Raw genomic sequence first — 115,343 nt, 5'->3', positions numbered from 1 at the left:
ACGCCGCGATGGTCTCAAAGGCGCGCATCCAGGTCGCGAGTGTCATGGCCGCCTACGACTTCTCGGACCGCGGAACGATCGCCGACATCGGCGGCGGCCATGGACACCTACTGCGGGCGGTGGTGGACGCGGCCGAGCGAACCACGGGCATCCTTTTCGACCTGCCCCCGGTGATCGAGCGTGCCGCGGAGATCGCCTCCGATCGGCTCACGCTGCAAGCCGGCGACTTCTTCAAGGACCCGCTGCCGGTCTGCGACACCTACATGCTCATGGACGTGATCCACGACTGGGACGTCGAGCGGGCCACGGCGATCCTGGCCGCCGTGCGGAAGGCCGCTCCGCCGCATGCGCGGCTGTTGCTGGTGGAGAGCGTCATCCCCGACGACCCTGGGCCCGACTGGTCCAAAGCCATGGACATCTTGATGCTCGTCCACACCGGGGGCAGGCAACGCACCCACAGCGAACACGAGTCGCTGTTGCAGACCTGCGGTTTCCGGCTCGAGCGGGTCGTTGCGACGACATCAGATATGTCGATCCTCGAGGCGGTGTGTGCCTGACCGGGCACTGATTTCGGGAAGCTCGGCGAAGAACATCCGGTCTTGGGTGAGGTGATACTGCCTGTTTCCGAGATTGGTATAAACGCCGTGATTCACTCCGATTCCCGAAATGGAGGACGAGTCACGCTTGCACTCGCCGACGCCTACGACTTCATTCATGTGGACGTAGTAGACGAGGGCGGGGAAACGATCCCGGAGGTAGGCAGTGACCTGTTCGCCGAAAACGGGCGCGGAAGAGTCGACCGCTAATTTTGGCGTGTGGTTGGCGTTTGTGTTCACACATCGACTCGGATCGATTCTGTGCCGCCACAGGGACTACTGCCCGAGCCGAAGGCGAGGACCTTTTCGGCTCGGCGCCGTACAAGGCGCCGGATTCACCGTACACCGTCCCGTCGCGTCGGCGCCCGGTACACGAGCACAGCAGCCGGGGTGATCATTGGTGTCGGCGACGATCCTGGCGAGACGGGCACCGTTCCGGGGGAACGGGTGGAGACCCCGGGGGAACGGGTGAAGACCCCGGGGGAACGGATGGAGACCACAACCCCGCTCCCCCGGTTTTCGCCGCGTTAGAAGTAGACGTAGACGCGGACGTGGGCCTGGCTGCGGATGACGCCGCCGGAGTTCCCGGGCTCGTAGGTCGCCCGGAAGATGTACGGACCGGAAGGAAGGTTGATCACGACAAACTTCTCGTTGGAGACGCAGTTGCCGCCGGTGCGGCTACCGATGAAGGTTGAGATGTACGCGCCGTCGCCCTCGCGGTAGATGTCCCAGAACGGGTCCTCGTTCGTCTTCAGGCCGTTGCCGCCGAACTTGATGATCGCGTTTCGGTAGACCCCGATGGTGCCCGTCGGGCCGTTGATCGGGTCGGTCTCGTATTTGACGTTGCCTCCGTTGGCGTAGACGTGCCCGTTGGTGACGCAGACGGCCGCGCCCGCGGGTGCCCCGGCGGCGGCCATCAGCGTGGTGGCGCCGACGAGCACGGCCAGCAGGGCCGCGGCGCGGGCCCGCAGCCGGCGGGAAATCGATGTACTCACCGCATACCTCCTTGTGAGAAGCCGGATGAGGGTGACGCGTCCCTGAGGGGCCGTGCCCCGCTCACCCGGGCCGCCGTCCGGCGGCGTCCGAGCCCATTACCTCCGGGGGACGATCCCGCCGCCAGATCAGCCCGCCTGACCCATCGGCCCGCGCCACGGCGCCACGCTGACCAGTTCCCCTTCCTGACGTGCGACCTTCTCAGGGGCACCCCAACGGCGGACGGCAGACGGCGGTTCACGATGGCCGGGTGGTCAGGGGAGGCTGGTGGGGGGACGGTCGGTGCCGAGGGCGGTGAAGAGGGCCGCGAGTTCGCCTCGGCCGGTGATGCCGAGTTTGGTGTAGACGCGGGCGAGGGTGTTGCTGACGGTGTTGACCGAGAGGCCGAGCCTGGCGGCGATCTCGCGGCTGGGCAGCGTGCCGGCGAGCCGGGCGACCTCGCGTTCCCGGCGGGTCAGCACCGTGGTGAGGCCGTGCGGTTCCAGCAGCGGCGTGCGGGCCGTCGCGCACTTCTCGGCCAGCACCGCCGCGAATTCGAGCACCGACCGCGACCGGGCCCGCAGGCCGCTCCGCACGTACGCGCCCGCCGCCGCGCGCGCCGTCTCGGCGGCGAGCAGCAGGTGGCCCCGGTCGGCGAAGGCGTGCGCGGCCTCTTCGAGGGCACGGGGGTCGCCGGCGGCGAGCGCGGTCGCGGCGCCGGACAGGTGCGGCGCCAGCGTCTCGGGGATCTCGGCGGCGAGCTCCGCCAGCCGTTCACGCACTTCGCGCGGCGCGCCGAGCCGGGCGGCGTCGTACAGGCACACCGCCTCCATGGCGGGCTGCTCGGTGTCGCGGGCCAGCCCGGCCGCCCGCTCCGCCATTCCGGCCGCGGACGTGCGCAGGCCGCCCGCCGCCACCGCCCAGGCGCGGTTGGCCATGATGCGGGCGTCGAACATGCGGTTGGCCCCGCCCGCGTGCTCGTCCGCGCGGGCCAGCCACACGCGGGCGCCCTCGGCGTCGCCGGCCAGCGCCATGGCCCCGGCGAGTTCGGCGACGCAGACCCGCATCAGCCCGTAGGTGTCGTCCTCCTCCAGCAACGTGACGGCCTCGCGCAGTACGGCCTGCGCGGCGGGCAGGTCGCCCCGGGCCTTCGCCACCATCCCCCGGAACGCCGCCCAGACGGCGGTCATCATGCCCGCGTCGCTGGCCACCCCCTCCTGGTACCCGCGTTCGGCCAGCTCGGTGGCCTCGGGCAGCCGGCCGGCGGCGTCCAGCGCCAGGCACAGGCCGTAGCCGACCTGCGCTCGCGCCCACGGGAGCCGCTCGGCGTGGGCGTCGGCGACGCGCCCGCCGCGCTCGGCGATCGACATGGCGAGGCCGAGCCTGCCCATCAGGCCGGCCGCCATCGTGCCGCCCATCGCGGCCCAGACCACCGCCCGGTCGCTCGCGCAGGGCATCGCGAGCACCTCCTCGGCCACGCGCAGCGCCTCCCCGCACCGCCCGTCGAACAGCAGGATCCACGACCGCGTCGACTCGGTCTCGCTGAAAAGCTCCGGCCCGGGACTCGGGACTGTGACCGGCATGCCCGCGTTACCCGAGATACCGGACATGGCCGCCTCGTCTTGCTCGTCCGCCTCGTCCGCCGCACTCGCCAGAATCGCCGTATTCACCGCGTTGGCCGCGTTGGCCGCGTCCGCCGCGTCCGCCGTGCCCGCCGTACCCGCTGTGTTCGTCGTGCTCCCCGCGTTCGTCGCCGTCGTGTTCGGCGTGGCCGGAGTGGGGGTCTTCTGGCCGGGGAGCGTGGTCAGGCTGGGGGCGGGGGGCGGTTCTAGGGCCTGTTCGGCCTCGCGGGTTCGGCCGAGGCCCCAGTAGAGGATCAGGGCCCGGGTGACGGCCTGCATCGCGGGCGGCTCGCTGGTCGGCCCGGGCACGGCGGGCAGCATCGCGACCGCCTCCCTGCCCCGCCCCCGGAAGGTCAGGATCCGGGCGAGGAGCCAGTCGGCGTCCGCCCCGGCGCCGCAGTCGCGGGCGGCGCGCGCCAGCCGTTCGGCGAGCCCGAGATCGAAGCGGGCGATCGCCTTCTCGGCGGCCTCGATGAGCTCCTCGGGCCGTCCGGCCGTCCCGGACTGCAGGCGCCACACGCCGGTGTGGAACGCGTCGTCGCGCCGCCGCCTCGGCCCCTCGGCCATGGCGGCGGCCAGCCGGCCCCAGATCGCGCGGGCCCGGGCGACCGGCAGCCCGGCGCGCAGCACCTCGCCGTACAACGGGTGGGTCAGCCGGAGCCCCACCCGGGCGCCGGACCGCTCCACCACCGCCATGCCGCTGCGTTCGGCCGCCGCGATGTCCTCGGAGTCGGCGAGCCGTTCGAGCATGGCCAGCGCCAGCGGCTCGCCGCAGGCGATCGTCTCCAGCACCTGCCGGGTGGCGGGGTCCAGCGCGCGCAACCGGGCCGCGACCAGTTCCGCCACCCGGGCGCCGCCGGGTACGGGCCCGCGCCACCGCCACACCCCGTCCTTCCGTACCAGCGTGCCGTTCTCCTTCGCGTCGGCCAGCAGTTCGCGCAGCAGCAGGGGGTTGCCGGCGGCGAGCCGGTGCAGCCTGCGGCGGCTGATCGGGTCGATCTGCCGGCCGAGCGCCTGGTCCAGCAGGTCGTCCACGGCCTCGGGCGGCAGCGGCCCGACCCGCAGCCACAGCGCCGACTCCCTGCACAGCGCCGCCACGGCGTCGTCGACCGGCTCGCCGTGCCGCGTCGTGACGAGCGGGACCACCAGGCGCTGGGCCGCGAGCTGGTGCAGCAGCGCGGCCGACGCCCTGTCGAGCAGGTGGGCGTCGTCGACGACGGCGAGCACCGGCCCGGACGCGGTCCTCGCCGTGAACCGGTCGCCGACCCTGGCCAGCAGCGCGACCTGGCTGCCTTCCGACCACATGGTGTCGGGCAGCAGGTGGGAGAGCGCGCCGAACGGGATCGAGGCGGCGGCGCGGGTCGCGACCACCCATTCGTGCTCGCGTCCCCGCGCCGACCAGCGGGTCAGCGCCTCGCGGGCCAGCCTGGTCTTCCCGACCCCGGCCGCCCCGACCATCGCCACCCCACCTCCGCCGTCCGCGGCCAGCGCCGTGTCGACCGCCCGGAGCTCCGTCTCGCGACCGGCCAGAGACCAGCCCCCGACCTGCGCAGGCGCCACTGTCGTCTCCCCTACGCCGGACGAACGCCGGTCGCGGCTGCGCCCGGCGGATCACTCCCTATACGTTCGGCGCCCCACGACCGGATGATGGGCACCGCCCCCGAATCGGCCACGGCGTGCCCGGCGGCCAGGCTCGGCCGTCGTTACGACGGGGGTAGGGGGCCTGGGTCAGTGGGGGCCGCCGAGGAGGTGGGCGGTGAGTTCGGTGCGGTTCGACAGGCCCAGTTTGGTGAGGATGTTGCGGACGTGGGTCTCGACGGTGCGTTCGCTCAGCACCAGGCGGTCGGCGATGCCCCGGTTGGACATCGCCTGGACGACCAGGGCGGCCACCTCACGCTCGCGGGCGGTCAGCGGGTCGTCGGCGCGGCGCAGGGTCTCGGCCCGGGACAGCAGCAGGCCGGCCCGTGCCAGCGGTCCCGGCAGGTCGAGGCGCCGGGCCTCGGCCGCCGCGCGGGTGGCCAGCCCGGCCGCCTCCGCGCGGTCGCCGGGCCCGCCCCGCCGCAGCAGCACGTCCGCCAGCGCGAGCCGGCCGTGGGTGAGCCAGGGGCGGGCGCCGAGGCGCAGGTCGACCTCGGTCGCGGTCCGCAGCAGCACGGCGGCCTCGTCGAGCCGTCCCATCACGGCGGCCATCCGGCCGGCGCCCCGCGCGCAGGAGCCGCCGCAGAAGCTCTCCGCGCCGCCGGGGAGGCCGCCGGCGGCGGCCCACGGCAGCCACAGGGCGTGCGCCCAGCCCGCCGCCTCGGCGTCGTCGAACACCTCGACCAGCTCGGTGAGGTGCTGGAGCACCCCCAGGCCCCGCACGCCCGGCAGCGGTTCCCGCAGCAGCAGCCGCAGGTGCTCGTACCGTGCGTACGCCTCGTCGCGGTTCCCCTCGATGGACAGGCACAGGGCGACGGCGGCCTCGGCGACCGGGATCCCCGGCAGCGCGCCGAACGCGGCGCGGTAGCCGGCGGGCAGCTCGCGCCGGTCGCCGCGTACCAGGGCGACGAGCTGGCCGAACATGTCGGTGACCATGGACGCCAGCGGCGCGTCCATGCGGGCGGCGATCTCGCCGGCGGCCGCCGAACGGGCGCGGGCCACGTCGAACTCGCCGGCCAGCGCGGCGCGCGCGGCGCCCGCCCGGAGGTGGTACCAGCGGGCGGTGGGCAGGCGGGTGGCGTCCGCGAGTTCACCGAGCCTGGCGATGCCGTCGTCGGCCGCCACCAGGTCGACGAGCTGGTAGGCGGCGTCCAGCCGCCAGATGTGGCCGCGGACGGCGGTCATCGGCCGGCCCGTGCGCGTCCCGGCGCTGACGGCCAGCTCACCCATCCGGCGGCGCTCGCCGACGTCGCCCGGCCGGTCGAGGAGTCCGACCCGCGCCCGCGTGGCGTCCAGCAGCGCGACCGGGTCACCGCATTCCTCAGCCAGCCGCAGCGCCTCGCCAACCGCTCGCCGGACGTCCCGCCGGACGTCCCGCCGACCGCCGACCGCATCCGCGTCCGGCCCGCCAGCCGCTTCCACATCCGGCCCGCCGCCCCCCGCCACGTCCGGCCCGCCGACCGCATCCATATCCGGCCAGCCATCCCCCGCCACGTCCGGCCCGCCGTTCGCCGCACCGGGCGTGGCGGTGGGTGGGCGGTCGGCCTCCACGTCCAGGGAGGCTTTCCGGGCTAGCAGCCGCGCGCGCGTGACGGCGGACGTGTCGTCGCCCTGCTCGGCCGGGGCCCGGTCGTACAGTTCGGCCAGGGCCCGGTCGCATAGTTCGGACATCCCGACGAGGACCGCCTGGTCACCGGTGCCGCAGACGACCAGGGCGGCGTCGGCGAGCAGGCCGGGGAGCCCGGCGGACCGGGCTAGGTCCGCGGCCTCGCGGCAGTGCGCGGCGGCGCGCCCGGCCCGGCCGGCGAGGCTCTCGGCGGTCGCCAGCTCGATGAGCAGCCCGGCCCGCTCGGCCGGCCCGGTGCCGAGGGGGGCGAGCATGGCCAGTGCCTCACCGAGCAGCCGCGCCGCCTGCTCCGGCGACGACGACCTCAGCGCGTGGGCGGCGGCGGCCCGCGTCCACCGCAGCGCGGCGCGCAGCGTCGCGGCGTCGTCGCCGGCGGCCTGCCAGTGTGCCGCGATGCGCGCGGCCTGGGCGGGGTCCACGCCGGCCCGCCGTTCCAGCGACTCCGCCGCCCTGCGGTGCAACGCCGGGGCCTCGCGTGCGGCCTCGGCGACGACGCCGTCCCTGACCAGGGCGTGCGCGAACCGGTAGCGGGACGGGGCGCCGGGCAGCGGGACGAGCAGGCCGGCGGCGGCGAGCGCGTCCAGGTGGCGGGACACCACGGCGGGGGGCAGCTCCCGGACGTCGGCGACCAGCGCGGGGTCCGGCTCGGCGCCGAGCACCGCCGCCGCGCTCACCGTGCCGCGTACGGCCGGGTCCAGCCCGCCGAGCATCTCCAGCACCAGCGGCCGCAGGTCCGCGGCGGGCAGGTCGGGCAGGCGGCGATCCGGGGTGCCGCTCCTGGCCAGGGCGCGGGCCATGGCCGAGACCAGAAGGGGCAGCCCGCCGGTGCGCTCGTGCACCAGGGGGGCAAGGGCGGGGCCGCCGGGCAGGGCCGCGAGGTACCGCGTGACGTCCTGGACGGTGAGCGGCGCGAGGGCAATCGTGCGTCCGGCGCGGCTGCGGGCCACCTCGGCGAGCGTCCTGGCGAAGCCGCCGGCCTGCCGCGGGGAGCCGTCCCTGTGGGTGGCGACGACGAGCAGCCGGGAGCCCGCAGCCTCGGCGGCGACCTGGCGGAGCACGGCGAGGGACGCCTCGTCGGCGTCGTGGACGTCCTCGATCACCACGACGAGGCCCTTGAGGTCCTCGGCGGCCTCGACGAGCGCGTCCGTGAGCAGGACAAGCAGCCGGAAACGCTCCGCCGCCGACTCCGCCGCGTCGCCACCACCCGAACCGCCGGCCTCGGTGATGAGGGCGGCGGTGGGCAGGCGTCCGGCGATGCGGAGCCAGGGCCACAGCGGCGGGGTGCCGTCCTCGTCGGGGCAGCGGCCCCACACGACGCTCCGCTCGCCGGCCACGGCCTCCGTGACCAGGCGCGACTTGCCGATGCCGCCGGGACCGGACACCAGGACGACCCCGCCTTGGCCGTCACGGGCGGCGGCGATCATCTCCCGGAGCGCGGCGGTCTCGCGCTCGCGCCCGACGAAGGCGCCGGGGCCGTTGTCCATACGTCGATTCTGACAGCGCGGGCGGCGCGGCGTCGGCGCCCGGTGCGCACCCCGGCGACCGGCCTCATGGGTGCGTACGTCGGACGGGACCGGTCTCAGTGGTGGGCTCAGCGGTCGTGCTGATGTGCGGGCGGGGGTTCGCGCCGATGCTGGGATCCCCGGCAGGCACGTGAGGCCGGGTGGGAACGGAGAGGGAGCATATGGAGACGCACGAGTACGCGAGCCACGACGCCGTGGGGCTCCGTGAGTTGATGGCCACGGGCAAAGTGGACGCCGCCGAGGTCGAGGCGGTGGCGCGTGAGGCATTGGAGGCGGCGAACGCCGAGGTCAACGGGCTGGCGGTCCCCTTGTTCTCGCCGGCCCTTGAGCATTCCGTCGACGGGCCGCTCGCGGGGGTGCCGTTTCTGATCAAGGACAACGGCCCGGTGGCCGAGGGGGTGCCGTTCTTCTGCGGCAGCCGGAGCGTGCGGGGCGCCGTCGCCGCGCATGACACCGACCTGATGACGCGGCTGCGGGCCGCTGGCCTGGTCACCCTGGGGATGACCACCGTGCCGGAGATGATGATCAGCTTTTCCACCGAGTCGGTCCGCTACGGGCCGACGCTGAATCCCTGGGATCCGGGGCGGGGGGTCGGCGGCTCCAGCGGGGGCGCCGCCGCCCTGGTCGCCTCGGGCGCGGTGCCGCTCGCGCATGGCAGCGACGGGGCGGGCTCCCTGCGGATCCCCGCCTCGTGCTGCGGGCTGGTCGGCCTGAAACCGAGCCGGGGCCGCACGCCGTGCGGGCCCGACGTGGCCGAGGCGCTCTTCGGGATCTCGATCGAGTCGGGGCTGTCCCGCACCGTCCGCGACACCGCGCACTACCTCGACGCGATCCAGGGGCTGGCGCCGGGCGACAAGTACACCGCGCCGCCGCCGTCGCGCCCGTACGCCGAGGAGGTGGGGGCCGATCCGGGGCGGCTGCGGGTGGCCGTGACCACGGAGTCGTGGTCGGGTTCGGCGGTGGACCCCGAGGTCGCGGAGGCGGCGGAGCGGACCGGCCGGACGCTGGCGGAGATGGGGCACCTGGTCACCGAGGCGAGCCCGGTGGTCGACCATGGCGCCGTCATGCGGGCCATGGTCCCGTTCGCGATGGTCGCCGTCGCCGCTCCGCTGCTCAGCGCGCTCACCCCGCCGGACCCCGACCTGGTGGAGGCGGTCACCCTGAGGGCCTTCGAGGAGACGAAGGAACTCGGCGTGTACCGCCTGCTGGGCGCGTTCGACGCGCAGAACCAGGTGAGCAGGTCCGTGGGCCGGTTCTTCACCGGGTACGACGTGCTGGTCACCCCGACCCTCGGGCGGCTCCCGGCGCCGCACGGCACCCTGCGGTACAACGACCCCGGGCACAGCGTGACGAGCTGGCTGGAGTCGCTGTTCGACTACGGGCCGTTCACGGCGGTGTTCAACCTCGCCGGCCAGCCCGCGATCAGCCTGCCGCTCGGGCAGAGCCGCGGCGGGCTGCCGATCGGGGTACAGCTCGTCGCCCCGTACGGGCGCGAGGACCTGCTGCTGCGGGTCGCGGCGCGGCTGGAGGAGGCCATGCCGTGGCGGGACCGCACCCCGCGCGTGTTCGCCGGCCGGTGACCCGAAGCCGATGGCGGCCGCCCCGGGGCGGCCGCCATCGCGTGCCGGGTCGTGCGGGTCGTCAGGAGTTCGGGCAGGTGTCGCGGTACTCCTCGATCGCCGAGCCCGACGGCGCCGGGCAGAGGAACTGGTCGTAGCGGGTGTCGTCGTCGATGTACCGCTTCATCCACGAGATCATGTACTTGGCCATCGTGGTGTTGGCCGTCTGCGGGAAGAAGTGCGAGGCGTTGTTGAGCTCCATGTACGCCTTCTCCGACGACGCGGGGATGCTGGTGTAGAACGGCTGGGAGTGCGTGGCGACCGGGGCGACGGTGTCGGATTCGCCACCGATGATCATCGTCGGCACGCGGACGCCCGACCAGCTCTTGACGGTGTTCCACGGCGCGAGCGGGATGGCCGCCTGCAGCGACGGCCGCGAGTTCGCCGCGGCGAGCGTGCCGCCGCCGCCCATGGAGTGCCCGGCGACGGCCAGCCGCCCGGTGTCGATGCGGCTCCGTACGGAGCTGCTCTGGGTCAGGTAGTCGAGCGCGGCCAGGAGCTGGCGCCCCCGGCTGTCGGGCTGGTCGTAGATGGTGGTGGTCTCGATGCCGAACACCACGAAGCCCTGGGACGCGAGGCGGGGGCCGAGCCAGCTCAGGCTGGACCACCGGGCGGTGTACCCGGGGGCGATGGCGATGGCGCCGAACGTCCCCTGGCTGGTGTCGGTCGGGTAGTAGATGGTGCCGCCGCCGAACCCGCTGACGGCGGAGGAGACCGACGTCTGCGCCGTGGCGAAGGGGCCTCGGGACGCCTCGATGCTCGCGTTGGTCGGCGCGGGGCCGCGCTCGTACGGCCCGGCGGCGGCCTGGGCGCCCGGGCCGAGGACGACACCGCCGCCGGTCAGGGCCAGGGCCAGGCAGACCTTGGCGATCATGCGGCCGCCTCGGCGGCGGGCGTCCAGGGGACCGGGGGAAAGGGAGAGGATGTGCACGCTGTTGTGCTCCCTGCTGCTCGGGTGGGAGGGACCACGCGGGGGCCCACCGCTCGTGCCGCCCGGTGTGCGGGGCGGCGCCGGTGAGCGCTGGCGGGTGGTTCCTCATGACTGCGGACTGCCGCAATTGTCAATTCGCCCGGTCACCCACGCATCGGCGAAATCACCGGTCTTCTGATGACGGGGTGACGCAAGGGATACGCCGGACCGGCAGGTGGGCGGTCAGGACAGGAGGCGGGCGAGTTCCACGCGGGAGCGGACGCCGAGTTTGGCGAAGACGTTGCGGAGGTGGTGCTCGACGGTGCGCGGGCTGAGGAAGAGCTGCGCGGCCACCTCCCGGTTGGTGGCGCCCTCGGCGACCATCCGCGCGATCTGGTGCTGCTGCGCCGTGAGCTGCTCGGACTTGTCCGACCTTGCGGCCCGCCCGGTGCGCGCGGCCGGTCCGGCGGCCTGTTCGGGCCTGGTGGCGCACGTGGACCGCACGGTCTGCCCGGCCGCGCGCAGCTCGCCCCGCGCCTGGCCGACCCACAGGCGGGCCCCGAACCGTTCGAACGTCTCCAGCGCGCTGTGCAGGTGTTCCCTGGCCGCGCCGGGGCGCCGGTCGCGGCGGAGCGCGCTGCCGTACAGGAGCTGGGTGCGTGCCGTCTCGAACTCGCAGGTCCCACGAAGGTGCAGGTCCAGGGCGTGGCGGAACAGTTCCTCGGCCTCGCCGGGCCCGGCGAGCAGCGCGTGGCACCGCGCCGCGAGCGCCAGGCGGTCGGGGCTGCGGGTGCTGGCCACCCAGCGGTCGAGCACCCGCAGCGCGGACCCGGCCTGCTCACGGTCCCCCGTGCGCGCCGCGGCCTCGATGAAGATGGGGGTGGCCATGACGCGCACCACGACATGGCCGTTCCTGCGCTGGGCGCGCAGCCGGCCCGCGGCGTCCGCGACGCGTCCCGCAGCGAGGTCGAGGTGGGCCAGCGCCCAGTTGCCGAGGGCGCCGACGACGCCGAGGCCGTGGGCGTCGGCGAGTTCGAGCGCGGCGGTGGCGCGGACGCGGCAGGTCTCCTCGTCGCCGAGGACGGCGGCGGTGAGCGCGAGCCAGGCCAGGTGGTGTCCGGCGGTGTTGAGCTGGCCGGTCTCCTGGGCGAGCCGCAGGCCCTCGACCGCGTTGTCGGCGACCGAGGCGTACCTGCCCATCCAGATCTCCGCCTGGATGACCGACTCCAGCAGTTGCGGCAGTGCCGAGGCGCCTCCCCTGCCGCGCGCGATGTCGACGGCCCGGGTGGCCAGCATGAGGGCGTTGGCCTCCTGGCCGAGCAGCAGGCTGGCGGCGCCCGCCCACACCAGCATGGCCGGGCCGTGCGCGGCGGGCGCCAGGCGCAGGACCTGGTGCAGGGGGGTCGCGGCCTCGGTGTGCCGCCCCCTGAAGGTGGCCGCCACCCCGGCCAGGTACTCGAACATCAGCTCCGCGGCCGGGCCCTCGTCCGGGCGGCGCACCGCCGCGGCCCTGCGCGCGATGGCGAGGAACCCCCGGTTGTCCCCGGCGGTGTAACTGGCCTCGGCGGCGCGGACCAGCGCCCGCACGCCGAGCGGCCGGTCGCGGTCCAGCAGCCAGCCGGCGGCGGCGAGGAACCTGTCGTGGGCGTTGCCGGTCTCCCCGCCGAGCAGTTCCAGGTCGCCGCGCAGCAGTTCGGCCTGTCCCCGCATGTCCTCGGCGACCGTCAGCGTGGACAGCCGGGCGAGCAGCGACCTGGCGCGGCGCGGGTGCCCCGAGCTGGAGGCGTGGCGGGCGGCGGCGGCCAGGCGGGCGGCCTTGAGGTCGCCGCGCCCGGTGAGCTCGGCGGCCCGTTCGAGGGCGAGAAAGGGCTCAGGGTGGCCGCTCCGCGGGGGCGCCGCCTCCGCCGCCTCCGCCAGTTCGGCGGCCAGTTCCTCGGCGGGGCCATCCAGGGCGACCGCCCGGTGCCAGGCCCGCCGCAGGCGCTGGTGGTCCTGGTCCAGGACGTCGGCCAGCAGGCGGTGCGCGGCCCGCCGCCGGGCGAGCGAGGCGCCGGAGTACACCACCGAGGCCATCACCGGTTCGGCGAACGCGTACCTGTCCCCTTCCGCGCGGACGATCCCGGCGCCCTCCGCGGGTTCGAGCGCCAGCAGGGCGTCCGGGTGCTCGGCGACCCTGACCAGCGTGGCCGTGTCCAGCGACGGGTCGGCGGCGACCAGCAGGAGCAGGTGGCGGGCCTCGCCGGTCAGCCCGGCGAGGCGAGCGGTGTGGGCGCGCCACAGCCGGCCGCCCGGCGGCGGCGATCCGGGCGGGGGCGAGGTGCCGGCGAGCTGGCCGGGGCTCAGCGAGCCGGCCAGTTCGGTGAGGGCGAGGGGGTTGCCGTGGGCGACGCGTTCCAGTGCCGCCCGCAGGTCCTCGCCGAGCCCCGGCGATAGGTCGCCGAGCAGTTCGCGGCTCGCGGCCGCCGGCAGCGGGCCGAGGACCAGCGAGGGGATCCCGCCGGGGGCGGTGCGGTCGTCGTGCGAGGCCAGGAGCAGGGCGACGCGCTCGCCGTCCAGGCGCCGCGCGGCGAACAGGAGCACCTCGCGGCTGGCCGCGTCGAGGTGGTGGAGGTCGTCGACGCAGGCCAGCACCGGCCGCCGCGCGGCCATGGCGGACAGCAGGTCGAGCACCGCCGCGGCGAGCGCGAGGCCGCCGTCGGCGACACCGAGGTCGAGCGCCTTGCGCAGGACGGCGGCCTGCGCGCGGGGAAGCTGGGCGGGCGCGTCCCTGACGGGGCGCAGCAGGCCGTGCAACCCGGAGAACGCGAGGTGGGACTCGGCGGGCACGCCTCGGGCGCGGAGCACGGTGAACCCGCCGGCCAGGCGGGCGGCGTGGTCCAGCAGCGCGGTCCTGCCCGTTCCCGGCGCCCCGAGCAGGAGCAGCGCGCCGCCCGAGCCGTCGCGGGCCCGGTCCAGCAGCCGCCGCACGGCGTCCTGCTCGCCGCTCCGCCCTCGGAGGGTTCGTGCCTGCGTGGTGCTGGGGGCCAGGGACACGTCCCCAAGTGTTACGCGCGGATGTCGTCGCTGGAAGGGGCAGGGGGCGGTGGTTCGGCGCATGGGCCACGACTGGTGGTTTCACCGATACGCGGCCCTACGGCGCGGCGCGGCGGCGGCCGTTACCCGGATGCGCCGCCCCCTTCGACGCCGTGCCCGCCGCCGGTCCGCAGGCGGGCCCGCCCGGGGTTACGGCGGGTCCGGAAACCGCTCGATCCGGGGCGCGGAGCGTGCCCGCGCAGGACGCCGACCTTCCGGACAACGGCTATCCAGGAGTACAGAGAACCCGAATTCGGCCAGACCGTCCAGGTCGGCCGTAACAGCTCCGTGTCATAGCAAGCCGGGCTTTCCAAACCGTTGACGCGGCCGTAGCACATATGTAACCTTTGGCCAACGCCCTGCAAGATTCTTGCAAACCACTGTTCTATTTCTTTCCATTCTCCGCAAGTTCTGGCTGGAACGCACTGCGTCCGTGCACCCGCCCCGCCCCCATCCACGGAGGCCTCAGGTGATGTCGGCTTCGGCACTGCACGGTCGATCGCCGCCCGGCGACCCTCCGGTCGCAGCGTTTCCCGTCTTCCGCGTTGAGATTCAGCACCCCCCAGCGACACCCGGAGCGTCGCGAGGCGGAGGTCATGGACTCCCGCTCAACCCTGTCGTTCCAGCCGAGAGATAGAGAACGCAATGAATCTGAAATACCCACTTTTAAGGCTGGTCGCGGGCATGACCGCGGCCGGCCTGCTCGTTCTTGCGGGGCCGGTGCTACCGGCCTCCGCGGCGGGCCCCAACCTCGCGTCGGGAAAGGCCACCTCGGCCAGCAGCTCCAACAACCCGTACACGGCCAACAACGTCAATGACGGCAACCAGGGCACCTACTGGGAGAGCAACAACAACGCCTTCCCGCAGTGGATCCAGGTGGACCTCGGCTCCTCGGTCAGCGTCAACCAGGTCGTGCTCAAGCTGCCGACCGCCGACTGGGGCACCCGCACCGAGACCCTGGCCGTTCAGGGCAGCACGAACGGCTCGTCGTTCTCCGACCTCTCCGCATCGGCGGGCCGCGTCTTCAACCCGGCCTCCAGCAACACCGTGACGATCAACTTCACGGCGGCCAGCGCCCGGTACGTCCGGCTGAACATCACCGCCAACACCGGCTGGCCGGCCGGCCAGATCTCCGAGTTCGAGGTGTACGGGCCGGACACCGGCGGCGACGTCACCGCGCCCACCGCGCCGGGCAACCTCGCCTTCACCCAGCCCGCGTCCGGCCAGATCAAGCTGACCTGGAACGCCTCCACCGACGACGTGGGCGTCACGGGTTACGACATCTACGCCAACAACGGCCTGCGCGGCAGCGTGGCGGGCAACGTCCTGACCTACACCGACAGCCAGCCCGACACCGCGACGGTGTCGTACTACGTCAGGGCCAAGGACGCCTCGGGCAAGCAGTCGTCCAACAGCAACACCGTCACCCGCAACGGCACCGGCGGAGGCGGCTCCAACCTGGCCGTCGGCAAGCCGATCACCGCGTCGGGCTCGGTCTTCACGTTCGTGCCCACCAACGCCAACGACAACAACGTGGCCACGTACTGGGAAGGCGCGAGCGGCGCCTACCCCTCCACGCTGACGGTGCAGCTCGGATCGAACGCCGACCTCAACTCGATCGTGCTGAAGCTGAACCCCGACAGTTCCTGGGGCACGCGCACCCAGACCATCGAGGTCCTCGGGCGCGAGCAGAGCGCGACCGGCTTCACCACCATCTCCGGTGCGGTGCCCTACGTGTTCAACCCCTCCAGCGCGAACACCGTGACGATCCCGGTGAGCGCCAGGGTCGCCGACGTCCAGCTCAAGATCACCTCGAACACGGGCGCGCCCGCCGGGCAGATCGCCGAGTTCCAGACCATCGGCACCGCCGCCCCGAACCCGGACCTGACGGTCACCGGCGTCACCGCCTCCCCCACCTCCCCGATCGAGACCGACGCCATCACGCTGTCGGCCACGGTGCGCAACATCGGCAACGCGGGGTCTGGCGCCACCAACGTCAACTTCTACCTGGGCACCACCAAGGTGGGCACCGCCTCCCTCGGCGCGCTCGCCGCCGGAGCCACCGGCACCGTCTCGGCCAACATCGGCCCGCGTGACGCCGGCACCTACCCCCTGACCGCCAAGGTCGACGAGGGCAACACGGTCGTCGAGCAGAACGAGACCAACAACAGTTACACCAGCGCCACCTCGCTGATCGTGCGCCCGGTCGACACCTCCGACCTGGTCGCGGGCACGAGCTGGTCGCCGGGCAACCCCTCGGCGGGCAACACCGTCACCTTCAGCGTGGCGATCAAGAACCAGGGCACCGTGGCCTCCGCGAGCGGCGCCCACGCGATCACGCTGACCGTCACCAACGACTCGGGCACCGTCGTGCGGACGCTGACCGGCTCCTACAGCGGCGTGATCGCCGCCGGCGCCACCACCAGCCCCGTCAACCTCGGCACCTGGACGGCCGCCAACGGCAAGTACACCGTCAAGACGGTGCTCGCCAACGACGCCAACGAGCTGCCGGTCAAGCAGGCCAACAACACCAGCACCCAGCCGTTCTTCGTCGGCCGCGGCGCCAACATGCCGTACGAGAGCTACGAGGCCGAGGACGCGGTCGTCGGCGGCGGCGCCCAGATCGTCGGCCCCAACCGGAACATCGGCGACCTCGCCGGTGAGGCCTCAGGCCGCAAGGCCGTCACGCTGAACTCCAACGGCAGCTACGTCGAGTTCACCACCAAGGCCAGCACCAACACCCTGGTCACCCGCTTCTCCATCCCGGACTCCTCGGGCGGCGGCGGCATCAACTCGACGCTGAACATCTACGTCAACGGCACCTTCCTCAAGCCCATCAACCTGACGTCCAAGTACGCCTGGCTGTACGGCGCCGAGGCCGGGCCGAACAACTCGCCCGGATCCGGCCCGCGTCACATCTACGACGAGGCCAACGTCATGCTCGGGACCACCGTCCCGCAGGGCGCCAAGATCAGGCTGCAGAAGGACGCCGCCAACACGTCGAACTACGCGATCGACTTCATCAACACCGAGCAGGTGTCGCCGATCGCCAACCCCGACACCGCCCACTACGCCGTCCCCACCGGCTTCAGCCACCAGGACGTCCAGAACGCGCTCGACCGGGCACGCCAGGACGCCAGCCTCGTGGGCGTCTACCTGCCGGCCGGCGACTACCAGACGACGGGCAAGTTCAACGTCTACGGCAAGGCCACCAAGGTCATCGGCGCCGGTCCCTGGTACACGCGCTTCTTCGCGCCGACCACCCAGGACAACACCGACGTCGGCTTCGACTCGCAGTCCTCGGCCAACGGCTCGACGTTCTCCGGGTTCGCCTACTTCGGCAACTACACCTCGCGCATCGACGGCCCCGGCAAGGTGTTCAACTTCTCCAACGTCGCCAACATGGTGATCGACAACATCTGGGTCGAGCACACGGTCTGCATGTACTGGGGCGCGAACACCGACCACGTCACGATCAAGAACTCCCGCATCCGTGACACGTTCGCCGACGGCATCAACATGACCAACGGCAGCACCGACAACCTGATCAGCAACAACGAGGCACGCTCGACGGGCGACGACAGCTTCGCGCTGTTCTCGGCCATCGACGCCGGCGGTGCCGACGAGAAGAACAACGTCTTCGAGAACCTGACGGCGATCCTCCCCTGGCGCGCCGCCGGCCTCGCGGTCTACGGCGGGTACGCGAACACCTTCAAGAACATCTACATCGCGGACACGCTGACCTACTCCGGCATCACGATCAGCTCGCTCGACTTCGGGTACCCGATGAACGGCTTCGGCGCCGACCCGCCGACCGTGTTCGACAACATCTCCATCGTGCGCGCGGGCGGCCACTTCTGGGGTCAGCAGACCTTCCCCGGAATCTGGATCTTCTCCGCCTCGAAGGTGTACCAGGGCATCCGGGTCAGCAACGTGGACATCATCGACCCGACCTACAGCGGCATCATGTTCCAGACGAACTACGTCGGGGGCCAGCCGCAGTTCCCCGTGAAGGACACGATCTTCACGAACGTCTCGATCACCGGCGCCAAGAAGAGCGGCGACGCGTTCGACGCCAAGTCCGGGTTCGGCATCTGGGTGAACGAACTGCCCGAGCCCGGCCAGGGCCCGGCGGTCGGCACGGCCACGTTCAACAACCTCACGTTGAGCAACAACGCCGTCGACATCAAGAACACGACCTCGACCTTCACCATCGTCCGCAACTGATCGATGGCTCCGTCCCTGGGCCCTGACCGGCCCGGGGACGGTGCTCCCCCGCTCGACCGGTTCCCCGCTTCAAGGAACCGGCAGGTGCCGCCGAGCCCGTCTGGGCCGGCGGCACTTCCGTTTTCGCTGAGGCGGTCGCGTGACACTCACGACCGCGTCACACGCACGACCGCGTCACACGCACGACCGCGTGGCACTCACGACCGCGTGGCACTCACGACCGCGTGACATTCACGACCGCGTGACATTCACGACCGCGTGGCACTCACGCCGGGCCCGCGAGGAGCCGGCTCAGCTGCAGGTCGAGGACCGCGACGGCCTCTTCGTGGCCGATCTCGCCGAGCATGCGGGCGTCGGCGAGCGCTCCCGCCACGCCCAGCAGGATGCGCGCCTCCGCCTCCGCGTGGGGGGTCACGGCCGGGTCGCGAGCCTCGGTGACCAGCCGCGCGACGGCCGCGGTCGCGGCGGACGACCCCTCGCGGTAGAGCCGGTGGAGCTGAGGGTCCACGACGGCGGAAGCGAGAAACGCGTGGCTCGCCAGGAGTCGTTCGCTGCCGAGACCCACCAGGGCCAGCAGAACCTTGCGCAGCGTGATGTGCGGTTGATCATCCGGTCGCAGGCCCGCCGTGACGGCGGTCTCGATGTCACGCCGCTGTGTGGTCGCGGCCAGCCGCAACAGTGCCTCCTTGGTCGGGAAATAGTACTGGACCAGGCTTTTGGAGATCGCGGCCTCCGCCGCGACACGTCCGATGGTCACCGACGCCAGGCCCTCACGCACGCACAGCCGGAGCGCCGCCCTGGCGATCTCCTCACGACGCGCATCGTGGTCCACGCGTTTCGGCATCGTCCCTCCCCGAGGTATTACAATACGATCGTATAGTAAACGAGGAGGTCTCCGTGCACACCATCGCACCGAACATCGGAGCGGCATTCAGGGCACGCGGACTCGGCCACTTCCGCGACGACGCCGCCTACGCCAGATACCGGCGGGCCTATGACCGCGCCATGGCGCGCCTGCCCGCGCCCAGCGCGACGCTGGACGTGCCGACCGGCTTCGGCACCGTCCGCGCCTACCGGTTCGGGCCCGCCGGCGGGGTGCCGCTGTTACTGCTGCCCGGTCGCACGGCGGCCACCCCCATGTGGGAGGCCAACCTGGCCGGCCTGGCGCAACACCGCCCGGTGTACGCGGTGGACCTCATCGGGGAGCCGGGCCTGTCCGTGCAGACCCGACGGCTCACCTCCTCCGAGGACCAGGCGGCCTGGCTCGCGTCACTCATCGACGGCCTGCCCGAACCGGCGTTCCACATACTGGGCCTGTCGATCGGCGGCTGGTCCGCGCTCAACCTCGCCGTTCACCGGCCGGGCGGGATCCGTTCGCTCGTCCTGCTCGAACCGGCCGCCACCTTCGGCCCCATCACCTGGAAGGTCGTCGTCGTCTCCCTGGCGGCGGTGCTCCCCCTGCCCCGAGCCATCCGGCAGCGCCTGCTGAGCTGGATCGCCGGCGGCGCCGACACCTCCGAGGACGATCCCGTCGCCGCACTGATCGACTCCGGCATGCGCGACTTCACCACCGCCCTTCCCCAGCCCACCTACCCCACCGACGAGCAGATCACCGGGATCGAAGCGCCCACACTGGTGATCATCGGTGGCCGCAGCATCATCCACAACCCCGGCAAGGCGGCGGCACGGGCCCGCCGCCTCCTCCGGCACGGCACCGTCGAACTCTGGCCGGAGGCGTCGCACGCCATCAACGGCGAATTCCCCGAACGCATCGAAACCACCGTCACCACCTTCCTGACCAGGATCGAGGCGACCTAGGGTCCACGGGGGACTTTTCCGCCCCGAGGTCACCGCCGATCCGCCGTCCCAGCCGGGGCACGGGTTGAGACCGAGGTCGCTGCCGATCCGCCGTCCCAGCCGGGGCACGGGTTGGGACGGAGGTTACCGCCGATCCACCATCCCAACCGGGATACGCGTCGGAACCGAGGTCACCGCCGATCCACCATCCCAACCGGGATACGGGTTTGGGTGGGCAACAACTACTGGCCCACCGAACCCGGTGCCGGGTGGGGGGCACCGACTCGCCCGCGTGGAGGGGAAGGGACGGCCTCCGCGCCAAGGTTGCTGCTGCTCCGCCGTCCCAGCCGGGGTACGGGTCGGAACCGAGGTCACCGCCGATCCACCGCCCCAACCGGGATACGGGTTTGGGTGGGCAACAACTACTGACCCACCCAACCCGGTGCCGGGTGGGGGGCACCGACATGCCCACCGACCCCAGCCGAAGCGAAACCGTACGTTCAGCAGGACATGGGCCGATGGACGACGCCAGCCCGCCTTCGCGGAGGGAAAAGACAGCTTCCACGCCAAGGTCACCACCGATCCACCGTCCCAGCTGGGGCACGGGTTGGGTGGGCAACACCTACTGGCCCACCCAACCCGGTGCCGGGTGGGGGGCACCGACATGCCCACCGACCCTGGCCCCGTCCGGCCCGCACGTCGAAGCGACCCGTTACCTACCACGGGTTCGGCTGGGCGACGCGTGCGGGCTTACCCAACCCGGTGGGGGCGCCGACGGGTTCTGGGTTCTATGGGCGGGGTTCGCCGTACCAGCGCCAGGTGGTGAGGCGGGGGCGGCCGGGCAGCTCGGCGCGGCCGGTGGCCCACAGGAGCGTGGTCCAGGGGTCGGTGGTGTCCGGTGCGTCCGGGAACAGCCGGGCGAGGGCCCGCGCGCACAGATCGGCGGGCGGCGTCCACGCGAGACCCAGCCCTTCGGCCAGGTCGTAGGTGTGCACGAGGGTCTCCACCACCCCCATCGCGGCGAAACCCTCCGGGTCCGACTTCCCGAAGACGTGATGGGCACGCGCCCGTAGTGGCGACGTCCGCACCATGGAGACCAGCAGGGCACCACACGACTCCAGCACCTGCAACAACCCGGCCGGCCCGGCCGCACGGTCGGCGTGAACGGCGTTCGCCGGACCTCCCGGCCGCAGGCTCTGCCAGACGAAGGGGACGACTCCGTCGGCGGGCGGGGTCCTCGGGCCGAGCTGGACGGCATAGGCGAACAGGTCGTCACTGAGGTGCTCGACGGTCTCCCAGCAGTCCCATTCCAGTGAACCCGCCTTCCCGTCCCACGCCGCTGCCGGCGCCTCACGGAGGAGATCGACAGAAAGCAGGACGGCCTGGTCGAGGTCGTCCGCGGTCACAGGGGAACGGGAGGTCAGGTTCTCGGAGGATCGGGACATGCCAGGAACCATATCTCCCACTTTGGTGGCGACCCATGCCCCGCGTGGTTGTGCGGGTTCGCTTCGGCTGGGTCGGTGGGCATGTCGACGCCCCCCACCCGGCACCGGGCCGGGTGGGCCGGTGGCGGCTTGCTGGTCAGAGGAGCGCCGCGAGCTCCGGCCAGGCGTAGAAGACCTCGCCGGGTGGCACCTCTCCCGCGAGGACTCCGCCGAGGGAGGTGTAGAAGCGGCGGGCGCGTTCGTTGACGGCCAGTACCCGGATCGCCAGCGAGCCGAACCCGTCGGCGCACAGGTCGGCCGCCACCGTCCGCAGCAGGGCGCGGCCGTGGCCATGCCGCTGATGATCGGGATGGATCGCGAGGGCGAGGATCTCGGCGTCAAGGCCGAGCCCTGGATCCGCCGGGCCGCCCTTGACCAGGCCGATGACCGTCCCGTCCGGCAGTTCGGCGATCCTGGTGTGATGTGGCCGAGGCCGTTCAGCCGCCTCCGCGAGGAGGTTCCGGCGCCAGTTGGCGGCGGATTGCTCGCGGGTGACGTCGAAGTCCTCGAACTCGGCGAACGCGGCGCAGGTGATCTCGGCCATGGCGTCCGCGTCGTTCGGGAGGGCGTACCGGATCGGCATGAGCGTAGATTACGGCGAGGTTCCGGCTTCCGCCGGAGACGGCGGCCCAGGGCGGTCGACATGCGGAACCGCCCCCATTTCCGCCATCGCGGTGATACGGCCCGCCGCCGTCGCGCGTGCCGTCTCCCGGATACGCGTTTTCCGTAGCCGCTGACGACGTAGCCGCTGACGAGGGTCGCGATCGCCATCTGACAAGCCACGCCTGATTCCCTCCGGCTTGACGCATGCCGATATGGGCATATGATGACACCCATGGCACGAGCAGCGACGACGTCGGACGTCTTCAACGCGATCGCCGAGCCGCAGCGCCGGGAGATCCTGGTGCTGCTGCGGGCGGGTGAGCGGCCGGTGAACGAGTTGGCCCAGGAACTGGGGATGACGCAGCCGGGGGCGTCCAAACACCTGCGGGTGCTCCGGGAGGTCGGGCTGGTGCGGGACCGCAAGGCGGGCAAGCAGCGCCTGTACGGCCTCGACGCCCGCGGGCTGCGACCGATCCACGAGTGGACCGGCGGGTTCGAGCGGTTCTGGAACGAGAGCTTCGACCGGCTGGACGCGTACGTGCAGGACCTGAAACAGGCAAGGCAGGAGGAATAGCTGATGAGCGCGACGGGACGAGGAACACCCCCGCAGTCCGCGACGGCCGACCGCGAGATCGTCATCTCCCGGGTCATCGACGCCCCACGAGAGCTGGTGTTCAAGGCTTTCACCGAAGTCCGGCACCTGTCGCGATGGTGGGGACCGGAGGGGTTCACCACCACCACGCGGGCGTTCGAGTTCCGCGCCGGCGGCGAGTGGCAGTTCGTGATGCACGGACCGGACGGGACGGACTACCAGGAGTGGATCTCCTGGACCGAGATCGCCCCGCCGGAAAGGATCGCGCTGCTGCACGGTGAGTCCCGCGGCGACCCGAACGCCTTCGAGTCGGTCCTCACGTTCGCGCCCGACGGCGCGGCGACCCGGATCGAGATGCGCACGGTGTTCCCCACCAAGGAACTGCACGACGAGGCGGTCGAGAAGTACCACGCGATCGAAGGCGGCCGGCAGACGCTGAGCAACCTGGACGCCTACGTCACCGAGACCGTCCGGAAGGAAGTTCAGGACTGATGGCCGGAAAAGTGTTCTTCAGCGTGTCCATGTCGCTGGACGGCTTCATCGCGCCCGAGTCCCTCGGAGACCTGATGGGACAGCAGTGGATGGAACTGCAAGCGTGGATCTACCCGCAGCGGTTCTTCCGGGAGAACCTCGGGCTCGGCGAGGGCGGCGAGGAAGGGCGCGACAACGACATCGCGCGAGAGACGTTCGAGCGCACCGGCGCGAGCGTGATGGGCAAGCGCATGTTCGACGCCGGCGAGCGAATGTGGCCGGAGGAGGCGCCGTTCCACACGCCGGTATACGTCGTGACGCACGAGAAGCGTGACCCCTGGGAGCGGCCGGGCGGGACCACCTTCCACTTCGTCAACGACGGCATCGAGACCGCGCTCGACCAGGCCCGCGTGGTCGCCGGCGACCGAGACGTCCGCATCGCGGGCGGCGGCGCGACGATCCTGGAGCACGTGAACGCCGGCCTGGTCGACGAGTTCTCGATCGCGCTCTCACCCGTGCTGTTCGGCTCCGGAATCCGCCTGTTCGGGGGCGTGGACGCGGGCCGCGTGGCCCTGGAGCCGATCCGCGCGGATCCGACACAGCGGGCGACCCACCTGACCTACGCGGTCCGGAAGCGGTAACCGTCTCGACCCATGTCCCGCGTGGACGTGCGGGTCCGCTTCGGCCAGGTCGGTGGGCATGTCGGCGCCCCCCACCCGGCACCGGGTTGGGTGGGCCAGCAGGTGTTGCCCACCCAACCCGGGACCCGCCAGGGCTGCGGATCAGCCGAGGCCCGGCGGACCCACGGATACGTCCGCCACCACCGGTGGACACGCTGGTGTCGCGCCACCCAACCCATCCCCGCTCAAGCGTGCGGGTCCGCTTCAGCCAGGCCGGTGGGCATGTCGGCGCCCCCCACCCGGCACCGGGTTGGGTGGGCCAGCAGGTGTTGCCCACCCAACCCCACACCCCCGCCGGGGACCACGAGCAGGACATGCCCGGCCGGGGACCACTGGCAGCTCATGCCTCGGCGGGGACCACGGGCAGCACACGGCCCGCCGGGAACCACGGGCAGCCACGCCCCGTCGGGGATCACGGGCAGCACACGCCTCGGCGGGACCAATGCCCGCCACAAGTTAGAAACCCTTCGGCGTACCAGGTGCTCGTCACGCCGCTGTAAGCCAAGTGGCCGATTCTCGGCATCCTGACATGATTCACTCGACGTACGGCGCTTCGTTGTTCAGGCCCGTGTCAATGCGGCGGCGAATCGCAGGATGGATGCGGTAGTCGTCCAGATTTTCGACGTCTACCCAGCGCACTTCCTGGGCCTCTTCCGGGTCAGGCTCGACTTCTCCACCGACCACCCGGGCGCGCAGGCAGACGTTGACCGGCTGGCGCACCTCATCGACCTTCTTGCCGTGCATGTACACGATCACGTGGCCAGGATCGGAGAAAACACCGACGAGGCCCGTGATCTCCACGACAAGGCCGGTCTCCTCGCGGCATTCACGGACGCCGCACTCGGCCACGGTTTCGCCCTTCTTGACGCCACCTGTCGGAATGGTCCAAAGGTCGTTATCCGCACGGCGAAGCAAAAGGATTTTGCCCTCATCGTCCCGGACGAACACGCTCACCGATGGTTTGCGGCTGGTCGGATTGGGTGCGTCGGGGTCCTGCCAGTAGTCGATACGCGTGTGGGGCTGGCTCACCGTTCTCCCGTGATGGTCGACATGTCCTTTCGGTGTGGATTCAACCAAGGTCCCCGGCGTACTGCACGAGGAGGTCACGGACCTGCGGCACATCGCGATACGACTCCAGGCTCGCGAGGACTACGCGGGCGCGCTGCGCAGTCCGATCACTGGCAAGGTCGGCGGACAACTCCAGCATCCGCGCCGCGGTCGCCGCCGCTTCCTCGGGCTCGCGAGCATCCGCCAGGGCCACAGCAAGCCACGACAGATAGAGCGCGAGTTCGCGCGTATGAGTGGCGTCGTACGGGCCCAATACATCGATCAGGAGAGGCACGGCCCGTAGCGGGCGGCGAAGCTCGGTGTAGGCGCGAGCCTCCATGACCTGAAGTTCGCTCGCGCCCACCCAGTAGAGATACGCGGGGCCGTCCGCGTCGCCGGGGCCGGCGAGCGCCGTGCCTGCCTCACCGAGCGCCTCCATGGTGCTCTGCGCGTCGTCCGCGCGGGTGTACGCCCACGCGATGCGATCCCACGCCAAGGCGCGTGCTCGTGGCGGCGCGTCCGGCCCCGCTGCCTCAAGTGCTGCACGCGCGAGGCCGACGGCCCTCTGGGAGTCGCCCACGTTCGCCTCCTGGTAGGCCAGGGACCCGAGCAGGTTGGACTCCAGGGTGCCGTCTCCGGCTTCGCGTGCTGCGCTGATCCCCAACCGGTAGGTGTCGGCCGCGCGGTCGTGCAGGCCTGCGTCGCTGGCCACCCAGCCGGCGATCTGGGCGAACTCCCCGATCGCGGTGAGCATGCCCCGCCCGACCTCTTCGCTGTGGGTCGAGTTCTGGTAGATGGACACCGCAGAGTCCAGTTCACGAAACGCCGGAACGATCAGATCCCCACCGGCCAGCACGTCATCAGCGAGCCGCAGACCGTGGACCCGAGCCGAAAGGTCCGCGACGAGACCGGCCCCAGCGCGCTTGCCGGTGATGGCGGCCATACGTCCGCTCAGGTCCCCGTCCGGGAGTAGCTCCGTGAGCACGTCGATGGGAGCCCGGCCCTGCAGCATGACGACGGGGGTCCCAGGCTCCTGGCTCCGCGATGCAGTCTCGGAGAACCACGCGGCCCAGGCCGGGACCTCGTCCGCCATCACGTACACCTCTTTGCCGTGCCGGGGTGGTGTCCCCTTCCACCTCACTGTCATGCATCAGGACCGCGAAATAGGCAAGCCCCGGCGGGGCCCCTGACCACCTCCGCCACCACCGGATGATCTGTCACATCGGCATCGTTTCGTACTCACATTCACACCTATACGCCCCTTCCCCCGGATTGATGCATTCCAGGAGGACGGGGCGTATCGGTGTTTATGGGGCACGCAGAATTGGCAGCAAGGGGATGGTCTTGTGCGGGACATGAATTGCTCTGCGCGTCTAGCCTGATGGTGTTCTGGACATCAGAAAGGGCGCAGGGATTATGAGCGAAGCCGGCACGATCGGCGAACGTCTGCGAGGTGCTCGCCGGTATCGCGGAATGAGTCTGCAGGTCCTCGCGGACCGGTCGGGGCTGTCCAAAGGCTTCTTGTCGATGGTGGAGAACGGTAAGCGTTCCCTGGAGCGCAGATCCCATATCTCCGCTCTCGCCGATGCGTTGGAGGTGTCGGTCGCCGAGTTGACGGGCCAGCCGTACAGGCCGCCCCCACAGCCGAATGGAGCCGGTGGGCATGGAACGGTGCCACGTGTCCGGATCGCGCTGCTCAGTTCCTCCCTCGATGAACCGGCCGACGTACGGCCCCGAGGCCTTGACCTGCTCCTGGCGGAGACCGATCAGGTAGAAGCACTGTGCGACGCGTCGCACTACGGCGACTTCGGCCGGCTGCTGCCCGACTTGATGCCGGAATTGCACGTCATGGCCACGATCGGCGACGAGCGAGAGCAAGCCGAGGCGCTTCGCGCGCTGGTGAGAGCAAGCCACGCGGCGTTCTATCTGTTGAAGGATCTGGGATATCTGGACCTTGCGCAGATCGCTGTGCAGCAGGCGCGCGACGCCGCCTCCCGCCTCGATGAGCCTGCCCTGGTGGGATTGGCGGCCTTCGTGCGGTCCCACGCGTTGCTGCCCGCCGGGGCCTATTCGGCCGCCCTCTCGGCGGCCGACCGGGCGGCCGAACGGCTTCAGATCGCCTCCGGTGACCCTGCGGCCGTCGAGCTGTACGGAATGCTGCACTTGTCGGCGGCACTCGCCAGCGTGAGCCTGAACCGGCCGGCCGAGGCGGACGTCCATTTGGCCGAGGCGCAGGCCACCGCCGATCGCACCGGAGAGGGAAACGTCTACGGCCTGCACTTCGGACCCACCAATGTGAGCGTGTGGCGGGTCGCGCTGATGGTGGAACTCGGGGAGATCGACAAGGCCGATGAGATCGCGCGAACGGTCCACCCAGAGTTGATCCCCTCACGCGGGCGCCAGGCAGCGTTTTACGCCGACTGGGGGCGCGCTATCGCCCAGATCCCGCGCCGGGAGCGGGACGCCGTCGAGAGACTGCGTCAAGCGGAGCGGCTGGCGCCCGAGCAGATCAGGAACAGCCCGTTGGTGCGGGAGACCGTGAGCCACCTGCTCACCCGGTCACGAGCCGCAGCCGCTGGCCGGGACCTGCAAGGTCTCGCTTACCGCTTCGGCGTCTCATAGCTCACAAGGGTTAACGGCTGTGAACGACGGCCGGGCATGGTGGGCTTACGGTGCTCGTCTAATCACGTTGAGTGACAGCGACGAGTGGAGACGGTCATGACGACGGCCAACGAAACCATCCCCGGCTGGCGCGTTTTCCGCAGCGACAAAGGCCGCCTTTGGGCGACCCGCGAAGAACCGTTCGACGAGGCCGCCCAGAAGGTCGCGTGGCGGACGGTCGATGCCGACGACGAACTCGGGCTTGCCCGAGCGATCGCCGAGCAGGAGTCCCGGGCCAAGCTGGTGCGCTTCGCGTGACGACGGCCGGGGAAAGGGTGCCGTCGCGCGGGGATTATCAGCTCGTCTTGCTGAGGCGGACCTACCCGGCGTGGCGCATCGCTCGGTTCACCTGCTCGGACGGATCCTTCGGCGGATGGTGGGCCACCCGGCGCGTCCCGCTTCTGCCCTCCCACAGGTGCGCCGGCCTGGTGACGACCATCGCCCGGTGGGACGCGGTGAACCTGGCCAGCGAGCTGACCGCACAGCTCGACCTCGGTGAACGCATCGGTTACACCGTGGCTCGGCCGTGAGCGGGCGCACCGGCGTGAGCGGGCGCACCGATTCGTTGATCTCGGCCACCTAGGGGTACGTCGACCACGGGACTCACATTCCCGTCCGGCGCGGGCGTCGGCGGGAAAGTCCATCACGGCGATCCACACGCGGCGCCGGACTACCGAGGTGCCGGGAAGATCCGCGAGTCTCGAAGAACGCCGATCATCTCACCACTTCGCCGGGACTTCCGTGTCCCTCTGGAGGAACTCCAGGCGATTGCCGACGTTGTCGGATGCGTAGAAGCGCCGGTGACCAGGGAAGTCGTCGTCCCACGTGATCGCCACGCCATTGGCTTCCAGGTGACCGGCGAGCTGGTTCAGAGCGGTCACCCGAATGCCGGGATGAGCTTTCTCGGCCGGTCGGAAGTCCTGCTCCACGCCTAGATGGATCTCAAGCGTGTCCGCGCGGACCCATAGTCCCCCTCGGGCGGCCAGAGGCGGGGGTTTGACTATCTCGATCATGCCAAGGACACCGACGTAGAAGGCGCGGCATTCATCCTCACTGCCGGCCGGAATCGCCAGTTGCACATGATGGAGGCTGTAGCCAAAGGGGGAGTTCTGATCAGGGCCATAACCCTGAGAGGAGACCGCCGTATCCCTCATCGGGAATGCTCCGTTTCTCGCGGTGTTTGACGCGGATCGGCAAACTGTCCGCGCGTTCGCTAAAGGTCGGCGACCTGTCCGCGCGTTCGCCGCAGCTCGGCGACCTGTCCGCGTGTTCGCCACAGCTCAGCGACCTGTCCGTGCGTTTGCCAAAGGTCGGCGACCGGTTCGTCCGCCTGAGCGCGCGCGTCGGAATACCCGGCCGAGACCGTACGGTACCCACCCTTCCCGGCACGACACGGGGTTGGGTGGGCAACACCGACTCGCCCACCCAACCCGGTGCCGGGTGGGGAATATCGACACGCCCACCGACCAGCACCCACCCGGCCGGTACGCCATAGCGAAAACCTCGGCCCACCGGACCAATACCAAAGCGACCCGGCCCTTGGTTCGAAGGGCCGGGCCGCAGGATCAGGTCAGGGGCGGAGGATCAGGTCAAGGGACAGACAGGCCAGGGATGACAGGGTCAGGTGAGGGCGGAGCAGGGTTGGGCGTCGGCGTCCTTGGCGGCGCCGGGGACCCAGCGGACGTTGGCGAAGGAGGCCGAGAACGCGGCCTCGGTGTACACGAGGAACGGCGTGTTGACCACCTCCAGGTCGAGTCCCCCGGCCGCGAAGCAGGAGATCGGGATCTTGACCGTCGCCTTGGTGCCGATGGGGAGGCCCTGGAACAGTGAGGTGGCGACCACTTCGGCGAAGCACGGGTAGACGCAGTGGGCGCTGATCACGGTCCGGGCGGCCGGGGCCTGGTGGACGATGGTGTCGAAGACCAGGGCGGCGTCGGCGTTGAGGTATCCGCGCAGGTCGCTGCCGCCCGCCGGGTCCTGCATGTAGATCTGCGCGGGCCCGCCGTTCCAGGTCGCCTTGAGTCCGTCCTGCTGCACGTTGACGTCGGAGGGGACGACGCTGATCTCGGCGTGCGAAGCGGTGCCGTCGACGCCGATCTCGGTGCCGCCCCAGTTCTCGGGCGAGCCGATGAAGCTCTTGTACGGCGCCACGTCCGTGCGGTCGAAGATCGACAGGTCTTCGGTCGCGGTGCCGCCGCCGCCCGTCGAGCCGCAGGCGGCGTCGGGGCTGGTCTCGTCGAGGGTCCCGACCGAGCCGGTCTGCCCGTCACGCAGGCCGTAGCCGAGCGGGAACAGCGGGTCGTAGTCCGCGGTGCCGGGGTTGAGCGGGGTCTGGCAGGCGCTCTTCGGCCACGAGTACGACAGCTTGCCGGTGTACCCGTCCCGATGGCGGGAGCGCACGAGCAGGTCGGCGACGCCGGCGCCCTCCGTGCCGGGGAGCCAGGCGGCGACGAACGCCTCGGAGCGGTTGAGCTCCTTGTTGACGTACATCGGCCGGCCGGAGAGGTACACGGTGACGACGGGCGCGCCCTTGCCGTGGACCTTGTCCAGGACGGCGAGGTCGCCGGGGTACAGCTTGGCGGCCTCCAGGGTGCGCCGCCCGAGGTCGCCGACCCCTTCGGCGTACGGCGTCTCGCCGATCACGGCGATGACCGCGTCGTAGGCGGACGGGTCGACCCCGTCGGCGGTCTCGCTGAACGTGACGTCGGCGGCGCCGAGGGCTTCGCGCAGGCCGGCCAGGACGGTGGTGCCGTTCGGGAAGTCGGCGTTGGTGTTGCCGGTGCCCTGCCAGCTGAGGGTCCAGCCGCCGGACTGGTTCTGCATGCTGTCGGCGCTCTTGCCGACGACCAGCACCTTGGAGCCGGACACCAGCGGGAGCACCTTGCCGTTGTTCTTGAGCAGGACCTGCGACTCGCGTACGGCCTGGCGGGCGAGCCGCTTGGCCTGGAGCGCGTCGGCGGATCCGGCGAGGGCGCGGGCCGACGGCTTGCGGGCGCCGAACACCCCGGCGCGCATCTTGACGCGGAGGATGCGGGTGACGGCGTCGTTGACGCGCGCGATCGGGATCTCACCGCTCTGGACCTGCGCCGTGGTGTTGGTGATGAACGCCTTCCAGTCGTTCGGCACCATCACGACGTCGATGCCGGCGTTGACGGCCCGCGCGCAACTGGAGTTCGTGCACCCGGTGACCTGCCCGATGCCGTTCCAGTCGGAGACCACGACGCCGTCGAAGCCCATCTTCTGCTTGAGGATGTCGGTGAGGGCGAGCTTGCTGCCGTGCATCTTGCCTTCGTTGATGCCGAGGTCGGCGTTGGTCCAGCTGTTGAACGAGGCCATGACGGTCTGGGCCCCGGCGGCGAGCGCGCCGTAGTAGCCCTGGCCGTGGATGTTGATCATGTCGGCTTCCGAGGACGGGTTGACGCCCTGGTCGGTCCCCTTGAGGGTGCCGCCGTCGCCGATGTAGTGCTTGGCGGTGGCGATGACGCCCTTGCCGCCGATGCCGTGCGAGTTGCCGCCCTGCAGACCCCGGACGGCCTCGTACCCGTAGGCGCGGGTGATCCTCGGGTCTTCGGAGAAGCCCTCGTAGGTGCGGCCCCACCGGTCGTCGCGCACGACGGCGAGCGTGGGCGCGAAGGCCCAGTCCTGGCCGGTCGCGTGGATCTGCTCAGCGGTCGCGGCGCCGATGTCGCGGACCAGGCAGGGGTCGTGGGCGGCGCCCAGGCCGATGTTGTGCGGGAAGAGGGTGGCGCCGTAGACGTTGTTGTTGCCGTGGACGGCGTCGATGCCCCAGATGACCGGGATCTTCGTCCGGGTGCCGGTGGACGCCTGCCAGTAGGCGTCGGCGAGGTCGAGCCACGCCTTCGGCGTCGCGTGCTTGTCGCCGCCGGGCCAGGAGCCGCCGCCGTTGAGCACCGAGCCGATGAAGTACTGGGCGACCTCCGCCGGGGTGATCGCGGAGATCTCCGGCTGGGTCATCTGGCCGATCTTCTCGGCCAGCGTCATGCCCGCGACGATCTTCGCGATGCGCCTCTCGTCGGAGGGGTCCTGCTTGATCTGGCTCTTGACCTTCGGCCAGCCGGCGAGCGGCGGGAGGCTCTTCTCGATGCGCGCGCAGCCGTGGGAGTCGGTGTCGGGCTTGCCGATCACCGGCTGCCGGGTGCCCTTCGCGGCCTCGGCGCCGGGGTCGGCGGCGGCGCCCGCGCTCGGGACGACCGCGGCGCCGGTGGTGAGGAGGGTCAGGCCCGCCAGCACCGCCAGGGCGCTACGGCGCAGGCCTGCTCGGACAGGAGGTCTGATCATGGGGCGTCCGTTCTCGAGGCACGGCGAGGGTCACGGCGGCCCCCCTCAGCCGCACTGCGCAGATCTTGACCCTGTGAGCGTTCCGAGTCAAGAGCCCCGCAAGAGCGCTCTCAGGCCGCTCCCACCGCCGGGCGACCGCCGATCCACCGGCGTCCGGCGCGTATCAGCGCCCTCACCAGCCACGATGGAGATCCGCAAGCCCGCCTCACGCGGAGAGCGACCCGGCCGCTGAGAGCGCTTCCCACTCAGCGTGACCCCTCCCCGGCACAGCCCGGAACTCAGCCCGGACGAAGCCTGGAACGAAGCCTGGAACGAAGCCCGGCCGGAGCCGAACTCAGCCCGGCCGGAGCCGGAACAGCTCGTCGGCCGCGTCCATGCACGAGGTCCCCAGCTCGAACGACGAGAAGATGTGCAGCGACTCCGCGGTCTCGATCTCCAGCAGGTCCCACCGCAGCCCGTACCGCGCGTTGTCCGCGACCCGGATCTCCGCCACCTCAGGCCAGGACACCCGCGCCCTGCGGGTCACGCCGGTCACCACGAGAAGCCCCTGGTCGTCGGCGGCGAGCCGCACCGGGGCCAGCACGTCGCGCAGGCCGAAGGCGCCGAGCATCACGGCCGCGGCGGCGCAGAGCAGCATCCCGCGCGTGTCGCCGGACACGACCACGGCGACGACGGCGAAGGCGGCGGCCGTCGCCAGCTTGGCGATGGTGAAGTCGCGGCGCACCCGCCACTGCCGCGTCCACTGGGACAGTCCCGTCATGTACGCACGCTACCGCCCCGCGCGCCTTCCCGGAGAGGCCGGTCACCAGGTCCGGGCGCGTGCGAGGGCCCGGACGCGAGGTCAGTCGGCCAGGTCCAGGGCGGCGGCGACGATGCCGTCGGTGTCGATCCCGTGGTAGCGGTACACGTCCTCTATGCCGCCCGACTGGCCGAACCGGGTGACGCCGAGGTGGGTGCCCGGCACCTGGTGGATCCCCGCGAGGAACGCCAGCGCGTGCGGGTGCCCGTCCAGGACGGTGACGATCGGGCGGGCCCGGTGGGCGGGGAAGACGCTGTCGAGGATCCAGGTGGGCGCGTCGCCGTGCCCGCCGCGCCCGCGCACGGCCTGGAACAGCAGCCCGGGGCTGGTCAGGCACACGACGTCGGCGCCGATGCCGAGGGCGTCGAGCCGGTCGGCGGCGGCGAGCGCCTCGGTGAGCAGCGCCCCCATGGCGGCGATCGTGACGGCGGGACGCTCGTGGCGCCTGAGCGGGTAGGCGCCGGCGACGGCCTGGCGGCGGCGCAGTTCGCGGGCGGCGGGGTCGGCGGGCACGTTGGCGAGGGTCTGGTCGACCGGCCGGGTGGACAGCCGCAGGTATGCCGACCGGCCGTCCGGCCTGCCGAGGCGGCCGAGCGCCGCGAGCAGGCACCATTCCAGGTCGAGCGCGAACGCGGGCTCGTAGGCGACGCAGCCGGGCTGTTCGATGCCGATCGACGGGGTCTTGATCGACTGGTGCGCGCCGCCCTCGGGCCCGAGGGTGACCCCGGAGGGGGTGCCGACCAGGATGGACTGGCCGCCCGCGTAGATGCCGAAGGACCAGGGTTCCAGGGCGCGCTCGACGAACGGGTCGTACAGCACGCCGATCGGCAGCAGCGGCCGTCCCCAGCGGGACCAGGTGGCGCCGAGTTCGCCGATGAGCCCGACGAGGTTGGTCTCGGCGATGCCGAGCTCGATGTGCTGCCCGGTGGGCCGCTCGCGCCAGTGCAGGATGGTCTCGGCGTCGTCGTCGAACCAGTTGTGCCGCTCGGAGGTGGCCCAGACCCCGACCTTGTTGAGCCAGCCGCCCAGGTTGGTGCTGGAGGTGACGTCCGGGCTGACGGTGACCACGCGGGCGCCGACGGCGGGGGCCTGGCGGGTGAGGTCGAACAGGGTGCGCCCGAGCGCCGCCTGCGTGGTCGCGGTGCCGTGCGGGGTGCGCCCGAAGTCGGCGGGCACCTCGTGGTCCTCCGCCGCGGGGGGCGGTGTCCTGCGCAGGCGCAGTGCGGTCTCGGCGCAGCGCCGCGCGGCCGGGCTCCCTTCGGGGAACTGCTCCCAAGGCCGGTCCGGGTCGGCCCCGACGCGCTCGGCGAGCTCGCGGAGCTGGCCGGCGGTCAGCAGGGAGGAGTGGTTCTGGGGGTGGCCCTCGCTGGCCAGGCCGTGGCCCTTGACCGTGTACGCGAAGATCACGGTGGGGCGGGTGTCGTCGATCTCGGCGAACGCCTGGCGCAGGGCGAGCAGGTCGTGCCCGCCGAGGTTGCGTACGGCGGCGTGCAGCGTCGCGTCGTCGACCCCGTCGAGCAGCGCCGCGATGGCCCCGGTGTCCGGCCCAGGCCCGCGCGTCCCGGCCGCGCCGGTGAGGCGGGCGCGCAGCTCGCCGGGGTCGCAGCGGAGCAGCCGCTGGTACTCGGGGTTGGACATCAGGTCGATGCGCGCCCGCAGCGCCTCGCCGCCGGGCCGCGCGAAGAGGTCCTCCAGCAGGCGGCCGTACTTCACCGTGATGACCTGCCACCCGGCGGCGGCGAACATGCCCTGCAGGCGGGTGCCGCCCATGTTGGGGACCACGCGGTCCAGGGACTGGCGGTTGAAATCGACGACCCACACGACCTCGCCCAGCTCGGCCACCTGCGGGTCCAGGACGGCCTCCCAGCAGGCGCCCTCGTCCAGTTCGGCGTCACCGAGGAGCGAGTACTGCCGCCCGGTGCCGGCACCGCCGAAGTGCGCCTCGACGTAGCGGCGGGCCAGCGCGCCCCAGATCGGCGCGGTGGCGCCGATGCCCACCGAGCCGGTGGAGTAGTCGGCGGGGTCGGGGTCCTTGGTGCGGCTCGGGTAGCTCTGCAGGCCGCCGAACTCGCGCAGCGTGGTGAGGTAGGAGCGGTCCAGCTCGCCGAGCAGGTAGTTGACGGCGTGCAGCACGGGCGAGGCGTGCGGCTTCACCGAAACCCGGTCGGCCGCGGTCAGCGACTCGAACCACAGGGATGTCATGATCGAGACCATGGACGCGCTCGACGCCTGGTGGCCGCCGACCTTGAGCCCCGTCGGGTTCGGGCGGACGCGGTTCGCGTGGTCGATCATCGCGGTCGACAGCCACAGCACCCGCCGCTCGATCTCACGGAGGACGTCCAGGTCGCCGCTGCCGTCGGCCGCGGCGCGGGAGGCCGGGAGATCCGCCGTTTGGTTCATCCCATGTCCGCCTTTCGTGACGACGCCGACCGGCGGCCTGTTGAGCACTTTGCTGAATAATGCTGACCAACAAGTGCGAGTATGCGCAAGTGCAGCGCGATTAAGTAAGCTACCTGCACGGTTTTATAGGGGTGACCCCAGGAAGGTGATGCAGTATGCGCAGCTTGGGGAGGCTCGACCGGGTCGACGCGCGCCTGCTCCTGGCCCTGATCGCCAGCCCACGCGCGACCGTCCTCGCCCTGGCCGAGCAGGTCGGCCTGTCCCGTAACACCGTGCAGGCCAGGCTGGCCAAGCTGGAGGAGCGCGGGGTGCTGGCGGCGTTCGAGCGCAGCCTCCATCCCGAGGTCCTCGGCTACGGCCTGACCGCGTACGTCACGGTCCGGGTCGACCAGCACCGGCTCGCCGAGGTGGCCGATGGACTGGCCGCCGTCCCCGAGGTCATCGAGGTCCTCGGCGTCAGCGGCGGGGACGCCGACCTGCTGGTGCGGGTGGCCGCGAGGGACGCCGACGACCTCTACCGGGTCGCCGGCCGCGTGCTGGCCACCCCGGGCGTGGAGCGCACCAGCACCGCCCTGGCGATGCGCACCCTGGTCCCCCACCGCGTCACCCCCCTGCTGCGCCGGGCCGCGGCCGACGGCGACGACGGCGCGGGGGGCTGATGGGCGGGGAGAACCCGGCGTCGTTATGGCGGAACCGCGGCTTCGTGGTCTTCCTGACCGCGCAGACCCTCTCCAGCGTCGGCGACTCGATCTCCTTCGTCGCGCTCCCGCTGCTGATCCTGCACGCGACGGGCTCGGTGGTCCAGATGGGGGTGGTCACCGCGCTGGCCGGCGCCGCGTCCACCGTCACCGGGATCTTCGCGGGGGTGGTCACCGACCGGGTCGACCGCCGCACGCTGCTGCTGGTGTGCGACGTCGCGCGCTGCGTGCTGTACGCGCTGATACCGATCGTCTGGTGGGTCTCCCCGGTGACGTGGCCGGTCTACGTCGTGGTGCCGCTCGCCGCCGCCTTCTCCATGCTGTTCCAGGTCGCCTACGTGGCCGTCGTGCCGCGCCTGGTCGAGCCCGGCCAGATCACCAGGGCCAACGGCCACCTCTACGGGACGTACGCGGTGGCGAGCGTCGGAGGCCCGATGCTCGCCGGCGTCCTTTCGGGGCTGTGGGGGCCGGCCGCCGCGATCGCGATCGACGCGGCCAGCTTCGCCGCGTCCGCCGCCGGCATCCTCCTGCTCCGCCTGCGTCCCGCGCCCGAGGAGCCGCCGGGCGAACGTCCGGAGGCGGGCGGGCGGCGGGCCGCGTGGCGGGAGTTCGCGGCCGGGGCCCGGTTCCTGTGGGCGCGCCCGGTGCTGCGGTCGCTCACCGTCCTGCTCTCGGCGCTGACCTTCCTCACCTTCGGCCTGCCCGACATCATCGTGTACCACCTGAAGCACGACCTCGGGCGGTCGGACGGCACCGTCGGCTACGTACTGGCGTTCGCGACCGCGGGGACGCTCGCCGCCGCCGTGGTGGTCGCCCCCGCCCGCAGGCACCTCGGCTTCGGCCGCTGCTGGATCGGGGCGTGGGCGCTGGGCGGCGTCGCCGTCGCCGGCATCGGGTACGCCGAAGGCGTGCCCACCGTCGCGGCGCTCGCGACGCTCATGCTGTTCTGCACGGGCCTGGCGGGGATCTGCTCGATGTCGCTGCGGCAGGAGATGACCCCCGACCACCTGCTCGGCCGGGTCACCTCCGCCTTCTGGACGCTGCACTCCGCGCTCGGGCCGCTGGGCGCCGCCGCGCTCACGGCGGGCGCCGCGCGGTTCGGCGTCGCGCCGACGTGCCTGGTCGCCGGGGTCGCCTGCGTGCTGGTCGCGGTGTCCGGCCTGCTGACCCCCGTCCGGCTCCCCCGCCCGGAGACCGCCTGACCCCCTGACGCCGACCTGTAGGCCTTCCGTGCCCGCCGGGCGGCCGGCGGCGTGTCAGGTGTCGCGGCGGAAGATGAGCGCGAGGACGCGCAGGGCGAGCACCGCCGCGACCACCAGCAGGTTGTAGGCGAGAAGCTGGTAGAGGGTGACCTGCGCGGTGACCTTCGGCCCGCCGGCGACGCCGAGGAGCAGCACCGCCATGATCCCCGCCGTGGCGGCCAGCACGGTGAGCAGCACCTGGTTCAGCATGCCGGTCACGTGCCTGCGGTCGCGGTCGTCGGCGAACAGCCGGACGCTGACGCTGAGCCTGCCGTGCTCGGCGGCGCCGATGATGCGCTCCACGCGGCGCGGCAGCCGCCGGAACATCGGGAGCAGCGACGTCAGCTCGTCGGTGACGACCCGCTTGACCGCCGCGGCGTCGCGCTGCCCGGCGAAGTGCCGTCCGGCGAACGCCCGCGCCTCGGCCACCAGGTCGAACCCCGGGGCGAGGCGGGTGAGGGTCCCCTCGACGGTGGCGAGCGTGCGGAAGACCGCCGCCACCTCGGGCGGGACCGACAGGCCGTGGCCGGACACGATGCGGAACAGGTCGGTGAACATCCGCACGCCGCCGGCCGGGGTGCCGCCGCTCATGTGGCGGGCCATGAACCGGCCCAGCTCCCGTTCCAGCCGCTGCTCGTCGATCTCGTCGGGGCGCGGCACCACCTCCAGCAGCGCGTCGGACACGCCGAGGGGGTCGCCCTGGTCCATCGCCAGCAGCAGCCGCTGGATCGAGGCGCGCAGGGAGCCGTCCAGCCGGCCCACCGACCCGAAGTCGAGCAGGCCGAGACGCCCGTCGGAAAGGAGCATGAGGTTGCCCGGGTGCGGGTCGGCGTGGAAGACGCCGTCCAGCATGATCTGGCGGAGCAGCGCGTCGAGCAGTGTGCGCGCCAGCGTGAGCCGGTCCGGCGTCTCCCCGTCCTGCCCGTCCCGGGTGCCGCTCCCGGCCGGACCGGAGGCGTTGTCGAGGGGCGTCCCGTCCAGGCGCTCCATCACGAGCACGCGGCGCCCGCACAGCGGCGTGTGGGGGGCGGGCACGTGGACCGCGGGGTCGCGCGACACGGCGGCGACGGCGGCCATGTTGGCGGCCTCGACCCGGAAGTCGAGCTCCTCGCGCAGCGCCTCGGCGAACCCCCGGGACAGGTCCAGGACGCCGATCGACCGGCCCCACCGCGTGCGGACGTCCAGCGAGCCGGCGATCCTCGCCAGGATGTCGAGGTCGCGTTCGACCACCTCGGCGATGCCGGGACGCTGCACCTTCACCACCACCCGCTCGCCGGAGCGCAGCCGCGCGGCGTACACCTGGGCGATGGACGCCGACGCCAGCGGGCGGCGGTCGAACTCCATGAACACCTCGTCCACCGGACCGGACAGCTCGTCGGCGAGCACCCGCTCGACCTCCTCCCACGACGCGGGCGCGGCCTTGTCGCGCAGCAGGGCCAGCTCGTCGATGAACTCGGCGGACATCAGGTCGGGCCGGGTGGACAGGATCTGGCCGAGCTTGACGAAGGTGACGCCGGCGTCGTCGAGCGCGCCGCGCAGCGACCGCGCGAGGCGGGCCCGGCCGGGCGCGGCGCCGACGTCGGGGCGCCGGCCGCGCAGGTACGGCGCGAGCCCGTGGCGCACCAGGACGCGGAAGATGGCGAGGTAGCGGCGGGTCCGGACGAACCTGCCGCGCAGGGACCGCACCAGTTCGATGGGGCCTGGCACCGACCCGGTGGGCACGATCGCCTCGGCGACCGCGAGGAACACCATCGCCGCGAGCAGCGAGCACGCTATGGCGAGGATCAGGAACCACAGCGGGGCGAGGCCGGGGTCCTCGTTGAACACCGGCCCGGAGAGCGCGCGGGCGATCGGCGTGGCCAGCAGGTAGGCCAGGCCGCCGGCCAGGAACGCCCTCACCAGGCCGAACCGCAGGTTGAGCAGCCGCCTCGCGATCACCGCGAACGTGGAGATCATCGCGAGCACCGCGACGAGGATGATGATCGTGAGCACGAGGTCCACCGCTGGCCCTTCTGTGTGGTCGCCGGGGAGGCCGCGCGGCGGGCCGCGCCATCGCCGCGGAGACCATATCGTGCGGGTCACCGCTTTCGTCCGGTCCTCGACGAAGGTCACGAACAGAGAGACCTTCGCCCTGCCCGGGGCCCAGGTCAGCCTTTCGCCCGTCCGGGGCGAAGGTCACGAGCGGAGAGGCTTTCGTGCCATCCGGGGCGAAGGTCACGAGCGGAGAGGCTTTCGCCCCGTCCGGTGCGAAGGTCGCGAAGACGAGAGGAGGCCGCCGGTGCGCGCGGTTCGGTATGACGGGTTCGGCGAGCGGCTCGAGGTCGGCCGGCTGCCCGACCCCGGTCCCTCGGCCGGGGGCGCGGTGATCCGGGTGGAGGCGTCGGGGCTGTGCCGCAGCGACTGGCACGGCTGGATGGGCCACGACCCCGACATCACGCGGTTCCCGCACGTGCCCGGACACGAGCTGGCCGGCGTCGTCGAGTCCACCGGCGCCGGGGTGACGCGGTGGCGGGCCGGCGACCGGGTGACGACCCCGTTCATCTGCGCGTGCGGACGCTGCCCGTCGTGCGCGGCCGGTGACCACCAGGTCTGCGAGAACCAGACCCAGCCGGGGTTCACTCATTGGGGGTCGTTCGCCGAGTACGTCGCCATCGAGGACGCCGACGTCAACCTCGTCCGGCTGCCCGCCGCGATGCCGTTCACCACGGCGGCGAGCCTCGGGTGCCGGTTCGCCACCGCCTTCCGCGCGGTCGTCGCCCAGGGGCGGGTCGCGGCGGGCGAGTGGGTGGTGGTGTACGGGTGCGGCGGCGTCGGCCTGTCGGCGGTGATGGTCGCCGCGGCGTGCGGCGCCCGCGTGGTCGCCGTCGACGTCTCCCCGGCCGCGCTCGACCTGGCCACCCGCTTCGGCGCCGCCGAGACCGTCCGCGCGTCACCGGACGGCGGGTCTCCGAGCACGATTCCGTGGGACGCCGAGGTGGTGGCGCGTGTCCGGGAGGTCACCGGTGGGGGCGCGCATCTGACCGTTGACGCGCTGGGGAGCGCCGCGACGTGCGGCGCGGCGGTCGAGAGCCTGCGGCGGCGCGGGCGGCACGTCCAGGTGGGGCTGCTCCCCCGGGTCGCGGGGCACCCGGCCGTCCCGATGGACCGGGTCGTGGCGCTGGAGCTGGAGATCGCCGGCAGCCACGGCATGGCCGCCCACGCGTACCCGCCGATGCTCGCGATGATCGCGGCCGGGACGCTCAGGCCGGAGTTGCTCGTCACCCGGACGATCGGCCTCGGCGAGGTCCCTGACGCGCTCACCGCCATGGGCTCGACGAGCCCGCCCGGCGTGACGATGATCCTCCCGGCCCTCCCCTGAACGACCCGGACCGGCTGAACGACCCAGAACCTGGCCGGACGACCCAGAACCCGGCCGGACGACCCGGAATCCGGCCGTGCGAACCAGAACCCCGCCGTGCGAACCAGAACCCCGCCGTGCGAACCAGAACCCCGCCGTGCGAACCAGAATCCCGCCGTGCGAACCAGAATCCCGCCGTGCGAACCAGAATCCCGCCGTGCGAACCAGAATCCCGCCGTGCGAACCAGAACCCGGCCGTGCGAACCGGGGGCCCGGCCGGCGGCGCGAACGGCCGGCGCGCCGTCCGCCGGGCTCCCGGATCACCCCCGCACCGACCGAGTAGTTGATCTCGTTTTCGACCACATCGTGAACACGATCCTGCTACGGTCGTGGCCGCAGTGGGGTGCCTCCGGCGCGGAGGCGTCACGGGCCACCTCCTGATCAGGGGAACGCGATCCGTCCCGTTCCGGTTCACCACCCAGGAGGTCTGCCACGTGCTCTCGCGCAGGGTCGCCGTGACGCTCACCGCCATCGGAGCGGCCCAGCTCGCGTTCGGAGCCCCCGCCGGAGCGGCCCAGCTCGCGTCCGGAGCGGCCCCTCTCGTCACGACCGCGGCCCACGGGGCGCTTTCGAAGCCGGTCAGCCGGGCCGCCGCGTGCGGTCCCGAGGGCGGCGAGGCGGCCACGTCCAGGGCCTGCGCGGCCGCCGTGGCCAAGAACGGCCCGGACGCGCTGGACGCCTGGGACGAGATCCGGGTCCCCGGGGTGGCCGGGCGTGACCGGCAGGTCATCGCCGACGGGAGGCTGTGCAGCGGAGGGCTCGTCCCGTTCCGCGGGCTCGACCTGGCGCGCGGCGACTGGCCGGCGACGACGCTGGCCGCCGGCGCCGCGTACGACTTCACCTACCGGGCGACGATCCCGCACAAGGGCACGTTCCGGATGTACGTCACCAAGGACGGGTACTCCCCGACACGGCCGCTGACGTGGGCGGCGCTGGAGTCCCGGCCCTTCCTGCGGGTCACCGACCCCCGGCTGTCCGGCGGGGCGTACCACATGAAGGGCAGGCTGCCCAAGGGCAAGACCGGCCGGCACCTCATCTACACGGTCTGGCAGAACTCCGACACCCCCGACACCTATTACTCCTGCTCCGACGTCGTGTTCGCCGCGAGCTCCGCCGCCCCCACGCGCGAGGCGACGGACCCGCCGGGCGACACCGGGACCGCGGACGGCACGCAGGACTCCTCCGGCGACGCCGGGACCGGGGAGGGCACGCACTCCTCTGGCGACACCGGGACCGCCACGGGCGCCAACGCGACGGACGCCCCCGCGTCCTCGGCGTCCTCGTCGTTCCCGGCGAGCGGCACGATCCTGGTGGCGGGCGGCGCCGTGGCGCTGCTCCTGTGCGCGGGCGTCGTCGTCGCGCTGGCCCGCCGCGCCGACCGCCGCGCGCGCTGACCATCCCCCGGCGGGCGGGTACGATCCCGTCGTGACCCCTCGCGGCGACCGGCCCAGCATCGGCAGGGTCGCGAAGCTCGCCGGCGTGAGCGCGACGACGGTCTCGCACGCCCTCAACGGGCGGCGGCCGGTCTCCGCCGCCACCCGGCAGCGCGTGATGGACGCCATCGCCGAGCTGGGCTACCGGCCGAACGTGCTGGCCAGGGGGCTGCGTACCAGCCGGAGCCAGGCGATCGGGCTGATCATCCCCGACATCACCAACCCGTTCTACCCGATGCTCGCGCGCGGGCTGCAAGACGTGCTCGGCCCGGCCGGGTACCACGAGATCATCAGCAACACCGACGGCGACCGTGACCTGGAGCGGTCCGCACTGGACCAGATGATCGCCCGCCAGGTCGACGGCATCGCCTTCGCGGTCTTCCACACCCACGCCGAGGACCTGCTGCCGGCCATCGACGTGGGCGTCCCGGTGGTGCGCCTCGGCGGCCGGCTCCTTCAGGACGGGGTCGACCTCGTGCACAGCGACGACGAGGGCGGGGCCGCGGAGGCGACCCGCTACCTGCTCGACCGGGGGTACGGGCGCATCGGCTTCGTCTGCGGCCCCGACGCGCAGGGGCCGGCGGCCGAACGGGTGACCGGCTACCTGGCGGCGCTGGCCGAGCGCGGGCTGCCGCCGGACCCGGACCTGATCGTGCACACGCATTTCAGCCGGGCGGGGGGCATGGCGGGCACCCTGCGGCTCCTCGGCCTGCCGCGCCCGCCCCGGGCGGTGGTCTGCGCCAACGACGTCATGGCCATCGGCGCCCTGGACGCGGCGGCGCGGCGCGGCCTGAAGGTGCCCGGCGACCTCGCCATCATGGGGTTCGACGACATAGAGGCCGCCACTTTGGTCTCGCCGCAGCTCACGACGATGGCGAACCCGGCGCGGAAGATAGGGCAGGCCTGCGGCCGTCTCCTGCTGGACCGCCTGTCGGGGACCGCGTCCGGGCCGCCCAGCGAGACGATCATCCCGGCCCGCCTCATCCGCCGCCAGTCCGCCTGACCCGGGCACGAGCCTGATCCGAGAACGAGCCTGATTCGAGGCACGAGCCTGACCCAGGGCACGAGCCTGATCCAATGCACGGGCCGGCGCCCGGGGCACGGCCCCGGAGGGCCGCCGCGACCGCCACAGCGGTCACTGCCGTCCCACCACCCCCGTCACCGCCGGATCACCATGCCCGAAAAGGGATGGTGAACCGGTTTCCGGACAGACCATTGACATTGATCGTCCCTGGCGTATTTTCATGGTCAGTCTTAACGATTTGCTATCCCGTGTCCTGCGGTTCCTCCGCCGGTCCGGACCGAGGCGAACGCGTCCGCGCGCGCCGGAACCGGAGGCTTCATGGCAAGCGCAACACCGAGATCCGCCTACCGGGCCACGGCCGCGGCCGTGACGGCCCTGCTCATGGTCACCGTCATGGCGGCCTGCTCGGGCTCGGACACGGGATCGGGCGGAGGCGGGGCGTCGGGCGCTGGGGCCTCGACACTGCGCATGTGGACGTTCAAGCAGACCCACCTGGCCGCGCTTGAGCAGGCCGCGGCGGAGTTCAAGAAGCAGAGCGGCGTCACCGTCAAGGTCGAGGCGATCACCCCCGACGACGCCTTCACCGCCAAGGTCCAGAGCGCCGCGCAGACCAAGGACCTGCCCGACGTGCTCGAAGTGCACGCGGGCGGCGAGGACTTCCGGATCGGCGGGGCGGGCCTGCTCGCGGACCTGTCCCCCGACTTCCCCGCCGCGAAGCTCGACCGGTTCCTGCCGACCACGAAGGACACGGGTCTGGTCACCGACGAGCGGATCAAGCAGGTGACCGAGCTCAAGGGCGCCAAGGCCGGCAGCCTGTACAGCGTCCCGTTCACGGCGGGCACGTTCGGCATCGTGTACGCCAACAAGGAGAAGCTGGCCGCCGCCGGGCTCGACCCGGCCACCCCGCCCAAGACGTGGGAGGACTTCATCCGCTACCTGCAGGCGACCACCAAGGCCGACCCGAAGCAGGGCGGCCTCTCGCTCGGCCTGAAGGTGCACCAGACCGGCTTCAACTGGCTCTACGCCCAGCTCGCGTTCGCCTACCTGGGCAAGGAGCGCTTCCAGGCGCTGTTCGGGAAGGGCACGACGCAGGGGTTCGGCGCCCCCGACGCGGTCAAGACCCTGTCGCTGTACAGCCAGCTCACTCCGTACTGGATCCCCGGTGCCACCGCGCTCGGCATCGACGACGCCGACGTGGCGTTCGCCCAGGGGAAGTCCGCCTTCGACGTGGGCGGCACGTTCACCCTCGCCTTCCTCTCCCAGAACGGCATGAAGCCCTCCAACGTGCTCACCTTCCCGGTCCCGCCGCCGACAGGGGGGAAGGTCACCGACCTGCGGCTCGCCGCGCTGGCGCTGACCGGCCTTTCGGTCACCTCGACGAGCAAGGCGCACGACGCGGCGGCCAAGTGGGTCGACTTCCTCACCTCGCCGCAGGGCGCGGGCATCTTCGCCTCGGCCTCGCTGGACCTGCCCGCCACCGACCTCGGCGCCGACGCCGAGAAGCTGCTCGGCGCCGACCTGGCCGCCCTGCAGAAGTACTTCACCGGGCCGCCGGAGAGCACCTACGACGCGGCGGACGGCTCGTTCCACCCGCCGGGCTACGACGAGGCCAAGATGTCCCCGCCACTGCTGAAGCTGTCGCCGCTCAAGGAGGCCGACCCCGCCGCCACCGGGGCACAGATCGACGCGGCGGTCGCGGCCATGTGGAAGGCCGCCTCCTAGGCGGGCGTGATGTCCTCCACACGCACGACCGGCGTCCCGCACCCGCCGGCCCCCGGCTCCGGCCCGCCATCCAGGGGCGGCTCCGGCCCGTTCCCGGTGACGCGGGGCGGGCGGGGGCCTGCCCCGGCGCGGTCGCCCTCGGCCCGCCGGCTCCGCCGGTGGCTCACCGGGTACGCGTTCGTGGCCCCGGCGGTGGCGTTGTTCCTGCTGATGGGTCTGTACACCATCGGCTACGGCGTCTCGCTGAGCTTCGCCACCTGGAACGGCTTCACCCCCACCTGGGAGTGGGTGGGCCTGGAGAACTACGCCAACCTGCTGTACGCGGACCCGACGCTGGCCCCGGACCTGCGCAAGGCGGCGTTCAACACACTGATCGTGATGATCGCGGTGCCGCTCGGCACGGTGGTGATCGCGCTGCCGCTCGCCGTGCTGCTCAACTCGGTGCGGCGGCTGCGCGGGCCGCTGCGGTCGATCTTCTTCCTGCCGTACGTGACCTCGGGGATCGCGGTCTACTACGCCTGGCGGTACGTGCTGGAGCCCGACGGCCCGCTCAACCTCATGTTGCGGTCGGTGGGCCTCGGCGACCTGTCCCGGCCGCAGGGCTTCCTGGCCGACCCCTCGACCGCGCTGCCGACGGTCATCGTGGTCATGATCTGGGGGTCGGTGCCGGTCGCGATGCTCCTCTACCTGGCCGGCCTCCAAGCGATCAACCCGAACATCCTGGAGGCCGCGCAGATCGACGGCGCCGGCGGGGTACGCACCGTGCGCCACATCGTGTGGCCGCTGCTGCGGCCGATCACCACGGCGATCGTGCTGCTCGGGCTCCGCGACTCCATGCAGGGCTTCCAGATCTTCCTGCTCACGACGGACGGCGGGCCCGCCGGGCACACCGACGTGGTCAGCCTGCAGGCCTACCACCTGGCCTTCTTCAAGGGCCTGTCCCCCACGCTCGGGCTGGCAAGCGCACTGGGATGGATGATCTTCATCGCGGCGCTCCTGCTGACCCTCGCCAACGGCCGCATGCTGAGGAGCAACCGGTGACCGCCACCCCCCGACCGGTGACCACCGCCCCCGTCCGCCGGGGGGCCGGCCGATGAGCGCGGCCGTCCCCGCCACCGCCGCCCGGCGCCCGGCGCCGCCGTGGGGGCCGGGCGGCGCCAGGGCCGCCGCCTACCTCGCCCTGGCGCTGTACGCGGTCGTCAGCCTGTACCCGTTCCTGTGGATGGTCTCCGGGGCGTTCAAGGACCGCTTCGAGATCCTGGCCGGGGGGAACCTCGTGCCGTCCCGGCCGACCTTCCAGACGCTGATCGACACCTGGGGCAGGCTGCACTTCCTGGACTACTTCGCCAACAGCCTGAAGGTCACCGGGCTGACCGTTGCCGGGGTGCTCGTGATCTACAGCCTCGCCTCGTACGCGTTCGCCGTGCTGGACTTCCCCGGGCGCCGGTTCCTGTACTGGTTCTTCGTCGCCCTGCTGTTCGTCCCCGGGGTCACCGTGCTGCTCCCCGTCGTGATCCTTGAGGACAAGCTCGGCGTCCTCGGGACCCACCTCGGGCTCATCCTGCCGTTCGTCAACGGCACGGCGCCGCTGACGGTGCTCATGCTGACGAACGCCTTCCGGGCCGTCCCCCAGGAGCTGCGCGACGCCGCGCGCGTCGACGGGGCGGGCGAGGCGCGCATCTTCCTGCGCGTCTACCTGCCGCTCGGCCGGCCGACGCTGATCGCCGTCGCCGTGCTGTGCGCGGTGCCGACCTGGAACGAGTACGTGCTGACCCGGGTCTCGCTGAACGACGAGGGGCGGTACACGCTGCCGCTGGCCCTGGAGTCGCTGGCCTCGGGGACCGTACGGCACTACAACGAGATCATGGCCGGCTCGCTGATCATCGTGGTGCCGGTGATCGTGCTGTTCCTCTGGCTCCAGCGGTACTTCATCAGCGGCCTCGCGGGCGCCCTGAAGGACTGAGGTCTCCTCCGGCTCCTGTCCGCGCGGAGCGGACCATCCCGACATCCTGTGGCGAGGGCGGCGCTGGCCACCCTCCGGAACTGGTAGGAAGGGAGTCATGCCTGCCCTGAGACCCGCAGGCCGAAGGAGCTGATCATGCAGTTTGGGGCCGATCCGCCGATGGGACTGAACATCTCATACGAGGAGCGAGATAGCGCGCTCGTCGTCCAGGCCCGGGGGGAGCTGGACTACCGCTCCGCACCGGTCCTGCGGGGCGAGCTGGACCACGTATGGAAAGTGCCCGGCGTGTCCACCATCGTGCTGGATCTCGCGGAGGTCACCTTCTGCGATTCGGTAGGGCTGAGCGAGCTGATCGCCGCCCTTCGGCGCAGCAAGACCACCGGCCGCGTCCTCCTGCTCAGCGGCCTGCAGGGCACCCTGCTGCGGGTGCTCACCATCACCGGCCTGCGCGGCGCGTTCGACAGCCACGACACCGTCGAGGACGCCCTGCGGCACGCGTCCGGCCTCGGGTCGGCCCCCCCGTTCCTCCTCGGGGTCTCACCCGGCCCGCTGGAAGGCGCGCGACCTGACCCGCTGGACCCCTCGCCCGCTCACGTAAGACAGCCGGAGAACGCCCCCCTGGCCCCGGAGCCGGCCCTGTCCGGGTCGGCGGCGATGGAGACACCGGAGGCCGAACCCCAGCTTCCCCCGACGGGCGACGGCGCCTAGATCCAGCAGGCGCCGCGGCCGGGTCAGCCGGTCCCCGTGGTCTAGATCAGCCGGCCGCCGCCGACCTCCAGCACCGTGCCGGTCATGTAGCTGGACAGGTCGCAGGCCAGGAACAGGACGGCGCCCGCCACCTCGTGCGGCTCCCCCGCCCGCCTCATCGGGATGTCGGCCTCCTTGGCCGCGAAGACGTCCGCCGGCATGGCCGCCGTCATCGCGGTGCGGATCAGCCCCGGCTGCACGGCGTTGACCCGTACGCCACGGGGGGCCAGCTCCTTGGCCGCCGCCTTGGTGAGCCCGATGATCCCGGCCTTGGCCGCGCTGTAGTTCGTCTGCCCGAAGTTCCCCGACTTCCCCGACAGGGAGGAGATGTTGACGATCGAGCCGGACCCGGCGGGCCGCATCGCCTCAGCCGCCGCCCGCACCCCGAGCCACGTCCCCTTCAGGTGGACGTCCACGACCGCCTCGAAGTCGGCGAGGGTCATCTTGCGCATGGTCGCGTCCCGGGTGATCCCGGCGTTGTTGACCATGATGTCCAGGGTGCCGAAACGCTCGACCGCGTGACCGACGGCGGCCGTGACCGCGTCCTCGTCGGTGACGTCGCATCCGAGCGAGGAGACCGCCGCGCCGCCGCCCAGCCCTTCGGCGGCCTCCGCCGCCAGGGCGGCGTCCTGGTCGGTGAGCACGACCCGCGCCCCGTGCTCGGACAGGATGCGGGCGATCGCCAGGCCGATGCCCCGCGCGGCCCCGGTGACCAGGGCCGTGCGGCCCTCGACGAGCCCGGCGCCGGGCATCAGAGCCGGACCTCGTACTCCGGCGAGCGGCGCCGGCCCGGCTGCCCGGGCTCGGTGTTCGGCTCCACCTTGCGGATGTAGCCGGCGGCCTCAAGCAGGTCCAGGGCGGGGACCATCGCCGCGACGGTCTTGAAGCGGCGGGCCAGGCGGCGGAACACGTCACGCCGGCGGAACCGCTGGGTGCCGGTCCTGCGGATGCAGTCGAGGACGGCGCGCGCGTCGTCGGGCAGCGCGTCGTCCGAACGCACGGGCGGCGCGACCGAGATGATCTGCATCCGGGACGCGCTCTCGTTCCTGATACGCGAGATCTCCAGGATCAGGTCGTCCAGGTCGACCAGCAACCGGGTCGCGGCGCGGAACCGTTCGAAGTCGTCCTGGATCTGCAGCAGCCGCTCGGCTTCCTCACGCATGGCTGAATAATGTCATTTTTGGCATCTATGTCAACACACTCCAGCCACTCGGATTCACCCGTTCCACTCGGGCGGATCCCCGGCCCCGCCGGGGCCCGCTTACCGCTTCGAGGACGCCCTGAGGGGACCGTTGTCACCGCTCCCGGGAGCGGCGGGGGCGCCTGGTGTCCACGTTTCCGGTCATGGCCGTGAGGATGCCGGGGAGCTCCGCCACCGTCTCGGCGGGCAGGCCGGCCACGGTCTCCTCCGCCAGCGCGCACCACAGCAGCTTGACCTGGCCGGCCAGCGCTTCGCCGCTCTCGGTGAGCTCGACGACGCTGGCTCGCTTGTCGGAGGGTGCGGGCGCGCGGCGGATGTGGCCGGTGGCCTCGAGCTTGCGGGTCATGATCGTGACGCTAGGAGGTTCGCAGCCGAGCGCCTCGCTGAGCTGGGCCTGGATCATCGGGCCGCTCCGGGAGAGCTCGAGCAGGAGCGCCTCCTGGCCGGGGTGCAGGCCGAGCGGTGCCAGCAGGGCCGCGGCCCTGGCCCGGTGGCGCAGGCTCAGCAGGCGGACGGCCTGGTTGAGCGCGTCGGCTCGCTCGAAGTCCACGGTCCCTCCTTGACAGGTTGGTTATGCGCATAACATTATCCGCATAACTAAATCTACCCGACATCGCAGGGAGCCGTACATGACCGTGAAGGTCGCCGTCATCTACTACAGCGCGACAGGCACCGTGCACACGCTCGCACAGGCCGTCGCCGAGGGCGCCGCCTCGGCCGGGGCCGTGGTGCGGCTGCGGCGGGTCGCCGAACTGGCACCCGCCGGTGCGATCGACCAGGACCCGCGGTGGCGGCGGCACGCCGACGCCGCCGCGTCGATCGCCGAGGCCTCGGCCGAGGACCTGGCGTGGGCCGACGCGTACGCGTTCGGGACCCCGACCCGGTTCGGCACGCCGGCCGCGCCGCTCAAGCAGTTCATCGACCAGGCCGGCGGGCTGTGGCGGGAGGGGAGGCTGGCCGGCAAGCCGGCGACGGCCTTCACCTCGGCCTTCAACCGGCACGGCGGCAACGAGGCCACGATCCTGTCGCTGGGCAACGTCTTCTACCACTGGGGCTCGCTGATCGTCCCGCCCGGATTCACCGACCCGGCCGTGTACGCCGCCGGCGGCAACCCCTACGGCACGTCGTTCGTGACCGGCCCGGCCGGCGAGGGCCCGGACACCGCGGCGCTGGAGGCGGCCAGGTACCAGGGACGGCGGCTGGCCGAGATCACCGTCCGACTGCAGGGGGGCGACCACCCCACGGACGCCACCACGGGCGACGCGAGGGGCGACGCGACGGACGTCGAGGTGGACGGCGAGGTGGACGGCGCCACGGGCACCGCGACGGGCGGCGGGAACGTGCCCGCGACCGTGTCCGCGACGACCGCCCCGGCCGCGTGAGCGGCGAAACCCGGAAGGAGGACCTCATGACCACCGCGACCCTGCGGGCCACGCCGCGCACCGGCCCCGCCTGGCTGGTCCTGTCGCTGGCGTGCGCCTGCCAGTTCATGGTCATCCTGGACGCGTCCATCGTCAACGTCGCCCTGCCCACGATCCGCGTGGACCTCGGCTTCACGCCCACCGGCCTGGCCTGGGTGGTGAACGGCTACCTGCTCACCTTCGCCGGATTCATGCTGGCCGGTGGCCGCGCCGCCGACCTGTTCGGCCATCGTCTGACACTGGTCGCCGGGCTGCTGGTGTTCTCCGGGGCGAGCCTGGCCGGCGGCCTGGCCACCGCCCCCGAGGTCCTGGTGGCGGCCCGCGTCGCGCAGGGCATGGGGGCCGCCATGCTGGCCCCGGCGACGCTGGCCGTGGTCAACACCGGCTTCACCGGGGAGCGCGCGCGTGCCCGGGCGTTCGGCGCGTGGTCGGCCGCGGGCGGCGTGGGCGGGATGGCCGGCGCGGTCGCGGGCGGGGCCATCACGACCGGCCTGTCGTGGCGGTGGGTCTTCCTGATCAACGTGCCGATCGGCGCGGTGCTGGTCGCCGTGGCCGTGGTGGCGCTGGCCGGCACGCGGACCGGGGGGCGGGAGCCGCTCGACCTCACCGGCGCGGTCACCGGGACGGCGGGGCTGGCCGCGCTGGTCTACGGGGTCATGCGGAGCGCCGACCACGGCTGGACGTCCCCGCAGGTCGCCGGGCCGGTCGCGGCGGGCGTGCTCCTGCTCGTGGTGTTCACCGTGGTGGAGGCGCGCTTCGCCACCCGGCCGATGATGCCCCCTCGGCTGTTCAGGATCCGCGCGGTGGCCGTCGGCAACGGCATGCTGCTCCTGTTCGGCGGGATCACCATCGCGATGTGGTACTTCACCTCGCTGTTCCTGCAGAACGTCCTCGGCTACAGCGCGCTTCGCTCCGGGCTCGGGCAGACACCGGCGGCGGTGACGTTCGTGGTGGTCGCGCGGCTGGCCGCCGCCCTGCTGCCGCGCACCGGTGTGCGGCCTCTGGTGCTCGCGGGCTGCGCCGGTTTCCTCGCCGGTTTCGGCTGGCTCGCCCAGGCGCACGCCGGCAGCGGCTACGTCTCCGGGGTGCTCGGGCCCACGCTGCTCGTCGCGGCCGGCATCGGGCTGACCTTCCCCACCCTCATGGCCGCGGCGACCGCCGACGCCCCCGAGGGCGACGCGGGCACCATCGGCGGCCTGGCCACCACCACCGGCCAGGTCGGCGGGTCGATCGGCCTGGCGGTGCTCACGACGGCCGCGGGCGCCAGGGCCGCGGCGGAGACCGGCGGGCGCCCCCCGGCGGCCGCACTCGCCGCCGGCTACGACCTGGTCTTCCTCATCGCGGCCGGACTCGCCCTGGCCATCGCGGCCCTCACCCCGCTCCTGCCCCGGCACCACCGCGACTGACCACCGGCCCCCGGCCCCCGGCGTCGGCCCTGGGCTCAGCCGGGAAGGCCGATGTCGTCGCCATGGTCACGACCATGATCACTGTCGCCTAGGGCGTACGCCAGGGCGGTGTCAAGGTCGAGCCCGCGCCCCCAGGCGTAGGCCGCCTCGTACACCCGGTCCCCGAGGACGGCCCTGGCCCGCCACTCGGCCTGCCCGCGCAGGCCGCCCGGCTCCGCCGGCCCGAGACGCAGGCCGGAGCCCCGCTCCACCAGGTCGCCGATGCCGAGCAGGTGGGCCGCCCGTTCCATGTCGCCGAGACCCGCCGCCGAACGGGCCAGGCTCACCAGGACCAGCACCATGCCGAGGCTGTCGTGCAGCAGGTGCTTCGCGCGCAGCGACGTGCGGGCGAACCGGTCGGCGAGCGGGAAGTCCGCGCGGTCCAGCTCGATGAGGCCGCGGACCCAGTCCCCCGAGGAGTGCAGCCAGATCTCCCCGCGCGCACCGCACAGCGACCGCTGCTGCCGCAGGCACGACAGCGCCTGCTCGGGCCGGCCGAGCAGGACCAGCGCGTACGCCTGGCCGGTCAGCGCGTACGCCAGCCCGGCGCCGGTGTCGCCACCGTCCTGGTGGGTGTCGCGCGCCCGCTCGTACATGGCCAGCGCGTCGGAGACGTACCCCCAGTGCAGGCCCGTGTTGGCGCAGGCGGCCATCCCCCACCCGGCCGCCGCCCGGTCCCCCTGGGCGAAGGCCTGCGACAGGCACTCGGTGGCGAGGTCGTTGGCCTCGTCCAGCTCGCCCTGGAGGTCGCTCAGCCACGCGCACGCCCACAGCGCCCGCGACAGGCTCGCGCCGGGGACGGGGTCCAGGGCGAGCGCCCGCTTGAGGTAGTGGCCGCCTTCGGAGATGAGGCCGCACGCCATCCAGAAGTAGGCGAGCCGCCCCGCGAGCTCCAGGCCTACGGCGTGCTCGGCGGGGTCGGTGAGGCAGAAGTCCAGCGCGGCACGCAGGTTCGGCAGCTCGCGGCTCATCCGGCCGTACCACGCCACCTGGTCGGGGCCGAACCACGCCTCGTCGAAGCGGCGGGCCAGCCCCAGGTAGTGGTCACGGTGGCGGCGGCGCGCGGCCTCGTACCGCCCGAGCTCGCGCAGCCAGTCGGCACCGTACTCCCGCACGGTGTCCAGCATCCGGAACCGGACCGTGCGGCCGGTGTCCACCCGCAGCACGATCGACTTCTCCACCAGGGCGATCAGGGTGTCCTCGACGTGCTCGCCGTGCAGGCCCGTGTACGCGTCGGTGCCGGTGTCGGCGCACACCGCCTGCGCCGCCTCCAGGTCGAAGTCCCCCGCGAAGACCGACAGCCGCGCCCAGAGCAGGCGTTCCAGCGGCTCGCACAGCTCGTGGCTCCAGCCGATGGTCGTGCGGAGCGTCTGGTGGCGCGACAGGCCCGCGCGGTTCTCGCTGGAGAGCAAATCGAAGCGGCGGTCGATGCGGCCCATGATCTGCTCGACGGACAGCGTGCGCAGCCGCACGGCGGCGAGCTCGATCGCCAGCGGGATGCCGTCGAGCCGCTGGCAGAGCAGCGCCACCTCGGGCGTCGCGACGAAGCCGGGGACCAGCGAGGCGGCCCGGTCGGCGAACAGCGCCACGGCGCCGTCCGCGCTCGGGGCCAGCGACACCCGCTCCCGGCCCTCCCCTGCGGGCGCGCCCGGGTGCAACCGTCCTTCGATGGGCAGCGGCTCGACGTGGAAGCGCGACTCTCCCGGCAGCCCGAGCACGCTCCGGCTGGTCACCAGCATCCGCAGGCCCGGCGCGGCCCTGAGCAGGGTGTCCACCAGCACGGCGCACCCTTTCACCAGGTGCTCGCAGGTGTCCAGCACGATCAGCGAGCGCCGCCCGGCGAGGAACTCGGCGAGCACGGCCATCTGCGGGCGCCCGGCCTGCTGCGCCACCCCGAGCACCGAGCAGACGGCGTGACCGAGCAGCGCGGGCTCGCGCAACGACGACAACTCCACGAACCACACACCGTCGGGAAACCGGGACTCAAGCGTGCGCGCGACCCGCAGGGCCAGACGCGTCTTGCCCACTCCACCCACCCCGGTGAGCGTGACCAGGCGCGACTCCTCCAGTCCTCTCACGACCTCGGTGGTCTCGAACCGCCGCCCGACAAAGCTCGTTATCTCGGCAGGCAGATTGCCCACGTGTGCCCCAGCAGGCACATCCCTCGCCGCCCCACGTCGCCTCGCTCCAGATGCCCCGTAATCGTAAGTCAGTGTGGCCGTTATGGATAGATCGTGACATGCCGCATGTTCCCATTAGACACCTCTCCCCCCACACCTCTCCAGATACGTCGGCCAGGCCCGGCATCCTGGGAAACGTCCCGCCATTCAGCCGCACATGTCTCCCGTTCTGGCAGGACCGGAATACCCGCCGACCCAGACAAATCACAACAATCCCCATAAACAACTCAGAATAGGCACCCACGGCCTGGAGCCCGGGATATCGGCTGACTTTCGTCGGGCCGCGAATTGCCGTCCCTCGCTTCGGCGGACCGGAGATATGGCTCGGGGGCGGCGCGATCATGTCGCGTCGCCCCCGGGCCGTAATAGTGCTGTGGGTCGTGTCCTAATAGGTCCCGGATGATGAGGAATCGTTGGAGGCTGATTCGGCGGGGGACGGGGTGTCGGAGGGGGCGTCGGTGGCGGTGTCGGCGGGGGACGGGGTGGCCGACGGGTCGGCCGGGGCGTCGGTGGCGGTGCCGTCCGGCGGGGCCGCGGCGTCGTTGAAGGCGCACTCGGTGAGGGCGTCCAGGGTCGGCGGGGTGCCCGTCGCCCGGTAGACGCGGTCGGCGATGCGCTCGATGACCGCCCCGCGCTTCTTGTGCAGGGCCGCCAGCAGGGCCTCCTGGAAGGAGTCGTCGCCCGCCTTGTCCAGGAGCTGGTGGTTCACCGAGGCGATCTGCAGCTCCAGCAGCCCGAGGTTGCGGGCGACCTCCGACTTGATCACCCTCGGGATCTCGGTCAGCGCCTCGGCCACCGGCGGGCACACGACGGCGAGATCGGTGACGATCGCCCCGCTGCCGGACGGGTCCGGCGTGGCACCGTCGGACGGCGCGGCCGAGTCGGCCGGGGCGGCGGTCGCGGTGTCGGCCGGTGCGGCGGTGTCCTCGGGCGCGGCGGTGTCGCTCGCGGCGGGGATCGCCTCCGGCGCCGCGCTGCCCTTCGGGGCCGCGGGCTTCTTGACGCTGGGCTTGGTGCTGGTGACGATCTTGACCGGGCCCTTGGGGTCGGCGGTCTTCGTGGTCTTCGCCGGTTTGGCGGCCTTCGTGGCCTTGGGCGTGGCGCTCGCGGCGGCGCTCTTGCCCGCCTTGAACGGCACGGCGATCGGCGCCGCGCTGTCGGCCGGAGCCGAGGAGTCCGCCGGGGCCCCGGAGTCGGTGGGGACCGCGCCGTCGGTGGGGACGACGGCGTCCGAGGGCGCCGCCGAATCGGCCGGGGCCGCCGAGGCCGCCGGCTCCGAGGTGTCGTAGGGGGCGGAGGTGTCGATGGGCTGGACCGGGTCCGCCGCTCCGGCCAGCGTGCACGCCGCCGCCTCGTCCAGGCCCTCGGGCTTGTCGCCCGCGGTGCCGAGGATCGTGGTGATGTCCCGGATCAGGACGGTCCGCTGGGTCTCCAGCGTCCCGAGCACGGCGTTCTGCGCGGCCCCGAGGTCGGCGGCGTCGGTCCGCTTGGCGAGCCGCTGGTTGGCGGCGGCCACCTGGATCTCGATCAGCCCGAGGTTCCGGGCGATGCCGCTGATCAGCCGCGACGGGAGATCGTCGGGAAGCAGGTTCGCGACGCTCGGGCACGTCGCCGTCGCCGCCTCGCCCGCCTGGAACGCCTGGGAACCGAGCAGCTTCTCGGCCGGCCGGTCGGTCCCGCAGCCCCCCACGAGGCCGACCATCGCCCCGCACGCCGCCAGGGCTCCGAGTACTTGCCTGAGCTCCCGTCTGCGCTGGTCCCGATACATTCGCACTCCCTCTCGGCTCATGGTCGGATCCGGCACCCGGCGGCCTGGTCGCCGCCCGGGCATCACATGACCATCCCTGGGAGGTACGGGGGATCAGGCCGAGTCGTTCGATCCGACCTGGAGCGCCGGCGCCTTCCCGCCGCCGGGGAGCCCCTCGGCCCTGGCCCCGGCCGACCGGCCGGCGCGCCATACCCGCAGCAAGGTGGAGGGTTTCATCAGCGACGCCGGCGGGTCGATGAGGTTGGCGACCCGCAGGAATCTGCGTCCGAGTTCGGGGTCGCGCGCCGCCGCCGCGTGGAAGTGCCGGAGATAGGCGTTGACCATCGCCGCCTTGCGGGTGCGCACCCCCTCGACCTCGGGGAACCGCAGGTCACCGCCGACGACGACGTCCCACGGGCCGTCGACCACCTTGCGGATGCTCCGGAAGAACCGCCGCGCGACCCCGTCCAGGCCGCCGCCGGCGATGGCGTCGCGCAGCGCCAGGGCTTCGAGGGAGGCGACGGTCATCCCCTGGCCGTACATCGGGTTGAAGGCGCACACCGCGTCCCCGGTGACCAGGAACCCGCCGGGGAAGCGGGCGAGCCGCTCGTACCGCCGCCGCACGTTCGCCGGGGTCCGGTACGGCCGCCCCTCCTCGATCGGCTCGGCGTCGCGCACCAGCTCGTACAGGTCGGGCGCGGCGAGCGTCTTGGTGAAGGCGGTGAAGCCCTCGTGGTCGAGCGGCGGCTGGTCGCCGCCGTACCCGCCGACCGTGACCATCCACCGGTCGCCCTCGACCGCCAGCGCCACCCCGGCACGGTGGACCGCGTCGGTGGGGGTGGTCACCAGGGTCTGGTCGCCGTCCAGGTCGTCCGGCTTGCGGGCGTACACGCGGGTGGCGTAGCACAGCTCGATGCGCACCCGCTCCTCGGCCGCGGGCTCGTAGCCCATCTCGGCCAGCCAGCGTGGCGCCTGCGACCCGCGCCCGGAGGCGTCCACCACCAGGTCGGCCCGCAGCGTCTCGGTGCCGGTCACGACCCCGGTCACCCGCCCCCCGCAGGCGACCAGGCCGAGCACCGCGCGGCCCTCCAGGACGCGCACGCCGGGGATGGCGGCCACCCGCCGCCGCAGGTGCCCCTCCAGCAGGGCGCGTGACACGGTGACGCCGATGAGGCCGCTGTCGGCCTTGGCCATCGGCCGTCCCTCGCTGATCCACCGCGAGTGCAGCTGGAGGTCGCGCGGCATGCCGCCCTGGGCGGCGAGCTCCTCGGTCAGCCCGGGGAGCAGTTCCTCCATCGCCTCGCGGCCGCGCGCCAGCAGGCCGTGCGCGTGACGGCTCTGCGCGGTGCCCCGGCGGTGGGCGGTCCCGGGCGGCAGGGTGTCGCGGTCGAGGATGGTGACGGACTGGAAGGTGTCGGTGAGCGCGGCGGCGGCCAGGAGGCCGGCGACGCTCGCTCCGATGACGATGGCATGGTCGTGGACTGGCATGGCGGTTCCCCGTGGATGAGTCGGCGTGCGTGCTCATCCGAGGTTCCGCGCGTTTCCACGGGCGGTCTGTACCGAACTACCGTCTGCGCAGAAGTACGTCCTTGCGGTGGAACCGGCCCTTCACCTGGCCCAGCCGGTCGCGGGCCAGCGACCGCACACGGCGGGCCCTGGCGGCCAGGCCGGTGCCGGCGGCGGGGGTCGTCGTCACGGGCGGCGGGCCAGCGGCGGACGCCTCCGCGAGCCGGTCGCGCAGCCGCGACCGGATCTCCTCCGGCGTGTACGCGCGGCGGCGGCGCTCGGCGCGCGCGATCACCACGCCCGTGGCCGCGACTCCCGCGAAGCCTGCCAGGCCGAGTATCTTCCACCAGCGCATGTCCCTAGGCTACTGGGATGTCTGGCGTAAGCATCAGCCTCGACGAGGCCCTGGACCTGACGCGCACCGGCGACGTATGGCTGTTCCGGGGCCGCACGGTGCCCGACCGGGCCATCCAGATGACGACGAACAGCCCCGTCAACCACGTCGGCATGTCGGTCGTCATCGACGACCTGCCGCCGCTGATGTGGCACGCCGAGCTGGGCCGGTCCCTGCCCGACCTGTGGTCGGGCGCCCACCAGCGCGGGGTCCAGCTGCACGACCTGCGCGACGCGGTCGTGGTGTGGGCGACGCGGTACGGGCAGCGAGGCTGGCTGCGGCAGCTCGACCGCCCGGTGACCCGCGAGATGGAGGACGCGCTGCTGCGCACGATCGCCCGCCTGGACGGGACCCCGTTCCCGTCCACGGCCCGGCTCGCCGGGCGCTGGCTGCGCGGCCGGGTGCCCCTGGCCGGCAGGCGGACCGGCGACGCTGCCCTGGAGACCGCGTACTGCGCCGAGGTGGTCGCGGCGACGTACCAGGACATGGGGCTGCTGCCCGCCGGGCGCGACCCCAACTGGTACGACCCGGGCCGCTTCTGGAGCGGCGATGACCTGGAACTCTCCGGCGCCCGGCTGGGCGGCGAGATCCCGGTACGCATTCCCCCCGGCGCCCGCCCGGCTCCGCGCGCGACCACCGCGGGGAGCTGACCGCCGCGCACTCAGGGCCGCCGGCGGCCCGGGTGGCGAACGATGCAAGGAGGAGGGTCGGCGTTCGCCTGCCCTCTGACCGTCCCCGCTTCCCGGGAAGCGGGGACGGTTGGTACCGACCGGTTGGAGAATTTCAGGAAATTTCAGTAAGGCATTGCATAGATCGGGGGTTGTGAGTAACTTCCGGGCAACACCCGTGAAACACGACCAGTGGAGGCCCCAGTGGTCCGGCCGCTCCCCCCACGGCCCGCGAGAAGGTCCCCGGCACGCGGGCCCGGCACGCTGGTCGCCTCGCTTCTGGCCGCGGTCCTGTCCGCGTCCGCGCTCGCCGCACCCCCCGCCTCGGCGGCGTCCCCGGCCCCCGCCTCGATCGCCTTACCGGCTTTCACCTCGAGCGCGTCACCGACTTCCGTCCCGGTGGCGTTGAGCACGCCCCTGGTGTCGGCGCTGAGTACCGTGGCCGAGCCCTCGGACAAGGAGCTGGCGCGGGACGCTTCGCGTAATGGGCTGACGCGGGAGCGGTTCTACTTCGCGATGACCGACCGGTTCGCCAACGGCGACACCGGCAACGACCGCGGCGGCCTGACCGGCGACCGGCTCGCCACCGGCTTCGACCCCGAGGACAAGGGCTTCTACCAGGGCGGCGACCTGGCGGGGCTGCTCGGCAGGCTCGACTACGTCAAGAACCTGGGCACCACCGCCATCTGGCTGACCCCCGCGTTCAAGAACCGCCCGGTGCAGGGCACCGGGGCCGACGCCTCGGCCGGGTACCACGGCTACTGGATCACCGACTTCACCTCGATCGACCCCCACCTCGGCACCAACGCGCAGATGAGGCAGCTCGTCCGCGAGGCGCACAAACGCGGGATGAAGGTCTTCTTCGACATCATCACCAACCACACCGCCGACGTGGTCGACTACCAGGAGAAGACGTACTCCTACCGCCCCAAGGGCGCCTACCCGTACGTCGACGTGAACGGCCGGCCGTTCGACGACCGCGCGTACGCGGGCGGGACCACCTTCCCCAAGGTCGGTGTGAACTCGTTCCCGTACACGCCGGTCGCGGCCAAGGGCGTCAAGACGCCGGCCTGGCTGAACGACCCGACGATGTACCACAACCGGGGCGACTCCACCTTCAGCGGCGGCGAGACCGACGAGTACGGCGACTTCTCCGGCCTGGACGACCTGTGGACCGAGCGTCCCGAGGTCGTGAAGGGCATGACGGACATCTACCAGACGTGGGTCCGTGAGACGGGCATCGACGGGTTCAGGATCGACACCGCCAAGCACGTGAACATGGAGTTCTGGCAGAAGTTCTCGCCCGCGCTGCACGGCTACGCGGCCAGGCTCGGCAACGAGCGGTTCTTCATGTTCGGCGAGGTGTACTCCAGCGACCCGTCCCTGACCAGCCGCTACTCCACGCGCGGCGGCATGGACGCCACGCTGGACTTCCCCTTCCAGGAGGCCGCGCGCTCGTTCAGCGGCGGCACCGCCGGGGCGGCGCGCCTGTCCCAGTTGTACGCCGGGGACGACTACCACACCGACGCCGACGGCAACGCGGCCGAGCTGCCGACGTTCCTCGGCAACCACGACATGGGCCGCATCGGCAGGTTCCTCACCCAGGACAACCCGGGCGCGGCGGACGGCGAGCTGCTGCGGCGCGACCTGCTGGCCCACGAGCTGATGTACCTCACCCGGGGCCAGCCGGTGGTCTACTACGGCGACGAGCAGGGCTTCACCGGCAAGGGCGGTGACAAGGACGCGCGGCAGACGATGTTCGCCTCCCGCACGCCCGGCTATCTGACCGACGACCTGATCGGCACCACCGCGACACACGCGCGGGACAACTTCGTCCCCTCCCACCCGCTGTACCAGGGCATCGCGGGGCTGGCGAGGCTGCGCGACGCCCACCCCGCGCTGGCCGACGGCGCCCAGGTCGAGCGCCTGGCCCAGAACGGCCTGTACGCCTTCAGCAGGATCGGCGCCAAGGAGCAGGTCGAGTACGTGGTCGCGGTCAACAACGCCGAGACCGCCGCGACCGCCGCCGTCCCGACGTACTCGGCGGGCATGGCCTTCACGAAGGTGTACGGCGAGGGCGCCGCGGGCGTCACCTCCGCCGCCGACCGCACGCTGCCGGTGACCGTGCCGCCGCTGTCGGCCGTCGTCTACCGCGCCGCCGCCAAACTGGCCGCCCCGGCCGCCGGCCCCGCCGTGTCGATCACGCTGCCGGGCGCCGTGGTGCGGGGCGCGGCCGGCGACGGGCGGATCCCGGTGACGGCCGGCGTGCCGGGCACCGGGTTCGACCAGGTGACGTTCGCCGCCAAGGCCGGCGACGGCCCCTGGAAGGTGCTGGGCACCGACGACGCCCCGACGGTCACGGGCGGCGCGCGCGTGTTCCGGGTCTTCCACGACCTGACCGGCCTCGCGGCCGGCACGAAGATCGCCTACCGGGCGGTCGTGAAGGACTCCGCGGGCCGGTTCGCCTCGGCGGCCGAGACCGTGACGGTCGGCCCCGACCCGGCCCCCGAGGAGCCGGGCACCGTCGCCAGGGACTGGCTGGTGGTGCACTACCAGCGCTCGGACTACACCGGCTGGGGCCTGCACGTCTGGGGCGACGTCGAGCAGCCCACCGACTGGGGCTCCCCGCTGCCGCTCACCGGCGAGGACGCGTACGGCCGGTTCGCCTGGATCAGGCTCAAGCCCGGCGCGGCCGGTGTCGGGATCATCGCCCACAAGGGCGACGAGAAGGACGGCGGCGACCGCATGGTCGACCCCGCGAGGAACGGCGAGGTGTGGCTGGCCGAGGGCCGGCCAGAGACCTTCTCCTCGCGCGCGGCGGCCCAGGGGTACGCGACCGTGCACTACAAGCGGCCGGACGGGGTCTACGACGGCTGGGGCCTGCACCTGTGGGGTGACGGGCTCGCCGACGGCGCGGGCACCGACTGGGCGTCCCCGCGCCCGCCGGACGGCACCGACTCCTTCGGCGCGTTCTGGAAGGTCCCGCTCAAGGACCCGTCGGTCCCGCTCAACTACATCGTGCACAAGGGCGACACCAAGGACCCCGGCCCCGACCAGTCGTTCACCCCGGCGGACCGGCCTGAGGCGTACGTGAACTCCGGCGACGCCCGCGTGCACCCGACCAAAGCCGCCGCCGAGAACGTCGCGATCCTGCATTACCGCCGCGCGGACGGGAACTACGACGGCTGGGGGCTGCACGTCTGGAACGGTGCGGCGTCCCCCACCGAGTGGGCGACGCCCATCACGCCGGCGGGGACCGACGGCTTCGGGGCGTACTTCCGGGTGCCGCTGGCGGAGGGGGCGACGAGCCTGAGCTACATCATCCACAACGGGGACGACAAGGACCTGCCCGGCGACCAGTCGCTCGACCTGGCCACCACCGGCAACGAGGCCTGGCGGCTCGCGGCCACCGAGGGGTACCTGCTGCCGCAGCCCGCGGCGCGGGGCGCCGACGCCGACCTGTCCAAGGCCACGGCCCAGTGGATCGACCGGGACACCGTCGCGTGGAAGGTCACCCCGTCGGCGTCCCTGCACTACGCGCTGGCGTTCTCCGGCAAGGGCGACATCGCCTACGACGCGGGGGACCTGACGGGCGACGTCCACCTGGTCCGCCTGGTCGCCGGCGGCGGGCTCACCGACGCGCAGAAGGCGAAGTGGCCGCACCTCGCCGCCTACACCGCGCTCAAGGTGGACCCGCGTGACACCCACCTGGTCCGCGAGGCGCTGCGCGGGCAGGTGGTCGCGGTCGAGCGGGACGCCTCGGGCGCGTTGCTCACCGCGACCGGCGTGCAGATCCCTGGGGTGCTCGACGACGTGTACGCGGCGGCGCCGGGCGCGGCGCTCGGACCGGTGTGGCAGGCGGGCGGGCCGTCGCTGTCGGTGTGGGCGCCGACGGCGGGCAAGGTCGAGCTGGCGCTGTACCGCGACTCCTCCGGGACGGCCCGCACGGTCCACGCGATGCGGCGCGACGACACCACCGGCGTCTGGTCGGTGCGCGGCACCTCCGCGTGGAAGGACCGCTTCTACACCTTCCTGGTCACCGTGTACGCCCCGGCGGCGGGCACGGTGGTGACCAACGAGGTGACCGACCCCTACAGCCTGTCGCTGGCGGCCGACTCGGTCCGCAGCCAGCTCGTGGACCTGTCCGACCGGTCGCTGCGCCCCGGCGGGTGGGACTCGCTGCGCAAGCCGAAGGCCGTGCGCCAGGACCGGGCGTCGATCTACGAGCTGCACGTGCGCGACTTCTCCGCCGCGGACGCGACCGTCCCGGCGGCCAGGCGCGGCACGTACGCGGCCTTCTCCGGCGACTCGGCCGGCATGCGGGGGCTGCGGGCGCTCGCCGCCGACGGCCTGACCCACGTCCACCTGCTGCCGGCCTTCGACATCGGCAGCGTCCCCGAGCGCAGGGCCGACCGCGCCGAGCCGGCGTGCGACCTGGCCTCGATGCCCGCCGACTCCGAGGCCCAGCAGGAGTGCGTGGCCAAGACGGCCGCCAAGGACTCCTTCAACTGGGGGTACGACCCGGTGCACTACACCGTGCCGGAGGGCTCCTACGCCACCGACCCGGACGGGTCGCGCCGCGTCGGGGAGTTCCGGTCGATGGTGGCCGGGCTGAACGGGGCCGGGCTGCGGGTCGTCATGGACGTGGTCTACAACCACACCTACGCGGCCGGGCAGGACCCCAAGTCGGTGCTGGACCGAATCGTGCCGGGCTACTACCAGCGGCTGCTGGACGACGGCACGGTGGCGACCTCCACGTGCTGCGCCGGCACCGCGCCCGAGCACGCCATGATGGGCAGGCTCGTCGTCGACTCCGTCGTCACCTGGGCCAAGGAGTACAAGGTCGACGGGTTCCGCTTCGACCTGATGGGCCACCACCCGAAGGCCGGCATCCTCGCGGTGCGGGCCGCGCTCGACCGGCTGACCCTCGCCAAGGACGGCGTGGACGGCAAGTCGATCATCCTGTACGGCGAGGGGTGGAACTTCGGCGAGGTGGCGGACGGCGCCCGGTTCGTCCAGGCCACCCAGGCCAACATGGCGGGCACCGGCGTCGGCACGTTCAACGACCGCATGCGGGACGCGGTGCGCGGCGGCGGGCCGTTCGACGCCGACCCGCGCGTGCAGGGCTTCGGCTCGGGCCTGGCGGGGGCGCCGAACGGGTCCCCGGCCAACGGCACCGCCGAGCAGCAGCGGGCCAGGCTCCTGCACTACCAGGACCTGATCAAGGTGGGGCTGACCGGCGACCTGCGCGACTACCGGTTCACGGCGTCGACGGGCAAGGAGGTCACGGGCGCGGAGGTCGACTACAACGGCTCCCCCGCCGGGTACACCTCCGCGCCGGGCGAGGCGGTGAACTACGTCGACGCCCACGACAACGAGACGCTGTTCGACGCGCTGGCCTTCAAGCTGCCGCAGGCGACGCCGATGGCCGACCGGGTGCGCATGCAGTCGCTCTCGCTGGCCTCGGCCCTGCTGTCGCAGGGCACCGCGTTCCTGCACGCCGGCAGCGAGCGGCTGCGGTCCAAGTCGCTCGACCGCAACTCCTTCGACTCGGGCGACTGGTTCAACCGGCTGCTGTGGGACTGCTCGGCGGGCAACGGGTTCGGCGCCGGGCTGCCGCCGAAGGCCGACAACGAGTCCAAATGGCCGTACGCCAGGCCGCTGCTCGCCGACCCGGCGCTCAGGCCCGGCTGCGCGGACATCGGCGCGGCCCGGGCCGGGTTCGGCGACCTGCTGAAGATCAGGTCCTCCTCCCCCGCCTTCTCCCTCGGCTCGCTGGCCGAGGTGCAGCGGCGGCTGTCCTTCCCGGTGAGCGGCGCGGCGGAGACGCCGGGCGTCGTCACCATGCACCTGGACTCCTCCGGCGTCGACCCCCGCTGGGCGTCGATCACCGTCGTGTTCAACGCGACGCCGGTGACCGCCACGCAGACCGTGGCCGCGCTGAAGGGAGCGCGGGTCGCCCTGCACCCCGTCCAGGCCGCCTCGGGCGACGCCGTCGTCCGGCGGTCCGCCTTCGACCCCTCGACCGGCACCCTGACCGTCCCGGCCCGCACGGTCGCGGTCTTCGTCCGCTCGTAGGCCAACGACCCCCCACCCGGGGGACGCACGTCGGGCCGGGTGTTGCAGCACCCGGCCCGGCTCGGGATCGCATCCATCGAACTGGAGGCCCCACGTGAGATCCTACAAATCCCGCCCCCTCACCCTGACCGCCGTGCTCACCTTCCTCGCGGCCCTGCTCGTCGTCCCCTTCACGACGGCGCCGGCGCAGGCCGCCCCGCCGGGCGCCAACGACGTGATCGCCAACCTGTTCATGTGGAACTGGCCCTCGGTCGCGTCCGAGTGCACCAACGTGCTCGGCCCGAACGGGTACGGCGGGGTGCAGGTGTCGCCCCCGCAGGACTCGGTGAAGCTGTCGGGCACCCACTCGTGGTGGGAGATCTACCAGCCCGCCGCCTACGACCTCACCAGCCGGATGGGGAGCCGCGCGCAGTTCTCCGCCATGGTCTCGGCCTGCCACGCGGCCGGGGTGAAGGTGTACGCCGACGCGGTGATCAACCACATGACCGGCCAGGGCGCCACGTCGTACGGGGGGCGGAGCATCTCCAAGTACGTCTACCCGGGGACGTACTCGGCGGCCGACTTCCACTACTACCCGGGCGCGTGCGGTAACTCCGACAACACCATCCACGACGGCGACTACGCCGGCAGCGCGAACAACGTGCAGCGGTGCGAGCTGGTGGGCCTGTCCGACCTGGACACCGGCGCGAGCTACGTGCGGTCGCGGATCGCCGCCTACCTCAACGACCTGAAGGGCCTCGGGGTCGACGGCTTCCGCGTGGACGCCGCCAAGCACGTCAATCCCGCCGACCTGTCGGCGATCTACGGCCAGCTCACCGGCTCCCCGTACCTCTTCCAGGAAGTGATCTACGGTGCCGGCGAGGCCGTGCAGCCGAGCCAGTACACCGGGCTGGGCGACGTGCTGGACTTCCAGTACGGGCGCTACCTGAAGCAGAAGTTCGAGGGGAACATCTCCGAGCTGCAGACCTTCGGCGCCTCGTGGGGTGGCATGCAGCCGAGCGACAGGGCCGTCGTCTTCGTGACCAACCATGACACCGAGCGCAACGGCTCCACCCTCACCTACAAGAGCGGCGCCACCTACAACCTGGCGAACATCTTCGAGCTCGCCTGGACCCACGGCACGCCGCAGATCTACGACGGCTTCACCTTCAGCGACAACGACGCCTCGCCGCCCTCGGACGGCAACGGGTACGTGACGGCGGCCGGCTGCTCGGGCGGGTGGACGTGCCTGCACCGCGACGCCGCGATCAACGGCATGGTCGGCTTCCACAACACCGTCAAGGGCACCTCGGTCGCCAACTGGACCGCCCCGAGCTCCAGCGTGATCGCGTTCAGCCGGGGCGCCAAGGGCTGGGTCGTGATCAACAACGGCGGCGGGTCGTACTCGGGCACGTTCACCACCGGCCTGCCGGCCGGCACCTACGCCAACCTGGTCGGCGGCGGGTCGGTGACCGTGGGCTCGGGCGGCACGGCGAGCGTCACCGTCCCGGCCAAGGGCGCGGTCGCCGTCCGCGTCGGCGTCACCGGCACCCCGACCCCCACCCCGACCGCGGGCACCGTCGCGACGTCGTTCAACGCCAACGTGACCACGTCGTGGGGCCAGAACGTGTTCGTGGTGGGCAATGTGCCCGCGCTGGGGAACTGGAGCCCCGCGAGCGCGGTGGCCCTGTCGTCGGCGACCTACCCGATCTGGCGGGCGACGGTGAGCCTGCCGGCGGGCACGGCGATCCAGTACAAGTACATCAAGAAGAACACCGACGGCTCGGTCACCTGGGAGAGCGACCCGAACCGGTCGTTCACCACCCCGTCAGGCGGCACGGCCACCCGCGACGACACCTGGCGCTGACCCCTGCGGCTCAGCCGACCCCCGCGGCGGGCGGGCTCACTCCGAGCCCGCCCGCCCAGGGCCGGGCACGGGTCAGAGGCGGAACCGGGCGACGACCGGGGCGTGGTCGGAGTCGGCGGCGTCGCGGCGGGCGCCCGGGTCCTCGGTCACCGACGGCAGGCCGTGGCCCACCACGGAACGGACCTCCTCGACGCGCTCGATCAGGGCGCGGCTGGCCAGGATGTGGTCGATGAGCTCGCCGCCGCCGTTGTGGACGCGGGAGTAGCGCTCGGCCTCGGGGATCAGGGTGGCGAGGTTCCACAGGCGCCACCCGTCGCCCCGGTCGGGGCGCAGCGCCCCGGCGGTGCCGAGCTCCGACCCGGGCGGGCCGAGGATGATCTGCGTGGTGGCGGCCAGCGGCTCGTCGTTGAAGTCGCCGAGCACGACCACCGGCCGTTCCTGGCCGTGCCCGCCGACCAGCCGGTCGGCGAGGCCGCGCAGCGTCGTCGCCTCCGCCGCCCGCCGGTACAGGGCGTAGGCGCCGTACCTGGCCCGCTCGCCCTCGTCGCGGGCCTGGAACCGGCCGCCGGGGAAGCTGAGCAGCTTGGACTTCAGGTGGCACACCGCGACGTCCAGCGGGGTGCCGGGGGTCGCCTCGACCCGGACCGCCAGCATGCCCCGGCTGGTCTGCGCGGTCGCCGGGCCGGTGTCGGCGCTCTGCACGGCGGCCAGCGGGGCGGTGAAGGCCGTGACGTCGGCCACGACGCTGACGGGCAGGCGGCTGAGCACGCCGACCCGGATCCCCCGCACGTCGGGGTGCTGCGACAGGGCGGTGTGCCACTCGCCCCCCAGCGCGGCCACCAGGTCGGCCAGCGCCTCGGGCCGGCCCACCTCCTGGACGCCGAGGACGTCGGGCCCGATCCCGGTGATCGTGGCGGCCATGGCCTCGATCTTCTTCTGGTAGGCCCCTTCGTCCCGGGGGCCGAACTCCCCGCCCGGCCTGTACAGGTTCTCCAGGTTCCACGTACCGACGACGACCATCGACCCTCCCGCGTGAGACGCGGAACCGGCGTCATCGGCGGTCCGCCGTTCCACTATGGCCATGCGTGCGGGGGTTGGCGATGCTTTTCCGGTATCAGGTAGGTGTTCCCCTCTCGGCCGGGCCGCTGGGGGTAAAGGGGTCCTTGCCGAGAATCAACCTGGGAGGACGGATGGCGTGGTTCGCCCACTTCAGGGCGGGCAAGGGCGGAGGTAGTGCAGCACCCGACCCTGGCGAGGAGACGCAATGCTCACGCTTACAGACACCGCCGCCAAGGTGATCCGCGACCTCAACACCCAGATGGGCGAGCCCACCGACAAGGGCATCCGCATCTCGTCGCAGGACGACGACGCGGGCTCGCTGATGCTGTCGGTCGCGGACGGCCCCGAGACCAGCGACAAGGTGGTCGAGAGCGAGGGGGCCAAGGTCTACCTGGACCCCGTGGCCGCCACCGTCCTGGACGACAAGGCGCTCGACGCCGACATCGACGACCAGGGGGGCATCTCGTTCCACGTGGAGGACCAGCCGATCTGACCACCCGGCCCGGCGCACGTGGAGGGCCGCCCACGCGGCCCGGCGCACATCGAAGGGCGGCGGCGGGATCCCCGGCGGGCTCGCCTCGCGGGGGGTCGCTAGGGTGCGGTCATGAGCCATGACCCGACCGTCCTGCCGCCCGGTCTGCCGGTCCCCGTGGACGACGGCGCGTGCGCGGGCCTGCCCGGGACGGCGATGCCGCCGGTCGCCCTGGCCGCGAGCGGGGGCGGCACCGTCCGGGTCGACCGCACGCCCGAGGGGGCGGACCGGCTGGTGATCTACGCCTACCCTCGGACCGCGCGCCCCGGCGAGGACCCTCTGGTGCCGGACTGGGACCTGATCCCGGGGGCCAGGGGCTGCACGCCCGAGGCGTGCGGCTTCCGTGACAACGCGGCCGGGCTGCGGGCGGCCGGCGCCGCGGTCATCGGCCTGTCCACGCAGGACACGGCCTACCAGCGGGAGGCCGCCGAGCGGCTCCATCTGCCGTTCCCGCTGGTCAGCGATGCCGGCCACGTGCTGACCGACGCGCTCGGCCTGCCGACACTCGACGTCGCCGGGGAGCGCCTGCTGCGGCGCTTCACCTTGGTCGTCCGCGACGGCGTGATCGAGCACTGCTTCTACCCGGTGTTCCCGCCCGACCGGCACGCGGAGGAGGTCCTCGCCTGGCTCAGGGCGACGACCAGGTGAGCAGTTCGAGGGTCCTGCCCTTCTCCTCGGTGGTGGCGGGCGGGGTGTCGGTGAGCCGGAAGCCGGCCGCCCGCGCGACCCGCACGCTGGACTCGTTCTCCCGCTCGATCTCCAGGTAGACCCGCGCCAGTCCCGCGGTCGTGAGGGCGTAGTCGGCCAGCACCCGCACGGCGCGGACCGCGAGGCGTCGCCCCCGGTGCGCGGCGCCGACCGCGTACCCGAGGGCGGCGGCGGACCCGTCGCGCAGGTCGCGGCTGAGCAGCACCTCGCCCTTGGCCTCGCCCCCGTCGGTGGTGATCGCCAGGTGGAGCCGCTGGTCCGCCGCGAGGGAGCGGCGGGCCCTTTCGAGGTACGCGCGCGCGGCGGCCAGGTCGAACGGGGTCGCCAGCGGGGTCCAGTAGGCGACGTCGGGATCGTCGAACAGCCCGGCCATCACCGGGAGGTCGTCGTCGGTCCACTCCCGCAGGACCAGGCCGTGACCGCTCAGCACGAGCCCGGAGGGGAAGCGGGGACGCGTGTCGTGGCCGTGCTCGGTGGTCATGGGGAGCCCTCTCGGTGCCGGGGACCGTTCGAGCACAGATTGCCAGATCGTCCCGGCCCCGGGTGGGACGGGTCGCCGAGCCCTCGGAGGAGGAGTGGCCCTCCTCCGAGGGCGTCGGCTCCGGACCCGTCCAGGTGGGTCCGGAGTACTTGGGACGCCGGGGTTAGGGCGCTCGGGGACAGGTGCGTCCTCCTGTCCCCGAGTACCCGGTCCTCGTGACGACCGCCCAGGCGGGTGGCCTGCCGGTCTTCCTCATCAGCCGGACCCCTTCCGCGTGGCGCGCAGAGCCGGACGCCTCGCGGTCAGGGTCGGGTGGACCATCGCTTGCCCGGCGGAACTGCCCACACCATAAGATGACGAACAGATAACCGCAATGTTTGGACGGAAACATGCAATGTCACGACATGATTACGGTATTTTCTCGACCCTGACCGGGCGAAACGCTCCCACGGCGCCCTGCCAGGGCTATCCGCAGCGTACGAACCGACCCAACGCAAACCGTTTGCACCTGTTTGACGTATATTTGCGACCGTGACAAGTGAGATTGCCTCCTCCCGCTCGACGACGCGCCGGCTCGCGGAGGTCGCGAAGAAGGTCGGGGTCAGCGAGGCCACGGTCAGCCGCGTGCTCAACGGAAAGCCGGGCGTCTCCGACGCGACCCGTGCCGCCGTGCTGACCGCGCTCGACGTGCTCGGCTACGAGCGCCCGACCCAGCTGCGCGGCGAGCGGGCCCGCCTGGTCGGGCTGGTCCTGCCCGAACTCGGCAACCCGATCTTCCCGGCGCTCGCCGAGGTGGTCGGCGGGGCCCTGGCCCAGCGCGGCTTCACGCCGGTGCTGTGCACGCGGACCGCCGGCGGGCTGTCGGAGTCGGACTACGTCGAGATGCTGCTGGAACAGCAGGTCTCCGGCATGGTCTTCGCCGGCGGGCACTACATGGAGGCCGACGCGCCCCACGAGCACTACTTCCGCCTGCTGGAGCTGCGCCTGCCCGCCGTACTGGTCAACGCCGCGATCAGCGAGCTGAGCTTCCCCTGCCTGGCCACCGACGACGTGGTGGCGGTGGAGCAGGCCTTCGGCCACCTGACCTCGCTCGGCCACACCCGCATCGGCATGGTCCTCGGCCCGGAGGACCACATCCCCTCGCGGCGCAAGCAGGACGCCTTCGAGGCCGAGGCCCGCCGGGCCGGCCTGGACTCGGGGCCCGACACCATCGAGCGGAGCCTGTTCTCCCTGGAAGGCGGCCAGGCCGTCGCGACCCGGCTGGTCAAGAACGGGATCACCGGCATCATCTGCGCCAGCGACGTGCTCGCGCTCGGGGTCCTGCGGGCCGTGCGCCGCCTCGGCATGTCGGTGCCCGAGGACATCTCGGTGGTCGGGTACGACGACTCCTCGTTCATGAACTGCACCAACCCCCCGCTCACCACCGTGCGCCAGCCCATAGAGGCGATCGGCAGGACGGCCGTCACGTTGCTCGTGAACCAGATCGACGGCGGCTCGGTCACGGCCGAGGAGCTCCTGTTCGAGCCGGAACTCGTCGTGCGCGGCTCCACCGGACCGGTCAGGATGCGCGACTAGTCCAGGTCAACGGCTACATTGGCCCGTCCGGAGACTTCACCGCCCCCGTCAGGACGCCCCGGCGGCCGGTGGTGGAGCCCCTGCTCCGGACGGCGATCCTCCATGCCACCTCCCCCGCGTGACGTCGAGGTCACATCCCCATACCGACCGGCGCACTGTCACTTTTTTGCATCATGCACGACGGACTCTTGCTGACATATGTCTATCTCTATATGTTGCTCCCAACCGGTTCGCGAAGCTGTACCAGATCTTGAGCCTCGTAGTCGGGGGCAGTCCAGGAGGGAAACATCCATGAAACCCCGCAACCTTGCGATCCTGCTCAGCGCAGGTCTCGCGCTCGCCGCCGCCGGATGCGGCAGTGGCGCCGGCAGCACCCCTGACGCCACCAAGTCGTCGCAGGGCTCCGCGGCTCCGGCGAACGCTCCGGTGTCGATCTCCGTCGGCTGCCAGCCGCCGAAGAGCAACCCCAAGGAGCGGAGCGAGTGGGACGCCGACGTCGCGTCCTTCCAGAAGCTCCACCCGAACATCACCATCGTGAGCAAGGACGCCTTCCCCTGCATCGTCCCCGAGACGTTCCAGGCCAAGCTCGCCGGTGGCGAGATGGAAGACATGTTCTACGTCTACTACACCGACGTCCGGAAGATCATCGCCTCCGGCCAGGCTGCCGACATATCGCCGTACATCAACAGCGTGACCACGCTCAAGGACATGCGCCCCGACGTCCTCAGCATCTTCAAGGACGGCGACAAGGTCTACGGCCTCCCGAGGACCAACTACTCCACGGGCCTCGTGTACAACCGCAAGCTGTTCACCCAGGCCGGCCTGAACCCCGACGCCCCGCCCACGACCTGGGCCGACGTGCAGGCAGCGGCCAAGAAGATCGCCGCCCTCGGCCCCGGCTACGTCGGGTACGGCGAGTACAGCGCCGGCAACACCGGCGGCTGGCACTTCACCTCCGCCCTCTACGGGCGCGGCGGCTCGATGGTGAGCGACGACGGCAAGACGGCCGCCTTCAACAGCCCCGAGGGCAAGGCCGTCCTTGAGAACCTCAAGACGATGCGCTGGACCGACAACAGCATGGGCACCAAGCAGCTCCACCGCTGGGAGGACCTCATGCGGATGATGGGCAGCGGCAAGCTCGGCATGATGATCGGCGCCCCGGACGTCGTCCAGGCCGTCAACAACGACTTCAAGGGCAAGTTCGACGACTACGGCGTGGCCGGGCTGCCGGAGGCCAAGTTCTCCCTCAGCGGCGGCGACGGCTACATGTTCAACCCCAAGGCCAGCCCCGAGCAGATCAAGGCCGGTCTGCTGTGGCTGGAGTACCGCTTCCTGACCCCCGCCCAGGGCCAGTTCAACTACGAGCGGGCCAAGGCCGACGGCCTGCCGGTGGGCCTGCCCACCACCGACCTGTACGGCACCACGGCGCCGGGCGTGAAGATGAACGACACGCGCAAGCAGTTCGCCACCGTCCCGGTCGAGCACTTCCAGTCCTACGTGGACGCCGCCGCGAACGTCCAGTTCAAGCTGGAGCCGCCGAAGGCCCAGGAGCTGTACGCGATCCTGGACACGGCGATGTCCGCGGTGCTGACCAGGCAGGACGCCAACATCGACCAGCTCCTGTCCGACGCTGAGAAGAAGGCCAACAACGTGCTGGCCAAGTCCAGCTGATCTGAAGCCCGGGGTGCCGGCCGGTCGGCCGGCACCCCGCCGGTCACGCCGAGATCAGGAGTTCAACCGATGACAACAATGACCGCGAGAGGACCGCAGCGGCGCGCCCCGGGGGCGGTGCGGCGCGGTCTACGCCGCAATCTCACGGCGTACGGCTTCCTCTGCGGGGCGCTGATCTGCTTCGCCTTCTTCTCCTGGTACCCGATGGTCCGGGAGTTCCTGCTCAGCTTCCAGAAGACGAACTTCGTCGGACCGCCCGAGTACGTCGGCCTGGACAACTTCCAGACGGTGATCGAGGACTCGGCGTTCGCGCCGGCCTGGATCAACACCGCGATGTTCTCCGGGCTCGCCCTGATCGTCGGGTACGCCGTGCCGTTCGTCGCGGCCATCGTGCTCAACGAGCTGCGGCACGCCAGGGCCTACCTCAGGTTCGTCGTCTACCTTCCCGTGATGCTGCCGCCGGCCGTCGCGGTCCTGCTGTTCAAGTGGTTCTACGACCCGGGCGCCGGCCTGTTCAACCAGATACTCGGCCTGGCCCACCTGCCCGCGCTGAGCTGGCTGGACTCCACCAGCACCGCGCTGATCTCGCTGGTCATCGTCTCGACCTGGATGAACCTCGGCACCGGCACGCTGATCTACCTGGCGGCGCTGCAGAGCATTCCGAGCGAGCTGTACGAGGCCGCGGAACTGGACGGCGCGGGCCTGTTCAAACGGGTGTGGCACGTCACCATCCCGCAGACCAAGCTGATCCTGCTGGTGATGCTGCTGCTCCAGATCGTCGCCACGATGCAGGTGTTCATCGAGCCGTACCTGCTCACCGGCGGCGGCCCGGAGAACGCGACGGTCACCGTCGCCTACCTGATGTACCAGTACGCCTTCAGCTTCGGGAACTTCGGCGGCGGCGGCGCGCTCGGCCTGATGCTCATGCTCGTGCTCATGGTGTTCTCCGCCGTCTACCTGCGTGTCTCGCGGGACAACCAGATCTAGGAGGGAGTGGCGCCGATGTCGCACAGCACCGTTGAATCCTCGAGCCGGCCGAGCCGCCCCGTTCGCCCCGCTCCCCCGCCGTCCCCCGGGCACGGCAAGACGCGGCGATCCCGCGCCCCGAAGAAGAAGATGGAACGCCAGTTCCGCGGCCTGGTCTCGCCGCACACGCTGAACACCCGGCGCGGGCGGACCATCTACTGGATCGTCCTGGTGACCGTGGTCGTGGGCTTCACCGCGATCTTCGTGTTCCCGCTGTACTGGATGGTCACCGGGGCGCTGAAGTCGTCGGAGGAACTCGCGACGATCCCGCCGTCGTTCTTCCCCACCTCCATCGACTGGAGCGTGTACGCCGAGGCGTGGGACCAGCTCGACCTCGGGCTGTTCCTGCGGAACACCGTCATCTACGCCGTCGGCGCGTGGCTGTTCACGCTCGCCATCGACGTGACGGCGGCCTACGCGCTGTCGAAGCTGCGGCCGATGTTCGGCAAGCTGATCCTCGCCCTGATGCTGGCCACGCTGATGATCCCGCCGATGGTGATCCTGCTGCCCGCCTACCTGACGGTCAAGGACCTGCCGATCCTCGGCTGGAACCTGCTCAACACCCCCTGGGCCATCTGGCTGCCCGCCGCCGCGAACGGGTTCTACATCTTCCTGCTCAAGCGGTTCTTCGACTCCATCCCCCGGGAGCTGCTGGAGGCCGCCGAGATCGACGGCGCCACCCCGTTCCGGATCCTGTGGTCGATCGTGCTGCCGGTGTCGCGCCCCATCATCGGCGTGGTGTCCATCCTGTCGGTCGTGACCGTATGGAAGGACTTCGTCTGGCCGCTGCTCGTGCTGCCGGACAGCGACAAGATGTCGATCAGCGTGGGCATCTCCTCGCTGTCGGCCCAGATGCCGCAGAACGTGCTGATGGCGGCGCTGGTCATCGCGAGCATCCCCGCGATCGTGGTGTTCTTCATCTTCCAGCGGAGCATCATGGCCGGCCTCACCGCCGGAAGCCTCAAGGGGTGACCCCCGGGCGCGCCGCGCACCGCAGCCACGCCGGCCTCCGGTCGACGGCGCCCGCCCCGAACCGAGAACACGCCGGCCCCACAGGAAACGGCGCCCGCTCTACACCAAGCCGCTCGCGCCGTACCGCAGCGGCCCGGGCCGTCCATCGAAACGGCGCGAGCCGCACACCGAATCTGTAAGGGAGAGACTCCAGCATGTCCGAAACGTGGTGGCGGGGAGCCGCGATCTACCAGGTCTACCTGCGAAGCTTCGCCGACGGCAACGGCGACGGCATCGGTGACCTGGCTGGACTGCGGTCACGTCTGCCCTATCTCTCCGATCTCGGTGTCGACGCGATCTGGCTCAACCCCTGGTACCCCTCCCCCATGGCGGACGGCGGCTACGACGTCGCCGACTACCGTGACATCGAGCCGTCCTTCGGCACGCTGGCCGAGGCGGAGAAGTTCATCCAGGAAGCGCACGCGCTGGGGATCAGGACGATCATCGACATCGTCCCGAACCACGGCTCCGACCAGCAGAAATGGTTCCTGGACGCGCTCGCGGCAGGCCCCGGCTCCGCCGAGCGGGAGCGGTTCTGGTTCGCCGAGGGTAACGGCGACCTGCCGCCGAACGACTGGAAGTCCATCTTCGGCGGCCCGGCCTGGACCCGCGTCCCCGACGGCCAGTGGTACCTCCACCTGTTCGCCCCCGAGCAGCCCGACTTCAACTGGAACAACCCCGAGGTCGTCGAGGAGTTCCACGACGTCCTGCGGTTCTGGTTCGACCGGGGCGTGGACGGCATCCGCATCGACTCCGCGGCCCTGCTGATCAAGGACTTCGACAGCGAGGAGGAGTCCTACACCGACCACGACGGCGTCCACACGATCTACCAGGGCTGGCGGCAGATCTCCGACGAGTACGGGGAGCGCATCCTCATCGGCGAGGTCTGGCTGCCCGACCAGGAGCGTTTCGCGCTCTACCTGCGCCCCAACGAGATGCACACGGCGTTCAACTTCGACTTCATGGCGCGCCGCTGGGAGGCCGCCGAGCTTCGCGCGTCGATCGACCTGACGCTGGCCACGCACGTCCCGATCGGCGCCCCGCCGACCTGGGTGCTGTCCAACCACGACGTCCCGCGCCCGGTGACCAAGTACGGCAGGGCGGTGACCTCCTTCGACCACGCCGAGCGCAACGACGGCATGCCGTCCGACCTGGTGCTCGGCGAGCGCAGGGCCAGGGCCGCCGCGCTGATGGCGATGGCGCTGCCCGGCAGCCTGTACGTGTACCAGGGCGAGGAGCTCGGCCTGCCCGAGGTCGACGACATCCCCGACGAGCTGCGCCAGGACCCGATGTGGACCCGGTCCAAGCACACCGTCCCCGGCCGGGACGGCTGCCGCGTGCCGCTTCCCTGGTCGGGGCAGGAACCGCCGTTCGGATACAGCACCGGTGAGCCTTGGCTGCCGCAGCCCGCGTCGTGGAAGGGCCTCACCGCCGAGGCCCAGACAGCCGACGAGTCCTCCATGCTGTCGCTGTACAAGGCGGGGCTGCGGATCCGCAGGGCCGAGCTCGGCGACGGCTCGCTGCGGTGGCTGGACTCGCCCGAGGGCGTGCTCGCGTTCGCCCGGGAGTCCGGGCTCGCGTGCGTCGCCAACTTCAACCCCGACGCCGTCGAGCTGCCGCCCCACGAGGGCGTGCTGCTCGCCAGCGGCCCCCTGGAGGGGAACCTGCTCCCCTCCGACACCGCGGTCTGGCTGCGCACCGGCTGACACCGCACGGCCCCCGCCCCGGCCCATCGCCCCTCGGCGGTCCAGGCCCCTTGATGGTCCCCCTTTGACGGGGTACGGCTTGCGCTCCGCGACCAGGAGCGCAAGCCGTCGGCCGTTTGTGTGACCACGAATCGAAGGTGGGTACTCCTCGTGCGCCCAGGCTCTCCCCTTCCCCGTCGGATCGCGACCATCAGTGTGCTGACCTCGCCGTTCGCCCAGCCGGGCGGCGGCGACGCCGGCGGGCTCAACGTCTACGTCGTCGAGGTCGCCAGGCGGCTCGCGCGGCGGGGCGTCGAGGTGGAGATCTTCACCCGCGCCACCTCCCGCGACGCGCCGGCCCGGGCCGAGCTGGCGCCCGGGGTGCTGGTCCGGCACGTGGTCGCGGGCGCCGCCGCCGAACTGGACAAGTCCGAGCTGCCCGCCACGGTGGGCCGGTTCGCCGGCGAGATGCTGCGCGCCGGTCCCGGCGGGTACGACCTGATCCACGCCCACCACTGGCTGTCCGGCCAGGTCGGCATCGCCGCCCGGCGGCGGTGGGGCGTACCGCTGGTCCAGTCGATGCACTCGCTCGGCCGCACCAAGAACGCCTCACTGGCCGACGGCGACGAGCGGGAGCCCGCGAGCCGCCTCGCCGGGGAGCGTGCGGTCGTCCACGCCGCCGACCGGCTGGTGGCCAACACCGTGCAGGAGGCCGGGCACCTGGTCTCCCTGTACGGGGCCGACCCCGCCCGGGTGCGGACGATCAACCCGGGGGTCGACCTGACCCTGTTCAGTCCCGGCCCGGCCGGCGGCGCCCGGCGGCGGCTGGGCCTCCCCGCGGACGCCGTCGTGCTGCTGTTCGCCGGGCGCGTGCAGCCGCTGAAGGGGCCGGACGTGCTGCTGCGCGCCGCCGCCCGCATGCTCGGCGACGACCCCCGCCTGCGCGGGCGGCTCGTGGTGGCGATCGTCGGCGGGCCGAGCGGGAGCGGGCGGGCGAACCCGGCCCACCTCGCCGAGCTGTCCGCCGCCCTGGGCATCGCCGGCCAGGTCCGGCTGGAGCCGCCGTGCCCGCAGGCCGTCCTCGCCGACTGGTACCGGGCGGCGACGGCCGTCGTCGTCCCCTCGCACGCCGAGACGTTCGGGCTGGTCGCGGTGGAGGCGCAGGCGTGCGGGACCCCGGTGGTGGCCTCGGCGGCCGGGGGGCTGCGCACGGCGGTGCGCAACGGCGTCTCGGGGGTGCTCGTGGACGGGCACGACCCGGCCAGGTACGCGCGGGTGCTCAGCGGCCTGGTGGCGACCCCGCGCCTGCTGCGGGCCCTCGCCCAGGGGGCGGTGGCGCACGCGTCCCGGTTCGGGTGGGAGGACGCGGTGGACCGGCTGCTCGGGGTGTACACCGAGGCGATGGCGGACGTCCGGCCGGGCGTCCCCGGCGTCCCGGTCTCCGCGGGCTCCTGATCCAGGGGACGTCAGGCTTCTGGGACGTGCGGTGGCGGCCTCACCCGGGTGCGTCAAGCCTTTGGGACGTGCGGTGGCGGGCTCACCTCCGGTGCGTCAGGCCGGTGGGGCGAGGCGTGCGCGGGCGGCCGCGAGATCGGCCGGGCTCAGGCCGCCGCCGAGGAGGTAGGCCCCGGCGTCCATCGCCGCCAGCGTCGAGACGATCTCGCGCGCCGAGGTGCCTGCCTGCGCCAGGCGGCGCCGGATCGACGGCGCCTCGTCCTCCTCGCCGATCTTGGCGTACAGGGGCCCGAGGCGCTCGGCGGTCAGCTCGTAGTCGGCGGCGATGTCGCCGGGCGGCACGCCCGCGAGGGCGAGCAGCACCAGCGCGACGATGCCCGTGCGGTCGCGGCCCGCGACGCAGTGGAACAGCACACCGCCGGGCGGGGCCTGGGCGATCGCGGCGACCGCGGCGGCGCACCGGCCGGGTTTGCGGTCCAGGAAGGCCCGGTAGTACAGCGGCGTGCCGTAGAGGTGCCTCAAGCTCTCCCAGAACTCGGTGTCGCCGTCGTCGTCCAGCGGGGCGCGCACCACCTCGACCCAGGGCGGGCGGTACCCGTTCCAGGCCGTGACCTCGGCGTCGTTGCGCAGGTCGACCAGCGTGCGGACGCCGTACGCGCGAAGCGCCGACCAGCCGGCGGCGGTCAGGCGGTCGGGCGTGTCCGACCGCACGACGGCGCCCCGCCGGGTCTCGCGGCCGTCGGCGGTGGGCAGGCCGCCGAGGTCCCTGACGTTGTGGCAGCCGTCGAAGGCGAGGTCCCGCGAGGTCACCCGGCCACCCGGAGGTCCGGCGCGGCCACCCGGAGGTCCCGCGCGATCACCCGGCCACCCGGAGATCCCGCGAGGTCACCGGAGGTCCTGCGCGGTCACCCGGAGGTCCTGCGCGATCACCCGGCCACCCGGTCGCGGCCGAACACCGGCATGCCGGCGGTCTGGCCGGAGGCCGCCCAGACCATGAGGTCCTCCATGTGCCGCAGCATGGCCTCGGCGCCGTCGCCCCAGTGGGTCTCGTCACTCCACTGCAGGCTCAGCACGGCCCCCTCGGCGCGGTGCAGCACCGTGAGCATGTACTTGGCGCCGAGCAGGCGCGGCGGGGCGAACGTGACCTCCTCGTCGTCGAAGGCGCCACGGCTCGCCGACCAGGCGGTGCCGAAGTCCCCGGCGATCGACCCGTCCATGTAGCTGAACCTCGGGTACGCCACCGCCGTCTTGTACAGGCCGCCGAGGACGTCCTCGCACATCCGCTCGGTGGCGTACGGGTCGGCGTTGGCGAAGCGGTGGCCGTGCAGCTGCTGGGCCGCGCAGTCCGCGAGGGCCCGCGCGAAGGTGGCGCCGGTGGGGCGCGGGACCAGCACGGGCAGCGTCATGGTGGCCTTGCGCACCGAGCCCGCGGCGCCGGCGGACAGCCGGTTCGCCGAGATGGCGAACAGCCCGGCCAGCGGCGACGCCTCCACCGCGCAGACGGCGGCGCCAAAGGCGAGCAGGAAGGCGGCGGAGGCCGATATGCCCCGCGTCCTGGCGAGGACCCCGGCCGCCTCCCCCGCGCGGCGGGAGGTCAGCCAGCACGAGCGGAAGCCGCCATACTCGGTGAGCGGCACGGGCGGCGCCGGGGGTTCTGCGCGCGGCGTGAAGCCGTCGAGGCCGTCCCTGAGCCCGGTGAGCCGCCGTTCCCAGTACCGCAGGGCGCGGCGCTGGTAGGCCTGACCCGCGGGGGTGACCTCCGCCTCGGCGGCGTCGATGGGCTGCTCGGCCGGGGGGCTCGCGGCGAACGGCTCGCGACCGGCGGCGCGCGACCTGATCGCCAGCGACAGGTCACGGCACAGGACGGTCATCGCCCACGGGTCGATGGCGACGTGGTCGACCACCAGGTCGACGCGGCGCACGGCCGCGCCTCGCACGAACAGCACCACCTTGATCGGCCATTCGGCGCCGATCCGGAAGCACGTGCGCCGCCAGGGGGTGTCGAAGCGGGGGCCGCCGGGGTCCTGACCGGTGACCTCGATGATGTCGCCGAGGAAGGCGTCGACCGGGGTGACGTGCTGGCGGGCCCGGTCCCCCTGGCCGCGCTCGATGACCGACCGCAGCCCTTCGTGGCGCAGGACGACGTCCCGTACGGCCGCGACCACCGCCTCGCGGGGCGCGTCACGGCCGGGCACGGCGGCGCAGATGTTGTCCTCGAACGAGGTCGGGGAGTCGGTGGGGATCCACTGGACCCACTCGTGCTGGGCCCAGGTGAGGCGGCCGTGGCGTTCGGCGGGCACGGGCGGCGACCACCCGGATTCGGTCATCGGAAACCTCCGTATCGCCGCCGCCACATCGGAAATGTCCAGTTCTTGCGAGACTATCTCATAATCTGTCAGTCTTTTGTCGTCATACCGATAGCTCGCCAGACGGGGGAAGTGCGTGGCGATCGAAGGTTCCCCACCATGATGAGAACGACGACGCGCCTGCTCGCGACGCGGGCCGCCGAGGATCCCGGACGGCCCGCCGTGACCGTGGACGGCGTCGGATCGCTGACGTTCGGCGAATGGGAGACCCGGGCGGACGCGGTCGCCCTCGGCCTGCTCGAACGGGGCCTGCGCGCCGGGGACCGCGTGGGACTGCTGTTCGGCGGCCGGGGCTGGATCGACTTCGCCGTCGCCTACTGCGCGGTCCACAAGGCCGGCGGGGTGGCGGTACCGCTCTCGGACCGGTTCCCCCCGGCGGAACTGGCCTTCATGCTGGCCGACTGCGCCGCCACCGGCCTCGTCCACGACCAGGGCGCCGCACCGCCCCCGTACCCCGGGGCGTGGACGGCGACGGTCGCGGACCTCGACCGGGGGCCGGGGGCGCCCGTGGAACCGGACACCCCGGAGCGGGACCTCGCGCAGATCCTCTACACCTCGGGGACCACCGGCAGGCCGAAGGGCGTGGCCGCGAGCCACGCCAACCTGATGTTCGGCTGCACCTTCACCGGGCGGCGGCGCCCGCTCGCGCACTCGCGGCAGTTCCTGCACGCCTTCCCGGTCGGGACCAACGCCGGGCAGACGATGCTGGTCAACGCCCTCGACGCCCGGGCCTCCGCGCTGACGCTGCCGCTGTTCACCCCCGCGCGGTTCGGCAGGCTGATCGAGTCGCGGGCGGTCGGGACCGTCTTCGTCGTCCCGACCATGGCCACCGAACTGCTCAAGGCCGGGATCCACGAGCGGTACGACCTGTCGAGCGTGCGGCTGTTCGGGTCCACCGCGGCGGCGCTCCCGCCGGCGGTCGCCGTCGCGCTGGGCGCGGTCTTCCCCAACGCGACGATCGTCAACTACTACACCTCCACCGAGGCGGCGCCCGCCCAGATGACCATGATCTTCGACCCGGCCCGGCCGACGTCCGTGGGCCGCCCCGCCTCACCGGGCGACATCCGCATCACCGACGAAGGCGGCCACCCACCCCCACCCGGCGAACCCGGCCACGTCTGGCTCCGCTCCCCCACCACCCCCCGCACCTACTACCGAACCCACCCATCGAACCCCCCACCCCCCGGCCACCGACCGGTATCCCACGGGAACGGCGACCGGGCTACGGAGGGGACGGTGTTCCGGGGGAGGTGGGTTCGCATGGGCGATGTCGGCTACCTGGACGGCGAGGGGTATCTCCACCTGGTCGACCGGGACCACGACATCATCAAGTCCGGCGCGTTCAAGATCTCCACCATGAAGATCGAGGCCGCGCTGCACGAGCATCCCGACGTCAGCGACGCCGCCGTGTTCGGCGTACCGCACGCCGACCTCGGCACACAGGTCGTCGCCGCGCTCGTCACCTCCGCCGCCCTCTCCCTGCGCGACGTCCGCGCCTTCCTCGCGCCCCGCCTCGCCGAACACGAACTACCCCGGCGAATCCTGATCGTCGACGCCCTCCCCAAGAACCCCGCCGGCAAAGTGCTCAAACGCACCCTCCGCGACTCCCTCCTATCAACCACCTGACCGGTGGGGGAGCCGGAACCGCCCGGTGCCACCGGCAGGTGACGGCGGGCCACCCGGTACCGCCCACCAACGCTCAGGTGACGGGGGCCGGCGGCGCTTTGGATTTCTTGGGCGGGGCTGGTGGCCGGCTCTCTTCCGCTGCCTGTGGTGGCTTCAGGTCGGCGCCGAGGCGGTGGGAGGGGGTACGGCGGGGCCGGCGCCGCTGTACGGCGGCCGGCCGGTGGACCATCCGAGGTCGCGCGGGCCCCGTCGGCCGCGGGGACCTCTCCGAGACGAGTACCTCCGCTCAGAAAAGAGAACTCATGCAGGCTTCCTTCGCCCAGCACGGCGTCTGGGTCGCCGAGCGGACGGGTGTGACCGGCCCGGCCTATCACCTGCCCCTCGCCATCCACTTCGACGGCGAACTGGACACCGGCGCGCTGCTCGCCGCGTGCGCCGCCCTGGTCGCCCGGCACGAGACGCTCCGCTGTCGCGCCGAAGAGGTGGACGGCGTCCTGTTCCTCCGCCCGGACACGGCCCCGCCCATCACCCACCAGGACCTCACCACCCCCGGAAACCCCTTACCCCCCGTGGACGACCTGGTGGAGGAGGCGATCCGGCGGGGATTCGACCTGGAACGCGGGCCACTGGCCCGATTCACGCTTCTCACGCTCGCCCCCCGGCGGCACGTGCTGCTGTTCGTGGCGCACCACCTCGTGTTCGACGGCGGATCCAAGGACGTACTCGTCCGCGACCTCGCCGAGCTGTACGGCACGCACCTAAGCACCCCGGCGCCCACGGAGAAGACCCCGGGACGCCTAGGGACAACGACCCAGGCCGCGTACGAGCCACACGCCGAGGCAGAGCGAGGACACACCGAGGCGGAGACGGCACGTGCCGAAGCGGAGCGGGAACGGCTCGAAGCGGAGCAGCAACGGGTCGCAGCGGAGCGGGAACGGGTCGAAAGGGATCGGGGGCGGGCCAGGGACTACTGGAAGGCCAGGTGGCGGGACGAGGGCGAGGTGATCCTCCCTGGTCACCGGACGCCGCCTTCGCCCCGGCGGAACCAGCCCCAGGCGGGCGAAGGCGGGAACGTCGACCTCACGGTGGACGGCGCGCTGTGGGGGCGGCTCGCGAAGACCGCGGAGGAGGTGGGGGTCACCCGTTTCGAGTTCGTCGTGACGGCCCTGCGGGCGCTGCTGCAGCACTACGGCAACGACGACGTCATGCTCTCGCTCGACCTCGGCACCCGCACCAGCGAGACCCGCGACCGCATCGGCCTGTACGTCAACGAACTGCCGCTGGCCGCGCGCCCGAACCCCGGCGCGACGTTCCGGGAGTTCGCCACCGGCGTCCGCGCCGGGCTCCGCGAGCTGTACCGCTTCCGGCACGTCCCCCTGACCCAGGCCATCGGCGGCCTGACGTCCCGTGCGGCCCTCACCCCCGTCTCCGTCAGCTACCGCAAGCGGGCCGCGGACCCGGAGTTCGCCGGGCTGGACACCCGCGTCGAGTGGACGATGTTCCCCCACGCGGTGCGGAACACGCTCAACGTCCAGTTCGTCGAGAATCCCGAGGACCTGTCGGTCAGCCTGCGCTACGACACCGCGCGTGTCGGGGACGCCGACGCCCGGCGCGTCGCCGCCCACTTCCTGACCCTGCTCACGGTGGCGGCGGAGGAACCGGACACGCCGGTCGGTGACCTGCCGGTCCTGCCGCCGGAGGAACGCGAGCTGGTGTCCTCCGGCTGGAACGACACCCGCGTGCCATACGCCCCCGACGCCACCGTGCTCTCGCTGTTCGCCGAGCGGGTGCGCGCGACGCCGGACGCGGAGGCCGTGGTCCACGGCGACCGGCGGCTCCGCTACGCCGAGCTGGACGCGATCTCCGCCCGGCTGGCCGACCGCCTCCGGGACGCGGGGGCAGGGACGGGTTCGCTGGTGGCGCTGCACATGGAGCGCTCGTGGACCATGATCGCCGGGATGCTGGCCGTGATGCGGGCCGGGGCCGCGTACCTGCCCCTCGACCCCGCCTACCCGGCCGAGCGGCTGGACTTCATCCTGGCCGACGCGGGCGTCCAGACCGTCCTGACCGACGGCGGGACCGGGCTGGCCCCTGCCCTCCGCCAGGTCCGCTTGGACCGGCGCGAAACGGCGCCGCCGCCCCTGGCGACCCCCGGCACGGACGGCACCGGGCTCGACCCCGGCTCCCCCGCGTACGTCATCTACACCTCCGGTTCCACCGGGCGCCCCAAGGGGGTCGTGGTCCCGCACTCCGCGCTGGCCAACCTGCTGCTCGGGATGCGCGACCTGCTCGGCGCCGCCCCCCGGCACACGTGGCTCGCGCTCACGTCCCTGTCGTTCGACATCTCGGCGCTGGAACTGCTGCTCCCCCTGGTCACCGGCGGCCGGGTGGTCGTCGCGGACGAGGACGCCTCCCGGGGGCCCGGGGCGGTCGAGCTGGTCAGGGCCGAGCGCGTCTCACACGTGCAGGCGACGCCGTCGGGCTGGCGGATGCTGCTGGCCGCCGGGTTCGACGCGCGCGACGTCGTCGCCCTCGCCGGGGGCGAGGCGCTGCCGGCGCCGCTGGCCCGCGAGCTGCGCGGCCGGGTGGACCGCCTGGTGAACGTGTACGGGCCCACCGAGACGACCATCTGGTCCACCGCGTGGGAGGTCCCCGCCGACCCGGGCGCGGTGTCCATCGGGCGGCCGATCGCCAACACCGCCGTGTACGTGCTGGACGGGCAGGACGACCTCGCCCCCATCGGGGTGCCCGGCGAGCTGGTCATCGGCGGCGCGGGCGTGGCCACCGGCTACCTCGGCCGGCCCGCGCTGACGCGGGAGCGGTTCGTCCCGGACCCGCTCACCGGCGGGCGCATGTACCGCACGGGCGACCGGGCACGCTGGCACGCGGACGGGACCCTGGAGTTCCTGGGCCGCGCCGACGACCAGGTGAAGCTCCGTGGTCACCGCATCGAACCCGGCGAAATCGAGGCCCGCCTCCTGGAACACCCGCTGATCGCCCAGGCCGCCGTGATCGTCCGGGAAGACGGGACCGGAGACCCTTACCTGGCCGCCTACGTGGTCCCCGATGCTGGGATGGGGTTCGGTACGGGTGAGCTGCGGGGTTTCCTGGGGCGTGTCCTGCCGAAGTACATGGTCCCCGACCACTTCACGGTGGTTGCCGCGCTGCCCCTGACCCCAAACGGCAAACTCGACCGCACCGCCCTTCCCGACCCTGCCCTCTTGGGCGGCGCCGCTCCGGCCGAGTCGCCCGTGACCGACTCCGGCGGGAACGGTGACGGTCCGTTCGGCTCTGGTCCGAACGCTTCTGCCGGGAGCGATGTTCTAGTCGGGTCGGGCTTGGATGCTCCTGCCGGGAACGGTGACGGTCCGATCCGGTCGGGCTCGGACGCTTCTACCCGGAACAACGATGGTCCAGTCGGGTCGGGTTCGGGCACTTCTGCCGGGAGCGGCGATCGTCCGGGGACGGCGTCGGCGGACCGGGCCGCGGCGATTCGGGTGATCTGCCAGGAGGTCCTGCGGGTCGGTGAGATCCGGCCGGAGGACGACCTGTTCGACCTCGGAGCGCACTCCTTGACGATCACGCAGATCGCCTCCCGCGTGCGGCAGCGCCTCGGGCTGGAGGTGCCCCTCCAGGTGTTCTTCGACGCCCTCACATTCGGCGACCTGCTCGACGCGATCTCCGACGGCGCGAACGCCCGGCCTTACGCGACCTCCCCCGGCGCGAATACCCATCCCGACGCGACCTCCGGCGGCGCGACCTCCGGCGGCGCGAGCTCCCCCGGTGCGAGCTCCCCTGACGCGGACGACCGGCCCGCGTCCGGGGCATTCGTCGGGGAGGTGGGCTGATCATGGGAACGGTCGCGCGCGGCGAGATCGCCGCACGGCCCGCCGGCCTCGGTGACCCGCCGCTGTCTTACGGCCAGGAGCGCATGTGGTTCCTCAGCCGCCTGGAGCCCGGCGGCGGGGCCGCCTACAACGTGTTCCTCGCCCACACCCTGACGGGCCCGCTGGACGTCGCGGCGCTCGGCAGGGCCGTCGCGGAGATCGCCGCCCGCCACGAGGTGCTCCGTACCCGCTATCCGAGCCGGGACGGCGAGCCCGTCCAGGTCATCGACCCCCCGCCCCCGGCGGCTCCCGCTCTGGGGTTCTCGCCCCAAGCACGACAAGCGACCCAAGTATGGCAAGCCGCCCCGCCCCCGCAAGCGACCCCGCCCCTGGTGGCCGGGGTGCTGGAGCTGGTGGACCTGACCGGCCTCCCCGCCGCCCGGCGCGAGGCCAGGGCCAAGGAGATCGCCGCCGAGCGCGTGGCCCACGAGTTCGACCTCGCCGGCGAGCACCCCTTCCGGGCCACCCTGCTGCGCCTGTCCGGGGACAAGGCCGGGGACGAGGCCGAGGCCGGGGCCGGGGCCGGGAACGAGGACGAGGACGAGCACGTGCTGTGCGTGGTGTTCCACCACATCGCCGTGGACGGCTGGTCGTCAGAGATCTTCTTCCGCGAACTGGCGGCCCTCTACGAGACGTACACGAGCGAAAACACGCCCAGCACGCCTCCGGCGAACAGCGGCACATCCCCCACGCCCCCGACGACCCGCGACAGACCCCACACGTCCCCGCCAGACGGAAGCGCGCCCCACCTGCCCACGGCAAGCGAAAACACGCCCGGCACGCCCCCGGCGAGGAGCGGCCCATCCCCCACGCCTCCGGCGACCGGCGACAGACCCGACACGTCCCCGCCAGGCAGAGGCACGCCCCACCTCCCCCCGGCGCCCGGGCCGCCGGTGCCGGCGATCCAGTACGCGGACTACGCGCTGTGGCAGCGTGGGCGGCTCGGTGAGGTGCTGGAGGAGCAGCTCGGGTACTGGCGGCACCAGCTCGCGGACCCTCCCGTGCTGGACCTGCCCGCCGACCGGCCGCGCCCGCCGGTCACCACCGCCAACGGCGGCGTCGTCACCCGCCTGCTCCCCGCGTCCCTGACCGCGCGGATCGACGAACTGTCCCGCCGGGCGCGCTCGACCAGGTTCATGACGCTGATGGCCGCCTACCAGGCGCTGCTCGCCCGGTACTCCGGCCAGGACGACATCTGCGTCGGCACCCCGGTCGCGGGCCGCGGACTGCCCGAACTGGAGCCGCTGATCGGTCTCTTCGTCAACACGCTCGTGTTCCGCGTGGACCTGTCCGGCGACCCGACCTTCCGCGAGCTGCTCACCCGTGTGCGCACGACGGCCCTCGGGGCGTACTCCAACGACGCGGTCCCCTTCGACCGGCTGGTGAGCGAGCTGAACCTGGCGCGGGACCTCGCCAGGACCCCGCTGTTCCAGGCCCAGCTCGTCCTGTACACCTACGCCGGGGACCTGCCGCCGCTGAAGGGGCTCACGACCGGCCCGTACGACCCGGGGGTGCGGCTGGCGCCCTTCGACCTGACGGCGGAGTTCCGGCAGGACCACGACGGGCTGCGGCTGTCCCTGATCTACAACTCCGACCTGTTCGACCACGCCACGGCCGAACGCATGGCCGGGCACTTCGAGGCCCTGCTGCGCCAGGCCACCGAGGACCCCGGTCGCCGCCTGTCCGAGCTGGACCTGCTCGGCGCCGCGGAGCGGGAGCGGCTGCTGGCCGGGTGGAACGACACCGCGGCGCCGCGCCCGGACGCCACGCTGCCGGAGCTGGTCACCGGCCTGCCGGGCGCGACGGCGGTCACCTGCGAGGGGCGCACGCTGACGTACGCTGAGCTGGAGGCCGGGTCGAACCGGCTGGCCCACCGGCTGCGGCGCGAGGGCGTGCGGCCCGGGGTGCTGGTCGCCCTGTGCGCGTCCCGGTCGCCTGAGATGGTGGTCGCGCTGCTGGCCGTGTTGAAGGCCGGCGGCGCGTACCTGCCGCTGGACCCGGAGTACCCGCGCGACCGGCTGGCGTTCGTCCTGGCCGACTCGGGGGCGGCGCTGCTGCTCACCGAGGAGGGCGTGCGCGACCGGCTCCCCGCGACCGGGATCCCGGCCCTGCCGATCGACGACCCGGGGCTCTGCGCCGCCGAACCCGCCTCCGCGCCGGCCCCCCTGGCCACCTCGGGCGACCTGGCGTACGTGATCTACACCTCGGGGTCGACCGGGCGGCCCAAGGGCGTCGCGGTCGAGCACCGCGCCCTGGTCAACCTGCTGCTGTCCATGGCGGACCTGCTCGGCTCCGGCCCCGAGCACCGGTGGCTGGCGCTCACGTCGCTGTCGTTCGACATCTCCGGGCTCGAACTGTTCCTGCCCCTGGTCACCGGGGGGCAGGTACTCCTCGCGAGCAGCCGGGAGGCCGCGGACCCGCTCGCCTTGGCCAGGCTGGCGTCCACACACGCCGTGACCCACGTGCAGGCCACGCCATCGGGATGGCAGGCCATGCTCGACGCGGGCTTCAACGGCCCGCCGGTCACCGCACCCGACGCAGGCTTCGACCGCCCGGCGGCCACCCCCAACGCGGGCTTCAACGGCCCGCCGGCCACCGCGCTCCACGCAGGCTTCGACCGCACGGCGGTCACCGCGCTCGTTGGCGGCGAGGCGCTGCCGCTGCCGCTCGCCCGTGCGCTGCGGGAGCGCGTACGGGACATGTGGAACGTGTACGGCCCCACCGAGACGACCATCTGGTCCACCTGCGAGCGGGTCCCGGTGGACCCGGACCTGGTCACGATCGGGAGGCCCCTCGCCAACACCCAGGTGTACGTGCTGGATGAGCGGTTCGAGCCGGTGCCCGTGGGCGTGCCCGGGGAGCTGTTCATCGGCGGCGCCGGGGTCGCGCGGGACTACCTGCGCCGCCCGGCGCTGACCGCCGAGCGTTTCCTGCCCGACCCGTACGGGCCGCCCGGCTCGCGCCTCTACCGGACCGGCGACCGGGTGCGGTGGCTGGCCGACGGCCGGCTGTCCTTCCTCGGCCGCGCGGACGGCCAGGTGAAGCTGCGCGGGCACCGCGTCGAGCTGGGCGAGGTCGAGGCGGTCCTGTCGGTCTGCCCGGGGGTGACCCGCGCGGTCGCCGCGATCCACGAGGACAACCTGGTCGCCTACGTCGTCGGCGACGCTTCCGGCGTGCGCGCGCACGCGGCGCGTTCGCTGCCCGCCGTCATGGTCCCCTCGGAGGTGGTGCCGCTCGCGGCGCTGCCGATGACCCCCAACGGCAAGGTCGACCGTAAGGCGCTGCCCGCTCCCGGCCGCCGGCCGCCCGGCCTCGACAGGCCGCCCGCGACCCCGATGGAACGCCGCGTCGCCGAGGTCTTCTCCGAGGTGCTGCGGCTGGACGCCGTGGGCGCCGACGACGACTTCTTCCGGCTCGGCGGCCACTCGCTGCTCGCGGTCAAGGCGACCGCGCGGATGTCGGCCACGCTCGGCACGGAGATCCCGCTACGTGAGGTGTTCACCAACCCGACCGTGACCGGATACGCGTCCGCCCTCCACGACCGCTACGCCTCCGCCCCTGGCATGGCCGCCCTCCACAACTACTACGCGCCCGACGCCTTCCAGGACCGCAATGCGTCCGCCGCCCCCCACGACCACTATGCGCCCGCCGCCCTCCAGGACCACAATGCGCCCGCCGCCCCTCACGAGGCCGCCCCCCACGACCACTACGCGCCCGCCGCCCCCCACGACCACTATGCGCCCGCCGCCTTCCAGGACCACAATGCGTCCGCCGCCCCTCACGAGGCCGCGCTCCACGACGCCTCCACCTCCACCCCAGGGGCACCCGCCCCTCCCATGGCCGCTGTCGGGCGGCGCCCAGGCGGCGGGACGCCACCGCTGTCCCCGGCGCAGGAGCGGCTGTGGTTCCTGCACCGGCTCGACCCCGGCGACGCCTCCTACAACATGTTCCTGGTGTGGCGGCTGCGCGGCGCACTCGACACCGGCGCGCTGGCCGCCGCCCTCGGCGACCTCACCGCCCGCCACGAGACCCTGCGCACCCGCTACCCCGACCACGACGGCGTCCCGATCACCGTCGTCGAACCGCCCGGCGGCCTGACCGTGGAACACACCGACCTTTCCAGCGGACCCGGCGGTGTCGAGGGGGAGGCGCGGCGGATCGTTGCCGAGCGGACCAACGCCCCCTTCGACCTGACCGCCGCGCCTCCGTTCCGCGTCACCCTGCTCCGCCTGGCCGAAGACGACCACGTGCTGTGCCTGGTGCTGCACCACATCGCGGGCGACGGATGGTCGCTGACCATCCTCGGCGAGGACCTCGCCGAGTTCCACGACGCCCGCCGTAACGGCACCGGCGCGATGCCGACCGAGCCGACGCCGACCGAGCCGACGCTGACCGAGCCGACGCTGACCGAGTCGACGCTGCGGTACGGCGACGTCGCGTACTGGCGGCGCGGGCGGGACGACGGCGCCGCGCTGGAGTACTGGCGCGGGCAACTCGCCGGCCCACCGGTACTGGAACTGCCGTCCGACCGTCCCCGGCCCGAGGTCTCCGCGCACCGGGGCGGGTTCCATTCGTTCGCGCTGCCGCCCAAACTGGCCGACCGGCTGGAGCGGATCGGGCGCGAGCGCGGCGCGACGCTGTTCATGGTGCTGCTCGCCGCCTACCAGGTGCTGCTCGCCCGGCACACCGGGCAGAGCGAGATCATGGTGGGTTCGCCGTCGGCCGGGCGGGACCGCGTCGAGTTCGAGCGGATCGTGGGGTACTTCGCCACCACGCTCGTGCTGCGCGGCGACCTGTCCTGCGACCCCACCTTCGCGGGCCTGCTCGACCGGACGCGCGCGACCGTCCTCGCCGCGATGGCCCACCAGGACGTGCCGTTCGAGAAGGTGCTTGCGGAGCTGGACGTGCCGCGCGACCCGCGCCGCACCCCGCTGTTCCAGACCATGGCCATCCTGCACAGCCAGGACGAGGGCGGGAAGGTCACCCTGGGCGGGGTAGAGCCGGAGTGGTTCGACGCCGGGTACCGCCAGGCCAAGTTCGACCTGATGCTGGAGGCGTGGCGCGGGCCTGGCGGGCTGTCGCTCGTCCTCGGGTACGACGCGGAGCTCTTCGACGAGGCGACCGTCGCCGCGCTGGCGGACCGGTTCGTCCTCCTGTGCCACGGGATCACGGCCGCGCCCGGCACCCCGATCTCCGCCCTCCCCCTCCTCACCCCCGCCGACCGATCCCGGCTCGCCACCCTCGAACCCGCCGACCCCCCGCCTTCCACCTCCACACCCGGCGACCCCCCGCCCTCCGCACTCGCACCCGGCGACCCCCCGCCCATCGCCCTCACGGTTGGTGGGTTCGTGCCGGGAATGGTGGGCGGCATGACGGCCGCGTACCCGCAGGGGGTCGCGGTGAGCTGTGGCGGCGAGGCGCTGACGTACGCGGAGCTGGAGCGGCGGGTCGCCTCGCTCGCGGCCCGGCTGCGCGGCCGGGGCGTATGGCGGGAGACCGTCGTCGGTGTGCACGTCGGCCGCTCGCTCGACGCCGTCGTGGCGCTGCTGGCGGTGTGGCGGGCCGGGGGCGCGTACCTGCCGCTGGACACCGAGCTGCCGCCCGAGCGCAAGGGGCTCCTCATCGCCGACAGCGGCGCGGCCATGGTGCTGACCCGGCCGCACCCGCCCGGCTCCCTGCCCGGCGACGTCCCCCTGCTGCTCATCGGCGGACCACAGGACACCGGCGACGACCCGGCGAGCAACCTCACGGCCGCGATCGTCCAAGCGAAGGACACCGGCGACGGTCCGGCGCCGAGGAGCCTGGCGGCGGGTACGAGGGGTACCGACGCCGCGTACGTGATCTACACCTCCGGGTCCACCGGGACGCCCAAGGGCGTGGTGGTGGAGCACCAGGCGCTGGCCGCCCGTGTGGACTGGATGCGGCGGGCCTACGCCCTCGGGCCCGGCGACCGGGTCGTCCAGTTCGCGTCCCTGAGCTTCGACACCCACGCGGAGGAGATCTACCCCGCCCTCGCCGCCGGTGCGGCCGTGGAGCTGCTGCCCGAGGGCGCCCTCACCCTGCCCGAGCTGCTCGCCGGCCCACGGGGGCGGGAGATCACCGTGCTCGACCTGCCGACGGCCTACTGGCACCGGCTGGTCGACCAGATCGACGACGTGGCGTGGCCCGGGCGGCTGCGCCTGGTCATCCTCGGCGGCGAGCAGGTCCACGCCGCCTCGGTGGCCCGCTGGAGGGAGCGGTTCGGCGACCGGGTGCGCCTGGTGAACACCTACGGGCCGACCGAGGCCACGATCATCGCGACCGCCACCGACCTCGGCGCCGCCGACACGGCGGGAAGGCCCCCGATCGGCCGGCCGATCGCCGGGACCCGGGCCGTGGTGCTCGGCCCTGACGGCCGGCGGGTCCCCCCGGGGGCGCCAGGGGAGCTTCACCTCGGCGGCGCCGGGCTCGCCCGCCATTACCTGGGCCGCCCCGAGCTCACCGCCGAGCGCTTCGTCGCCCACCCGGGGGAAGGACGGCTGTACCGGACCGGCGACGCGGTCCGGTGGCGCGCGGACGGGCGGCTGGAGTTCCTCGGCCGCCTGGACGACCAGATGAAGATCCGAGGGTTCCGCGTCGAGCCCGGGGAGATCGAGGAACGGCTGCTCGCCCTCCCGGGCGTCCGGCAGGCCGCCGTGCTCGCTCGTGACGACACCCTGGTCGCCTACGTCGCGGGCCCGCCCGCCCTGCCCGGCGGTCAGGGGGCGGAGGGGCTTAGCGAGAAACCCGCTGACAGACCCGCCGACGGACCCGCTGATAAGTCCGCCCGGGGGTCCGTCGGGGAGTCCGCCGGGCAGTCCGCCCGAGGATCCGCCGGGGGGTCCGCCCAAGGATCCGCCGGGGAGTTCGCCCGGGGGTCCGTCGGTGGGTCTGGGCCGCTCGACCCGGTGGTGCTGCGGCGCGCGTTGGCGGCGGCGCTGCCCGCGTACATGGTCCCCGAGGTCTGGGTCGTGCTCGACGCGCTCCCGCTGACGCCCGGGGGCAAGATCGACCGCAGGGCGCTGCCGGAGCCCGGTCTCGGTGGCGACCGCCCGTTCGTGGCGCCCCGTACGGACGCCGAGGTCCTGGTGGCGGAGATCTGGCAGGAGGTGCTGCGGCCCGCCGGCCGCGACCTGTCCGCGTACCCCACCGGAACGCCCGCAGGCAGCGCCGGTACGAACGCACCTCCCGTCAGGGCGAACGCGGAAAGCGCCGGTACGGGCACGGGACCCGTGGACATTGGCTCGGGACCCGTGGACGTGGGCGCGGGACTCGTCGGTGCTTTCGACGACTTCTTCGCTCTGGGTGGGCACTCCCTGCTGGCGGTTCAGGTGGGCTCCCGCCTGCGGGCCGTGATCGGGATCGAGGTCCCGGTGCGCGCGCTCTTCGTCCATCGCACGGTGGCCGACCTCGCGGCGGAGGTCGAGCGGCTGCTGGTGGAGGACCTGTCGGGGCTCACCGAGGAGGAGGCCGCCCTGCTCCTGGAGGAGGAGGCACCGTGACCGGCACGGAACGCGCGAGGCACGCGACCGACGCCGCCGGTCGGAACGGCACGGCACGGCACGACCGACGAAGACCGCGGGAACACAGGAGACGACATGGACCAGCGAAGCGGTACGAACCACACGAACGGCACGGATCAGGTGACCGATATGAACGACGCGGGCCAGGGGGTGGATCACCTGAGCGTTACGGACGACGGGACCGGCGGGGGCGCCGGGACCGGGCTCAGGGAGTGGCTCGCGGGTGCGCTGTCGGAGGCCTGTGACGGGGAGATCTCCGCACAGGAGATCCTCGGCGCCCGCTGCTCGTTCGTCGCCCTGGGGGTCGGCTCGCTCTCCATGGTGCGGCTGATCGACGTGATCGAGTCCGGGCTGGACGTCGAGATCGAGTTCGAGGGCGACGCCTGGTTCATGGAGGACCTCGACAGCCTGGTCACCTACCTGAGCGGCCTGTCTCCTCGCGAGACGAACGGCCTGCCATTGCCCTAGAGGAGCGACCTGTCCCTGACCCAAACGAACGGCCCGGCCCTGCCCGAGAGGACCTGAGGGGGGCGCTGGTCAGCCGAAGAGGTCGGCTTCGTGGTGGTCGTCTCCGAGGGGGCCGGGGTCGCCCGCCAGCCGGGTGAAGTACTCCTGGGGCAGGATCGGCTGGCCCACGTTGTTGGACAGCGCGAAGTAGGCCCCGTTCACACTGATCTGGGTGCGGTGCGCGCGCAGTGCGGCGATCTTGGATTCGAGGTGGGCGGTGGCGTCGACGCGGGTGGTGACCTGGTCGTCGGGGACGCCGAACCCGAAGTCCTCCACCGACTTCACCCGCTCGAACGGCCCGGAGTCGACGGCACGTTCCAGCACCGTCAGCGGCATCGCCGTGGCGTAGAACCGGGACGGCGTCCACGGCTCCCCCTCGCCGAACGCCGGGTCGGCGGCCTTCTCGAAGGCACGCCACGCCACGCGGTGGGCCTGGATGTGATCAGGATGGCCGTAGTACCCGTTGTCGTCATAGGTCACGATCACCTGGGGGCGCACCTCGCGCACCACGCCGACCAGCTCGGCCGCCGCGAGGTCCAGGTCGGCCTGCCAGAAACACGCGGGGTCGTCGTTGGTGGGCGCCCCCATCATGCCGGAGTCCCGCCAGCGGCCCGCCCCGCCGAGAAAGCGGTGGTCCCGCACACCGAGCTCGGCACAGGCCCGGGACAGCTCGCCGACGCGGTGGTCCCCCAGCCGGTCCTCATGGTCGGCGCCGAGGTGCCGCAGCTCGGCGGGGATCACGTCGCCCTCCTCGCCCAGCGTGCACGTGACCAGGCTGACGTGGGCCCCCTCGGCCGCGTACTTCGCCATCGTGGCGCCGGTGCCGATCGACTCGTCGTCGGGATGAGCGTGTACGAAAAGGATTCGACGATCGGGCGACATGACCGACCTGCCTTTCTTTATGCGTCGTCGCGCCTCAGGGAGCTCCCGGAGCTCGGCCTTCGGGTCAGGTCACGTGGAGCCGGGACGTGCTCCCGGTCGCGCCGCGCGGGCGGCTCCACAGGCCAGGACCCTAGTCCACGAGGGCGGTCGACCGGACCCTGACGGGCGCGGTGGACCCCCGGACGACCAGCTCTGGCTCGAACAGCAGCTCCTCGGCGGTGACCGAGGCGCCTTCGATCTGGCTGACCAGCAGGGTCACGGCGGTGCGGCCCATCGCCTCGATGGGCTGGCGGACGGTCGTCAGGGGCGGGTTGGTGCAGTTCATGAAGGCGGAGTCGTCGTAACCGACCACCGAGACGTCCTCGGGCACCGACATGCCGAGCCGGCGCACGGCGCGGATGGCGCCGAGGGCCAGCGGGTCGCTCGCGCAGATGAGGCCGGTGACCCCCCGCCTGAGCAGCTTGGTCACCGCGGCCTGGCCGCCCTCGGGCGAGAACAGCGTGTTCTCGACCAGCTCAGGGCCGGTCTGGATGCCGGCCCTGCGGGCCGAGGCGGTGAAGGCGGCGAGCTTGCGGCGCGAGGGGATGTGGTCCTCGGGACCGAGGACCAGCCCGACGCACTCGTGGCCGAGCGAGATCAGGTGGCCGAACGCCTGCTCGACCGCGACGGCGTCGTCCGCGGAGACCTGCGGGAAGCCGAGGCTCTCCGTCGCGGCGTTGACCAGCACGACGGGCAGGCGCAGCTCCAGCAGGCGGAAGTAGTGCTCGTGGGGCGCGTCGGCCTCGGCGTAGTGCCCTCCGGCGAACACCACCCCGGAGACCTGCTGCTCCAGCAGCATCTCCACGTAGTCGGCCTCCGACAGCCCGCCGGCCGTGCGCGTGCACAGCACGGGCGTGAAGCCCTGCTGGGCCAGCGCGCCGCCGAGGACCTCCGCCAGCGCGGGGAAGATCGGGTTCCCCAGCTCGGGGAGCACCAGCCCGACCAGGCGGGCACGCTCGCCCCGAAGCTGGGTCGGCCGCTCGTATCCGAGCACGTCGAGCGCCGTCAGCACGGCCGCCCGGGTGGCGTCGGCCACACCGGGCTTACCGTTCAGCACCCGGCTGACGGTCGCCTCGCTGACGCCGACCTTCTTCGCCACTTCCGCAAGTCGCCGTGTCACGGCGCAATCATAGGTCGGATACCTGCAAGCCGCTTACATTCCCCTGGCTTCGCGTGAAACCCCACCCCATCAGGATCGGTCCAAACCGGGTCGCGGGCAAGTGACCGCCGCCGGCGTTCCTGTCCGGGGCCGATCATCGGCGCCGTCAGGACCCTCACCGGGCCGGCTCCGTATGGCCCGACCAGGTGGATCACCGTCACGGCGGCACCGCATCCACCGACATAGCCGTAAATTTCCGGACACGGTGGTGGTTTGCAATCGTCTTACACGTGCTTGCAACTCCAGCCGCCGGAGCTGTCAGCCGCCGGCACGCCGGGGCCCGATCACGTCCAGGATGTGAGATCAGGTCCAGAACGTGATGAGACGCTCGGCGATCGACCGGCCCTGCGCGTACCCCGCCTCCGCGGACGGCGTGCGCACCGCCGGATCCAGCGGATCGGCGCCCATAGCGGCCAGCGAGGCCCTGTCGGGGATGATGACCTCCACCTCCCCGCCGTACCCGAGCGCCTCCACCTGCCCCGCGAGGTGGGGGTCCTCCAGCGGCGCGAGCACCAGCACGCGTTGGAACCCGGCCGCCAGGTCGGCGTTGACGCCGGAACGCACCCCGCCGTCCATGTAGCGGCCGTCGCCGATGGTCACCGGGGGCCAGACCCCGGGCACGGCGCAGCTCGCCGCGACCGCGTCGACGAGGTCGACGCCGGAGGACCGGTCGAACACGCGGTGCTCGCCGGTCGCGGCGTCCACGGCGACCAGGGCGATGTCGGCCCCGGGCCAGTCGTGGCGGGGAAGCCGGTTGGCGATCACCTCCCTCCGCACGGTCTCGGGGACGGTGTGCGCCGCCAGGGCCAGCTCGCCGACCTGCCGCCGGACCTGTTCGAGGTCCTGGGTCCGCTGGTAGAGGGCCTCGAAGGAGGACACCAGCTCCTCGACCGACACCCCGCTCGGCAGCTCCTTGTTCTGCAGGGCCGGGTCGGCCTGGCGCCGGTACAGCTCGTCGAGCGGCACTCCGCTGGTGACCTGGGCGGCGACGGTGGCGCCCGCCGAGGTGCCGACGATCCGGTCGGCGGCGCGGCCGTCGACACCGCCCTCCGCAAGCCCGGCGAGGACTCCCGTTTCCCAGGCGATGCCCGCTACTCCGCCTCCACCAAGCACCAAAGCACGATTTGTCATGACAGATCCCCTGGCTCGTTCCGGAAGATCATGCTAGCCGTCAGCGGCCCTCGCCCGGACCCGGACCACCGGTGACGACCACCACGATCCGTGTCCCCGGCCGGTACGCCCCCTTCGCCACCAGTTCGAAGATCCCGTACATCATCTTGGCCACGTAGACCCGGTCGAGCAGCAGGCCGTGCCGGGCCGCGAAGTCGCCGATGAAGTCGTCGAGCTCCTTGGTCCGCCTGGCGTAGCCGCCGAAGTGGTAGCCGCATTCCAGGTGCCAGTTCGCCGACGCCGCCCCGAACGCCTCGCACTGCAGCCGTGTGACCTCGCCGGCCAGGAACCCGCCTCCGCGCAGCGCCGGGAAGCCCACGGCCCTGCGGCCCTCGGCCAGCCCCCACGCGATGCCCGCGAGCGTGCCGCCCGTCCCGCAGGCGCAGCAGATCACGTCGAAGCCGCCGGCGCCCGGCGGCCCGTCCGGGCCCTTGAGCTGGGCCTCCACCTCCCCCGGCAGCGCCGCGCAGCCCCGGACCGCGAACGCGTTGCTGCCACCCTCGGGGAGCAGGTAGAACTCGCCCCATCGGCCGCGCAACCGGGACAGGACCTCGGGGCCGTCCTTGGCGCGGTAGGCGGAGCGGTCGAGGTAGGTCAGCCGCATCCCGCGCGACACCGCGAAGGCCAGCGACGGGTTGAGCGGCAGGTGCTCCTCGCCGCGGATCACCCCGATCGTCGCGAACCCGAAGCGGTGCCCGGCGGCGGCCGTGGCCCTGATGTGGTTGGAGTAGGCGCCGCCGAAGGTCAGCAGTGTGCCCGCGCCGAGCCTGGCGGCCTCGGCGAGGTTGTTCTCCAGCTTGCGCCACTTGTTGCCGGGGAGCTCGGGGTCGATCAGGTCGTCGCGTTTCAGGAACAGCCGTACGCCGCCGAGCCGGTCGTCGCGGAGCTCCACCAGCGGGCTCGGCGGCCTCGGAGCCGGCCCCTCGGGACCCGCCTGGCCGTTGTCCACAGGTCCAGCCTGCCACGAGCCCGGCGCCAGGACAGGTCGGTAGGCTACGACCACCCGAACCCCGGGCTCACGACCACCCCGGACCCCGGGGCTCACGACCACTCACAACCCGGGCTCACGACCGCCCTGAATGACGAGGAGACCGCCGTCATGCGTGCTGCCGATGCTTTCCGCGCGGTGAACGGCCGCGAGCCCGAGGGCGCCTGGCACGCGCCGGGGCGCGTCAACCTCATCGGGGAGCACACCGACTACAACGACGGGTTCGTGCTCCCCTTCGCCGTGCCGTGGGGGGTCACCAGCGCCGCCGCCCGCCGCGACGACGACACCCTCACCCTGCTCTCCCTGCAGTCGGACGGCGCCGGTTCCCTAGGGACGGACGGTTCCGGCTCACCGCGAACGGACGGCGCCAGTTCCCTCCGGACGGACGGTTCAGGCTCACCGCGAACGGAAGGTGCCGATCCTTCCGAGGGCCAGGGCGGGGATGCCCGGCCGCTGGTGATCTCCGAGTACGGGCAGGCCGAGGGGTGGGCGCGCTATGCCGTGGGCGTCCTGTGGGCGCTCCGCGAGGCGGGCCACGCCGTGGGCGGCGCCGACATCGTGATCGACGGCGACGTGCCGCAGGGCGCTGGGCTGTCGTCCAGCGCCGCCCTGGAGCTGGCCGTCGCGATGGCGTTCAACGACCTGTACGAGCTGGGCCTGAGCGGGCTCGACCTCGCCCTGATCGCGCAGAAGGCCGAGAACGACTTCGTCGGCATGCCGTGCGGCATCATGGACCAGGCCGCCTCCGCGCTCTGCCGCGAGGGCCACGCCCTGTTCATGGACTGCCGCAGCCTGGCGACCCGCGCCGTCCCCCTCGACCTGGCCGCCCACGGGCTGCGCGTCCTGATCATCGACACCGGCGTCCACCACGAGCTGGCCGACGGGCAGTACGCCCGCCGCCGCCAGGACTGCGAGAACGCGGCCAAGCGCCTCGGGGTGGACGCGCTGCGCGACGTCACCGACCTGGCGGGCGCGCTGTCCAGGCTCGACGGCGACGAGCGTAAACGCGTCCAGCACGTCGTCACCGAGAACCACCGCGTGCAGGCGCTGATCGGGCTGCTGCGGGCGGGCGCGGTGAGCGAGATCGGCGCGCTGCTGAACGCCTCGCACATCTCCCTGCGCGACCAGTACGAGGTGTCCTGCCCTGAGCTCGACGTCGCGGTCGAGGCGGCCGTGCGCGGCGGCGCGCGGGGGGCCCGCATGACCGGGGGCGGCTTCGGCGGATCCGCCATCGCCCTGGTCGCCGACGACCGGGAACAGCGCGTGCGCGACGAGGTCACCCGGTCCTACGAGTCACGCGGCTGGGCGCCCCCGCGCTTCCTCCCCGCCACCCCCTCCCCCGGCGCCCACCGCCTCACCTGACCACCGGACCGCACCTGTCCAGGAGACTTCGTCCACCCGGGGTACGAGCAGGCCGGGGTCCTCTGGTCAGGCGACCTGGGCTATTCGGGGGAAGGTGTCGGTGAGGAGGGTGCGGGCCAGGGAGTCGGCGTGGCGGGCGAGGGTGGCGTCGGCGCCCCATGGGAGGGCCGTGCCCCCGGCGCCGGTGGCCAGGGGGCCGAAGGCGAACCGCCGGGGGTGCACGGCGCCGGTGTGGTCGACGATCCTGCGGTCCGGCAGCCGGACCTTCAGCAGCCCCGACTCCTCGGCGCACTCGCCGCGCGCGTGCAGCCGCCTGACCAGCGGGTCGCCGGTCCGGCTCACGCTGGGTTCGGGCCACCGCGCGTCCACGAAGGACCGGGCCGTCACGGGCGCGGGCACGGTGGGGGTGGTGGCGCGCCACACCCCGGCCTCGTGGGGTTCCACCCGCAGGTCCATGCCGAGGAAGGTGACGATCCCCGCGCGGGCGAGGGCCCGCAGCTCGGCGACCCGCGCGGCGGCCGGCCCGCTCGCGACGTGGTCGGCGAACCCCTGGAACCACGGGTCGCCGGGCACCCGCCCTGCGAGGGCGTCGAGGACGCCGCGCAGCGCGTGGACCATGGCCAGGTCGGCGCTGTGCGCGGGGTCGGCCCGGCGCGACAGGTCGGCGGCGAGGTAGCCGTGCGTCCACCGCTGGAGGCCGGGCAGGTCGCCGAACCTGATGCCGCCGAGCGGCCGGTCCAGCCGGGCGAGGTCGAGCCGGTCCCCGTGGCGGGGCACCGCCCTGCGGATCAGCGCGCGCATCGGCTTGCCGTCCCACTCCTCGGCGGCGTACGCCTCGGCGAAGGACGCCCAGGTCATGCGGGTGCGCTCGGGGTGTGCGGTCAGGAGCTCGTGGTAGTAGGCGAAGGCCAGGTCCTTGGCCACCAGCGGCCACACCTCCCGCCGGAAGTCCTCAGGCCGGCCGGCGAGCGCGGTGACGAACCTCGGGGCCGGCACGGGCCCGGCCCTCAGCGCGTATTCGCTCATGGCGTGGTGGGGCACGCCCCGGCGTGAGCCGACGTGCACCAGGGGCTCGTCGCCGCTGGGGAGGTAGACCGGCTCGCCGCCGGGCCCGCGCCTGAACCGGCCGCCACGGCCGGAGGTGAACGCGTCCAGCATGTCGAACAGGACGGTGCCGAGGCCGCGTACCAGGACGTTCTCCCCGCCGGGGACGTGGTCCAGGGACGGGCTGCCCTGCCCGCCGGGAGGCCGGTAGTACAGCCCGTGCCGCCGGGCGAAGTCGCCGAGCTCCTGTTCGCGCGGCGTCGCCAGCACCTCGATGTGCTGCTGGGCGAGCACCACGGCGTCGGCGGGAAGGCAGGTGCCGTCGTCGAGGAGCACCACCCGGCCCGCCAGGTCCACCGCCCTCGCCCGGTGGACCTGGACGCGCGTCCCCGAGGGGCGCGGCACGGGGCCCTGCGGCCCGGCGGCGGCCGGGGAGGGGTCGACGACGTGGACGTCCAGGACGCGCCGGCCGAGCAGCTCCGAGGCGTTGGCGCAGATGCGGTCGACCAGGCGGCTTCCGGCCGGCCCGGCACCGACGACGCAGACGGATCCCGATCCGGTCACGCTCGCCTCCCTGATTTACCTATATAGAAGGTAGGAAATACATGAATAGCTGTCAAGTCGCCCCATGACGAAACGACGCCCTCTGTCCGGAAGAGGACTCCGGAGAAGGCGTCGCATCAGTAGAGATTCTACGGTCGAAGAGCGGTCACTGCGCGGCGAATTCCGCGATCTCCGGGTTTGGACCCGTGAGCCTCGCGCCTACCTCCACAGGAAACCGGGAACGAAGTCCGCTCGCCTCCAGCACTCGGCGCACAGGAGAGGAGGGGGCCACGATTCGCATGCCGCCGCCGAGGAGCAGTGAACGGCGCCTGGCGGCCATGAGCGCTCCCAGCCCGCTGGCGTCCATGAAGGTCACTCCGGAGAGGTCCAGGACCAGACGGGTGCGCTGCGGTCCGAGCGCGGCCAGAAGCCGCTCCCGCAACATGGGAGAACAGGAGATGTCGACGTCCCCGGTGACGCGGCACACTGCCGTGTCGTCGCGGACGATAACGGACAGGTCCACCGAGGACCTCCAATCAGACGCGGAGGGCGGCTCGCGGTTGGGCAAACCGCCCCGTCATGCGTCCTTGGGGTGAAGGCGGCGGAGCCGCCTTCACGGGAGCCTTGCGGCTCGGATGGTACTTAGAGCGGGCGAACCTGCTCCGCCTGCGGGCCCTTCGGGCCACGCGTCGTCTGGTAGTCGACGCGCTGGTTCTCCTCCAGGCTGCGGTAGCCGCTCGAGTCGATGGCGGAGTAGTGGACGAAGACGTCCGCACTGCCGTCATCGGGAGCGATGAAACCGAAGCCCTTTTCGGCGTTGAACCACTTGACGGTTCCCTGAGCCATGAAACTGATCTCCTCATGAGACGATCTACGAGGTCCACGGGCGTGGATCCCCGGGTTGTTTAGCGACCGACCGCCCCTTGAAAGCACTTGGCTTCGCACGGTGGAACGCCCGCTGTAAGAACTCCGCAGGCGCTGCTACACGTTAACGAACCTCCACTACAACCGATCCCATTCAACACCATGTGGAGCCTCACCGCCAACGCAAGGGGGGGCCGGTCTGACAAGCGCACCGCATCCTCGGGAGATTCCCCGGCCGGACCTCGGAAATTCTAGGCGGATCACGCGCAGGACGCGCGGGATCCGCCTAGATCACCGAGGGGAGGAGGGGCGGCCGGCGCCCTAGATCACCGGGGGGAAGGCGGGCGGCCGGCGCTCCAGGAAACTGGCGACGCCCTCCGCGAAGTCGGGCCTGGAAAACGACTCCAGCATCAACCGGACGGCCTCGGAGGCGGAGTCGTCCAAAGACCGTTGCCAGTCGCCCCAGACCTGCCGCTTGATGACGGCCATCGAGGCCGGCGAGCTGTTCGCCGCCAGCTCACGCGCGTAGGCGGCGGCCTCCGCGGCCAGCCGCTCCCCCGGGACCACCCGGTTCACCAGGCCCATCTCGCCCGCCTCGGCGCCGGTGAAGGTCCGGCCGGACAGCAGGAGGTCCATGGCCCTGGCCTGGCCGACGAGCCGGGGCAGGATCCACGCCAGGCCGTACTCCGCGATGAGGCCGCGCCGGGCGAACGCCGTGGTCCACTTGGCCTCGGCCGAGGTGAACACCAGGTCGCACACCAGCGCGTGGACCATGCCGAGCCCGGCGCAGGCGCCGTTGACCGCCGCGATGATCGGCTTGCGGATCGTCGTGGGATGAGTGTTGGGCCGCTTGTCGGGCACCTCGCCGTATGAGCCGTCCTGGAGGGCGCTGAGCGTCTGGAAGTCGGCCCCCGCGCAGAAGCCCTTCCCCGCGCCGGTGACCACGATCGCCCGGACCTCCGGGTCGCGCTCGGCCTCCTCCAGCAGGTCGAAGTACCGCCGCCCCATGGCGTCGACCCACGCGTTCAGCCGGTCGGGCCGGTTGAACGTCAGCGTCAGCACGCCCTCGTCCAGCGACGAGAGCACGAGATCGGACATGGAACCTCCAGGAGAGACCGCCACAGAATAACGTTCTACACCAATTCTCGCGGACCACGAAGACCGGCCTGTCGAGGGTGTCCGGCCGGTCACCCGTCGTACTCGCTCACGCGCGGATGGTGGACGAACGCCGGCAGCATCCGCACGTCGTCGTAGTAACGGTGGAAGACCGGCGTGAGCGAGCCGGAAAGGGGCGGGACGATCCAGGACCAGTCGGCCGGGCAGATCCGGCCGGACCGCTCCTCGCGCTCCAGATGGGACATGAACCGGCGGGCCTCGGTGTGGTGGTCGGTGATCGTCACGCCGGCCCTGCCGAACGAGTGCAGCACCGCGATGTTGAGCACCACCAGGGCGTGGTCCTTCCACAGCGTGCGGTCGCTGGAGGTGTCCAGTCCGAGCCGGTCGGCGACCACCCGCAGCCGGTTGTACCGGTCCTCGTCGGCCAGGTTGCGCGCGCCGATCTCGGTCCCCATGTACCAGCCGTTGAACGGCGCGCACGGGTAGCAGACGCCGCCGATCTCCAGGCACATGCTGGAGATCGCCGGCACCGCGTGCCAGCGCAGGCCGAGATCGGCGAACCAGTCGTGCACGGGGTGCTCGATCGGCACCTCCAGGATCGCGTCCCCCGGGACGGTCGCGAGCAGCGGCGGCTTGCCCCGCGCCTCGACCACCAGCGGCAGCACGTCGAAGTCGGTGCCCGAGCCGCCCGCCCAGCCCAGGCGGGCGCACGTGGCGGTGAAGTCGGCGTTGCGCCCGTCGCCGGCGACGATCGACCCGTCAGGGCCCCGGTAGCCCGCGTACCGGATGAGCTGCTCGTTCCAGATCCTCGGACCCGGGCGGCCCGGGCGGTCCTGGGCGAAGACGGTGATCGTCGGGCGGATCCGCCCCGAGCCGGTCGCCTCGCGCAGGTGGTTCACCGCCTCCACCGCCACCCCCTCGGCGGTGTCGACCGAACGGTGGTCGAGCACCCGCAGCGACCGCCAGTACAGGCGGCCGATGCACCGGTTGCTGTTGCGCCACGCCACCCGCGCGCCGAAGGCGAGCTCCTCGGCGGTGTGGGTGTAGGTGCCGTGCTCGGCGATCTGCGCGGCGACCTGCCGCAGCCGCCGCCGTACCGGGCCCGCCGAGGGGTGCTCCTCGTGGAACATCCGGACGAACCTCTCGGCCTCCCCCGGGTCCACCGGACCGGTGCCCGCGCCCTCCCGGGGCCGGCCGGGCACCCGCGGACCCCCGGGCACGCCGGGGCCCCCGGGCACGCCAGGGCCGCCGGGGACGCTGGGGACGCTGGGCGGCGCCTCCCTCTCGGGCGCGCCCGGTCCCGGCCGCTTGACGGGGCCCGAGGCCCCATGTCGAGATCTGTACCACGCCAGCATGGACAACCGCCGCACTGTGCTCACGGGCGTCGCGACCGTTTCCGGGCGGAGCGGGCGCCCTGCGCGCAGCGGCCCTCCCCGCTGCGGTCTGCATGATCCGCGGCAGCCGTGTCCCGCGTCGTGCGAAAACGCGGCCACACCAGGCACGGGCGTCTCAGAACGACGATACGAAGCACGGCAGACCCACATCTTCGGTCATCGTCTGTGATTTGTCGCCTCTTATGAGTCACGGTTTTCCCGGGCATGCGGGAACCCGGTTTTCCCGTCCCCCGGGAACCCGGCCCCGGGAACGACGACAGCCCCAGGAGAGGCTCCTGGGGCTGTGATCAAGCTCCCGCGATAGGACTCGAACCTATAACCTGCCGGTTAACAGCCGGCTGCTCTGCCGATTGAGCTACACGGGATCGTTCCGCGCGCCGCCCCGAGGGTGTTGGCCCTTCCTGGCCGCGCGGAACTAGATTAGCGCATTCCGGGGGGTGCGTGTCGCACTCAGATCTTCGACGGATCACCGGCCCTCTCGGGCCTCCGGGACAACGCGACGCGCTCTTGGACGATAACCGCCCGCTACCGGGGTAGGGGAGGCGGAGAGCGGGGATGCAGAGGCAGGCGGAGGTAGCAGATGCGATATCGATTCACGTTCACCGTGGGCCTGGCCATCGGCTACGTTCTCGGCAGCCGGGCGGGCCGGGAACGGTACGAGCAGATCAAGCGGGTCGCGCAGAAGGTGAGCGACAACCCGATGGTCCAGCAGGCCGCGGGCGTCGCCGGCGCCCAGGCGACCAAGGCCGCCGAGGTCACCAAGCACAAGCTCGGCGACGTCCTCGGCGACAGGGTGCCGTTCCTGCACAGGAACGGCTGGAACGTCGTCAGGGACGACACCGGGACCGGCTGGCCGGAGACCGAGGTGGACCGGATCACCTGACCGGCCCCAGGCGGTGACGGCCCGCGCGGGATCCCCGAAGATCACGCGCGGGCCCTCGCGTGCCCGGAGCCGGCGCTTTCCCACGCCCAACAGGGGCCCTCTGAGACGCCTAGCTTGCACAAGCGGCTCTCCCAGAAGCCCGGATCGCAGGAAGCGGGCCCTCTCGGACGCCCACGCGGCGGAGGTCCTGTCAGACGCCCAGGTTGCGGCGGAGGGCCTCCAGGGCCTGCTCGGCGGCGGCCCGCAGGCCCGGGTCGGCGGGGTCGAGGCCCGCGTCGAAGACGAGGTCCCATTCGGCCACGTCCCGGCCCGGCACCCGGCGCGCGATCAGGCGTACTCCCCCTCGGTCCCCCAGGCTCACGTGACGGCTCGCCAGGATCGAGGAGGTGACCCGCTCCCGCACGGCCTCGGGCAGCCGGCCGGGGTCGGGCAGCGCGATCCGCCGCTCGGTGCCGTCGGTCGCCACCACGCGCAGCCCCTCCTCGTCCCACACCGCGCGGTCGATCCGGTACCAGGGGAGGGCGCTCTCTCCCGGCTGGTGCAGGGCGCGGTCGGTGGCCACGACGTACCCGCCGTCCGGCGTGCGGGCGTGGACGAGCACCCGCTCGCCCGCCTCCAGCGTCACGCCGGCCTCGGCGGGCAGGCTCCGGGAGCCCCAGGGAAATCGCATGGGTGCAAGCTACCTGGCCACCAGGCCGAGAGCGCGGGCGGCCGACCGTGAGCCCCTGAGCCGAGAGCGCGGGCGCCGCAGCCCCTGCCTTCCTTGTTCGCCTTGGGGCCGGGATCCGCGCCCGGCCCGCGGTGTCGCGGGCCGGGCGGGGGGCGGCTCAGTCGAGGTAGTCGCGCAGCATCTGGGCGCGGGTCGGGTGGCGCAGTTTGGCCAGCGTCTTGGACTCGATCTGCCTGATCCGCTCGCGGGTCACGCCGAACTCCCTGCCGACCTCCTCCAGCGTCCTCGGGTGCCCGTCGGACAGCCCGAAGCGGAGCTGGATGATCCGCTGCTCGCGGTCGGAGAGGGTGGCCAGGATGTCGTCGAGCTGGTCCTGCAGCATGATGAAGGCCGCTGCCTCGATGGGCACGACCGCGTCGGCGTCCTCGATGAAGTCACCGAGGTCGGAGTCCTCCTCGCCGATGGGCGACTGGAGCGACACCGGCTCCTGGGCGATGCGCTGGATCTCGACCACCCGGTCCACGGGCAGGTCCATCTCCAGGGCGATCTCCTCGGGCGCCGGCTCGCGGCCGAGGTCCTGGTGGAGCTGGCGCTGCACCCGGACGAGCTTGTTGATCGTCTCCACCATGTGCACGGGAATTCGAATCGTCCGCGCCTGGTCCGCGATGGCCCGGGTGATCGCCTGGCGAATCCACCACGTGGCATACGTCGAGAACTTATATCCCTTGGTGTAGTCGAATTTCTCGACCGCGCGGATGAGACCGAGGTTGCCCTCCTGGATGAGGTCCAGGAAGAGCATTCCGCGCCCGACATAGCGTTTCGCGATGGACACGACGAGCCGGAGGTTGGCCTCGATGAGCCGTTGCTTGGCCCGGACGCCCTCCCAGACCAGCTCCTCGAACTCGGGCTTGGCCAGCCGCAGGCCGATGTCGCAGAGCTTGTCCTCGGCGAACAGTCCCGCCTCGATCGCCTTGGCCAGTTCCACCTCCTCCTCGGCCGTGAGAAGGGGTACCCGGCCGATCTCCCGGAGGTAGATGCGGACCAGGTCACTGGTCGGCGCCCGCTTGCCGACATCCTCCTCGTCAGGGCGGACCGGCTCCTCGTCGCCCTGGGGCTCGAGTACCTCCACACCCTTTTCTGCGAGCATCCGCACGACGCGTTCCAGCGCGTCGGCCGGCAACTCGGAGCGGTCGAGCGCGGCGGCCACGTCATCGACGGTGACGCTCCCGCGCTCCCTTCCTCTCGCGACTAGATCCGCCACCTGATCTACCGACGGCGGTCCGCTTGGCAGCACCGATGCACCCACGGGACATAGTCTGCGGTATGGGTACCGTAAAAGGGCAGGCCTATTTTTGGCACAGAAGGTAAGGCCAAAGCCCTTACCGAATCGATATCAAACAAAAGTTTGGCCGCTGTGAGAAGCGGACAGTAAAGTTAATTACGCTCCGACGGCGCGTTCTCTTAACACCCGCCGTTGTTGTTCGAGCGCCACCAGTTCCCCGAACAGGCGGTTGTAGTCCTGCTGCTGCTCAACGGGGTTGAGCCGCTCCATCTTGGCCTTGATCTGGACCAGGGCCCGGGTCACCGCTATCTCCGCCAGCCTGGCCAGCACCGCGATGCCGTACCGCTCCTCGCCCTCCAGGTCGGAGCGCACGGGCTCGACCGCGAACCTGGTCGCCTGGGCGCGCAGGTCCTCGTCCTCGGTGGAGCGCAGCAGCAGGTCGACCCATTCGCGCCCGCCAGGGCCGCCGGCGACGGTGCCTCCGGCGGTCATGAGCAGCTCGTACATGGCCACGTGCTCGGGGAGGGTGAACGCCTGCGGGCCGAGGGCGTCGAACTCCGGCCCCATGAGCGCGGGGCGCTGCACCGCCAGCTTCAGCGCCTCGGACTCGATGCGGACCACCGGGTCGGCGGGATCGGCCGGGCGGGGCCGCGCGGCCCTCCTGGGGGCCCTCTCGGGCGCGCCCGGACGGCCTCCGGTGGTGCGCCCGCCGACCTCCTGGATGCGGCGCATCACCATGCGCTCGTCCATGAACCCGAGCCAGCGGTCGAGGTCGACGGCGTACCTGCCGCGCAGGGCCGGGTCCTTGATGCCGGCGACCAGCGGCGCGGCGGCGTCCAGCGCGGCCAGGCGCCCCTCGTTCGACTCCAGTTCGTAGCGCGAGATGACGCTGCGGATGGCGAACGCGAAGAGCGGCTCGCGGCCGGCGATCAGGTCGCGCACCGCGCCGTCGCCCTGCTTGACCCGCAGGTCGCACGGGTCGAGCCCGTCGGGCTGCACGGCGACGAAGGTCTGGGTGACGAACTTCTGCTCGTCGGCGAAGGCGCGCAGCGCGGCCTTCTGCCCGGCGGAGTCGCCGTCGAAGGTGAACACGACCTCGCCGCGGAACTCCGCCTGGTCGAGCAGGAGCCGCCGCAGGACCTTGATGTGCTCCTCGCCGAAGGAGGTGCCGCAGGTGGCGACGGCGGTGGGCACGCCGGCCAGGTGGCAGGCCATCACGTCGGTGTACCCCTCGACCACGACGGCCTGGGACCGCTTGGAGATCTCGCGTTTGGCCAGGTCGATGCCGTAGAGCACCGAGCCCTTCTTGTAGATCGGGCTTTCGGGGGTGTTGAGGTACTTGGGACCGTCGTCGCCTTCGAGCAGTTTGCGGGCGCCGAAGCCGATCACCTCGCCGGTGATGTCGCGGATCGGCCACACCAGCCGGCCGCGGAACCGGTCGACCGGGCCCCTGCGCCCGTCCCTTGCCAGCCCGCCCTTGATCAGCTCGGCGGGGGTGAAGCCGCGGCCCTGGAGGTGGCGGGCGAGCCGGTCCCACTCCTCGGGGGCGTACCCCACGCCGAAGTGCTCGGCGTCGACCCGCTCGAAGCCGCGCTCGGACAGGAAGCGGCGGCCCGGCGCCGCCTCGGCCTCGCCCAGCAGGGACGCGTAGAACTCGGCGGCGGCCTTGTGCGCCTCGATCAGGCGGCTGCGCTCGCCGTGCTCGCGTCCCGGGACGTACCCGCCCTGCTCGTACCGGAGCTGGATGCCCGCGCGCTGCGCCAGCCGTTCGATCGCGTCGGTGAAGGTGAGGTGCTCCAGCTTGCGGACGAAGGTGATGACGTCCCCGCCCTCGGCGCAGCCGAAGCAGTACCAGTAGCCCCGCGAGGGCGTGACGTTGAACGAGGGGGACTTCTCATCGTGGAAGGGGCACAGGCCCTTGAGGTTGCCGCCGCCCGCGTTTCGGAGCTGGATGTGCTCCCCCACGACATCGGCGATCGATGAGCGCTCCCTCACGAGCGCGATGTCCTCGTCACTGATCCGCGCTGCCACGCCGTGAGTCTATGGCTCACCGTCCGCAACCTGGTGCGAGCGGTCCATGATGGGTGTTTTTTCGCGAATGGGTCGTGGCGGCCCTGAAGGTCGGTTACAAAGGAAACGCTCATTTTCGGTAACGTCAGGCGGGTGGAGATCATGCGATCGGGGCGACTCGCCGCCATTGCCGCGTCGGTGCTGGTCACCGCCGCCTGCTCGGCCCCCGCAGGAGTGCCCGGCATCAGCGGCACCCTGCCTCCCACGCCCGACTCGGGTGTCTCCGGCCCCTCGGGTACGTCCGGGGACTCCGGCACCGCGGCGGAGACGGTGGCCTCGGCCGAGGTGACCGGCACGCCCGGCCCGTCCTCCACCAAGCGGGCCGAGATCGACGCGGCCACGCTGAACCCGACCGCCTCCCCCTCCCCCACCGGCGTCGAACCGCCGCGCGGGGACGCCCCCGTCCGGGTGCCGCCCCCGAGGGTGTCGAGGTACAGCTACGTCTTCCCCGTGCGCGGGTGCCGGGTCAGCTACGCCCGCAAGCAGCTCGTCCTGCCGAAGACCACCATCTGGGCGGGGAAGGGCTGCTCGTTCGTCGCCCCCGTGAGCGGCGTCGTGCACGAGGTGAACACCTCCAACCGGTGGAAGTCCTCCACCGATCGGGGCGCCGACCGCGAGGGCCGGTTCGTGGCCATCGTCGGCGTCGACGGGGTGCGGTACATCGGCGCCCACCTCGACTCGGTCGTGCAGGGCATCCGGCCCGGCGTCCAGGTGAGCGCGGGCCAGCCGCTCGGCCGGGTCGGCGACTCGGGCAACGCCAGGGGCGGCGGCCCCAACCTCTACTTCGCGGTCTCCTGGGCGACTTCGGCCAAGTACTGGTGGGTGCGCCGGGGCATGGTCGACCCGTGGAGCTACCTGGACGCGTGGCTGAACGGCAACCGCACGCTGTCCCCCGCCGAGCAGGTGAACGCGACGCGCGCGAGGCTCGGCGCCACTCCGCCGTGCCGCACCCTCTGCGCGTCCAAGCCCGGCAGGAAGCCCGAACGCCGGCCCACCCCGAGCCCCACCTCCGACCCCGACATGACGACCGGCTAGCGAGCCCGGACCGGGCGCACGACGAGCCCGGACCGGGCGCACGACGAGCCCGGACCGGGCGCACGACGAGCCCGGACCGGGCGCACGACGGGCCGGGGTCTCCGGCTAACGGGCCATGGGGCGGGAGCCGAGGCCGCGGTGCAGGGACATCGCGGAGACGTCGGTCAGCGAGGCGATCTGGTCCACGATCACGCGCAGCCGCGCCGTGTCGTCGACCGCGCCGGTGAAGGCGTCACGCAGCGCCGGCTCCAGCGTCCCCGGAGCGCCCAGCATGATCATCGAGGCCAGCTCGGCGATCAGCTCGCGCTGCCTGGCCTGGTTGGCGTGGTGCTCGTCCCTGGACATCACATAGTGCGCGGTGACCCCCTTGAGCAGCGCGCACTCCAGCCGGGTGCCCCTCGGCAGGATCAGGTCGGCGCCGCGGCGGGAGAACCCCGGGCCGTACATCTCCAGGGTGGCGGCCTGCGCGGACAGGCAGAACCGGCCGATGAGGGCGCTGGTGAACGACTTGAGCGCCACCAGGTCGGCCATGGTGCCCTCGAAACGCGACGGCCACAGCGGCTCGGCCACCAGGTGGGCGAGGGTCTCCTCCAGCTCGGCGAGGCAGGTGTCGGTGGCGTACCGCCTGAGGGTGAGCTCGCACACGACGCGCCGCTCCGCCGGGTCGCGCAGCAGGGCCAGCGTGACGTGACCCGAGTGCAGGGCGTCCTCCAGATCGTGCACCGAATAGGCCACGTCGTCGGACCAGTCCATCACCTGCGCCTCGAAGCTCACGCGGCCCGCCGGCACGCCTTCCCTGGCCCACAGGAAGACCGGCAGGTCGTCGGGGTACACGCCGAACTTGGCGCCGTGCGCCGCGGTCCAGGGGTACTTCAGCGCCGAGTCGAGCGACGCGCGGGTGAGGTTGAGCCCGGCGCTGCGGCCGTCGCCGGTGAGGACCTTGGCCTCCAGGCGGGTCAGCAGCCGCAGGCTCTGCGCGTTGCCCTCGAAGCCGCCGCACCGGGTCGCCAGCTCGTTCAGCGCCGTCTCGCCGTTGTGCCCGAACGGCGGGTGGCCGAGGTCGTGCGCCAGGCACGCGGTCTCCACCAGATCGGGGTCGCAGCCGAGCGCCTTGCCCATCTCCCTGCCGATCTGGGCGCACTCCAGGGAGTGGGTCAGCCGGGTGCGCGGGATGTGGCGGCCGTGGTCGGGGATGTCCCCCGGCCCGACCACCTGTGTCTTGGCGGCCAGCCGCCGCAGCGCGGCGCTGTGCAGCACGCGCGCCCGGTCGCGCTCGAACGCGCTGCGTTCGGGGTTGCCGGGGGGTTCCGGCACCCACCTTGCCTGGTCGAAATCGTCGTAGCCTCTCATCAGTAGCGGGATGCTACCCCCGAGACGGCCTATCCATGACAAACATGCGGGAAACTCGAAACGTCCTGCGCGCCGCCGTCCTCGTCGCAGGTCAGACGGCCCCTTTTCACCCCCTACTCCGGCCGTCCCGACCGGCCCCCGCGCCAGGGGTCACCCCAGCGCGGGCGCGGCGTCACGGCCCGTCTCGTCCATGGGGGTGGTTCAGCGGCTGTCCGTGCTCCCCTCCGCCAGGGCCGCGCGGCCGGCCTCCAGGCGGGCCACCGGGACCCGGAACGGCGAGCAGGAGACGTAGTCCAGGCCGATCTCGTGGCAGAAGTGCACCGAGTCGGGGTCTCCGCCGTGCTCGCCGCAGATGCCCAGCTTGATACCGGGGCGCGTCGCGCGTCCTTCCGCCACGGCGATGCTCATCAGCCGGCCCACACCGCTCCGGTCGATGCTCTCGAACGGGGAGACCCCGAAGATCCCGAGGTCGAGGTAGCGCGAGAAGAACGCCGCCTCCACGTCGTCCCGGGAGAACCCCCAGGTCATCTGGGTGAGGTCGTTGGTGCCGAACGAGAAGAAGGCCGCCGCCTCGGCGATCTGCCCGGCGGTGAGCGCCGCCCTGGGCACCTCGATCATCGTGCCGATCTCGGCCTCGACGCCGGCCTCCGCGAGGATGCGCTCGGCCTCGTCCCGTACGCCCTCCAGCTCCTGCACCGCGCTGACCAGCGGGATCATGATCTCGGCCCGGGGTGAGCCGCCGGCCGCGGTGCGTTCGGCCGCCGCCTCGGCGATGGCCCGCACCTGCATGGCGAACAGGCCCGGGATCACCAGGCCGAGGCGCACGCCGCGCAGGCCCAGCATGGGGTTCTCCTCGTGCAGCCGCTTCACGGCCTCCAGCAGCCTGCGGTCGCGCGGGCTCGCGTCCGCGCCGGCCAGCGCGACCTTCACCGACAGCGCGGTCAGGTCGGGCAGGAACTCGTGCAACGGCGGGTCGATCAGCCGGATCGTCACCGGCAGCCCGTCCATCGCGGCGAGCAGCCCCACGAAGTCGGACTTCTGGAGCGGTTCGAGCGCGTCGAGCGCCGCCCGCCGCTCCTCGCCGCGCCCGGCGAGGATCAGGTCCTCCACGAGCTGCCGCCGGTCGCCGAGGAACATGTGCTCGGTGCGGCACAGCCCGATGCCCTGCGCGCCGAACCTGCGGGCCCGTGCGGCGTCCTCGGGGTTGTCGGCGTTGGCCCGCACGGCCAGGCGGCGGCGCCCGTCCGCGTGCGTCATGATCCGGTGCACGGCCTCGACCAGTTCGTCGCCGCGCTCGCCGGTGCCCTCGAAGTACTCCACGACGGGCGAGGCCATGACCGGGACCTCGCCGAGGTACACCTCGCCGGTGCTGCCGTCGATCGACAGGACGTCGCCCTCCTCGACGACCACGCCGCCGGGACCGGTGAACCGCCGCTCCTGCCCGTCCACCTCCAGCTCCTCGGCGCCGCACACGCACGTCTTGCCCATGCCGCGCGCCACCACGGCCGCGTGCGAGGTCTTGCCGCCCCTGCTGGTCAGCACGCCCTGGGCGGCGATCATGCCGACGAGGTCGTCGGGGGTGGTCTCGCGGCGGACCAGGATGACGGCCTCACCCTGGTCGGCCAGCTCCTTGGCCCGCTCGGAGGAGAACACCGCCTTGCCGACCGCGGCGCCCGGCGAGGCGTTCATGCCCTTGGCGATCCGCTTCAGGTCGGCGCCGACGTCGAAGCGGGGGAACATGAGCTGGGCGAGCTGGTCGCCGGTCACCCGGGAGACGGCCTCGTCCAGGTCGATGAGCCCCTGGTCGACGAGCTGGGTGGCGATGCGGAAGGCCGCCGCGGCGGTGCGCTTGCCGACACGGGTCTGCAGCATCCACAGCTTGCCGCGCTCGATCGTGAACTCGATGTCGCACAGGTCGCGGTAGTGGTTCTCCAGCGTCTTCATGATCTCGAGCAGCTCGCGGTAGGACTCGGAGTCGATCCCCTCCAGGTCCTGCAGCGGGACCGTGTTGCGGATGCCCGCGACGACGTCCTCGCCCTGCGCGTTCTGCAGGTAGTCGCCGTAGACGCCCCGCTGGCCCGTCCCGGGGTCGCGGGTGAACGCGACGCCGGTGCCCGACTCCATGCCGAGGTTGCCGAAGACCATCGCGACGATGTTGACCGCCGTGCCGAGGTCGGCCGGGATGCGCTCCTGGCGGCGGTAGATGATCGCGCGGGGGGCGTCCCACGAGGAGAACACCGCCTCCACGGCGAGCCGCATCTGCGTACGCGGGTCGGAGGGGAAGTCGCTGCCGGTGTGCTCACGCACGATGCCCTTGTAGGTGTCCACGAGGCGCTGGAAGTCGGCCGCTTCGAGGTCCAGGTCGCTGTCGACGCCCTTGCTCCGCTTGGCCTCGTCGATCGCGTTCTCGAACAGCTCGCCGTCGATGTCGAGCACGGTCTTGCCGAACATCTGGATGAGCCTGCGGAAGGAGTCCCACGCGAAGCGCTCGTCGCCCGCCTGCTTGGCCAGGCCCTGGACGGACTCGTCGTTGAGCCCGATGTTGAGCACGGTCTCCATCATGCCGGGCATCGAGTACTTCGCTCCGGAACGGACGCTGACCAGCAGCGGGTCGTCGGCGGCGCCGAGCCGCTTGCCCATGCCCGTCTCCAGCGCCGCGAGGTGGGCGTCGACCTCGTCCTGGAGCCCGTCGGGGAGGCCGCCGTCCTCAAGGTAGCGGCGGCAGGCCTCGGCCGTGATCGTGAACCCGGGAGGGACGGGGAGCCCCAGGTTCGTCATCTCCGCGAGATTGGCACCCTTACCACCGAGGAGATCCCTGAGATCCTTGTTGCCCTCGGTGAAGTCGTATACATACTTGGGCACGCGAGCTCCTTCAACGACTTCAATGGCGTACGCTTGCGCCTCGTTCCGGGGACTCTACCTACGATTTACCGAAGGAAACGTCACCTCCCGCACAGAGGAACGTTCGCCCAGGTAGGACCTAATATAGCGGTCTAATCCATTCGTCCCGGGCGATGAACTCCACCGAAACTCCGGGGCCCTCGCCGTGGTATATACCAATTCCTGGCCCGTTCATGGCGATTAACCGCCGATTCACCGACCCCGCCATTGGTGTAGACCATTCTCCGCGCCCCGCCCATGCCGAGAAAAGACCGTCCCCGGTGGGACACGCGGGGGCCGGATCACCTTCCCCCGCGGGTCACGACAGAATGAGGGCCGTGGAAGCCCTCATCGCCATCGCCCCGTACCCGGAGGAGGCGGACCCCAGAGCCGCCGCGCTCGAAACGGCCGTGTCGCGCGGCGGCGGGACCGTCGTCCCGGTGGCCGACGCCAACGGGCTCGTCTGGCTCGACGGCGGACGGCCCGGCGACCTCGGGAAACTGCTGGACGGCCATCCGGGGATCGGCTGGGTGCAGTTCCCGTGGGCCGGGGTCGAGAGGTTCGCCGCGACCGGCGTGTTCCAGCACCCCGCGACGTTCACCTGCGCGAAAGGGTCGTTCGCCGGCCAGGTGAGCGAGCACGCACTCATGCTGGTCCTGGCCTGCCTGCGCAACATCCCGCACCAGGCGCGCACCCCGCGCTGGTCGCGGGTGGCGCCCCGTTCCCTGCACGGCCTCAGCGTGACGATCCTCGGCGGGGGCGGCATCGCCGAGGAGCTCGTCCGGCTCCTCGGGCCCTTCGGGTGCCGCGTCCGGGTCCTCCGCCGCAGGCCGGACGCGCTGGCGGGGGCCGACGAGACGCTGCCGCCCTCGGCCCTGTCCGACGTCCTGCCCGGCACCGACGTCCTGGTGCTCGCCCTGGCCCTCACCGCCGAGACCAGGCACGTCATCGGCGGGCCCGAACTGGCCCTGCTGCCCGCCCACGCCGTCATCGTCAACGTCGCGCGGGGCGCCCACATCGACACCGGCGCCCTCGTCGAGGCGCTCGCGGCCGGTCGCATCTCCGGGGCGGGCCTGGACGTGACCGACCCCGAACCCCTGCCCGAGGGGCATCCGCTCTGGAGCGACCCGAGGGTCCTCATCACCTCCCACTGCGCGGACTCCCCTGAGTACGTACTCCGCATGCTCTGCGAGCGCATCGAGCACAACGTCCGCCACCTCCGCGCGGGCACCCCCCTGGACGGCACGATCGACCCCACCACCGGCTACTGACCCCCAGCCCACCGATCGGCGGTGACGGCGGTGGCGGCCTCCGTCACGCCCCGGGCGAACATGGGCGGCAGCGGACCTCCGGGCGGGGCGGGAGCTGCCAGGATGGCCGCATGATGGAGCTGAACGGACGTCCCGTCACCCCCGACGAGCTCGGCGCGCTCGCGCTGTCCAACTACGCCCACTTCACCACCATGCGGGTGGAGGACGCGCGCGTCCGCGGCCTCTCCCTGCATCTCGACCGGCTGCTGGGCGACTGCCGGGTCCTGCACGGCGCCGACCTCGACCTCGACCGCGTGCGCCATCTCGTCCGGCGGGCCGCCGCCTCCGCACCCTCACCGGTGATCGCGCGGGTCACCGTCTTCGACCCCGAATTCGACCTGGTCCACCCTGCGGCCAAGGCCCGGCCGGAGATCCTCGTCACCACGCGCCCGGTCCCCACCGACCTGTCCCCTCTGTCCCTCGGGGTGGTCCACTACGAGCGCGACCTACCCGAGGTGAAACACACCGGATTGTTCGGCCCCCTGTTTCACCGGCGCCTCGGACGGTTCGGCGAGCACGACGACGTGCTGTTCGTCGACGGCCGGTCCGTGGTGACCGAGGGGCCCACCTGGAACATCGGGTTCGTCCGCTCCGGCGGCGTCCTGTGGCCCGAGTCCAACCGCCTCGACGGGGTCACCATGCGCCTGCTGACCGAGGTCATGGCCCGCGCCGGCATCCCCTGCGTCTCCACCGACATCGACACCGACGACCTGGCCACGATGGACGCCGCCTTCGTCACCAACGCCGCCACCGGCCCCCGCCCCGTACGCTCCATCGACGGCCACCCCCTTTCCCCCGGCCACCCCCTCCTCACCACCCTCC

Annotated in this window: 81 protein-coding genes and 1 tRNA gene (1 of these 82 running past the window's edge); 41 read left to right on the top strand and 41 right to left on the bottom strand. The window is 72.3% G+C overall.

Going from position 1 to position 115,343, the window contains the following annotated elements:
* A protein-coding gene (locus tag NYZ98_RS03405; RefSeq protein ID WP_262840965.1) for a methyltransferase crosses the window boundary here: on the top strand, nucleotides 1–557 show its 3' portion. The gene continues 469 nt to the left of window position 1, outside the view; the window shows 557 of its 1,026 coding nt (coding positions 470–1,026); the start codon falls outside the window, past its left edge; the stop codon is at nucleotides 555–557.
* A gap of 566 nt (nucleotides 558–1,123) precedes the next feature.
* On the opposite strand, the gene NYZ98_RS03400 is transcribed toward NYZ98_RS03405, so the two are convergent.
* From NYZ98_RS03400 to NYZ98_RS03390, 3 genes are all read right to left on the bottom strand, one after another.
* The gene (locus NYZ98_RS03400) at nucleotides 1,124–1,591 is read right to left on the bottom strand and encodes a hypothetical protein (protein WP_262840964.1); all 468 of its coding nucleotides are present in this window, start codon (nucleotides 1,589–1,591) and stop codon (nucleotides 1,124–1,126) included.
* Between the two features lie 252 nt (nucleotides 1,592–1,843).
* Nucleotides 1,844–4,750, bottom strand: coding sequence for a helix-turn-helix transcriptional regulator (locus NYZ98_RS03395; protein WP_262840963.1), 2,907 nt, complete (start codon nucleotides 4,748–4,750; stop codon nucleotides 1,844–1,846).
* 168 nt (nucleotides 4,751–4,918) lie between these two features.
* A complete protein-coding gene (locus NYZ98_RS03390; protein ID WP_262840962.1) occupies nucleotides 4,919–7,939 on the bottom strand; it encodes a helix-turn-helix transcriptional regulator in 3,021 nt (1,006 codons plus the stop codon).
* A gap of 200 nt (nucleotides 7,940–8,139) precedes the next feature.
* Here NYZ98_RS03390 and NYZ98_RS03385 point away from each other — a divergent pair, with 200 nt between their 5' ends.
* Nucleotides 8,140–9,558 carry an amidase gene (locus tag NYZ98_RS03385; RefSeq protein ID WP_262840961.1) on the top strand — a complete coding sequence of 473 codons (1,419 nt, stop codon included), beginning with the start codon at nucleotides 8,140–8,142 and terminating at the stop codon, nucleotides 9,556–9,558.
* Between the two features lie 61 nt (nucleotides 9,559–9,619).
* Here the strand turns inward: NYZ98_RS03385 and NYZ98_RS03380 are convergent, their stop codons facing one another.
* On the bottom strand, nucleotides 9,620–10,471 hold the full coding sequence (locus tag NYZ98_RS03380) for an alpha/beta hydrolase family protein (RefSeq protein WP_262841096.1): 852 nt from the start codon (nucleotides 10,469–10,471) through the stop codon (nucleotides 9,620–9,622).
* Between the two features lie 279 nt (nucleotides 10,472–10,750).
* Entirely contained in the window at nucleotides 10,751–13,540 is a 2,790-nt protein-coding gene (locus tag NYZ98_RS03375; protein ID WP_262840960.1) for a helix-turn-helix transcriptional regulator, read from the bottom strand.
* Nucleotides 13,541–14,263: 723 nt separating this feature from the next.
* On the opposite strand from NYZ98_RS03375, the gene NYZ98_RS03370 reads away from it, so the two are divergent.
* Nucleotides 14,264–17,806 carry a discoidin domain-containing protein gene (locus NYZ98_RS03370; protein ID WP_262840959.1) on the top strand — a complete coding sequence of 1,181 codons (3,543 nt, stop codon included), beginning with the start codon at nucleotides 14,264–14,266 and terminating at the stop codon, nucleotides 17,804–17,806.
* 265 nt (nucleotides 17,807–18,071) lie between these two features.
* Here the strand turns inward: NYZ98_RS03370 and NYZ98_RS03365 are convergent, their stop codons facing one another.
* Nucleotides 18,072–18,650, bottom strand: a complete 579-nt coding sequence (locus tag NYZ98_RS03365) for a TetR/AcrR family transcriptional regulator (RefSeq protein WP_262840958.1) — start codon at nucleotides 18,648–18,650, stop codon at nucleotides 18,072–18,074.
* A 53-nt stretch (nucleotides 18,651–18,703) separates the two neighbouring features.
* Between NYZ98_RS03365 and NYZ98_RS03360 the strand changes: the two genes are divergently transcribed.
* Nucleotides 18,704–19,624: an alpha/beta fold hydrolase gene (locus NYZ98_RS03360; RefSeq protein WP_262840957.1), complete on the top strand. Its 921-nt coding sequence runs from the start codon at nucleotides 18,704–18,706 to the stop codon at nucleotides 19,622–19,624.
* A gap of 767 nt (nucleotides 19,625–20,391) precedes the next feature.
* Here NYZ98_RS03360 and NYZ98_RS03355 read toward each other — a convergent pair.
* Together NYZ98_RS03355 and NYZ98_RS03350 are read right to left on the bottom strand one after the other, a co-directional pair.
* A complete protein-coding gene (locus NYZ98_RS03355; protein WP_262840956.1) occupies nucleotides 20,392–21,048 on the bottom strand; it encodes a hypothetical protein in 657 nt (218 codons plus the stop codon).
* A gap of 136 nt (nucleotides 21,049–21,184) precedes the next feature.
* Nucleotides 21,185–21,670, bottom strand: a complete 486-nt coding sequence (locus NYZ98_RS03350) for a GNAT family N-acetyltransferase (RefSeq protein ID WP_262840955.1) — start codon at nucleotides 21,668–21,670, stop codon at nucleotides 21,185–21,187.
* A 252-nt stretch (nucleotides 21,671–21,922) separates the two neighbouring features.
* On the opposite strand from NYZ98_RS03350, the gene NYZ98_RS03345 reads away from it, so the two are divergent.
* From NYZ98_RS03345 to NYZ98_RS03335, 3 genes are read left to right on the top strand one after another with little or no spacing between them, the layout of a single operon-like run.
* On the top strand, nucleotides 21,923–22,264 hold the full coding sequence (locus tag NYZ98_RS03345) for an ArsR/SmtB family transcription factor (RefSeq protein WP_262840954.1): 342 nt from the start codon (nucleotides 21,923–21,925) through the stop codon (nucleotides 22,262–22,264).
* A gap of 3 nt (nucleotides 22,265–22,267) precedes the next feature.
* The gene (locus tag NYZ98_RS03340; RefSeq protein ID WP_262840953.1) at nucleotides 22,268–22,774 is read left to right on the top strand and encodes an SRPBCC family protein; all 507 of its coding nucleotides are present in this window, start codon (nucleotides 22,268–22,270) and stop codon (nucleotides 22,772–22,774) included.
* Nucleotides 22,774–23,394, top strand: a complete 621-nt coding sequence (locus NYZ98_RS03335; protein WP_262840952.1) for a dihydrofolate reductase family protein — start codon at nucleotides 22,774–22,776, stop codon at nucleotides 23,392–23,394. Before NYZ98_RS03340 ends, NYZ98_RS03335 begins: the two co-directional genes overlap by 1 nt.
* A gap of 573 nt (nucleotides 23,395–23,967) precedes the next feature.
* Here NYZ98_RS03335 and NYZ98_RS03330 read toward each other — a convergent pair.
* Entirely contained in the window at nucleotides 23,968–24,462 is a 495-nt protein-coding gene (locus NYZ98_RS03330) for an NUDIX domain-containing protein (protein ID WP_262840951.1), read from the bottom strand.
* A 40-nt stretch (nucleotides 24,463–24,502) separates the two neighbouring features.
* On the bottom strand, nucleotides 24,503–25,573 hold the full coding sequence (locus NYZ98_RS03325; protein ID WP_262840950.1) for a transcriptional regulator: 1,071 nt from the start codon (nucleotides 25,571–25,573) through the stop codon (nucleotides 24,503–24,505).
* A gap of 323 nt (nucleotides 25,574–25,896) precedes the next feature.
* Here NYZ98_RS03325 and NYZ98_RS03320 point away from each other — a divergent pair, with 323 nt between their 5' ends.
* From NYZ98_RS03320 to NYZ98_RS03310, 3 genes are all read left to right on the top strand, one after another.
* Nucleotides 25,897–27,102 carry a helix-turn-helix domain-containing protein gene (locus tag NYZ98_RS03320; RefSeq protein ID WP_262840949.1) on the top strand — a complete coding sequence of 402 codons (1,206 nt, stop codon included), beginning with the start codon at nucleotides 25,897–25,899 and terminating at the stop codon, nucleotides 27,100–27,102.
* Nucleotides 27,103–27,198: 96 nt separating this feature from the next.
* The gene (locus NYZ98_RS03315) at nucleotides 27,199–27,399 is read left to right on the top strand and encodes a hypothetical protein (RefSeq protein WP_262840948.1); all 201 of its coding nucleotides are present in this window, start codon (nucleotides 27,199–27,201) and stop codon (nucleotides 27,397–27,399) included.
* Nucleotides 27,400–27,446: 47 nt separating this feature from the next.
* Nucleotides 27,447–27,671 (top strand): hypothetical protein, encoded by a 225-nt coding sequence (locus NYZ98_RS03310; protein ID WP_262840947.1) that lies wholly within the window; start codon nucleotides 27,447–27,449, stop codon nucleotides 27,669–27,671.
* A 189-nt stretch (nucleotides 27,672–27,860) separates the two neighbouring features.
* Here the strand turns inward: NYZ98_RS03310 and NYZ98_RS03305 are convergent, their stop codons facing one another.
* From NYZ98_RS03305 to NYZ98_RS03290, 4 genes are all read right to left on the bottom strand, one after another.
* Nucleotides 27,861–28,295 carry a VOC family protein gene (locus tag NYZ98_RS03305; protein ID WP_262840946.1) on the bottom strand — a complete coding sequence of 145 codons (435 nt, stop codon included), beginning with the start codon at nucleotides 28,293–28,295 and terminating at the stop codon, nucleotides 27,861–27,863.
* A gap of 466 nt (nucleotides 28,296–28,761) precedes the next feature.
* On the bottom strand, nucleotides 28,762–31,440 hold the full coding sequence (locus NYZ98_RS03300; RefSeq protein ID WP_262840945.1) for a glycoside hydrolase family 3 protein: 2,679 nt from the start codon (nucleotides 31,438–31,440) through the stop codon (nucleotides 28,762–28,764).
* 334 nt (nucleotides 31,441–31,774) lie between these two features.
* Complete coding sequence (locus NYZ98_RS03295) at nucleotides 31,775–32,200, bottom strand: PH domain-containing protein (protein ID WP_262840944.1); 426 nt, start codon at nucleotides 32,198–32,200, stop codon at nucleotides 31,775–31,777.
* 81 nt (nucleotides 32,201–32,281) lie between these two features.
* Nucleotides 32,282–34,639: a transketolase-like TK C-terminal-containing protein gene (locus tag NYZ98_RS03290; protein ID WP_262840943.1), complete on the bottom strand. Its 2,358-nt coding sequence runs from the start codon at nucleotides 34,637–34,639 to the stop codon at nucleotides 32,282–32,284.
* 155 nt (nucleotides 34,640–34,794) lie between these two features.
* On the opposite strand from NYZ98_RS03290, the gene NYZ98_RS03285 reads away from it, so the two are divergent.
* Entirely contained in the window at nucleotides 34,795–35,298 is a 504-nt protein-coding gene (locus NYZ98_RS03285) for an Lrp/AsnC family transcriptional regulator (RefSeq protein ID WP_262840942.1), read from the top strand.
* Nucleotides 35,298–36,539: an MFS transporter gene (locus NYZ98_RS03280; protein WP_262840941.1), complete on the top strand. Its 1,242-nt coding sequence runs from the start codon at nucleotides 35,298–35,300 to the stop codon at nucleotides 36,537–36,539. Before NYZ98_RS03285 ends, NYZ98_RS03280 begins: the two co-directional genes overlap by 1 nt.
* Before the next feature lie 54 nt (nucleotides 36,540–36,593).
* On the opposite strand, the gene NYZ98_RS03275 is transcribed toward NYZ98_RS03280, so the two are convergent.
* Nucleotides 36,594–38,579, bottom strand: a complete 1,986-nt coding sequence (locus tag NYZ98_RS03275) for an ABC1 kinase family protein (RefSeq protein WP_262840940.1) — start codon at nucleotides 38,577–38,579, stop codon at nucleotides 36,594–36,596.
* Between the two features lie 277 nt (nucleotides 38,580–38,856).
* Here NYZ98_RS03275 and NYZ98_RS03270 point away from each other — a divergent pair, with 277 nt between their 5' ends.
* The 7 genes from NYZ98_RS03270 to NYZ98_RS03240 all read left to right on the top strand — a co-directional run bounded on the left by NYZ98_RS03270 (nucleotide 38,857) and on the right by NYZ98_RS03240 (nucleotide 46,825).
* Complete coding sequence (locus NYZ98_RS03270; protein WP_262840939.1) at nucleotides 38,857–39,936, top strand: zinc-dependent alcohol dehydrogenase family protein; 1,080 nt, start codon at nucleotides 38,857–38,859, stop codon at nucleotides 39,934–39,936.
* A gap of 473 nt (nucleotides 39,937–40,409) precedes the next feature.
* Nucleotides 40,410–41,369 carry a lytic polysaccharide monooxygenase auxiliary activity family 9 protein gene (locus tag NYZ98_RS03265; RefSeq protein ID WP_262840938.1) on the top strand — a complete coding sequence of 320 codons (960 nt, stop codon included), beginning with the start codon at nucleotides 40,410–40,412 and terminating at the stop codon, nucleotides 41,367–41,369.
* Between the two features lie 31 nt (nucleotides 41,370–41,400).
* Nucleotides 41,401–42,411: a LacI family DNA-binding transcriptional regulator gene (locus NYZ98_RS03260; protein ID WP_262840937.1), complete on the top strand. Its 1,011-nt coding sequence runs from the start codon at nucleotides 41,401–41,403 to the stop codon at nucleotides 42,409–42,411.
* Between the two features lie 339 nt (nucleotides 42,412–42,750).
* On the top strand, nucleotides 42,751–44,154 hold the full coding sequence (locus NYZ98_RS03255) for an extracellular solute-binding protein (protein ID WP_262840936.1): 1,404 nt from the start codon (nucleotides 42,751–42,753) through the stop codon (nucleotides 44,152–44,154).
* A 9-nt stretch (nucleotides 44,155–44,163) separates the two neighbouring features.
* Nucleotides 44,164–45,195, top strand: a complete 1,032-nt coding sequence (locus NYZ98_RS03250; RefSeq protein WP_262840935.1) for a carbohydrate ABC transporter permease — start codon at nucleotides 44,164–44,166, stop codon at nucleotides 45,193–45,195.
* A 52-nt stretch (nucleotides 45,196–45,247) separates the two neighbouring features.
* Nucleotides 45,248–46,117: a carbohydrate ABC transporter permease gene (locus tag NYZ98_RS03245; RefSeq protein WP_262840934.1), complete on the top strand. Its 870-nt coding sequence runs from the start codon at nucleotides 45,248–45,250 to the stop codon at nucleotides 46,115–46,117.
* Nucleotides 46,118–46,252: 135 nt separating this feature from the next.
* Nucleotides 46,253–46,825 carry an STAS domain-containing protein gene (locus NYZ98_RS03240; RefSeq protein ID WP_262840933.1) on the top strand — a complete coding sequence of 191 codons (573 nt, stop codon included), beginning with the start codon at nucleotides 46,253–46,255 and terminating at the stop codon, nucleotides 46,823–46,825.
* Between the two features lie 41 nt (nucleotides 46,826–46,866).
* Here NYZ98_RS03240 and fabG read toward each other — a convergent pair whose 3' ends face one another.
* The 3 genes from fabG to NYZ98_RS03225 form a co-directional block, all read right to left on the bottom strand.
* Nucleotides 46,867–47,616, bottom strand: a complete 750-nt coding sequence (gene fabG, locus NYZ98_RS03235; protein ID WP_262840932.1) for a 3-oxoacyl-ACP reductase FabG — start codon at nucleotides 47,614–47,616, stop codon at nucleotides 46,867–46,869.
* Nucleotides 47,616–48,026, bottom strand: coding sequence for a hypothetical protein (locus NYZ98_RS03230; protein ID WP_262840931.1), 411 nt, complete (start codon nucleotides 48,024–48,026; stop codon nucleotides 47,616–47,618). The genes fabG and NYZ98_RS03230 overlap by 1 nt, the downstream gene beginning before the upstream one ends.
* Nucleotides 48,027–48,159: 133 nt before the next feature.
* Nucleotides 48,160–48,615 (bottom strand): MarR family winged helix-turn-helix transcriptional regulator, encoded by a 456-nt coding sequence (locus NYZ98_RS03225; protein WP_262840930.1) that lies wholly within the window; start codon nucleotides 48,613–48,615, stop codon nucleotides 48,160–48,162.
* A gap of 79 nt (nucleotides 48,616–48,694) precedes the next feature.
* Here NYZ98_RS03225 and wrbA point away from each other — a divergent pair, with 79 nt between their 5' ends.
* On the top strand, nucleotides 48,695–49,447 hold the full coding sequence (wrbA, locus tag NYZ98_RS03220; protein WP_262840929.1) for an NAD(P)H:quinone oxidoreductase: 753 nt from the start codon (nucleotides 48,695–48,697) through the stop codon (nucleotides 49,445–49,447).
* A gap of 26 nt (nucleotides 49,448–49,473) precedes the next feature.
* Nucleotides 49,474–50,892 (top strand): MFS transporter, encoded by a 1,419-nt coding sequence (locus NYZ98_RS03215; RefSeq protein WP_262840928.1) that lies wholly within the window; start codon nucleotides 49,474–49,476, stop codon nucleotides 50,890–50,892.
* Nucleotides 50,893–50,927: 35 nt separating this feature from the next.
* Here the strand turns inward: NYZ98_RS03215 and NYZ98_RS03210 are convergent, their stop codons facing one another.
* The 4 genes from NYZ98_RS03210 to NYZ98_RS03195 form a co-directional block, all read right to left on the bottom strand.
* The gene (locus tag NYZ98_RS03210; protein ID WP_262840927.1) at nucleotides 50,928–53,072 is read right to left on the bottom strand and encodes an ATP-binding protein; all 2,145 of its coding nucleotides are present in this window, start codon (nucleotides 53,070–53,072) and stop codon (nucleotides 50,928–50,930) included.
* Between the two features lie 424 nt (nucleotides 53,073–53,496).
* Entirely contained in the window at nucleotides 53,497–54,879 is a 1,383-nt protein-coding gene (locus tag NYZ98_RS03205; RefSeq protein WP_262840926.1) for a hypothetical protein, read from the bottom strand.
* Between the two features lie 93 nt (nucleotides 54,880–54,972).
* Entirely contained in the window at nucleotides 54,973–56,346 is a 1,374-nt protein-coding gene (locus NYZ98_RS03200; protein WP_262840925.1) for an NAD(P)/FAD-dependent oxidoreductase, read from the bottom strand.
* A 76-nt stretch (nucleotides 56,347–56,422) separates the two neighbouring features.
* Nucleotides 56,423–56,719, bottom strand: a complete 297-nt coding sequence (locus tag NYZ98_RS03195) for a hypothetical protein (protein ID WP_262840924.1) — start codon at nucleotides 56,717–56,719, stop codon at nucleotides 56,423–56,425.
* A gap of 17 nt (nucleotides 56,720–56,736) precedes the next feature.
* Here NYZ98_RS03195 and NYZ98_RS03190 point away from each other — a divergent pair, with 17 nt between their 5' ends.
* The 3 genes from NYZ98_RS03190 to NYZ98_RS03180 all read left to right on the top strand — a co-directional run bounded on the left by NYZ98_RS03190 (nucleotide 56,737) and on the right by NYZ98_RS03180 (nucleotide 65,350).
* A complete protein-coding gene (locus NYZ98_RS03190; protein ID WP_262840923.1) occupies nucleotides 56,737–57,408 on the top strand; it encodes a hypothetical protein in 672 nt (223 codons plus the stop codon).
* 222 nt (nucleotides 57,409–57,630) lie between these two features.
* A complete protein-coding gene (gene pulA / locus NYZ98_RS03185) occupies nucleotides 57,631–63,504 on the top strand; it encodes a pullulanase-type alpha-1,6-glucosidase (protein WP_262840922.1) in 5,874 nt (1,957 codons plus the stop codon).
* A 94-nt stretch (nucleotides 63,505–63,598) separates the two neighbouring features.
* Nucleotides 63,599–65,350 carry a carbohydrate-binding module family 20 domain-containing protein gene (locus NYZ98_RS03180; protein ID WP_262840921.1) on the top strand — a complete coding sequence of 584 codons (1,752 nt, stop codon included), beginning with the start codon at nucleotides 63,599–63,601 and terminating at the stop codon, nucleotides 65,348–65,350.
* Nucleotides 65,351–65,422: 72 nt separating this feature from the next.
* On the opposite strand, the gene NYZ98_RS03175 is transcribed toward NYZ98_RS03180, so the two are convergent.
* Entirely contained in the window at nucleotides 65,423–66,370 is a 948-nt protein-coding gene (locus NYZ98_RS03175) for an endonuclease/exonuclease/phosphatase family protein (protein ID WP_262840920.1), read from the bottom strand.
* 244 nt (nucleotides 66,371–66,614) lie between these two features.
* Between NYZ98_RS03175 and NYZ98_RS03170 the strand changes: the two genes are divergently transcribed.
* Nucleotides 66,615–66,902 (top strand): iron-sulfur cluster biosynthesis family protein, encoded by a 288-nt coding sequence (locus tag NYZ98_RS03170; protein WP_262840919.1) that lies wholly within the window; start codon nucleotides 66,615–66,617, stop codon nucleotides 66,900–66,902.
* Between the two features lie 111 nt (nucleotides 66,903–67,013).
* Nucleotides 67,014–67,589 (top strand): peroxiredoxin, encoded by a 576-nt coding sequence (locus NYZ98_RS03165; protein ID WP_262840918.1) that lies wholly within the window; start codon nucleotides 67,014–67,016, stop codon nucleotides 67,587–67,589.
* Here the strand turns inward: NYZ98_RS03165 and NYZ98_RS03160 are convergent.
* The gene (locus tag NYZ98_RS03160; RefSeq protein ID WP_262840917.1) at nucleotides 67,570–68,130 is read right to left on the bottom strand and encodes a GNAT family N-acetyltransferase; all 561 of its coding nucleotides are present in this window, start codon (nucleotides 68,128–68,130) and stop codon (nucleotides 67,570–67,572) included. The two genes, NYZ98_RS03165 and NYZ98_RS03160, sit on opposite strands and share 20 nt — an antisense overlap.
* A 531-nt stretch (nucleotides 68,131–68,661) precedes the next feature.
* Between NYZ98_RS03160 and NYZ98_RS03155 the strand changes: the two genes are divergently transcribed.
* From NYZ98_RS03155 to mshA, 6 genes are all read left to right on the top strand, one after another.
* Nucleotides 68,662–69,705: a LacI family DNA-binding transcriptional regulator gene (locus NYZ98_RS03155; protein WP_262840916.1), complete on the top strand. Its 1,044-nt coding sequence runs from the start codon at nucleotides 68,662–68,664 to the stop codon at nucleotides 69,703–69,705.
* 291 nt (nucleotides 69,706–69,996) lie between these two features.
* Complete coding sequence (locus NYZ98_RS03150) at nucleotides 69,997–71,376, top strand: extracellular solute-binding protein (protein ID WP_262840915.1); 1,380 nt, start codon at nucleotides 69,997–69,999, stop codon at nucleotides 71,374–71,376.
* A 69-nt stretch (nucleotides 71,377–71,445) separates the two neighbouring features.
* Nucleotides 71,446–72,363 carry a carbohydrate ABC transporter permease gene (locus NYZ98_RS03145; RefSeq protein ID WP_262840914.1) on the top strand — a complete coding sequence of 306 codons (918 nt, stop codon included), beginning with the start codon at nucleotides 71,446–71,448 and terminating at the stop codon, nucleotides 72,361–72,363.
* A gap of 129 nt (nucleotides 72,364–72,492) precedes the next feature.
* Complete coding sequence (locus NYZ98_RS03140; protein ID WP_262840913.1) at nucleotides 72,493–73,374, top strand: carbohydrate ABC transporter permease; 882 nt, start codon at nucleotides 72,493–72,495, stop codon at nucleotides 73,372–73,374.
* A gap of 194 nt (nucleotides 73,375–73,568) precedes the next feature.
* Complete coding sequence (locus NYZ98_RS03135; protein WP_262840912.1) at nucleotides 73,569–75,119, top strand: glycoside hydrolase family 13 protein; 1,551 nt, start codon at nucleotides 73,569–73,571, stop codon at nucleotides 75,117–75,119.
* Nucleotides 75,120–75,269: 150 nt separating this feature from the next.
* The gene (gene mshA, locus NYZ98_RS03130; protein WP_262840911.1) at nucleotides 75,270–76,553 is read left to right on the top strand and encodes a D-inositol-3-phosphate glycosyltransferase; all 1,284 of its coding nucleotides are present in this window, start codon (nucleotides 75,270–75,272) and stop codon (nucleotides 76,551–76,553) included.
* Nucleotides 76,554–76,649: 96 nt separating this feature from the next.
* Here the strand turns inward: mshA and NYZ98_RS03125 are convergent, their stop codons facing one another.
* Both NYZ98_RS03125 and NYZ98_RS03120 read right to left on the bottom strand, forming a co-directional pair.
* Nucleotides 76,650–77,363 (bottom strand): tyrosine-protein phosphatase, encoded by a 714-nt coding sequence (locus NYZ98_RS03125; protein ID WP_262840910.1) that lies wholly within the window; start codon nucleotides 77,361–77,363, stop codon nucleotides 76,650–76,652.
* A 116-nt stretch (nucleotides 77,364–77,479) separates the two neighbouring features.
* Nucleotides 77,480–78,880 carry a condensation domain-containing protein gene (locus NYZ98_RS03120; RefSeq protein WP_262840909.1) on the bottom strand — a complete coding sequence of 467 codons (1,401 nt, stop codon included), beginning with the start codon at nucleotides 78,878–78,880 and terminating at the stop codon, nucleotides 77,480–77,482.
* A 138-nt stretch (nucleotides 78,881–79,018) separates the two neighbouring features.
* On the opposite strand from NYZ98_RS03120, the gene NYZ98_RS03115 reads away from it, so the two are divergent.
* From NYZ98_RS03115 to NYZ98_RS03100, 4 genes are all read left to right on the top strand, one after another.
* On the top strand, nucleotides 79,019–80,545 hold the full coding sequence (locus NYZ98_RS03115; RefSeq protein WP_262840908.1) for a class I adenylate-forming enzyme family protein: 1,527 nt from the start codon (nucleotides 79,019–79,021) through the stop codon (nucleotides 80,543–80,545).
* A 302-nt stretch (nucleotides 80,546–80,847) separates the two neighbouring features.
* Nucleotides 80,848–84,393 carry an amino acid adenylation domain-containing protein gene (locus tag NYZ98_RS03110; RefSeq protein ID WP_262840907.1) on the top strand — a complete coding sequence of 1,182 codons (3,546 nt, stop codon included), beginning with the start codon at nucleotides 80,848–80,850 and terminating at the stop codon, nucleotides 84,391–84,393.
* Nucleotides 84,394–84,395: 2 nt separating this feature from the next.
* Nucleotides 84,396–91,952 (top strand): non-ribosomal peptide synthetase, encoded by a 7,557-nt coding sequence (locus NYZ98_RS03105; protein ID WP_262840906.1) that lies wholly within the window; start codon nucleotides 84,396–84,398, stop codon nucleotides 91,950–91,952.
* Nucleotides 91,953–92,048: 96 nt separating this feature from the next.
* Nucleotides 92,049–92,441: a hypothetical protein gene (locus tag NYZ98_RS03100; protein ID WP_262840905.1), complete on the top strand. Its 393-nt coding sequence runs from the start codon at nucleotides 92,049–92,051 to the stop codon at nucleotides 92,439–92,441.
* Between the two features lie 69 nt (nucleotides 92,442–92,510).
* Here NYZ98_RS03100 and mshB read toward each other — a convergent pair whose 3' ends face one another.
* From mshB to NYZ98_RS03080, 4 genes are all read right to left on the bottom strand, one after another.
* Nucleotides 92,511–93,362 (bottom strand): N-acetyl-1-D-myo-inositol-2-amino-2-deoxy-alpha-D-glucopyranoside deacetylase, encoded by an 852-nt coding sequence (gene mshB, locus NYZ98_RS03095; protein ID WP_262840904.1) that lies wholly within the window; start codon nucleotides 93,360–93,362, stop codon nucleotides 92,511–92,513.
* A gap of 130 nt (nucleotides 93,363–93,492) precedes the next feature.
* Nucleotides 93,493–94,521, bottom strand: coding sequence for a LacI family DNA-binding transcriptional regulator (locus NYZ98_RS03090; protein WP_262840903.1), 1,029 nt, complete (start codon nucleotides 94,519–94,521; stop codon nucleotides 93,493–93,495).
* Between the two features lie 342 nt (nucleotides 94,522–94,863).
* A complete protein-coding gene (locus tag NYZ98_RS03085) occupies nucleotides 94,864–95,673 on the bottom strand; it encodes a patatin-like phospholipase family protein (protein ID WP_262840902.1) in 810 nt (269 codons plus the stop codon).
* A 58-nt stretch (nucleotides 95,674–95,731) separates the two neighbouring features.
* Nucleotides 95,732–96,679, bottom strand: a complete 948-nt coding sequence (locus NYZ98_RS03080) for a 1-aminocyclopropane-1-carboxylate deaminase/D-cysteine desulfhydrase (protein WP_262840901.1) — start codon at nucleotides 96,677–96,679, stop codon at nucleotides 95,732–95,734.
* Nucleotides 96,680–96,829: 150 nt separating this feature from the next.
* Here NYZ98_RS03080 and galK point away from each other — a divergent pair, with 150 nt between their 5' ends.
* Complete coding sequence (gene galK, locus NYZ98_RS03075; protein WP_262840900.1) at nucleotides 96,830–98,080, top strand: galactokinase; 1,251 nt, start codon at nucleotides 96,830–96,832, stop codon at nucleotides 98,078–98,080.
* 66 nt (nucleotides 98,081–98,146) lie between these two features.
* Here galK and NYZ98_RS03070 read toward each other — a convergent pair whose 3' ends face one another.
* From NYZ98_RS03070 to NYZ98_RS03045, 6 genes are all read right to left on the bottom strand, one after another.
* The gene (locus tag NYZ98_RS03070; RefSeq protein WP_262840899.1) at nucleotides 98,147–99,688 is read right to left on the bottom strand and encodes an FAD/NAD(P)-binding protein; all 1,542 of its coding nucleotides are present in this window, start codon (nucleotides 99,686–99,688) and stop codon (nucleotides 98,147–98,149) included.
* 145 nt (nucleotides 99,689–99,833) lie between these two features.
* Nucleotides 99,834–100,190, bottom strand: a complete 357-nt coding sequence (locus NYZ98_RS03065; RefSeq protein ID WP_262840898.1) for an STAS domain-containing protein — start codon at nucleotides 100,188–100,190, stop codon at nucleotides 99,834–99,836.
* A gap of 119 nt (nucleotides 100,191–100,309) precedes the next feature.
* Entirely contained in the window at nucleotides 100,310–100,513 is a 204-nt protein-coding gene (locus NYZ98_RS03060; RefSeq protein ID WP_248964071.1) for a cold-shock protein, read from the bottom strand.
* 339 nt (nucleotides 100,514–100,852) lie between these two features.
* Nucleotides 100,853–101,629: an enoyl-CoA hydratase gene (locus NYZ98_RS03055; protein WP_262840897.1), complete on the bottom strand. Its 777-nt coding sequence runs from the start codon at nucleotides 101,627–101,629 to the stop codon at nucleotides 100,853–100,855.
* Nucleotides 101,630–101,718: 89 nt separating this feature from the next.
* A complete protein-coding gene (locus tag NYZ98_RS03050; protein WP_262840896.1) occupies nucleotides 101,719–102,867 on the bottom strand; it encodes a nitric oxide synthase oxygenase in 1,149 nt (382 codons plus the stop codon).
* 466 nt (nucleotides 102,868–103,333) lie between these two features.
* Nucleotides 103,334–103,406: transfer RNA gene (locus NYZ98_RS03045), tRNA-Asn, on the bottom strand.
* 215 nt (nucleotides 103,407–103,621) lie between these two features.
* On the opposite strand from NYZ98_RS03045, the gene NYZ98_RS03040 reads away from it, so the two are divergent.
* Nucleotides 103,622–103,924: a YtxH domain-containing protein gene (locus tag NYZ98_RS03040; protein WP_262840895.1), complete on the top strand. Its 303-nt coding sequence runs from the start codon at nucleotides 103,622–103,624 to the stop codon at nucleotides 103,922–103,924.
* A gap of 190 nt (nucleotides 103,925–104,114) precedes the next feature.
* Here the strand turns inward: NYZ98_RS03040 and NYZ98_RS03035 are convergent, their stop codons facing one another.
* From NYZ98_RS03035 to dnaG, 3 genes are all read right to left on the bottom strand, one after another.
* Nucleotides 104,115–104,594 carry a hypothetical protein gene (locus NYZ98_RS03035; RefSeq protein ID WP_262840894.1) on the bottom strand — a complete coding sequence of 160 codons (480 nt, stop codon included), beginning with the start codon at nucleotides 104,592–104,594 and terminating at the stop codon, nucleotides 104,115–104,117.
* A gap of 157 nt (nucleotides 104,595–104,751) precedes the next feature.
* Nucleotides 104,752–105,888, bottom strand: coding sequence for an RNA polymerase sigma factor RpoD (gene rpoD, locus NYZ98_RS03030; RefSeq protein ID WP_262841095.1), 1,137 nt, complete (start codon nucleotides 105,886–105,888; stop codon nucleotides 104,752–104,754).
* 144 nt (nucleotides 105,889–106,032) lie between these two features.
* Complete coding sequence (dnaG, locus tag NYZ98_RS03025; RefSeq protein ID WP_262840893.1) at nucleotides 106,033–107,907, bottom strand: DNA primase; 1,875 nt, start codon at nucleotides 107,905–107,907, stop codon at nucleotides 106,033–106,035.
* A 141-nt stretch (nucleotides 107,908–108,048) separates the two neighbouring features.
* Here dnaG and NYZ98_RS03020 point away from each other — a divergent pair, with 141 nt between their 5' ends.
* A complete protein-coding gene (locus NYZ98_RS03020) occupies nucleotides 108,049–108,981 on the top strand; it encodes a M23 family metallopeptidase (RefSeq protein WP_262841094.1) in 933 nt (310 codons plus the stop codon).
* Nucleotides 108,982–109,086: 105 nt separating this feature from the next.
* Here NYZ98_RS03020 and NYZ98_RS03015 read toward each other — a convergent pair whose 3' ends face one another.
* Together NYZ98_RS03015 and ppdK are read right to left on the bottom strand one after the other, a co-directional pair.
* Nucleotides 109,087–110,331, bottom strand: a complete 1,245-nt coding sequence (locus tag NYZ98_RS03015; RefSeq protein WP_262840892.1) for a deoxyguanosinetriphosphate triphosphohydrolase — start codon at nucleotides 110,329–110,331, stop codon at nucleotides 109,087–109,089.
* A gap of 201 nt (nucleotides 110,332–110,532) precedes the next feature.
* Nucleotides 110,533–113,193 carry a pyruvate, phosphate dikinase gene (gene ppdK / locus NYZ98_RS03010; RefSeq protein WP_262840891.1) on the bottom strand — a complete coding sequence of 887 codons (2,661 nt, stop codon included), beginning with the start codon at nucleotides 113,191–113,193 and terminating at the stop codon, nucleotides 110,533–110,535.
* A 356-nt stretch (nucleotides 113,194–113,549) separates the two neighbouring features.
* Between ppdK and NYZ98_RS03005 the strand changes: the two genes are divergently transcribed.
* Both NYZ98_RS03005 and NYZ98_RS03000 read left to right on the top strand, forming a co-directional pair.
* Nucleotides 113,550–114,482: a D-isomer specific 2-hydroxyacid dehydrogenase family protein gene (locus NYZ98_RS03005; RefSeq protein ID WP_262840890.1), complete on the top strand. Its 933-nt coding sequence runs from the start codon at nucleotides 113,550–113,552 to the stop codon at nucleotides 114,480–114,482.
* Nucleotides 114,483–114,592: 110 nt separating this feature from the next.
* Nucleotides 114,593–115,343: aminotransferase class IV (locus NYZ98_RS03000; protein ID WP_262840889.1), on the top strand; the 751-nt coding region annotated here is incomplete at its 3' end.

The organism is Sphaerisporangium corydalis, assembly GCF_025506355.1.
GTDB lineage: Bacteria > Actinomycetota > Actinomycetes > Streptosporangiales > Streptosporangiaceae > Sphaerisporangium > Sphaerisporangium corydalis.
The sequence above is the reverse complement of the archived record's forward strand: the minus strand, read 5'-3'. Positions and strand labels throughout refer to the sequence as shown.

Coding starts and splice junctions, on each gene's coding strand:
- NYZ98_RS03390 (WP_262840962.1), bottom strand. CDS start 7,939: ATGGACAACGGCCCCGGCGCCTTCGTCGGGCGCGAGCGCGAGACCGCC.
- NYZ98_RS03385 (WP_262840961.1), top strand. CDS start 8,140: ATGGAGACGCACGAGTACGCGAGCCACGACGCCGTGGGGCTCCGTGAG.
- NYZ98_RS03380 (WP_262841096.1), bottom strand. CDS start 10,471: ATGATCGCCAAGGTCTGCCTGGCCCTGGCCCTGACCGGCGGCGGTGTC.
- NYZ98_RS03370 (WP_262840959.1), top strand. CDS start 14,264: ATGACCGCGGCCGGCCTGCTCGTTCTTGCGGGGCCGGTGCTACCGGCC.
- NYZ98_RS03365 (WP_262840958.1), bottom strand. CDS start 18,650: ATGCCGAAACGCGTGGACCACGATGCGCGTCGTGAGGAGATCGCCAGG.
- NYZ98_RS03355 (WP_262840956.1), bottom strand. CDS start 21,048: ATGTCCCGATCCTCCGAGAACCTGACCTCCCGTTCCCCTGTGACCGCG.
- NYZ98_RS03350 (WP_262840955.1), bottom strand. CDS start 21,670: ATGCCGATCCGGTACGCCCTCCCGAACGACGCGGACGCCATGGCCGAG.
- NYZ98_RS03345 (WP_262840954.1), top strand. CDS start 21,923: ATGGCACGAGCAGCGACGACGTCGGACGTCTTCAACGCGATCGCCGAG.
- NYZ98_RS03340 (WP_262840953.1), top strand. CDS start 22,268: ATGAGCGCGACGGGACGAGGAACACCCCCGCAGTCCGCGACGGCCGAC.
- NYZ98_RS03335 (WP_262840952.1), top strand. CDS start 22,774: ATGGCCGGAAAAGTGTTCTTCAGCGTGTCCATGTCGCTGGACGGCTTC.
- NYZ98_RS03325 (WP_262840950.1), bottom strand. CDS start 25,573: ATGGCGGACGAGGTCCCGGCCTGGGCCGCGTGGTTCTCCGAGACTGCA.
- NYZ98_RS03320 (WP_262840949.1), top strand. CDS start 25,897: ATGAGCGAAGCCGGCACGATCGGCGAACGTCTGCGAGGTGCTCGCCGG.
- NYZ98_RS03315 (WP_262840948.1), top strand. CDS start 27,199: ATGACGACGGCCAACGAAACCATCCCCGGCTGGCGCGTTTTCCGCAGC.
- NYZ98_RS03305 (WP_262840946.1), bottom strand. CDS start 28,295: ATGAGGGATACGGCGGTCTCCTCTCAGGGTTATGGCCCTGATCAGAAC.
- NYZ98_RS03300 (WP_262840945.1), bottom strand. CDS start 31,440: ATGATCAGACCTCCTGTCCGAGCAGGCCTGCGCCGTAGCGCCCTGGCG.
- NYZ98_RS03295 (WP_262840944.1), bottom strand. CDS start 32,200: ATGACGGGACTGTCCCAGTGGACGCGGCAGTGGCGGGTGCGCCGCGAC.
- NYZ98_RS03290 (WP_262840943.1), bottom strand. CDS start 34,639: ATGAACCAAACGGCGGATCTCCCGGCCTCCCGCGCCGCGGCCGACGGC.
- NYZ98_RS03285 (WP_262840942.1), top strand. CDS start 34,795: ATGCGCAGCTTGGGGAGGCTCGACCGGGTCGACGCGCGCCTGCTCCTG.
- NYZ98_RS03280 (WP_262840941.1), top strand. CDS start 35,298: ATGGGCGGGGAGAACCCGGCGTCGTTATGGCGGAACCGCGGCTTCGTG.
- NYZ98_RS03255 (WP_262840936.1), top strand. CDS start 42,751: ATGGCAAGCGCAACACCGAGATCCGCCTACCGGGCCACGGCCGCGGCC.
- NYZ98_RS03250 (WP_262840935.1), top strand. CDS start 44,164: ATGTCCTCCACACGCACGACCGGCGTCCCGCACCCGCCGGCCCCCGGC.
- NYZ98_RS03245 (WP_262840934.1), top strand. CDS start 45,248: ATGAGCGCGGCCGTCCCCGCCACCGCCGCCCGGCGCCCGGCGCCGCCG.
- NYZ98_RS03240 (WP_262840933.1), top strand. CDS start 46,253: ATGCAGTTTGGGGCCGATCCGCCGATGGGACTGAACATCTCATACGAG.
- fabG (WP_262840932.1), bottom strand. CDS start 47,616: ATGCCCGGCGCCGGGCTCGTCGAGGGCCGCACGGCCCTGGTCACCGGG.
- NYZ98_RS03230 (WP_262840931.1), bottom strand. CDS start 48,026: ATGCGTGAGGAAGCCGAGCGGCTGCTGCAGATCCAGGACGACTTCGAA.
- wrbA (WP_262840929.1), top strand. CDS start 48,695: ATGACCGTGAAGGTCGCCGTCATCTACTACAGCGCGACAGGCACCGTG.
- NYZ98_RS03215 (WP_262840928.1), top strand. CDS start 49,474: ATGACCACCGCGACCCTGCGGGCCACGCCGCGCACCGGCCCCGCCTGG.
- NYZ98_RS03205 (WP_262840926.1), bottom strand. CDS start 54,879: ATGTATCGGGACCAGCGCAGACGGGAGCTCAGGCAAGTACTCGGAGCC.
- NYZ98_RS03200 (WP_262840925.1), bottom strand. CDS start 56,346: ATGCCAGTCCACGACCATGCCATCGTCATCGGAGCGAGCGTCGCCGGC.
- NYZ98_RS03195 (WP_262840924.1), bottom strand. CDS start 56,719: ATGCGCTGGTGGAAGATACTCGGCCTGGCAGGCTTCGCGGGAGTCGCG.
- NYZ98_RS03190 (WP_262840923.1), top strand. CDS start 56,737: ATGTCTGGCGTAAGCATCAGCCTCGACGAGGCCCTGGACCTGACGCGC.
- NYZ98_RS03175 (WP_262840920.1), bottom strand. CDS start 66,370: ATGGTCGTCGTCGGTACGTGGAACCTGGAGAACCTGTACAGGCCGGGC.
- NYZ98_RS03170 (WP_262840919.1), top strand. CDS start 66,615: ATGCTCACGCTTACAGACACCGCCGCCAAGGTGATCCGCGACCTCAAC.
- NYZ98_RS03165 (WP_262840918.1), top strand. CDS start 67,014: ATGAGCCATGACCCGACCGTCCTGCCGCCCGGTCTGCCGGTCCCCGTG.
- NYZ98_RS03160 (WP_262840917.1), bottom strand. CDS start 68,130: ATGACCACCGAGCACGGCCACGACACGCGTCCCCGCTTCCCCTCCGGG.
- NYZ98_RS03150 (WP_262840915.1), top strand. CDS start 69,997: ATGAAACCCCGCAACCTTGCGATCCTGCTCAGCGCAGGTCTCGCGCTC.
- NYZ98_RS03145 (WP_262840914.1), top strand. CDS start 71,446: ATGACAACAATGACCGCGAGAGGACCGCAGCGGCGCGCCCCGGGGGCG.
- NYZ98_RS03140 (WP_262840913.1), top strand. CDS start 72,493: ATGGAACGCCAGTTCCGCGGCCTGGTCTCGCCGCACACGCTGAACACC.
- NYZ98_RS03135 (WP_262840912.1), top strand. CDS start 73,569: ATGTCCGAAACGTGGTGGCGGGGAGCCGCGATCTACCAGGTCTACCTG.
- NYZ98_RS03120 (WP_262840909.1), bottom strand. CDS start 78,880: ATGACCGAATCCGGGTGGTCGCCGCCCGTGCCCGCCGAACGCCACGGC.
- NYZ98_RS03115 (WP_262840908.1), top strand. CDS start 79,019: ATGATGAGAACGACGACGCGCCTGCTCGCGACGCGGGCCGCCGAGGAT.
- NYZ98_RS03110 (WP_262840907.1), top strand. CDS start 80,848: ATGCAGGCTTCCTTCGCCCAGCACGGCGTCTGGGTCGCCGAGCGGACG.
- NYZ98_RS03105 (WP_262840906.1), top strand. CDS start 84,396: ATGGGAACGGTCGCGCGCGGCGAGATCGCCGCACGGCCCGCCGGCCTC.
- NYZ98_RS03100 (WP_262840905.1), top strand. CDS start 92,049: ATGGACCAGCGAAGCGGTACGAACCACACGAACGGCACGGATCAGGTG.
- mshB (WP_262840904.1), bottom strand. CDS start 93,362: ATGTCGCCCGATCGTCGAATCCTTTTCGTACACGCTCATCCCGACGAC.
- galK (WP_262840900.1), top strand. CDS start 96,830: ATGCGTGCTGCCGATGCTTTCCGCGCGGTGAACGGCCGCGAGCCCGAG.
- NYZ98_RS03060 (WP_248964071.1), bottom strand. CDS start 100,513: ATGGCTCAGGGAACCGTCAAGTGGTTCAACGCCGAAAAGGGCTTCGGT.
- NYZ98_RS03055 (WP_262840897.1), bottom strand. CDS start 101,629: ATGTCCGATCTCGTGCTCTCGTCGCTGGACGAGGGCGTGCTGACGCTG.
- NYZ98_RS03040 (WP_262840895.1), top strand. CDS start 103,622: ATGCGATATCGATTCACGTTCACCGTGGGCCTGGCCATCGGCTACGTT.
- NYZ98_RS03035 (WP_262840894.1), bottom strand. CDS start 104,594: ATGCGATTTCCCTGGGGCTCCCGGAGCCTGCCCGCCGAGGCCGGCGTG.
- NYZ98_RS03020 (WP_262841094.1), top strand. CDS start 108,049: ATGCGATCGGGGCGACTCGCCGCCATTGCCGCGTCGGTGCTGGTCACC.
- NYZ98_RS03015 (WP_262840892.1), bottom strand. CDS start 110,331: ATGAGAGGCTACGACGATTTCGACCAGGCAAGGTGGGTGCCGGAACCC.